75 protein-coding genes, 1 tRNA gene and 2 riboswitches are annotated in these 88,888 nt (G+C 45.2%); of the genes, 37 read left to right on the top strand and 39 right to left on the bottom strand.

From position 1 onward, the window contains the following. The first annotated feature begins 638 nt into the window (after positions 1-638). A complete protein-coding gene (locus tag QUB30_RS21015) occupies positions 639-1,211 on the top strand; it encodes a DUF4360 domain-containing protein (protein ID WP_333337082.1) in 573 nt (190 codons plus the stop codon). A gap of 129 nt (positions 1,212-1,340) precedes the next feature. On the opposite strand, the gene QUB30_RS21010 is transcribed toward QUB30_RS21015, so the two are convergent. The 4 genes from QUB30_RS21010 to QUB30_RS20995 all read right to left on the bottom strand — a co-directional run bounded on the left by QUB30_RS21010 (position 1,341) and on the right by QUB30_RS20995 (position 6,279). Beyond that, positions 1,341-2,588, bottom strand: a complete 1,248-nt coding sequence (locus QUB30_RS21010; RefSeq protein WP_333337080.1) for a URC4/urg3 family protein — start codon at positions 2,586-2,588, stop codon at positions 1,341-1,343. Further along, on the bottom strand, positions 2,585-3,667 hold the full coding sequence (locus QUB30_RS21005; RefSeq protein ID WP_333337078.1) for an adenylate/guanylate cyclase domain-containing protein: 1,083 nt from the start codon (positions 3,665-3,667) through the stop codon (positions 2,585-2,587). The genes QUB30_RS21010 and QUB30_RS21005 overlap by 4 nt, the downstream gene beginning before the upstream one ends. Before the next feature lie 84 nt (positions 3,668-3,751). After that, positions 3,752-4,999, bottom strand: a complete 1,248-nt coding sequence (locus QUB30_RS21000) for a GTP cyclohydrolase II (protein ID WP_333337076.1) — start codon at positions 4,997-4,999, stop codon at positions 3,752-3,754. Positions 5,000-5,370: 371 nt separating this feature from the next. Then, positions 5,371-6,279 (bottom strand): class I SAM-dependent methyltransferase, encoded by a 909-nt coding sequence (locus tag QUB30_RS20995; protein ID WP_333337074.1) that lies wholly within the window; start codon positions 6,277-6,279, stop codon positions 5,371-5,373. Positions 6,280-6,623: 344 nt separating this feature from the next. Here QUB30_RS20995 and QUB30_RS20990 point away from each other — a divergent pair, with 344 nt between their 5' ends. Then, positions 6,624-6,938, top strand: a complete 315-nt coding sequence (locus QUB30_RS20990) for a hypothetical protein (RefSeq protein ID WP_333337072.1) — start codon at positions 6,624-6,626, stop codon at positions 6,936-6,938. Positions 6,939-7,490: 552 nt separating this feature from the next. On the opposite strand, the gene QUB30_RS20985 is transcribed toward QUB30_RS20990, so the two are convergent. Then, positions 7,491-8,399, bottom strand: a complete 909-nt coding sequence (locus tag QUB30_RS20985; protein WP_333337070.1) for a class I SAM-dependent methyltransferase — start codon at positions 8,397-8,399, stop codon at positions 7,491-7,493. Positions 8,400-8,727: 328 nt separating this feature from the next. Here QUB30_RS20985 and QUB30_RS20980 point away from each other — a divergent pair, with 328 nt between their 5' ends. Then, positions 8,728-10,062, top strand: coding sequence for a cytosine deaminase (locus QUB30_RS20980; RefSeq protein ID WP_333337067.1), 1,335 nt, complete (start codon positions 8,728-8,730; stop codon positions 10,060-10,062). Positions 10,063-10,572: 510 nt separating this feature from the next. Continuing rightward, on the top strand, positions 10,573-11,247 hold the full coding sequence (gene queC / locus QUB30_RS20975; RefSeq protein WP_333337066.1) for a 7-cyano-7-deazaguanine synthase QueC: 675 nt from the start codon (positions 10,573-10,575) through the stop codon (positions 11,245-11,247). A gap of 375 nt (positions 11,248-11,622) precedes the next feature. Here the strand turns inward: queC and QUB30_RS20970 are convergent, their stop codons facing one another. Continuing rightward, positions 11,623-12,135 carry a hypothetical protein gene (locus QUB30_RS20970; RefSeq protein WP_333337064.1) on the bottom strand — a complete coding sequence of 171 codons (513 nt, stop codon included), beginning with the start codon at positions 12,133-12,135 and terminating at the stop codon, positions 11,623-11,625. Positions 12,136-12,743: 608 nt separating this feature from the next. Here QUB30_RS20970 and QUB30_RS20965 point away from each other — a divergent pair. Both QUB30_RS20965 and QUB30_RS20960 read left to right on the top strand, forming a co-directional pair. Beyond that, positions 12,744-13,148, top strand: coding sequence for a hypothetical protein (locus tag QUB30_RS20965; RefSeq protein ID WP_333337063.1), 405 nt, complete (start codon positions 12,744-12,746; stop codon positions 13,146-13,148). 45 nt (positions 13,149-13,193) lie between these two features. After that, positions 13,194-13,808 (top strand): hypothetical protein, encoded by a 615-nt coding sequence (locus QUB30_RS20960; protein WP_333337061.1) that lies wholly within the window; start codon positions 13,194-13,196, stop codon positions 13,806-13,808. 7 nt (positions 13,809-13,815) lie between these two features. Here QUB30_RS20960 and QUB30_RS20955 read toward each other — a convergent pair whose 3' ends face one another. Together QUB30_RS20955 and QUB30_RS20950 are read right to left on the bottom strand one after the other, a co-directional pair. Continuing rightward, positions 13,816-15,294 (bottom strand): hemolysin family protein, encoded by a 1,479-nt coding sequence (locus QUB30_RS20955; RefSeq protein WP_333337059.1) that lies wholly within the window; start codon positions 15,292-15,294, stop codon positions 13,816-13,818. Between the two features lie 67 nt (positions 15,295-15,361). After that, the gene (locus tag QUB30_RS20950; RefSeq protein ID WP_333337057.1) at positions 15,362-16,054 is read right to left on the bottom strand and encodes a hypothetical protein; all 693 of its coding nucleotides are present in this window, start codon (positions 16,052-16,054) and stop codon (positions 15,362-15,364) included. Between the two features lie 186 nt (positions 16,055-16,240). Between QUB30_RS20950 and QUB30_RS20945 the strand changes: the two genes are divergently transcribed. Beyond that, positions 16,241-16,313, top strand: a tRNA-Ile gene (locus QUB30_RS20945). A gap of 262 nt (positions 16,314-16,575) precedes the next feature. Here QUB30_RS20945 and pyrR read toward each other — a convergent pair. The 4 genes from pyrR to QUB30_RS20925 all read right to left on the bottom strand — a co-directional run bounded on the left by pyrR (position 16,576) and on the right by QUB30_RS20925 (position 19,778). After that, positions 16,576-17,109, bottom strand: a complete 534-nt coding sequence (pyrR, locus tag QUB30_RS20940; RefSeq protein WP_190656037.1) for a bifunctional pyr operon transcriptional regulator/uracil phosphoribosyltransferase PyrR — start codon at positions 17,107-17,109, stop codon at positions 16,576-16,578. Positions 17,110-17,471: 362 nt separating this feature from the next. Beyond that, on the bottom strand, positions 17,472-18,551 hold the full coding sequence (gene cbiB / locus QUB30_RS20935; RefSeq protein ID WP_333337090.1) for an adenosylcobinamide-phosphate synthase CbiB: 1,080 nt from the start codon (positions 18,549-18,551) through the stop codon (positions 17,472-17,474). Positions 18,552-18,913: 362 nt separating this feature from the next. Further along, on the bottom strand, positions 18,914-19,297 hold the full coding sequence (locus QUB30_RS20930) for a GFA family protein (RefSeq protein WP_333337055.1): 384 nt from the start codon (positions 19,295-19,297) through the stop codon (positions 18,914-18,916). Between the two features lie 37 nt (positions 19,298-19,334). Further along, a complete protein-coding gene (locus QUB30_RS20925; RefSeq protein WP_333041193.1) occupies positions 19,335-19,778 on the bottom strand; it encodes an Rrf2 family transcriptional regulator in 444 nt (147 codons plus the stop codon). A gap of 265 nt (positions 19,779-20,043) precedes the next feature. On the opposite strand from QUB30_RS20925, the gene QUB30_RS20920 reads away from it, so the two are divergent. Together QUB30_RS20920 and QUB30_RS20915 are read left to right on the top strand one after the other, a co-directional pair. Beyond that, entirely contained in the window at positions 20,044-20,433 is a 390-nt protein-coding gene (locus tag QUB30_RS20920; RefSeq protein WP_333060228.1) for an AbrB family transcriptional regulator, read from the top strand. 682 nt (positions 20,434-21,115) lie between these two features. Next, a complete protein-coding gene (locus tag QUB30_RS20915; protein ID WP_333337054.1) occupies positions 21,116-21,907 on the top strand; it encodes a cache domain-containing protein in 792 nt (263 codons plus the stop codon). Positions 21,908-21,968: 61 nt separating this feature from the next. Here the strand turns inward: QUB30_RS20915 and QUB30_RS20910 are convergent, their stop codons facing one another. Beyond that, the gene (locus tag QUB30_RS20910; RefSeq protein ID WP_333337052.1) at positions 21,969-22,157 is read right to left on the bottom strand and encodes a hypothetical protein; all 189 of its coding nucleotides are present in this window, start codon (positions 22,155-22,157) and stop codon (positions 21,969-21,971) included. Between QUB30_RS20910 and QUB30_RS20905 the strand changes: the two genes are divergently transcribed. After that, positions 22,136-22,543 carry a hypothetical protein gene (locus tag QUB30_RS20905; protein WP_333337050.1) on the top strand — a complete coding sequence of 136 codons (408 nt, stop codon included), beginning with the start codon at positions 22,136-22,138 and terminating at the stop codon, positions 22,541-22,543. The two genes, QUB30_RS20910 and QUB30_RS20905, sit on opposite strands and share 22 nt — an antisense overlap. 270 nt (positions 22,544-22,813) lie before the next feature. Here QUB30_RS20905 and QUB30_RS20900 read toward each other — a convergent pair whose 3' ends face one another. Both QUB30_RS20900 and QUB30_RS20895 read right to left on the bottom strand, forming a co-directional pair. Then, positions 22,814-24,205, bottom strand: coding sequence for a hypothetical protein (locus QUB30_RS20900; RefSeq protein WP_333337048.1), 1,392 nt, complete (start codon positions 24,203-24,205; stop codon positions 22,814-22,816). Positions 24,206-24,379: 174 nt separating this feature from the next. Further along, on the bottom strand, positions 24,380-25,483 hold the full coding sequence (locus QUB30_RS20895; RefSeq protein ID WP_333337046.1) for a site-2 protease family protein: 1,104 nt from the start codon (positions 25,481-25,483) through the stop codon (positions 24,380-24,382). A gap of 436 nt (positions 25,484-25,919) precedes the next feature. On the opposite strand from QUB30_RS20895, the gene QUB30_RS20890 reads away from it, so the two are divergent. Further along, entirely contained in the window at positions 25,920-26,996 is a 1,077-nt protein-coding gene (locus QUB30_RS20890) for a DUF3616 domain-containing protein (RefSeq protein WP_333337044.1), read from the top strand. A 140-nt stretch (positions 26,997-27,136) separates the two neighbouring features. On the opposite strand, the gene QUB30_RS20885 is transcribed toward QUB30_RS20890, so the two are convergent. Then, positions 27,137-28,774 (bottom strand): AAA family ATPase, encoded by a 1,638-nt coding sequence (locus tag QUB30_RS20885; RefSeq protein WP_333337042.1) that lies wholly within the window; start codon positions 28,772-28,774, stop codon positions 27,137-27,139. 188 nt (positions 28,775-28,962) lie between these two features. Then, positions 28,963-29,325: a DUF2470 domain-containing protein gene (locus QUB30_RS20880; RefSeq protein WP_333337040.1), complete on the bottom strand. Its 363-nt coding sequence runs from the start codon at positions 29,323-29,325 to the stop codon at positions 28,963-28,965. Positions 29,326-29,445: 120 nt separating this feature from the next. Between QUB30_RS20880 and QUB30_RS20875 the strand changes: the two genes are divergently transcribed. Continuing rightward, on the top strand, positions 29,446-29,865 hold the full coding sequence (locus QUB30_RS20875) for a transcriptional regulator (RefSeq protein ID WP_333337038.1): 420 nt from the start codon (positions 29,446-29,448) through the stop codon (positions 29,863-29,865). Between the two features lie 82 nt (positions 29,866-29,947). On the opposite strand, the gene QUB30_RS20870 is transcribed toward QUB30_RS20875, so the two are convergent. The 5 genes from QUB30_RS20870 to QUB30_RS20850 all read right to left on the bottom strand — a co-directional run bounded on the left by QUB30_RS20870 (position 29,948) and on the right by QUB30_RS20850 (position 41,800). Beyond that, positions 29,948-32,110 (bottom strand): flotillin family protein, encoded by a 2,163-nt coding sequence (locus QUB30_RS20870; protein WP_333337036.1) that lies wholly within the window; start codon positions 32,108-32,110, stop codon positions 29,948-29,950. A 142-nt stretch (positions 32,111-32,252) separates the two neighbouring features. Beyond that, a complete protein-coding gene (locus QUB30_RS20865) occupies positions 32,253-32,882 on the bottom strand; it encodes a response regulator transcription factor (RefSeq protein ID WP_333337088.1) in 630 nt (209 codons plus the stop codon). A gap of 86 nt (positions 32,883-32,968) precedes the next feature. Continuing rightward, entirely contained in the window at positions 32,969-34,000 is a 1,032-nt protein-coding gene (locus QUB30_RS20860; protein ID WP_333337034.1) for a response regulator, read from the bottom strand. After that, a complete protein-coding gene (locus tag QUB30_RS20855) occupies positions 33,997-40,434 on the bottom strand; it encodes an AAA family ATPase (protein ID WP_333337032.1) in 6,438 nt (2,145 codons plus the stop codon). The genes QUB30_RS20860 and QUB30_RS20855 overlap by 4 nt, the downstream gene beginning before the upstream one ends. 103 nt (positions 40,435-40,537) lie before the next feature. Continuing rightward, positions 40,538-41,800 (bottom strand): glycosyltransferase, encoded by a 1,263-nt coding sequence (locus QUB30_RS20850; protein ID WP_333337030.1) that lies wholly within the window; start codon positions 41,798-41,800, stop codon positions 40,538-40,540. Positions 41,801-42,150: 350 nt separating this feature from the next. Here QUB30_RS20850 and QUB30_RS20845 point away from each other — a divergent pair, with 350 nt between their 5' ends. The 6 genes from QUB30_RS20845 (at position 42,151) to QUB30_RS20820 (ending at position 48,662) form a co-directional block, all read left to right on the top strand. Beyond that, entirely contained in the window at positions 42,151-42,384 is a 234-nt protein-coding gene (locus QUB30_RS20845; protein ID WP_333337028.1) for a hypothetical protein, read from the top strand. Between the two features lie 76 nt (positions 42,385-42,460). Continuing rightward, positions 42,461-43,021: an NHLP leader peptide family RiPP precursor gene (locus QUB30_RS20840; protein ID WP_333337025.1), complete on the top strand. Its 561-nt coding sequence runs from the start codon at positions 42,461-42,463 to the stop codon at positions 43,019-43,021. Positions 43,022-43,136: 115 nt separating this feature from the next. Then, positions 43,137-46,628, top strand: a complete 3,492-nt coding sequence (locus QUB30_RS20835) for a type 2 lanthipeptide synthetase LanM (RefSeq protein ID WP_333337023.1) — start codon at positions 43,137-43,139, stop codon at positions 46,626-46,628. Positions 46,629-46,632: 4 nt separating this feature from the next. Further along, positions 46,633-47,337 carry a hypothetical protein gene (locus tag QUB30_RS20830; RefSeq protein WP_333337021.1) on the top strand — a complete coding sequence of 235 codons (705 nt, stop codon included), beginning with the start codon at positions 46,633-46,635 and terminating at the stop codon, positions 47,335-47,337. Between the two features lie 103 nt (positions 47,338-47,440). Next, the gene (locus QUB30_RS20825) at positions 47,441-48,352 is read left to right on the top strand and encodes a GNAT family N-acetyltransferase (protein ID WP_333337019.1); all 912 of its coding nucleotides are present in this window, start codon (positions 47,441-47,443) and stop codon (positions 48,350-48,352) included. A gap of 175 nt (positions 48,353-48,527) precedes the next feature. Further along, positions 48,528-48,662, top strand: a complete 135-nt coding sequence (locus QUB30_RS20820) for a hypothetical protein (protein WP_333337017.1) — start codon at positions 48,528-48,530, stop codon at positions 48,660-48,662. Between the two features lie 166 nt (positions 48,663-48,828). Here QUB30_RS20820 and QUB30_RS20815 read toward each other — a convergent pair whose 3' ends face one another. From QUB30_RS20815 to QUB30_RS20795, 5 genes are all read right to left on the bottom strand, one after another. Next, on the bottom strand, positions 48,829-51,795 hold the full coding sequence (locus QUB30_RS20815) for an NHLP bacteriocin export ABC transporter permease/ATPase subunit (RefSeq protein ID WP_333337015.1): 2,967 nt from the start codon (positions 51,793-51,795) through the stop codon (positions 48,829-48,831). 217 nt (positions 51,796-52,012) lie between these two features. Next, positions 52,013-54,223 carry an NHLP family bacteriocin export ABC transporter peptidase/permease/ATPase subunit gene (locus QUB30_RS20810; protein ID WP_333337013.1) on the bottom strand — a complete coding sequence of 737 codons (2,211 nt, stop codon included), beginning with the start codon at positions 54,221-54,223 and terminating at the stop codon, positions 52,013-52,015. 224 nt (positions 54,224-54,447) lie between these two features. Then, positions 54,448-56,235: an NHLP bacteriocin system secretion protein gene (locus QUB30_RS20805; RefSeq protein ID WP_333337011.1), complete on the bottom strand. Its 1,788-nt coding sequence runs from the start codon at positions 56,233-56,235 to the stop codon at positions 54,448-54,450. A gap of 504 nt (positions 56,236-56,739) precedes the next feature. Then, positions 56,740-59,091: a PhoX family phosphatase gene (locus tag QUB30_RS20800; RefSeq protein ID WP_333337009.1), complete on the bottom strand. Its 2,352-nt coding sequence runs from the start codon at positions 59,089-59,091 to the stop codon at positions 56,740-56,742. 188 nt (positions 59,092-59,279) lie between these two features. After that, on the bottom strand, positions 59,280-59,747 hold the full coding sequence (locus tag QUB30_RS20795; protein WP_333337007.1) for a hypothetical protein: 468 nt from the start codon (positions 59,745-59,747) through the stop codon (positions 59,280-59,282). A gap of 298 nt (positions 59,748-60,045) precedes the next feature. Between QUB30_RS20795 and folK the strand changes: the two genes are divergently transcribed. The 5 genes from folK (at position 60,046) to QUB30_RS20770 (ending at position 64,353) form a co-directional block, all read left to right on the top strand. After that, complete coding sequence (folK, locus tag QUB30_RS20790) at positions 60,046-60,534, top strand: 2-amino-4-hydroxy-6-hydroxymethyldihydropteridine diphosphokinase (protein ID WP_333337005.1); 489 nt, start codon at positions 60,046-60,048, stop codon at positions 60,532-60,534. A gap of 180 nt (positions 60,535-60,714) precedes the next feature. Next, positions 60,715-61,263, top strand: a complete 549-nt coding sequence (locus tag QUB30_RS20785) for an NUDIX hydrolase (RefSeq protein ID WP_333337086.1) — start codon at positions 60,715-60,717, stop codon at positions 61,261-61,263. A 138-nt stretch (positions 61,264-61,401) separates the two neighbouring features. Further along, positions 61,402-62,847, top strand: coding sequence for an FAD-binding domain-containing protein (locus tag QUB30_RS20780; RefSeq protein ID WP_333337003.1), 1,446 nt, complete (start codon positions 61,402-61,404; stop codon positions 62,845-62,847). Between the two features lie 226 nt (positions 62,848-63,073). Further along, entirely contained in the window at positions 63,074-63,688 is a 615-nt protein-coding gene (locus tag QUB30_RS20775; protein WP_333337001.1) for a Uma2 family endonuclease, read from the top strand. Between the two features lie 17 nt (positions 63,689-63,705). Beyond that, positions 63,706-64,353 carry a Uma2 family endonuclease gene (locus tag QUB30_RS20770; protein ID WP_333336999.1) on the top strand — a complete coding sequence of 216 codons (648 nt, stop codon included), beginning with the start codon at positions 63,706-63,708 and terminating at the stop codon, positions 64,351-64,353. Positions 64,354-64,455: 102 nt separating this feature from the next. Here QUB30_RS20770 and QUB30_RS20765 read toward each other — a convergent pair whose 3' ends face one another. Continuing rightward, on the bottom strand, positions 64,456-64,905 hold the full coding sequence (locus QUB30_RS20765) for a hypothetical protein (protein ID WP_333336997.1): 450 nt from the start codon (positions 64,903-64,905) through the stop codon (positions 64,456-64,458). A gap of 97 nt (positions 64,906-65,002) precedes the next feature. On the opposite strand from QUB30_RS20765, the gene QUB30_RS20760 reads away from it, so the two are divergent. Genes QUB30_RS20760 through QUB30_RS20750 form a run of 3 tightly spaced genes read left to right on the top strand, consistent with a single transcriptional unit; the run spans position 65,003 to position 67,869 of the window. Further along, complete coding sequence (locus QUB30_RS20760) at positions 65,003-65,329, top strand: hypothetical protein (protein WP_333077325.1); 327 nt, start codon at positions 65,003-65,005, stop codon at positions 65,327-65,329. A gap of 15 nt (positions 65,330-65,344) precedes the next feature. Then, entirely contained in the window at positions 65,345-67,477 is a 2,133-nt protein-coding gene (locus QUB30_RS20755; protein ID WP_333336995.1) for a pentapeptide repeat-containing protein, read from the top strand. 59 nt (positions 67,478-67,536) lie between these two features. Continuing rightward, the gene (locus tag QUB30_RS20750) at positions 67,537-67,869 is read left to right on the top strand and encodes a DUF2834 domain-containing protein (protein WP_333336993.1); all 333 of its coding nucleotides are present in this window, start codon (positions 67,537-67,539) and stop codon (positions 67,867-67,869) included. A gap of 397 nt (positions 67,870-68,266) precedes the next feature. Here the strand turns inward: QUB30_RS20750 and QUB30_RS20745 are convergent, their stop codons facing one another. From QUB30_RS20745 to QUB30_RS20735, 3 genes are read right to left on the bottom strand one after another with little or no spacing between them, the layout of a single operon-like run. Next, positions 68,267-69,841 carry an FAD-dependent oxidoreductase gene (locus QUB30_RS20745; protein WP_333336991.1) on the bottom strand — a complete coding sequence of 525 codons (1,575 nt, stop codon included), beginning with the start codon at positions 69,839-69,841 and terminating at the stop codon, positions 68,267-68,269. A gap of 9 nt (positions 69,842-69,850) precedes the next feature. Next, positions 69,851-70,090 (bottom strand): hypothetical protein, encoded by a 240-nt coding sequence (locus tag QUB30_RS20740; protein WP_333336989.1) that lies wholly within the window; start codon positions 70,088-70,090, stop codon positions 69,851-69,853. Next, entirely contained in the window at positions 70,090-70,809 is a 720-nt protein-coding gene (locus QUB30_RS20735; RefSeq protein ID WP_333336987.1) for a Uma2 family endonuclease, read from the bottom strand. The genes QUB30_RS20740 and QUB30_RS20735 overlap by 1 nt, the downstream gene beginning before the upstream one ends. 257 nt (positions 70,810-71,066) lie before the next feature. Then, a riboswitch (cobalamin riboswitch) is annotated at positions 71,067-71,213 on the top strand. A 61-nt stretch (positions 71,214-71,274) separates the two neighbouring features. Here QUB30_RS20735 and QUB30_RS20730 point away from each other — a divergent pair. The 9 genes from QUB30_RS20730 to QUB30_RS20690 all read left to right on the top strand — a co-directional run bounded on the left by QUB30_RS20730 (position 71,275) and on the right by QUB30_RS20690 (position 79,603). Next, positions 71,275-71,994, top strand: a complete 720-nt coding sequence (locus QUB30_RS20730) for an energy-coupling factor ABC transporter permease (protein WP_333337084.1) — start codon at positions 71,275-71,277, stop codon at positions 71,992-71,994. 3 nt (positions 71,995-71,997) lie between these two features. Next, positions 71,998-72,330 carry an energy-coupling factor ABC transporter substrate-binding protein gene (locus QUB30_RS20725; protein ID WP_333336985.1) on the top strand — a complete coding sequence of 111 codons (333 nt, stop codon included), beginning with the start codon at positions 71,998-72,000 and terminating at the stop codon, positions 72,328-72,330. Next, the gene (gene cbiQ / locus QUB30_RS20720) at positions 72,327-73,121 is read left to right on the top strand and encodes a cobalt ECF transporter T component CbiQ (RefSeq protein WP_333336984.1); all 795 of its coding nucleotides are present in this window, start codon (positions 72,327-72,329) and stop codon (positions 73,119-73,121) included. The genes QUB30_RS20725 and cbiQ overlap by 4 nt, the downstream gene beginning before the upstream one ends. Positions 73,122-73,389: 268 nt before the next feature. Beyond that, positions 73,390-74,439 carry a DUF2207 domain-containing protein gene (locus QUB30_RS20715; protein WP_333336982.1) on the top strand — a complete coding sequence of 350 codons (1,050 nt, stop codon included), beginning with the start codon at positions 73,390-73,392 and terminating at the stop codon, positions 74,437-74,439. 295 nt (positions 74,440-74,734) lie between these two features. Beyond that, positions 74,735-76,165, top strand: a complete 1,431-nt coding sequence (locus QUB30_RS20710; protein ID WP_333336980.1) for an ABC transporter substrate-binding protein — start codon at positions 74,735-74,737, stop codon at positions 76,163-76,165. 210 nt (positions 76,166-76,375) lie between these two features. After that, positions 76,376-76,954 (top strand): Uma2 family endonuclease, encoded by a 579-nt coding sequence (locus tag QUB30_RS20705; protein ID WP_333336978.1) that lies wholly within the window; start codon positions 76,376-76,378, stop codon positions 76,952-76,954. A gap of 38 nt (positions 76,955-76,992) precedes the next feature. After that, a riboswitch (cobalamin riboswitch) is annotated at positions 76,993-77,137 on the top strand. A 161-nt stretch (positions 77,138-77,298) separates the two neighbouring features. Then, a complete protein-coding gene (locus tag QUB30_RS20700) occupies positions 77,299-77,739 on the top strand; it encodes a hypothetical protein (RefSeq protein WP_333336977.1) in 441 nt (146 codons plus the stop codon). A gap of 19 nt (positions 77,740-77,758) precedes the next feature. Next, complete coding sequence (locus QUB30_RS20695) at positions 77,759-78,625, top strand: methyltransferase domain-containing protein (protein ID WP_333336975.1); 867 nt, start codon at positions 77,759-77,761, stop codon at positions 78,623-78,625. Between the two features lie 129 nt (positions 78,626-78,754). Further along, on the top strand, positions 78,755-79,603 hold the full coding sequence (locus tag QUB30_RS20690; protein ID WP_333336973.1) for an ABC transporter ATP-binding protein: 849 nt from the start codon (positions 78,755-78,757) through the stop codon (positions 79,601-79,603). Between the two features lie 37 nt (positions 79,604-79,640). On the opposite strand, the gene QUB30_RS20685 is transcribed toward QUB30_RS20690, so the two are convergent. The 8 genes from QUB30_RS20685 to QUB30_RS20650 all read right to left on the bottom strand — a co-directional run bounded on the left by QUB30_RS20685 (position 79,641) and on the right by QUB30_RS20650 (position 85,682). Next, on the bottom strand, positions 79,641-79,883 hold the full coding sequence (locus tag QUB30_RS20685; RefSeq protein WP_333336971.1) for a YgiT-type zinc finger protein: 243 nt from the start codon (positions 79,881-79,883) through the stop codon (positions 79,641-79,643). Between the two features lie 4 nt (positions 79,884-79,887). After that, the gene (locus QUB30_RS20680; protein ID WP_333336970.1) at positions 79,888-80,127 is read right to left on the bottom strand and encodes a DUF4258 domain-containing protein; all 240 of its coding nucleotides are present in this window, start codon (positions 80,125-80,127) and stop codon (positions 79,888-79,890) included. 397 nt (positions 80,128-80,524) lie between these two features. Next, positions 80,525-80,860 carry a hypothetical protein gene (locus QUB30_RS20675; RefSeq protein WP_333336968.1) on the bottom strand — a complete coding sequence of 112 codons (336 nt, stop codon included), beginning with the start codon at positions 80,858-80,860 and terminating at the stop codon, positions 80,525-80,527. Positions 80,861-80,865: 5 nt separating this feature from the next. Further along, on the bottom strand, positions 80,866-81,246 hold the full coding sequence (locus tag QUB30_RS20670; RefSeq protein WP_333336965.1) for a hypothetical protein: 381 nt from the start codon (positions 81,244-81,246) through the stop codon (positions 80,866-80,868). A gap of 191 nt (positions 81,247-81,437) precedes the next feature. Next, positions 81,438-82,319 carry an SH3 domain-containing protein gene (locus QUB30_RS20665; RefSeq protein ID WP_333336963.1) on the bottom strand — a complete coding sequence of 294 codons (882 nt, stop codon included), beginning with the start codon at positions 82,317-82,319 and terminating at the stop codon, positions 81,438-81,440. Positions 82,320-82,340: 21 nt separating this feature from the next. Then, a complete protein-coding gene (locus QUB30_RS20660; protein ID WP_333336962.1) occupies positions 82,341-83,111 on the bottom strand; it encodes a DUF2272 domain-containing protein in 771 nt (256 codons plus the stop codon). Between the two features lie 74 nt (positions 83,112-83,185). Further along, positions 83,186-84,835 carry a peptidoglycan-binding domain-containing protein gene (locus QUB30_RS20655; RefSeq protein WP_333336960.1) on the bottom strand — a complete coding sequence of 550 codons (1,650 nt, stop codon included), beginning with the start codon at positions 84,833-84,835 and terminating at the stop codon, positions 83,186-83,188. Positions 84,836-84,938: 103 nt separating this feature from the next. Then, complete coding sequence (locus QUB30_RS20650; protein WP_333336958.1) at positions 84,939-85,682, bottom strand: hypothetical protein; 744 nt, start codon at positions 85,680-85,682, stop codon at positions 84,939-84,941. Positions 85,683-86,118: 436 nt separating this feature from the next. On the opposite strand from QUB30_RS20650, the gene QUB30_RS20645 reads away from it, so the two are divergent. Then, positions 86,119-87,495, top strand: coding sequence for an NB-ARC domain-containing protein (locus QUB30_RS20645; protein WP_333336956.1), 1,377 nt, complete (start codon positions 86,119-86,121; stop codon positions 87,493-87,495). Between the two features lie 266 nt (positions 87,496-87,761). Continuing rightward, positions 87,762-88,853, top strand: a complete 1,092-nt coding sequence (locus QUB30_RS20640; protein ID WP_333336954.1) for an RNA-guided endonuclease TnpB family protein — start codon at positions 87,762-87,764, stop codon at positions 88,851-88,853. The last annotated feature ends 35 nt before the right edge of the window (positions 88,854-88,888 follow it).

Here is an 88,888-nt window from a genome sequence, read left to right as displayed (position 1 = left end):
CCGCCCGTCTTTTTTGGACGGGCGGGACGCCCATCCCACAAACTTGTGGAAGTTATTTAATTCTCATTCCTTATCAGCCATTGAGGCATTCTTGACGCAAAAAAAACAGGTTTCTGGCGCCCCTGTGTCCTGGACTACTTATATCAAACCCTATTGAAAACACAAATACCGCGCGAATAAAATTACTTCTACACTTGCCTTTCATCCGCCCAGCGCGACACTAAGTATGCGAGGTTTGAAAATACATAAATATGTCATTATCTCGTTTCCTCTCCTTCCCGCACTCTTCCTAAGAACGCAGATCCGGATCCAAAAGCCTCCCCAATGGTTTCGCTGTCTCGCGCTCCGTCCAAGCCCATTAACACAGATCCGGAGTTTCGCACCGAAATCTTCCGGAACTTTTACCAACAGATATGAATCTTAAGAAGTATCAACATAAAACCTATTTTTTCGGTTAATTCACTAATCGAAAAAACCTGAATAGGAACTGCACATGAGGTTATAAGCTTGGCTTTACTGGCTTTTCATCTTTCAACATGAAGGCGGCCATATCCAAGTTTAAAAAACATTACCTAAATTTAGTTCCATTTTTTTAGGGTGCTCCTAACACACAACTGAACTTATTAAGGAGAACATCCATGAAGTTTGTAAAACTATTGCTAGCTACGGCATTAATGACTGCTTCTATCAGCCCCGCCTTGGCTAATCCTGCCGTTAAAATTTTAGGTGCAAGCTACGGCGGTAGCGGTTGCCCAGATCGCTCCGCCAGCGTCAGCGTCAGCCCCGACGGTCAAGAACTCACCATCCTATTTGATAAGTTTGCAGCCCTGGGAAATGTCTCAACAGAAAGCCGGAAAAGCTGCAATCTGAGCATTCCCATCCAAGTACCCCAAGGCTACCAAATTTCTATCTACGATGCTGATTATCGCGGCTACGTTGCTCCCAAAACCACAGGCAACCTGCGAGCAGAATACTTTTTCGCTGGAGCCCGCGGCCCAGTTTTTAATCGGAATCTCAGCGGCGAAACTAACTACAATGTTCGAGATAGCTTAGCCACTGTAGCGAATGTTTGGTCTCGCTGCGGCGACAGTGTAAATATGCGAGTAAATGCTGCAATGACAGCCCGCGGTGCCGGCATGGCCACCGTTGATTCCTTCGATTTGGCTCATCGCGGTTTAGTTTATCACGTCAAATATCGCACTTGCCGCTAAGCAGCTTGTGCGGAGTGTAGTGTGAGGAATAGTTATCAGATTTGATTTTGGAGTTTTAAGTTGGAAGAGTGGATAAATTTCCCTCTTCCTTCTTTTTACCCTGAGCGAAGCCGAAGGGCCCTCTTCCCCCTAAAACACAGTGCCGTCACTTTCAATCTGAATTGGCGGCCCTCCACCAGCCCTCAATTCTGCCGCAATTTTCCGCCCCGCCGCCCAAGTTCCTCCTTGCAAAATCTTCACCAGCGGCAATTCTGTCGCACTCAAATGCAGCTTTTCTCGAATAGCTGCGGCAATTTTATCTAAAAGATTCACAGTCAGCGATCGCCATTCTACTATAACTTCCGAACCCGGCAAGTAACTCTCTTCAAAAATAGCCGAATCTTTTGCCTGCAGCAGCCCGATATCCAAACACAAACCGCCGTTGCGGTACTCCGGCAATCCCGTTAACTCATCCAATCCGGCGACTTCTAAACCAAGTTCTTGCAGCGGTTCCAACAGCGAATAAGTCAACCACTGCGATAGTTTGTGAAACGGCACGAATTCATCTCCCTGATTTTCTCCTGTTAAGGCCCGATGCCGCCAAACATCGCCTAAATTAACGCCACCAATTGCATATCTTCCCGGCCAAATTTCCCCAAAACCTGTCAAAACAGCGCTCAACACGACCGCAGCATTGACAGTTTTGACTCCAGAAACCCGACTGTCTAACAAGTATTTTGCCAAATTGCCGGGACGCGGGTTTTCGCTGCCAAATAATAATGGATGCTGGCAAATAGTATTTCCCAAACGCTGCAATAATTCTAATCTGCCTGTTAAACCAACTAGCGGATTGTCTGGACTTACCTGAAATCCAGCAGCTAAGGTTTCTAGTTTTAACTGAGAAAGTCCGCGATAATCAGCTTGCCAAGGAAAATCGGGATTGCTGGAAAAAACACCTTGACAAAACATCTGCAAGCTGGCTATTGCTAAACCTTCAGAACGGCGGTAAACCTGTCCGGTTTCGGGTTCGCAATACTGCCAATCTGCACCAGCACCGGCATCGAGCAAAACGCTGATAATTGCTAAATCAAATTTGATCTTAGCTTGCTCTATGAGTGCAAATTCTGCTAAAGCTGCATCCAATTCTGCGAGTCGCGACAGGTTGCCGACTTCAAAATGTCGCCAGCGACTGTGAAAGGGAATGTTAAAATCGGGATACTGTTGGCGCGTTGTGTCAATTACATAATTTGCTGCTTTGTCGAGTTGGGATAAATCGACACGGAAGTAGCGGAGTTTGTCAAGGCGGGCTAAATCAAAAAGCCGATCGCACTTTTGACGAATAGCAGCCGGCGTTCTCAGATATTCTACAGTCTCAAGTTCACTATTGCCCGACTTCATACTACCAAACACCGGTAAACATCGTTTTCTTGAAAAAAGTCAAACTGGCTGTAATCTAAAAGATTATCTAAAATCGCATTTTTATCGATTTTTATCAGCTTATATTCCCACTTCGAGCCGCTGACTTCGCGTTTTATTTGATCGGAAACTATGACTGAATTTCTTTCTCTACCCGGAGTTACTATTTTACTTAAATCTTCCAGCCTGTCGGCTATGTTAATATCTTTTCCGTAAGTGCAAGACCTAAATATATATAAATTTCCCTTAGCAACTCCCACCGACAAGCCGCAAGGTATTTGATTGGCGTGAATAAAAAGTTTCCAATTCTCGCACAAACTTTCCATTGCCGCTAAGGCTGAGTGAGATTCCGGGAAAGTCAACAAATGCGAATCCCCAACAATACTCCGAATTGTACCGCCGTATTCTTCGCAAATTGTTTTTTCAAAAGTATCAAAGTTCGTGAGCAAATATTCAACGTCTTTGATCGAATTCGATTCTTGATAAGCAATAAAACCTCTCAAATCTGCTTTAATTATTGCTTGATTTTTTATGATTCGCGTTTTGTAACTTTGGTCAACTTTGTAGACTTTTTCAGGTTCGCTCATCCCTTTCAAAGAAAATTCGTTGACAAAAGACGTTTGCACTTCTGCTTTGTTGAGCGCCAGCCATGCTGCTTGGGACAAATATATTTCATCTGGCGGAGTTACTGATTCTATGCGCGCTGTTAAATTCACCGTATCGCCAAAGATATCTTTATCTTGATGCAAGACATCTCCTAATGTAATCGACACGCGGATAGCCAATCGTTCGTCGTTCGCCTTGCTAGATTGCTGCGCTCTCAACTCTTGCTGCATTTCTATGGCTGCTACAGCCGCTGCTGTGACGCTGGGAAAAATTATCCAAAATGAATCACCTTCCCCTTTAATCACGCTGCCTTCATTTCTGGTGCTAATATCTGAAATAAAATTTTTATGCTCATTTAACAAACTACTTAAGTCCGACTGAGATAATTTTTTGACTCTGACGGTATATCCGCAAATATCTGTTTTTACGATCACAGTAGAACGCAAATTAGCCATAACCTACCCTGACTGATCAAAAACCAGCAATAATTTTATGTGACCAAGACGCGATAGTTCGAGTCCGATCGCGTCTTGGCCCTCTCAATCTCCTAAATCGCGTCCGATCGCTTCTGCAAGAATTGTAGCATCTGGCACAGGGTCTGGCGTGTAGTAGCCGGCGGCTTTTTTGGCGACAATTTCGACTTGTGCGTCTGCGGGAATCCAATCTTCAGGAATGGGGATGCGATCGACCACCTGAATGCCAGAATTGATAATCGCATTGTATTTCATATCGCTCATAGAAACTAAACTGTCAATTCGAGAGATCCCCAACCAGTGCAGCACGTCTGGCATTAGTTCTTGAAACCGCATATCTTGAACTCCCGCAACACATTCAGTGCGAGCAAAATAGGCATCAGCTCGATCGCCCCCTTCCTGCCGTTTTCTGGCATTGTACACCAAAAACTTAGTCACTTCCCCCAAAGCTCTCCCTTCCTTGCGGAAGTAAACAATTACCCCAGAACCGCCGGATTGTGCAGTTTGGATGCAAATTTCAATCCCGTGTACCAAATAAGGGCGGCAAGTGCAGATATCGGAACTGAAGACATCTGAACCGTTGCATTCATCGTGTACCCGTACCGCCAACTGCTTGTCCGGGTCAGAAATATTCGCGACATCGCCAATGATATAAATCGTAGTTCCGCCAATTGGCGGCAAGAAAACGTGCAAGTCGGGCCGCGTCACTAAATCCGAGAACATTCCGCCTGTTTGCTCGAACAGAACACGGCGAAGAACGCTTTCTTGGGCACCGATCCGCCTAGCAATTCCCGGCAAATACCATACCGGGTCGATAGCAATTTTAGTTACTGCTAAATTGCCACCTTCTTTGACTATTTTGCCATCAATCTTTACTCGGTTTTTAGCGATGGCATCTTGCAATTCCGGCATATTAATGTGAGCTTTAGTTACAGCAATTGTCGGTCGAATATCGTATCCCTGCTGTAAAAATGAAGTATAAATTTCGCTGACCAAGCCTCCAAAGGGATCGAGAGAAACAATCAAATTGCGATCGCCCCAACTCGGGTGCGGCCCGATGTGTGCTGCCGGAGACGTGTTGGTAAAATCGGGGCGGTGATCTGCTTGGAGTGCGCCGGAAGCAACTGCTAGCGCGCGATAAACAGAGTAAGAACCCGAATGAGTGCCGATCGCATTCCGGTGAGACGATTTACTGAGGCTGCCAATCACAGGCCCCCGTTTCAGGGGATCGATTTCTCCCCAGTAAATGGGATGAGGTTTTGTGCCAGATCTGTCGGGATGGGATGTTAAAACTATATGCTTGGGTTTTGACACAGTTGTTTTTGGCTTTTGCTATAGATGGTGGCGTTGGTTGTCAGCCGAATCGCAATCTGAAACAGTGATTCATCATACCAACAGTACACACCTCCCTAGTTGAAACAATCGCGCTACACACACAAAACCCTATGTCGGCTTGGGTTTCAGGATAACAGGAGGTTTTCGTTGGATTTGATATAAGTCCAGAGTTCGCTCTTTCCCAGTATAGCCAACACCAAAGACAGCACAACTGCCAAACGTCAATTTTGAAGTTTTAACAGATGCGAAAAAAAAAAGATTTGAGATTTTGAGCCGCCCACGTGCAGTCAATCTCAAATCCCAAATCTCAAATCTCAAATTTCAAATCGAATATTTTTGCTCAAAACGCCTTAATCCAGGCTTTGAGGGTGACAGAATTCCATTAAAATTGCCTCGCCTTCGTCGCGCGAGTCCAATTCCTGCGCCACCCGCTTGAGATAGTTTTTCGACAGCAAGCGGCTGGAAATTTTGTGCGGTATAAACCAGCGATGACGCCACCGCAAACAAAGCGAAAAAGCCACCGCTTCTGGAACAGAATAAGTGGACTGTCGCCGAATTTCCAAACCAGCAACTTCTCCTGCTTTACTCAGAGTTTTGGAAGTGAATTGTATGATGTTGCGGGGGAAATAAGTGCTGTGCCACCGCCAGCCAAGCAGGCGCGCCGATTCGCAGTCAGCGTTCGGTACAGCCACCCAAATATAACCGTTGGGTTTCAGCAATTGCCTCATGCAGTTGAGTGTTCCGGCAGGCGAAGGTGTTGCCATCAAAACGTGGGAACAGGTGATAACATCAAACTTTTCCTCGGTACCGTTTTGTGCGATATATTCTTCCAAAGTGCCTGTAAAAACATCCAGCCCGCAATCGCGGGCCGCCGCCGTAGCCGATACCCCAGGATCGACGCCTTTAACTTCAACTCCCAGCTTTTTGAAGACTTGCAGAAAAGAGCCTCCGCCGCATCCTACGTCCAACAACCGCTTGCCTGCAGGGATAGGAATGTGCCGGTATTCGCCCCGCTGCCTTGCTTCTTCAACTACTCGTTCTTCATCCTCAACGCGAGTGTTGTAGCACAGATAATCTGGCGGATAATATGGAATCAATTCCTCCCATGTAGGTTGGGGATTGAGAAATCCTAGCCCGCAATCGTCACAGCCGAAAAGCGACCATTTCAGCGGTTCTTTAGGAGCATCGGAAGTGCCAGCTTTGTTACGGAAACGGATATTTTTTGAATTACAAACAGGGCAATTTGTCAGTTGTTGCATGGTTCAATTTCAGAATTTGTACAGTTTCTAACAGTTTCTAATGGCAGTTGATTCACCACAATTTATTACCATTAGTTGAGCTGGTAGAGTGCACGCCTGGAAGCCGATCGAAAACTAGGTGTATTTGCAAATTAGTAGTTGTAGATGCTCGGTTTGTAGATGTTCGGTTTGTTGGCGCTCGACCCCCGATCGATCGGTGCTGTAGGATTTTATGTCTAAAGGATTAGACTGAGAAGGTAGCATTTGTTACCAAAAAATACAACCGACGCTCAACAGACAAGGATTGTCGGTAGCGTTTTTGCGGTTGCGCTAAATTCTTAGGAAAATACTAACTCACAAAATTAATGTTGCCAAGTAGATCTAATTATTTACTCAAAAATGGTCGCGTGCCCGCGTCTCTTCTAGAGATGAAATCGATCGCCCCGTCAGTTTCTCATGTCGCCACAACGGGGACTGAGAACAATTTTTGTGCGGTGGATCTGGAAATTGCAGCGGGTACGATCGCTCAAATTATTCCATCAGGTACAGAACATTTATGCCCAATTGCAGATATCCCAATTGTTGATTTGTGCCATGGGTTAGTTTGGCCTTGTTTTAACGAGAAAGGACTCTCCCTCCTCGCTACTTGCCTTATAGCATTTTTGATTTTTGATTTTTGATTCAAGAATTGGGAATGACTTACTGGATAGGGGTTTGGATCGCGGGCAACCGGCGTTGCATTATTTTTAGAAAATGGTATTAATTAGAATTATTTGACCGGGCTTGATATGAGTTCGTGTCCGGTGGATGCGTTATTGTATAATTTCATACCGCTCGGCATGGCGGGTTCGCCAATACCTTTAATTTCCCAACCGCAAGTCGCTCAGTAGGCCCAGGGTTTATAGATACTTTGGATGTGAATGATATATGCAGGCGCCACGCGGCCCGTACAAATATAGCGGTTAATTTAGCCGACACCATTTAAGTGATTAACTGGGCTTGATAAGTTTTGCTCGCCAGCTTTCATTGTCTTGTTGTGTTCGAGGGGGGGGAGGGGGAAAAAGTCCAATGCGGAGAGTATTCTTGCTAGTTTTGATACGGAGAAATATACAATTTCAATGCACAACCGCTGATTAAGCGATGTGAAAACAATCAAAAAAGATTTGAGATTCTGAGCCGCCGACGTGCGGTCAATCTCAAATCTCAAATCGAATATTCTTGCTCAAAACGCCTTAATCCACGCTTTGAGGGTGACAGAATTCCATTAAAATTGCCTCGCCTTCGCCGCGCGAGTCCAATTCCTTCGCCATGCGCTCAACACGTTCGTCAGAAAGGAAGAAGCGACTAACTTTGTGCGGTACAAACCACCGATAGCGCTGCCACAAACAGATAGAGTAACGAAGGGCATCCGGCAAAGAGTAGGTGTAATTGCGCTGAATTGCCAAACCTGCCTTTTCGCCGGCTAGAGCCAATGTTTTTGGAGTGTAACCGATCAGATTGTAAGGATAATCGGTGCTGTGCCAGCGCCAGCCCAGTTGCCGCGCGTATGGGCTGTCCGCGTTCGGTACAGCCACCCAAATGTAACCGTTTGGAGCCAGCAATTGCCTCATGCAATCGAGTGTTTCAGCAGGCAAAGGCGTTGCTCCCAAAACGTGGGAACAGAGTATGACATCAAACTTTTCGTCAGTACCTTTTTCTGCAACGTATTCTTCTACAGTGCCGGTGAAAACATCGACACCGCATTCGCGGGCTGCTGCTGCTGCTGAGGAGCTAGGTTCAATTCCTGCTACCTCAACTCCGAGTTTTTTGAAGACTTGGATAAAGGAACCTCCGCCGCATCCCACGTCTAACAGCCGCTTGCCTACAGGGATAGGAATGTGTCGGTATTCATTGAGTTTTTTGGCTTGTTTTACTACATCTTCTTCGTCTGGTACGTAAGTGTTGTAGCACTGCCAGCCCTCTGGGTAATAATCGCTCAGTTCATCCCATGTCGGGCGGGGATTTACGAATACTAAGCCACAATCTTCGCATCCGTAAACTGACCATTTAGGAGCCTCTTTTGGTTGGCGGGCTGTCCCCGCTGTGTACCGGAAGCTGATTTTTTGGGATCTGCAAACTGGGCAATTTGTAAATTTTTGCATGGTTGAGTTTCAGAATTTGTACAGTTTCTAGCAGTTTCTAATGGCTGTGGAGCAACCACCATTTTTTACCATTAGCTGGGCTGGTAGAGTGCACCCCTGCAAGCCGAGCGAGTAATATTTTTCTTGACACAGCCGTCTTTGTAGATACTCGGCTTGTTTGCGGTTGACCCCGATCGATCGGTGCTGTACGATTTTATGTCTCAAGGGTTAGACTGAGAAGGTAGCATTTGTTACCAAAAAATACAACCGACGCTCAACAGACAAGGATTGTCGGTAGCGTTTTTGCGGTTGCGCTAAATTCTTAGGAAAATACTAACTCACAAAATTAATGTTGCCAAGTAGATCTAATTATTTACTCAAAAATGGTCGCGTGCCCGCGTCTCTTCTAGAGATGAAATCGATCGCCCCGTCAGTTTCTCATGTCGCCACAACGGGGACTGAGAACAATTTTTGTGCGGTGGATCTGGAAATTGCAGCGGGTACGATCGCTCAAATTATTCCATCAGGTACAGAACATTTATGCCCAATTGCAGATATCCCAATTGTTGATTTGTGCCATGGGTTAGTTTGGCCTTGTTTTGTGGATATGCACACCCATTTAGACAAAGGCCACATTTGGGAACGATCGCCCAATCCCGATGGAACTTTTGCCAGCGCGATCGACACAGTACGCGCTGATGCCGAAAAAAACTGGAATGCAGAAGATGTTTACCGGCGGATGGAGTTTGGCCTCAAGTGCAGCTACGCCCACGGAACCAAGGCCATCCGCACTCACATCGACAGCGCGGGCGAACAGGGAACCGTTAGTTTGGGAGTATTTGAAGCGCTGCAAGCCGAATGGGGCGATCGGCTGATCTTGCAAGCAGTTTCCCTGGTTTCCCTCGACTATTTCCTGACACCAGCGGGCGAAAAATTAGCCGATCGCATTGCCCAAATCGGCGGCATTCTCGGCGGCGTCGCCTATATGAATCCCGACTTAGACAAACAACTCGATCGAGTTTTTGCCTTAGCCAAAGAACGAAATTTAAACCTCGACTTCCACACCGACGAAAACGACGATCCAGAATCAGTAACATTGCGGGAAGTCGCAAAAACTGCCATCCGCCATGAATTTTCAGGTCAAATCATCTGCGGACACTGCTGTAGTTTAGCCCGACAACCGTCAGATTTAGTAACAGAAATTCTGGAATTAGTCAAGGAAGCAAATATTGGCATTGTCAGCTTGCCGATGTGCAACCTTTACCTGCAAGACCGAGACTCTCAGCATACACCGCGCTGGCGGGGAGTGACGCTGCTGCACGAACTCAAAGCAGCCGGAATTCCCGTTGCAGTTGCTAGCGACAATTGTCGCGATCCGTTTTACGGATTTGGCGACCATGATGTTTTGGAAGTTTTTAATATGGCAGTCCGCATCGCTCATTTAGATAGGCCTTATGGAGACTGGCCCTGTGCAGTGACAAAGACTCCAGCAGATTTAATTGGATTGCCGAATTTAGGACGAATTGCAGTTGGTTTACCAGCAGATTTGATTTTGTTTAAGGCGCGGAATTTCAGCGAATTGTTATCTAGATCGCAGGGCGATCGCACAGTTTTGCGGCAGGGCATTAAAATTGATACAACTTTGCCCGATTACCGCGAACTAGACGACTTGTTAGCAATTTAAATCAATTCCGGTTGGACTCAGACATGATAGAGGAGACGGCATTGCCGTGTCCCTACCCCAAAATAATATTGTAGGGAAACGGCACTGCCGTCTCCTATCCGGTTGGACTCAGACATGATAGAGGACACGGCAATGCCGTGTCCCTACCCCAAAATAATATTGTAGGGAAACGGCACTGCCGTGTCCCTACCCCAAAATAATATTGTAGGGAAACGGCACTGCCGTCTCCTGATTTCCGGTAATATTAATTCCGATGCCAACGGATTTGATATTAGATAAAATACACAACACGCACCATAGATTATCAACCAACTTCTCTTCTCTTTTTTTCCTTCGCGTCCTACCCTACTCTTCGGGAACCCTGCGGGGAACGGGTACGGCTTCGCCGATCGCACCTCGAAGCGGTTCGTTTAAAAAGATATCTTTCAACAAGCATTTAGCATTGCTATCTTGTCAATTGACAACAGAATTGATATAAATATAAAACAGATTCAATCGAGGACGTTTTAAGTGAAAGCAGTTATTTTATTGTCGGGAGGGCTGGATTCCTCAACTGTTTTGTATCAAGCCAAAGCCGACGGCTGCGAGTGTTACGCTATTTCCTTTGACTACCAGCAAAGACATCGGCGGGAGTTGGAATCAGCAAGGGCGATCGCACTTTCGGCCGCTGTTAAGGCACATCAGATAGTAAACTTTGACTTAACACTGTGGGGCGGTTCCGCTTTGACGGATAATCAGATGGAATTGCCGATCGATCGCACTCTGGGAGAAATGTCTCAAAACATCCCCAGTACCTACGTTCCAGCTAGAAATACAATCTTTCTCAGCTTTGCCCTCGCCTACGCAGAAACTCTAGAAGCCGATCGCGTTTACATCGGTGTCAACGCTTTAGATTATTCCGGATATCCCGACTGTCGCCTCGATTACATCCAAGCGATGCAGGAAGTATTTCGGTTAGGAACAAAGCAGGGAAGAGAAGGAGAAGCTATTAATATTGTAACACCTTTGATCGAACTTAAAAAAACCGAAATTATTGAATTGGGCAACAAATTAGGAGTGCCTTGGGAGCAAACTTGGTCTTGCTATGCAGGCGGCGAAACTGCGTGCGGCGTTTGCGATTCTTGTCGGCTGCGGTTGGCTGCTTTTGAGGAATTGGGATTGAAAGATCCGGTGTCTTACGCTTAAACATGACTTACGCACGGGTAGTCAGAAACCGGGTTTTTTCGAGTCTCTTCGCTTCGCCCGCCGCAACGTTAAAAAACCCGGTTTCTCAGCATCGCAGCGGGTGGTCAGAAACCGGGTTTTTTCGCAAGAATATATTACAGATGGCAGAATCAGAAACCGGGTTTTTTCGAGTCTCTTCGCTTCGCCCGCCACAACGGTAAAAAACCCGGTTTCTCAGCATCGCAGCGGGTGGTCAGAAACCGGGTTTTTTCGCAAGAATATGTTACAGATGGCAGAAGCTGCCAAAAACCCGGTTTCTTGGGTTTTGATGCGTAAGTCCTGCATGACTAAAATTTTTAAAATTGATTCTTAGTTAGTTTGGAATCATCCGAGTGCTTATTTACCTTTCGGCTCATCCTCAACTTCCGGTTGACGTAGGTCTTCCTGTTCAAACTTAATTTCATTTTGCAGCGAATTCAATGGAACTAAAAGCATATCAGCTATTTGCGATTGCCCTGTAGCCCTGTAGATATCTATCGCTTTCTGAAAATCTTCAACTCCCCCCTGTTTTTCTCCAATTACATATCGAATACGAGCACGGGTAATATAAGCTTCTACAAAGTCAGGATTGAGATTAATTGCTTGAGTTAAAGCTTCAACTGCTTCCTTGTACAACCTTCTGCGACCGAGGTCGAACCCTTGTTTATAAAGTTCTTGAGCTTTCATAGCATTCCTTAATTTATGCTGTTCATCGCGCTTACATAAAGGATCGAGTCTATTAACTTGACCTGATGAATCAAGTATAAAGCATCCTGGTTTTTCCTGAGCACTCGCTACAGTCTGAAAAAGAGGTAGAGACGCAATAATGACAGAAGAAAAAGCAGAAATTAAGTAGGAGTATTTCAGCATTACTGGTACTGTTTAAATATTAATTACAGCAGATTCCACGTTTATAAAGTACAACCGAGAGCGAGCAATCCCCGTAGGGACACGGCATTGCCGTGTCCCTACACTTTATAAACCTGGAATGCGTTATATGTAGATACATAGCAGCTCTGTCTGGTTCCAAATGTGACATTGATTATGGCAATAGGTGATTTAGATCGCTTACAGTGAAATGACTCGGCTCCTAATATCCTATAAAAACGCTCTGCCATAAATTTCGCAAGCATCATGTTGTAAGTATCATTGGAGCTTCAGCTATGAACTACTTTTAAAAGACCGCATTATTTATCGGGGTAGCAACTGCTATTAATGGGCTTACTTTTGCAGCTCAGGCTCAGTTCTGTGCAGACCCTTCTCATACAGCAGCAACCAAAGCTAGACTCGATCAACTTGCCAATAGTCAAAATATAGACATTGGTGAAGTTGGAAAAGCTTATGAAAACTTTGCACTAGCTACCATCAGACCAGGTACTCCAATTCCAGAGAATTTCAAGTTATTTCCTTCACCCGCAAGGGCAGCAGCCACGGGTGGTGCTATCCGAAATGTAGAACCTGATGGAGTTCTTCCACTTGTGTTCGTAAACTTTCCAGCAGGCCCAACTGAAACATATCCTGATAGCGTTTTCTATGAGGCCAAGGCACTGCAAGGAGGTCTTCTCCCCCCTAGTTACCAAGATTATCAAATTCTCGGTTTCATTGATGCGCTCAGTAACAGCCCTGCCAAGACAGCAGGCAAAATACCAGCAATCATTTTTCTCACTAGCGCCGATATCAAGCAGATTAGTAATGCTACAATAGCACAAGCTACAGTGAGAGGTGTAGCTGTCTGGCACGCTATAGGTTGTGAAATTCCCGGCAGCTTTAATCAGCTCCAACTAGGTGAAGCATCCCTGAAAAATTCCGAAGTCTACTTGATCCAGCTAACGCTTCCAGAAGCAATAGGCCCTGGAATCCCCGGAAGGCTTTTCATTAATTAAAGGTTAATTATCTACTCATTCATAGTTTACTTAATGGTAAAAGATATGTCTATTGAAGAGCGCCGAGGTATTGAAACAATTGACAGAAACCAAAATCTACTTCTCGTTCGCGCTCCTATTGAGTCAGTAGCCCAAAAGCTTAGTAGAGCCAGACGTGCGGATGTTTGGGAACGGGATATCTACGATCGCGAAATCGAAATTACCGCCGAAAGCTATATTGTTTTTCAGTTCAGAGGACACCCTTGGACGCTCGTTGAACAAGTGAAATATCAGCCCGGTGCCCTTGTATTTGGAGAAGGGGATGCTATCACCCTTTCTAACTTCCTATCCACTCGCGCCATCTACTACAAATGCAGCGACACTTGCGGTTATATAGGTTATAACTGCTACGACGGAGGTGCATTTGCAGAGATGCTGTACTTTGAAGCAGAAATGAGTCTCCTATTCCTCTCTGATTTTCGCGATCTTAAAGCTGAGGATATTGACAGTGCTTTTAGATTTACTGACGCTTTTATGCGGGAGCAAGATATCTATATACCCTTGGTACATTACGAAAATGTGAAGGTTGGCGATCGCATTAATTTGCGCCCCAAAGGCCCAACCTTAGATGATTTAGTACGCAGCGACTTCGAGCGAGTAGATTATATAGGTATTCGCTAAAATATGCTCAACTAGAAAATTTCGCCGCACCTCTCAACCCGCTATTCGAGCGCCCTTTCCCCACAACTTCCTCATCGGCTGCTGCAATTTCATCTAAAGCTCGATCGCCCGCCGCCCCTTCCAACAAGTGAATTTGAAGTTGATCCAACCGCGGCCCGCACACAGAAACAACCGTAAGTTCCACATTTTCGCCGCGCCAAACTTCCCCCACATCCGGCATTCTTTGCAACTGATAGTTCAGAAAACCTCCGATTGTCTGATATTCGTCAGTTACTGGCAAATCCAAATTCAATATTTGATTCACATCATCTAAATTTAACTGCGCTTGCACCAAAAAAGTGCGATCGTCCAATACTTGCAAAGCAATTTCTTTACTGTCGGGCGACTCGTAGCTGCGGCCGATAATTTCGGCAATCAAATCCCTCAGCGTCACTAACCCGGAAATGCCGCCAAATTCATCGACAACGATCGCAATTTCTTCCGACGAACTCTGCATCAAAGGCAGCAGTTCCCCCAGCAGCATCATCTCCGGTACAAACCTCACCGAACGCATCCAAGGTAAAATTGGCGTGTCGGGAGATAGCAAACCTTCAGCTAGGGGTTTCGCAAGCTGTTTGAAGCCAATAATGCCGATAATGTCGTCTAAAGAATCTCCCGTCACCGGATAGCGGGAATGGTTAGAAATTGCCATTTCGTCGAGCAAGGTTTGAAAGGTGGCCGTCTTCGGAAGTGCGACAATGCTAGGTCTGGGTACCATTACTTCTTCTACCCAAACTTCGCCAAATTCAAACACGTTGTTGAGCAATTCTCGCTCTTCTGCTTCCAGGCCGCTTGATTCGCTGGAAGTAGCTATAATTAATTGCAGTTCTTCGGGAGTAACCGGTCGGTGCCTTAGGTCGTATTCGATGCCTGCAAACCGCAAGAGCGATCGAGTGGATTGATTGAGAAACGACACAAAGGGATTGAACAAACGGGCAATCAATAAACTCGGAGGCCCTAAACTTCTGGCTAGCTGTTCGGAATACAGTAACGCTACAGATTTGGGAAAAAGTTCGCCGAGTACGATTTGCAGGTAAGCTAGCAACAAAAAAGTTACTATTGATATGCTAAAAGAATGGGCGATCGCCGACTTGATGTAAGTTGGCAGCGGCAAATAGCCGATAGACATTCGGACTAACACGGCGATCGTACTTTCCCCAATCCAGCCGAGAGCTAAACTAGAAAGAGTGATGCCCAACTGCATTGTCGAAAGCAAGCGCTCGATACTTTGCTGCAAAGATTGAACAGTTAGAGCTGCAACATCGCCAGCATCCACTAACTGATTGATGCGCGAGCGGCGTACCGTCACCATCGAAAACTCAGCCGCCACAAAAAAAGCATTGATCGCAATCAGCAACAGCACTGACAGCAACCGCGACAGCAGCTCTGTCCAAGTCATCGCGGGTAAATCAGATATCTCCTGCACTCTCGCCCCTAAAAGTGACACAACGCTCCCTAGAACAACTTTCTCGATCGAACCTGAGAATCCCTCTGGAGGTTTTGCTCCTTTTGTTTTACTTCGCCACTGGAATGCCAGATATTTGCAACTGAAGTTTTTGACCTGGATAATCTGTCAGCGTCAGCGAAACTTCCTTAGCATTTTCCAGCAAAGCTGTGGGAATACTCACCGTACCGTAATACACCTGCCCGTTGGGGGGCAGTTCCGCCGGCAAATCCTCGGCTGTCGCGCTCAGGGCCCGGCCGCGATCGTCAGTGACGTTCAAGAAACTGTAGAGAAACCTCACAGCTTGGGAGCCTTCGTTTTTCATGCTCACGTCTAGCAGCATGGAGTTGCTGCGCTGACTGGCCGCGCTCACTTCCAAAGTTATTCCCCCGTCGCGACTGTTCAGGGGAAACTTGGCGCTAGCATTTTGTGCGCCCGTTTTTTTGGCTGTGGCTGGTTTAGAGCTTGCCTTGTCTGTTTTAGTATTTGCCCCGGCCGTTGTTTTTTCTGGATCGCGACCTTCTACCCGCGCTTTGACGGTTTTGAGAATGTCTTTTTCTTTCAAAATGCTCACTTGGTCTTTGCTAGCCACAGTTCCCTGCTTGCCGCTGCCAGCATTGTTGCTGGGGCGAATATCGGGTTGAGTCGTTCCTTTCAAGGCTTCGCGACCTATAGTAAATCCCCAAACAGAACTCGTCACGCCTGCTCCAAACATCAGAGCCAGGAGAACTAGAGTCAGCACTACCGTCGAATTCACTGCCATTGCCTATAATTTTATGCCGAGTCCTAGAAACTGCTTTGTCCGGTCGATCGGCTTGCCTGAGAGTGGCTAACAGGCGATCGGGGACTCAGCAGATCTAAAGATTTTGATTTTTGTTCTCTAGTTCTAGCACGGACTGAGAAATTATGTTATAATTCATTTTCAGTTAGGTCGAACAAATCGACTTAACGGCAGTTGGCCGAGCGGTTTAGGCAGCGAACTCATAATTCGCCCCAGGCAGGTTCAACTCCTGCACTGCCGATTTTTAATAACTTAGGACGCTCCGCGCGCGAAAAACCCCGTTTCTTCCTAGAGGCTTGCTTACCCAAAAGCCCCTATTCTGGTAGAAACCGGGTTTTTTACGTTGTCAGCCGGCGGAAACGAAGTATTTTGCTAAGTGATGGACGCAAAAAGTGGTTTGACGCGCTACTTACAGCGCACCCTACTTAGTTTATTTAGCTGGACTTTGTTTAACAGTCATTTGTGCCCAATCTAAAATCTAAAATCTAAAATCTAAAATCGTATTATCCCTTAATTAACTCCACTCCGTCGCGCCCGTCGAGCTCTTGAACGTAAACCTTAACTTGTTCTTCCTTTGCAGTCGGCAACTTTTTACCCGTAAAATCCGGCTGAATCGGTACTTCTCGGTGGCCTCTATCGACTAATACCGCCAACCAAATTTTCTCCGGCCGGCCGTAATCGTTTACCGCATTCAAAGCCGCTCGAGTCGTTCTGCCTTTATATATAACGTCATCTACCAACACCACAGTTTTGCCCGTCAAATCGAAAGGAATTTCTGTTTTAGCAGGTGTCCGCATCGCAACTCGATCCAAGTCATCTCGGTAAAAGGTAATATCCAAAGCGCCCACGGGTACTTTGACTTGTTCGAGAACTTCAATCTGATCGGCCAAAATTTGAGCTAAAGGCACTCCTCTACTATGAATGCCCAACAGCACTAACTCCGAGGGATTCCCTGATTTTTCGACAATCTGGGAAGCGACGCGGGTGAGAGTGCGCCTCACTTCATCAGGGGATAAAATTTCGATAATTTTAGTCATGGGTTGCTGCGAGCTAATTGTTGGCTGTTGGCGAATCGAACAATTTTAGATTTTAGATTTTAGATTTTAGATTTTAGACTGACTTGACAAATGAGGGCTCTTGCATTCATTCGCTCTCCATCGCAAATTATCTGCGTTTATCTGTGTTTATCTGCCATTATCTGCGGTTTATGTATCAATCAAAGATTTGTGCAATTGCTCGTCTATGAATCTGGGAGTGGAACGATTTGGGATTTGAGCTTTGAGATTTTAGATTGACTTGATAGATGAATCTGGGGGTGGGAACTACTAACGTCAAAACTTTTTTGGCTCTCCCAGACTCGTGTTGAGAGCTTGTATCTGTGGTCGGGTGCAGTCAGCAGTTAGCGGCTCAAACATAATAAGGTATAAACAAGCAATGATAGTCCCAACCAAATCAGAAAGCAATACCGAGTTAATTGCAATGCTTGGCAAATTAGCGGCGCTGCGATCGGGTGAACCGGCTCGCCTAACAGGGGTTTGTGTTTGAGAACTCCGCGATAGGAATTGGTACCTCCTAGTTGCACTCCCAAGATGGCCGCGTAAACGCACTCGCTCCAACCGGAATTGGGACTGGCATCTTTAACAGCATCTCTCTGACAAATCTGCCAAATGTAAATCGGTTTGCCAGATATAAGGGCTAAAGTAATCACTGTTAGCCGGCAAGGAATCCACGTCAGCACGTCTTCTAGTTTGGCGCTAAACCATCCTAAATCTGTGTATGGCGCTTCTTTGTAGCCGATCGTAGAATCTAATGTGCTGGCTGCTTTGTAAGCGATCGCCAAGGGGACTATAGCACTCGCCCACATCGAGTTAGGATCGATCGGCGAACCGGTAACACTTAATAATAGATGCGGCAGAGCGAACCCAAGTAACGCATAAAATAGCGGTGCTGTCACGCCATCGACTGCATTCTCTGTTACAGTTTCTAACAATGCTCGCAGAATTTCTGGCTCGGATAAGTTTTCGGTATCCCGGCCGACGTAAAGGCTCAACCTTTCTCGCGCCTTGACTAAATCTCCAACATTTAAAGGTGCTAGCACATCCTCTGCTGCCGCCCTCAAACTGCGACCTGCAAAACAGCTTGCCAGCAAAATGGTCTGTAGGGCAATACCTAAAATAGGATGCACCCAACTAGCAGCTTGGACGATCGACCAACTGACAGTATAACTGCCTACAATCAGCCCGATCGCTAGTATTGTACCAGCACATCGTAGCTGCAGTTTGTGCCGGTCGCCAGCGGGACGATCCGCTGCTTCAGGCATTTTACCTGCGGGATTATTCCATAGATTAAAGACAAGTCGAGTATAGCGGTCGATCGCCCAACCCATCGCCTGCACGGGATGCGGCCAACCCCAAGGATCGCCGATCGAATAATCCAACACCGCAGCTAAAATCAAAACAGGAAATTCATCCGGCATCATTATATATTGTGTCAAACTTGATAGTCCATCAATCGATTTTAGATTTTAGATTTTAGATTTTAGATTAAAGAATTGAAGAAAGCGACCCCACCGATCGAGCCGGGGACTTGCGATGGGGAGCGAGGAGGTTGTTTCTCGCTCCACGGATGAATCCGGGGGCCCGAACTATCTTCCTTGATTGTCAGAGCAGGAGCGATCGCCCCAGAGAGCAGCTTTTAACTCCTGCTACCATTGCGGACTTTGATTTTTTGAGGGGCGATTTTATAGTAGAAGGAAGAAGGAAGAAGCAATAAAGGCAAGGGTTTGAGCAATTCAAAACCTCATCGTCATCAGGCGTGGTTGCTATAAATGCTGAGATTACTTTAGTCGCGGAGCAAGTGTACGTTCTGCTCCCAATTAACACCGTCAAAGGGTAGCATCTGAAAGTGTTCGATGGCATCTGAGTCAAGACAGCGGACGTTGACATCGAAATGATCGGGATGCGATCGGGGGCGATAGAACGAGTGAATGCCGCAAATTCGGCAGAAAGTATGTTGAGCAGTTCCTGTATTAAATGTATAGGTTGTCAAAACATCTTCGCCGCTGAGCAAGGTAAAACGTTCCGGCGGGACAATGAGGTGCAAAAATCCTTTCTTTTTACAGATAGAGCAGTTGCAATCCGATGCTTCGTGTTGGTCAACGGCGACACGGAAGCGGACAGCTCCGCAGCGTGTGCCGCCAAAGTAGGTAACAAGTGTTGCGTCCATGTGTGATTGCTGGCGATCGCATGAATGAACTTACCATTTAAATGATAAAGCTAGTTTCTTCCCCAAGAGCCGCTTGCCAACTGCGGACATCATAGTATAAGTCTTCGAGGGAAATACTGTACAGCGCTTCGGCAAGTTTTTTGTGCAATCGGTTCCACAAACTGAATGTTACCCAGTCCTCTGCTTGCGTCGCGTCGGGAAAATGTCGAGGTAAAGGTTCAATAGTTTCACCTACAGCCTCTAAGATTTGTCCTAAAGAGATTTGAGCGGGCATGCGGGCTAATTGATATCCTCCTTGGGAACCCCGAACAGATTGGACTAAACCGGCTCGTCGCATTTCAATCAGCAATTTTTCTAGATACGGAGCAGGTAACTCCTGTCGCTTCGCTATCGATTTCACCGATGTCGGGCCGTAGCGAGGTTGCAAACTTAGATCCAGTAATGCTTTGACACTGTAGTGTCCGCGTGTGGTTAACTTCATGGGATTTTAAGAGCGGGGCAAATATTCAGCTAGCTGATAGCTGATAGCTTATGCTACCGAGTTTAGAGATTGCTCGCACCGGCTGCAGCTACTCCTCAAGAAAGACTGCAGGTTGTTAAAAATATTTAGATAATAGTGGTTAACAATTGAGCCGATCGGTGTAATATGGTTTTACGACCAGCTATAAAGCTAAAGTTTCTTGGTCAAACCAAAAACCAACCGAGAAAAAATCCGTACACCAGTTGAATATTTCAGGACTCAGTAAATGGCTAAAAAGAAAAATATCGAACCCCTTGAAGGCGAAGATCTGATCAAAAAGGTCAAAGACCTAGAGAACCTTACCAAGGAAGAAAAAGCTAGAGCCTGTGGCTACTACACCGTTACCAAGAACGGCGTAGAACGGGTCAACATGATGAAATTCCTGAATGCGCTGATTGATGCAGAAGGCATTCAGCTAGACGGGAAGCAAAACGGCAATGGACGCGGCGGACGCTCTGCCAGCTATCGGATTAGCGTTCAATCTAACGGCAACTTACTGATTGGAGCTGCCTACACCAAACAGATGGAACTCCAGCCTGGAGATGAATTTGAAATCTCTCTGGGACGCAAGCACATTCACCTGCGCCAAATCGATCGAGAAGAAGAAGTAGCCTAGGCCTTTACCACTTGCATTGACTTCTTGCTTGAACTTGTTGCTTGAACTGGTTGGTTTGACTTCAAGCATTGACTGCAAGCAGAGAGTTGGCTCTGAAATCTTTCTGTGAGCCTAAAACAGTATGGCTTCTATAGATGGCAATGGCTCGACAAAAGCCACTGCCACCACTTTATATTTTCCGAGAATACCTATTCTCGCCCCTCGCTATATCCGTTTGGACAAGCGGGGGATTTTCCGCGTAGCTGTTAAAGAGAAGTTCGGCAACGGATGGTGTACCGGATGTAACGGATGTAATGCATGGATGTTCACCAAGGGATTGTATAGCGGATTTAACGGATGAATGTTGAGTTTCGATGGTCGAGGTTCCAGGCAAGAAGCAGGTTACGTTGAGCTACGAAACCGAACAAAGCAAGAAAATGGCGGAGGTATTCTCAGCCAAGAGTGCGTAATACCAGTTAAAAAAAAATGCAACTGTCGGCAAGCTCCAAAGCACGAGCTTCCTCATTCATCCCCAATTATTTAATCTAAAATCTAAAATCTAAAATTGTATAATTCTTGTGCTTGCTGCTGATTTGTGTCTGTGTGGGAGGGGTTTTGAGGACAAGGAAACACCTCGATCGCCCCTAAGTGAAATTACAGGCTGGAACAGTTAAAGTGTTAGGGAGCAATTAGTCACCTACCTATGCCGTTGCCGGGATTGGCGAGCAAAACTTCTCAACACCAAACAGAAATCCTCCTGCGTCGCCTTCTAGTAGCCTCTTTTGTCCTGCAAATCGTCGCAGCAGTTGGGATTGTCGGGTATCTGTCTTTTCGCAACGGAGAAAGAGCAGTCCAAGAGCTCGCCCAGAAATTGATCGCGGAGACGGGGAAGAGAGTTGAAGAAAAGCTGACTTCTTTTCTCGAACCTATCCACTGGGTAAATCAACTTAATGCTGAAGCGATCGACCGTGCTGAATTAAACTTACAGTTAGAAAGGCTCCAGCCTCGGGGAGACAAGTTCCTCTGGCAGCAAATGCGATCGTTTAAAAGCATTGAGTGGATTTCCCTCGGTGCTGAAAAATCAGGAGAATTTCTCGGCATTTGGCGCAACCCTCACGACAACAGCTTGCAAATTGTCGCAGCTAACGAGTCTACCAACTCTCAGCAAATTTACTTCGCTACAGACAAAAGAGGCACTCGCACGGCCAAATTAAACGCAGAAGCGGGAACCTGCGATGCCCGCCTGCGCCCCTGGTACAAAGAAGCTGTCGCAGGTAACAAACCTATTTGGACGAGCATTTATCCGGGTTTTAATCCCGGGACTGTTTTTATTGCTGCCAGCCAACCGATTCGCGATCGAAATGGTAAATTGCTGGGAGTTAGTGCCGTAGACTTTTCGCTCTCGGAGCTTCAACACTATCTCCATCGCATCAAGCTTAGCAAAACGGGACAAATTTTCGCGATCGAACGATCGCGCTTGCTGGTTGCCAGTTAGACTCAAGAATCACCCTTTAGAAAGATGTCGGGAAAGCAGCAAGCGCTATTAACTGAATATTTTAGAGAGCCAAACTCCCGTCCTTCGCACCGCAACCGAGTATTTGTACGATCGCTTCGGGGGCTGTGGCGAGATTAAGCAGCAGCAGCAACTGAAATTTAGCCGAGACGGGCAAGAATATTTTGTGGAAGTGCTGCTGTTTTGGGATAGTTACGGTTAAACTGGCTGATGGCGATCGCAGTTTCCGCATCCGATTTCATCGCGGAAATTAACACAAATACCCGCCCTAGAATTTTAGTTTGTGTGGCGGCGCTGCTGCTATCGACAATTGCCGGATTGCTGACAGCTAGGTGGGTAACGCTACCGCTGCGGCTCAACGAAGCAGGTAAAGATATCGCCCCCAGAAAGTTCGATCGCGCTTTTGCTGTCAGTAGGCTCGATCGAGTCGGCGAATTAGCGCAGTCTTTCAACGAGATGGCACCTCAACTGAAAAAGTTTTTTCCAGCTTTGGCAGAAAGTGAAGCAAAATTTGCCCAACTGGTAGAAAATTTGCCGGTGGGAGTATCCGCGATGATTCCGGGCGGCGCATTTATTTTCATGAATGCGGCGGGAGAGCAAATAGTGGGTAGGGGATAAATGCCCGATGCTAGCGCCGAAGAGCTACCACAAGCCGATCGAACTTATATAAATTAGCGAACACTGTTCCCGGAGAAGTTTGCATAAGCTAATCCGCATTTAAATTGCATGGTAAAAGAAACTTTCACTCTTGTGGGGAGTAGGGGTTGGGCAAGAAATCCCGCCCTCAACATACAACAATTTAAATGCAGTACAGCTTACCCTATAAACTTGCTGTCGGGTGCGCAAGGCGCAACTAATGACTAATGACTAATGACTGATGAATGATGACTAATCTTTATCTTTTCTGAGTTGTTTGTGTTGAGAAAAAACTCGACAGTTATTGAGGTCAATAAACAACTGTTCTTCTTCATGCTTGTCTGACATATTCACTAAATTATACTGAACATTTTCTCCATAAATCGTTAGAGCAATTTGGCTAACTTCTAAAAAATTAATCAGCCACTGACATTCAGTATCCGAGTTATCTTGATAGTATTGAATTAATCGAGCACAACAAAGTTCAAAGTAGGTTCGGGAATGCGGTGAAATCAAAATTATTTTGAGAATTATAATTGCTAGTGTTAAAGGACTTAGTTGACTGGCGAACATTATAAATAAGGCTGTTGGTTCCCCGGAATTTTCCACAGTCAAACATTTGATTAGATAATTGCAAGTTCTGAGATGCAGGCCGCTCTTCAAAATTTCTCCGTTATTTTCGGGATGAAAAATCTCTAAAATATTAATTATTTGTGATTGGTAAATATCAGTACGAAAAAAATTACCTTGGTAATCAAATAAATACTTAATCAGATATTCCTTAAACTGCTTGTAGGTAATATTTTGACTCTGACTAAGAAAAATATTTGCTAAGCTGCGATAGCTGAAGGCTCCTCGATTGACTAAAATTAGTTTGATTAAACGCAGGGCTTCATCTCCTAAAAGTGTGGGATTATGATAGTTTTTTAATTGGGATGCGGCAGACTGAGAGCGAGAGGTATACATTGCTAGGTCAAACTTGTACTTTTCTTTGAGCTGCTGCGACAATAGTCTGGCAGTTTGGCGTTCTTCGGGGGCGTTGTTAGCATCTAGATATTGAGCGGCTAGCAAATAAGGCTGATAGCGAGAAGTCCAGTGATTTTGTAGCGGCTGGTAGTCCGCGTACTTTAATACAAATAACTTGAGGTCTTCATAGTCTTTGCTGCTGAGAAAATTGGTCAGCCACACTCTCAGTATTTTGAGACAATTGTCCGGGTGGGGTTCGCTAAAGGTTCTCTCGCTAATAATTTTAATTAAGTCGCGTGCAAGTTGGTATTGTCTCTGAGTGATCCAGTTATTTAATAAGATGTAACAGCAGCGTTTAAATAAGTTGTTAAATTCTAGTTGACTGTCAAATTCAATTATTGTTTGTAAAGCTTGAATGAATTTGGGGTTTGCTGGAGCAATCAGGTGGATAAATATTTTTTTAAATTGCTGCAAAACTACTTCGGCTGTCGAGTTTTTGATGTGATATATAAAAAATTTGTAAATGATATCTTGAGATGCTGAAACAGTCAGCTCAGAATTGTTTAATTGAGCGGTTGGTTGAGGCGCGAGCGCGTCGGGCAATATATGGTTTGTGAGAGCAGGCAGAACTTTTGACTCTGTGGTTTCGGATTGAGAGGAAAAGTGCTGAGATGGCATAGCGTCCTCGCTCAGATAATCGATCAACTATTATAGTTACGATCCTTGCTTTTTAGCTAATAATTTAGTGTTTGACTTGACTTTTGTCCAGCTACAGTTAACCCCCCCCCGATCGCCCTTTTGGTAAGGAGAAATCGAGGGGGTTAACTATTATTTGTCAAGTATCTGAGGATATCAAGCAGGGTTCGCTTCGGCTCGTCTTTGTAGCAGGCGGGCAATTTCAGCTTTTTCTACAAGTCCGACGAGGACACCGTTTTCGCGAATGACGGGGAGTTCTTGTACTTTTAGCTGTTCCAGAAGGGTGACGACTTCGAGGAGGGATAATTCTGGTTTGACGGTGGTGGAAAATTCGATCGGCTTCAGGAGTTCTTTCACTAAAACTTGGGGCCAAGTTCCGGTAGGAATGGTTTTGAGGTCGTCAAGGTCGATCGCCCCTACCAATTGTCCGGCATCATCTGTTGCCAGGAACCGACGCCAGGTATGAGCGCTACCGATAACGTAATTGTTGGCAAATTCTCTGAGAGACAAGTCTTGGGAGACGATCGGACTTTCGGGAGTCACAGCATCTGCGGCTGTCAGGCCTGCCAGTTGATTTTGGACTGTGGCATATTGGGCAGATTGACCGGCATTTTGCAGTAAGAACCAACCGATTACTAGATTCCAAATATTGCCGAATATGCCTGTAGCAATGGCAATCCAACCAATTATTTGACCGACGCGGCTAGCAAAAATTACACCTTTGTAAGGGTTGCCAGTAATCTTCCAGACGATCGCTTTGAGGATGTTGCCGCCGTCGAGGGGCAAACCGGGAATTAAGTTAAATAAGGCTAGAACTAAGTTGATGGAAGCTAAAAGTCCGACGATGGCCGCGGCGGGGCCTGTGAGACCAGCACCGATGCCTATTGCTGTTAACAAACCGGATAAAAATAAGCTCACCAACGGGCCTGCAATTGCTACCCAAAATGCTTCGGCTGGGGTTTTGGATTCTCTTTCTAAATTAGCCAGTCCGCCAAACAGAAATAGCGAAATCGATTTCACGCCAATTCCCTGTTTAATGGCTACCCAACTGTGTCCTAATTCGTGGGCTAAGACGGAAGCAAATAACAGTAACGCTGTGAATAATCCCAGCATCCAGGGCGCTACGGGGCCCAATGTGGGAAACAGGGCAGCTAATGCGCCGCCGTACTGCCAGGTTACTAAACCCAGAACTAAAAACCAAGATGCGTTGACAAAGAAGGGAATCCCAAACAGGTTGCCGACGCGAAATGTACCGTTCATAATGGCTACCTCTGATTTTACGAATGAGAGGTTTTTCTCTCTGTCTCCTTATCGTAACGAAAGGTAACGGCGATGTTAATGCTTCAATTAGGGTGTTATCCGTCTGTGGAGGTTCGGTTTGCGGAATAATTACCGCCGGCTGCGGTTGGGGCCGCCAGGGGTTAAAAATCCCTATCTCAAAACGGAAGTTGTCGCTATGAGGCTTGAGGAGGATATTTGTTTTAGTTTTCTGTTTTAATTTTCAATGGGTTTTAACTCACATCTTGCACCTCTGTCATGAACAGGCAAGATGCCTGTTCCACAAAAATTAAATTTTATTGTGGGGTGGGCTTCTAGCCCGCCCATAAAAGCCTGATTGAGAATGGTGCAACCTATGAGTTTCAAGCAGATTTAGCTATAATGACTTACCCTAAGAATAGTTTAGGTGCTAATAATTATGCCAGAATCTTTTTTGCTCGGCCGGCTGCTGCTGCAATTCAACAGCGAAGCCGCTGATATTATTACAGACTTATCCGCTGTTGCTTTAACTCCTGATGGCCATTTGTGGCTGGGTTCCGATGAAACGACTTCAATCGAGCGTTTGTCGCCTGTCGCGCCTCATATTTTTGGAGAACATCAAAGATTTGCGATCGCAGATTTTATCGATCTACCTGGAGAATGCGAAATCGATATTGAAGGAATTGATTTCAGCAGCGATTATCTTTGGGTGGTGGGTTCTCACAGCACCAAACGCAAAAAAGCTAAAGGCAAAGACCCCGGCAAAGACATTGAAAGATTAGCACAAATCGTGACAGAGGTCAACCGCTATTTACTGGCGCGCATTCCTATGAAAGACGGGATTTTGTGCGAGTCAATTCCCGATTCAGACAATCCCGAAATTCAACTGACAGTGGGATGCCTGCAGCGGACAGAAACAGGCAATTTGCTGACAGACGCGCTCAAAGATGACACCCACCTCGGCTTGTATTTATCTGTGCCGATTCCGAGTAAAGAAAATGGCTTTGATATTGAAGGGTTGGCGGTGCGGGGCGATCGCATTTTCCTCGGTTTGCGGGGGCCGGTGCTGCGGGGTTGGGCGATAATTTTAGAAATAGAAGTTGAAGAGGCAGAAGCGGGAGTTTTAAGGCTTAAGGAAATTGGGAAAGGAGGGAAATTGTACAACAAACATTTTGTTGATTTGAACGGTTTGGGCGTGCGAGAATTGTGCTGGAACGGGGAAGATTTGATTGTTTTAGCGGGGCCGACGATGACTTTATCTGGGGCGATGAGGGTTTTTCGGTTAAAGGGGATTTTAGGGCGATCGGGCGACAGTATTACTGGGCAAGAGGGGGGAGATTTGGAGGTATTGTTTGACTTGCCTTTTAAGGTTAATACGGACAATGCTGAGGGATTGAGTCTGTTTCCCTATTTGGGGGAGGAGAATTCGCTGTTAGTGGTTTACGATTCGCCGGATGCGGGGAGAATGGTTGAGCAAAATGCTATTTTTGCGGATATTTTTAAATTAGGTTCGTAGTAGTAGGGTGCGTCATAACGGTAGATATTTGGGCTAATTAATCAGCCATGAACTGACGCACCATGCGATTATGAAGGTGCGTCAGATGTAATTTTTCCGAGAATTAATTAGACATTAACTGACGGAGCCTACAAGTGGGGTTAATTGTCTGCCGCATCCCTTCGCCGCTGGCTGTAGCGTTTCAATTCATCAATTAAGTGAGTATCGTTAGAAGCTGTTCTCGCGCCGGCTTCCGCCGCCCAGCGCTTCAAATCTTCAATTTGCGATCGCGCGATCGCAGCTAAAGGTACAGTATCCTCGATCGACCTCAAAATATCCTCCGTCATTAAATCCCGGCGCTGTCCGTTTACAAACGTTCCAAAGGCCCGATACAACCCATCTATTACGACTTGTTCAATTTCTGCACCGCTAAAATTCTCAGCGCGTTTCGCCAAAACTCCCAAATCAAACTCCCGCAATCTAGTTGGCCGCAGTCGCTGCAAATGCACTTTAAAGATATCTTGCCGTTCCGATTCTGAAGGCAAATTTAAAAAGAAAATTTCATCAAACCTGCCTTTTCTGAGCAACTCTGCCGGCAAAATCCTGACGTTATTTGCAGTTGCGACAATAAACACCGGACTGGTTTTTTCCTGCATCCAAGTAATCAAACTGCCGAATACCCGGCGCGAGGTTCCCGAATCGCCGTCGCTGCCGCTGATAATGTTGCCGAAGGCTTTATCTATTTCATCGATCCACAAAACGCAAGGTGCGATCGCCTCTGCTAATTGTATCATTTGCCTGACGCGGCTTTCGCTTTCCCCGACCACGCCGCCAAACAATCTCCCAGTATCCAAGCGTAGCAGCGGCAAACGCCATTCGCAAGCAATAGTTTTCGCAGATAAAGATTTGCCAGTTCCTTGAATTCCTACTAACAAAACTCCTTTCGGATTCGGTATACCGTAGCGGCGCGCTTCGTCAGTAAAAGCATCTTGCCGCATCTTTACCCACTGCTTCAAATTCTCCAATCCGCCCACACTTTTCAGGGATTCTCTGGAATTGAAAAACTCCAAAATTCCCGTTTGGCGAATTGCTTGCTGTTTCTCCTCCAAAACTCCGTCAATATCTGACTCGTTAATTTGCTGTTTTGCAGCCAAAGCTTTAGCTAAAACCCGCCCGATTCGAGCGCGGCTCAAACCCTGACAAGCTTTAACCAACTGTTCCCTTGCTAAACCGCTAACTTGCAACTGTTGCGGCTTTTCCACAACGTGGGAAATTAAACTGTCTATTTCTTGGACGTTGGGCAAAGGAAAATCAATTACTGTGACTTCTTCTTTCAATTCCTCCGGCACTTCCAGCGTGTGAGAAGTAAGAACTATCGTTTTTTTGCTGCGCTTCAATTCCCGCGTTAAATTCCGCAATTCCCGCACTACCGCCGCGCTTTTTTCGCTGTATGGATATTTCAAAACAGGGTGCAAATCCCGCAGTACAAATATCGTATATTCTTCAACAGCAGTTTTGCTGACGCGATCGAGCGCCGCCATTACCGAACCTTTCCCTGAACCGTTATCCTCCCAGCCGCGCACGAGATCCCAGAACAACACCCGGCGCGCGGGAGTTACTTGCAGCGCTACTTGGGCAATTACGGCTTCGACTGGTTCCTCCTCCGCGCCAACAATGTACAGCAGCGAATAGCGGGCGCGAATCATCAAATCTAGTCGCTTTACCAGTGCCTCGAAATGGTTATTTTTACTGCCATTGACGACATCTAATTCTTTGGGGTTTGGGTAATTTTCTGTCATTTTAGTGGATATTTTAGAGTAAAATTAAACTTTATTAAATATTTTTTGGGCAGTACGGACTTGAGTCTTTAAAAAAAATTAACCTAACTAAAGGTTTTCACTAAGGACTTGAGTCCTTAACAACTATTTAACCAGACTAAAGTCCGTACTGCAAACGTTAAAATTATAACAGAATAGTACGCAATTGACTACTTAGCAACTTTTCGAGCTTGTTTCACCATTTCAATGAGAGTGTGGTGAGCATCTTCGGCGTCTTTTAAAGTGCGATCGAAATTTACTCTGACAGGCACTGTTTCGTCGTTGACTTTAGCGGTTAAATCCATGCCGTTGGCATCAATAGCGAGCATTTGAGCTTCCGTTGCCTGCGGTTGGTCGCCAAATGCTTGAGCGTACAGCACGACAGCACTAGCGTGGTCTTCGTTCATGTGAGTGCAGATGCGATCGCTAATCTCAGTAGAAAACGGTTCTGACATGGGAGATTCCTCAGATGCAATATCGATCGATTGTACAGCGATCGGTACAAAGATTTCAACCGCGATTAATTGCCTCAAGAGTTATGAGTTATAAATAACTAAATTATATCTGCGTTAATCGGCGTTAATCGGCGGTTAAAGATTCAAATTATTCAACTAGAATGATCAAATATTACTTACTTAATATTGCCTAGTCACATGAACAACTCTAGCGCTTATCTCGAACTACTCAAAACATTTCCTCCCCGACCCATAACTGCTGACGAAGAATTAATTGCAACTCAAAAAGCGATGGATTCTCTGTTGGACAAAGGCGAACTGACTTCAGACGAACGCGACTATCTAAACGTACTTGGAACTCTGGTTTATGAATACGAGCAAACTTTAGAACCCATACCTGACATTTATGGGATAGAACTGTTAAAAGCTTTAATCGAAGAATTTTACCTGAGACAAAAAGACCTAGTTCGTATTTTTAAAACCGAGTCTATTGTCTCAGAGATACTCCATGAAAAGCGTCAACTTACAACTGAACACATAGAAAAACTTGCAGAGTTTTTCAGTGTCTCGCCGGCTGTTTTCTTTCCACTGCATCAAGTTGTTGGTAATGCTGTCTAAAATTGTTTGTAGTAAGAAATTTACTCCTTATTGACTAAAAGCTTTCATAGAGGACGCTCGTTCTCACTACAAACTGCACAGCCTAACTAAAAGATCGATCGTCAAACGGCAATTCATCAAACCGCGAATCAATATCAGCCTCAGAATTCGCAACAGGGGAATTAGCGCGAGATGCCGACGGCTTGACAGAATTCACCTGGGCTACTGATAACTTTGCCGCAGGTTCCGATTTCTGTAGGTTAACTAACGGTAACTCCCCGCCATTTTCTCCATTTTTGCTCGTTTGATTCCACATCATCATTCCCAGCAAACCATCAACCAAACCGCCGCCGCTACCGTTGCCTGTTACCGCAACATCGGGCACAACTCGCACGTTGCGATCGCCGATAATTTGCATTAACTGCAAAGCCGTATAACCGGAACCACCCAAAGCCACAACACCCGCGCGATAAGCTTCAGCTTGAGCATTTCCCTTCACCCGAATCGACTCAGCTTCGCCTTGAGCTTGTTTCACCTGAGAATTCGCTTTCAACTCAGAAATCTTCACGCCTTGTTCCGATTTCACCATCTCTTGCTGAATCTCAGCCAGCGCCGTTTCCCGCACCAATTGTTGCCGCTGAGTTTGTGCTAATTGCTGCACCTCATAAGTCTTGCACTGTTCCTCAGCAATTTTGCGGTCGGTTTGAGTTTGCATCAACTCTGCAGGCGGCAATATATCCCCGATTAAAGTATCAATTGCCTGCACGTCGTAGGTACGCAAAGCTGCTTTGATATACTCGGCGGCTTCCGCTTGCCTGCCGCTTCTTGCCGAGAGAAAATCTAATACAGAATAAGCTTGAGCCGAGTTGCGGAAATAATTGCCAATTGTCGGCTGCAAAACGTGGTCTACTAAATTCTGCATCGAACCGACGCGAGAGATAACTTTCGGAGCATCCAAAGCGCCGACGTGAATAATCTGAGCTACTTCTAAATCAAAGGCAAAACCGTCTTGAGAACGCACTGTTAAAGATGAAAGTTGAGAATCGTAACTGTGCCGTTCTGTTTTGCTAGACCAATTCAAAACAATATTTGTAGTCGGCACTAACTCTACTTTCAAAATGCGAGTATTCAGCGGATGTTTGCCGGGATAAAGAGGAGTCACCCACACCCCTTTGTTGCCGACATTTACTAAATTTCCGTGAGTGAAAGCAGCACCGCTCACATCTTCCGAGGTTTGGCCGACATAGGAAATAACCGCGCCGACATAGCCGATCGGGATTTCGGTCATCGCCACTTGGTCAACCCCGACAAACCAAGGATTTAAGTTCCACGAACCGGAAAGCAAAACCTGTTCCTGCAAACCGCGCCGCCCGCCGGCGGTGATAAATTTTTGCGCGTTTTGGAAGTTGTCGTGATTCGGGATAATCGGGCCGGCAATTTCGCCATCTTGAATCGGAACGCCGTCAAAAGTTGTGACAATTCCTACTTTATCTGGGGCAATTCTGTACAGCTTTAATTGTTCGGCTGTCATCCCGTGTTTGGCAGCATTAGCCGCTGTAATTACTGTAAATAAGGCTGTATTAATTCGATAGCTACCACCAGTCAAGATGCCGAGTTGTCTACCTTTTTCGCCGCCGCCTTTGAGGAATTGGCGAGCATCTTGAAAATTATCACATTCTGTGATTTTGCCTAGGATGCGCTGGGGTGGAATTGACTGACCACCTGCGGCGATAATTAAAGCAATTTCGCCTTGGGGAACTACAGTCAGAGACTCTTTGCGAACGTTGTACTGCAAAGGCCAATAACCCCAGTGCCAACCGGGGGGCAAAGTATCAGCTTGATATCCAGCTTCTCCGTTTAAGGCAATTAAATCTCCGGGCGGTAAAGACTTGCCGCCGAAGCTAAACTTTTTACTGACAATTCCGACTTCCCGATCGCCAATTACTACCAATCCGCCAAAAAATAATGGCAGCACCAGAATAATTATCATACCGCCGATCGCGATCGGGATAAATCCGCCCGGATCGAGCTGCATTGTCTGCACGGGAACAGTGCTGCGCAACTGCCCTAGCTGCAAGCTAGAATCAGGTTTTGCGGCTAGCTGAGTCGAGGTTTGATTTGCGGGGGGGATATTGCTAGCTGCTAATACCGGCGAGGGTTTCAAACTGGTTATTGCACTGAGGGCTAAAGACGCCGAAACAGCCGCTGCAAACTGTTTTAAAATGCGGACTTTGACTTGAGACTTGGACAAAAATGAATAAAGCATTTTTTTGATGAGGGCTAATTTGTCCTAGGAGTTCCACCTTAGCCTTACTAAAAAGTTTTTACATAAAACTTAAGGTCTTATTTATCATTATTTGCGGTCATAATAGTCATATTTATCAGTAAAAAAAATACCGCTCATTAAACTACAGGCTGACAATCCCCCGTTTTAATGCGGAAATCGCTGCCTGCGTGCGATCGCTAACTCCCATCTTGCTCAAAATATTGTTGATGTGAAACTTGACGGTGCTTTCGCTGATGTGCAAAACCTCACTAATCTCGCTGTTGCTTTTACCCCCGACTATGAGGCGGATGACTTCTAATTCGCGATCGCTCAATTCAGGGCCACTCAGGCGATCGGCTAACTTAACACCCACTGCCAGCGGAATGTACTTTTTACCCTCAAAAACCGCCCGAATTGCTGCTAAAAGCTCCTCTGGTTCTGCATCCTTCAGCAGATAGCCCTTAGCGCCTGCTTGCAATCCGCGATAGATGTTTTCATCGCCGTCATAAGTCGTCAGCACCACAATCCGGGCGCTGGGAAACTCCGCACAAATCGCAGCAATGGCGGCGACTCCATCCATCACCGGCATCCGCCAATCCATCAGCGTTACATCGGGCTGATGTTGGCGAAACATTGTCACAGCTTCTTCGCCGTTGCTTGCTTGCGCCACAACTTTAATATCTGATTCGTGCTCCAGCAGCGCCACTAAACCTTGCCGCACAATATAATGATCGTCGGCAATTAAAACGCGAATAATATTTGATTGGTTAATCATGTTTACCCTGTTAATTTTATTTTAAAAAAAATGAAGCTCTCACTACAAATTTACTATGTAGGGTGCGAAATGTGCACCTTACTTTACTGGCAATTAACTGAAACTATAACTTCTGTTCCGTTTCCGGGGCGGCTGTTTACTGTTAGCTGCGCGTTAATGCGATCGGCGCGTTCTCTCATTCCCAATAAACCAAAGCCATTCCTAAAACCTATACTTTCCGTATCAAAGCCCTGTCCGTTGTCTTGCACCCGCAAAATAAACTTGGATATTTCGTAAACCAACTCAATTTGTATCGCCGTAGCTTTGGCATATTTGAAAGCATTTGTTAATGCTTCCTGCCCGATCCGCAACAGATTATTTTCTACCTCTAATGGTAGGGAATATGCCGTGCCAACCACTTCAAAAATAGTGCGCGTATCAGTATCTGATGACATTTGTTTAGCAATTTGGTTGAGAGCGCTATACAAATCGCCATCTTCTAACAGTTGCGGGCGCAAAGATTCTACGGATCGCCGCGCTTCAGCAAGACCAGAGCGAGCCAGTTCGCAGACTGTTTTCATGTATACTTGTGCTTGTTCTGGATTGGCTGATATTACCCGTTCAGCAGCTCCCAAATGTATGATAATGCCTGCAAAAGTTTGCGCTAAAGTGTCGTGAATTTCCCGCGCCATGCGGTTGCGCTCTTCTAGAATATTTTGGTCTATGAGTTGTTTAGACATTTTTCTCAGACGCAATTGATTTTCAACGCGCACTAAAACTTCTTGTTGTTGAAAAGGTTTTGTAATATAGTCTATTCCGCCCATAGAAAATGCTTTAACCTTATCGAAAACTTCTTGCAAAGCGCTGATAAAAATTATGGGGATATCTTGAGTTTTTGGAGTAGCTTTGAGCTGCTCGCAGACTTCGTAGCCATCCATGTGAGGCATCATAATATCCAGTAAAATTAAGTCTGGTAAGTTGGCATTGATAAAGTTTAGAGCTAATTTCCCACTGGGAGCTAGGTGAACTTTATACCCAGCGACAGATAATATGCCACTTAAAAGTTTTAAGTTCTCAGGACAATCATCAATAACTAAAATACTTTCCTGACGGGTAAAACAGAGGTTTTTGTTCATGTCTCATCCCTTAATGTGTGTATTAAATTGAGCAACTGTTCGTACTGAAAATTTTTAATGCAAGCTGCGCTCGCCCTAGCTAAGGGCTGATTGATTTCGCGAATTTGACTGATGACTGTTTGCATCTGTTCCACATCCAGGTTGCTAATGGCTTGCTGGAGATTGGCTACTAACTCAGGAGGCAATTCCGAAAAAGCGGTTTTTGTCAATACTTTTACTTCATTTTCTGTGAAACTAGGGGCAGCATTGAGTTCCTCAAAAACGAATTGCACCCCGATATATTTGTGCAGAACATCAAATATGTTTGCTTCTCTAAATGGTTTGCGAATAAAATCATCGCAGCCGATAGAAAGAACCATAGCTTTCTCTTCCTCAAAACTACTTGCTGTTATAGCAATAATTGCTGTCTGGGGTAGGCACGGGGGCACTACCCCTACAAAATCCTCGTTTTCAGTAGGGGCAATCCCCCTGTGGTTGCCCTCTTTAATTTGTTTGGTTGCTTCATACCCATCCATCACCGGCATCCGCATATCCATAAAGATTAAGTGCGGTGAATATTGCTCCCACTTTTCTATTGCTTCCATCCCATTTTTTGCTTCGTAAACTTCAAAACCGATCGCGGAAAGCAGTTTAACTAGCAGTTGGCGGTTGTCAAAAGCGTCGTCTGCAACGAGAATCCGATAGCGGGGTTGATTGGGCGCGATCGCAATAACTCGTCTGGTTGGCTGTTCCCGTTGGCGATCGGCACTTTCAACTGCATTAACTTTAATGTCAAATTTGAAAATAGTACCGCCTCTCGCACGAGAACTGACTGTCATTTCACCGCCCATTAACTGCACAAAAGAACGTGCGATCGTTAAACCTAATCCTGTTCCTTGTTGCGATTCTTCCCCCGTTTTGGTTTGCACAAAAGCTTCAAAAAGCTTGTCTAATTCACTAACATCTATTCCCGCTCCCGTGTCTTCAACCTCAAAGCAGATTTCCTGAGCAAAATCCTGCTTTTTAATTTTCACATAAATGCCGCCTTCGGAGGTAAATTTAATCGCGTTAGAAAGCAGGTTAATCAAGATTTGGCGCAATTTAATTTCATCTGTCCGCACATATTGGGGAACGTCTGGCATCCGCTCTACTAATAACTGTAATCCCTTATTTTCTGCAGGTAGTTGGAACATATTTTCGATGTCGTCCAGTAGGCGGTGGAGGTCAAAGTTTGTCGGGTTGAGCGTCGTGCGTCCCGCTTCTATTTTGGATAAATCTAATACTTGGTTAATCAGTTCAAGCAAATGTTCTCCGCTGCGGGTGATAATACTCAGGTGTTCTTGCTGTTCCTGCAATAGGTTAGAAGAACGATTCATTAATTGGGAAAAACCCAGAATTGCATTGAGGGGAGTCCGCAATTCGTGGCTCATATTTGCGAGGAATGTACTTTTTGCTCGGTTGGCTTGTTGTGCGGCGTCTTCAGCTCGTTGTCGCTCGATAATTTCCCGCTGGAGTTCGAGAGTGCGATCGCTCACTTGCTGTTCTAAAGTGCGGTTGTAATCCGCTAAAACTTTTTCGGCTTGTTTGCGATCGGTGATATCTTGAAATGTGGCGATCGCATAATTAATTTTACCAGTTTCATCCACAATTGGTGTACTGGAAACTTCCAAGGAAACAATCTTATCAGGTCGGTGGAACTCGATATCATCTACTTTGACCGTTTCACCCGTCAAAGAACGCACTATTGGCATTTGTGCGGTGGGATATAACTCGTTAGTTCCTGCTAAATAAGCTTGACCGATTTCGGCAAATTGAGCGGCATTTAATTCGGGTATATAATTGATGCCGCTGAGTTTGGAAGCTGTGGAATTTGCGTAGGAAATTTGTCCGGCGCTGTCAATTACTGTTACTCCAATCGGCATCGCATTAATAAATTGAGTAAGCAGATTTTCGCGTTCTTTTACTTCTGCATAAAGTTTAGCATTGGTAAGTGCGATCGCTGCTTGTCCCGATAACAATTGCAAAACTTCCAGGCGATCGGGAGTAAAAGCTTGTGCCGTAAGGTTATTTTCGAGATAAACAATAGCAGCCAGTTGACCTTGATTCATCAAAGCCGCACACAAAATAGACTTGGGCTGACGTGCTTTGATGTAAGAGTCATTCGTAAAGTTACCTTCACGAGTGGCATCATTTAACACTAAATTTTCTTTGGTTCGAGCGACATAATTGATAATAGCTTCGGAAAGTTCCGGGCAATTTTCAACAGGCTCAGATTGCAACACTGCTATCCGTTCATCATTAATTGTACCTTCAGCTTCAATCAGCAATTTACCCTGGGTTTCTAAAATTAAATATCCTTTTTGAGCGCCCAGATTTTCAATCAAATTTTTCATCAATCTGGAGAGTAATTTATCCTGTACAATTTCCCCAGCAATTGCCTCGGAAGCTTTCATGACTGTATCGATATCCAAGGAAAAACTAGAACGGCTGCCCGTAGTTGATGTAGTGGTTGAAATGTTTTTATTTGTAGGCCGATCGATCGTAAATAATTGCGGATATCGCATTTCTAAATCTTTTACTTTAGCCGCTGCCCCCCAAAGTTGATAGCAGTAACGAGCTTCCTGCATATAAGCTTTGGCTGTTAGTTCTTTCCCCCTGGATAAATAGAACTTGGCGGCGAGTTCGTAAGCGAGGGCGGCTTCGTGGATGTACTCGTTTTCTTTAGCGAGGGCAATGGCGCGATCGTAATAGTCGCTCGCTTCGAGAAATTGCCCCAAAAGTCGTGCTTTTTCAGCTTCCACTAGATAAAATTTATGCAAGTAATTCATTGGAGCGTGATGCGCCCATTTACACATTTTTTCTTGGTTGAGAGTCACTCGATCGAGCCAATTATTTTTATCGTCAATCGTTGTTCTCTCGCTCAATAATCTTAAATAAACTAAAGAATCATAAAAGTAAAATATCGGGACAGTAACTACTCCTGGATCGCCATTGATATACTGTTTTGCCATGTCTGCATTATGGGCGACTTGATAATTATCTTCAAATAAAAAACCTAAAATCAGTTTATTTAAATAAAGCAATAGCAACCCGTGAGTGTCATTATTTAAGAGATATATAGGTAGTGATTCATCCTCATTGTAAGCATCTCCTCTCAACTGAATAGTAGTGTTTGACTTAGCTTCTTGTAAATTGTGAACCACCTCTAAAAGCATAGAGAGGTAATTTAAGCCACTTGTTTGTCTGAATTTGCTAATAGTTTGACGGTAATTTACAATTTCCTCTTCTAGTTTTCCCAGTTCAAATCCCATTGCATAAGAATTAAAAGGTCGCTCGAATAAAACATAGCCAATAAATTCCACGTCTCCTGTATCAACCGCACTCTGATAAGCTTCTAATAACATCGCTCTAGTTTCTTTTAAATGCTTTTTCCAAGGGAGAATGTGATTGCCAATAGCATCTAAAACTTTAGCTTTGACTTCCTGAGCATTAAAGCGCTCTACTAACTTTAATGCCAATTGGGAAAAATGATAACCCAACTCAATATCTAAAACACTCGCACACAGTACAATGCCATATGTCGCATAAGCAAAAGCCGAAAAAATAGAATTTCCATATTCAAGCGATAAATTGACATTAACTAAAACCATTAATATCATTAAGTTGGGGTTAGCTATAGAGGTAGTCCCCATTAGTCTTGATAAAATCAATAAAGCGGCCAGAGGTTCGGGTCGTGTCATATCGGGCAAGTCAAGCAAGTCCTCTATTTTCCAGCCAGCCAAAAGAGATTTTGTTTCTTCAAATCCTTTTTCAACATCCCTCATGTCTGGGTTTTCTGGTAAATTTATTCCCAATAATTGTAGAAAAGACAAACCGATTTTTATGCCTTCTTGAAAGTTGCTTTGAGACAGCGCTGTTTGAATTTTAAGAGCGTAAATCTTTGCTTCATCGACCGCGATTTTAGCATTTTCCAGCACCAGGGCAGCTAAACTTTCCATCCGGTCGAAATCGCCCAAAATGTAAGCTAGCTCTGCGGCTTCTTGATGCAGTTGCAAGCTTAGCGGGTATTGCACCACCCAAGCGTTTTCTGCCAGCAATTTTAGCCCCGTTTGCAGATAGTTGAAAGCTGGCTGATAAGCAGCAGATGCCTTGGCTTTATTGCCAGCAATCAGATTTAACTCAGCCAGTTCATCTTTTTCGGAGCGATCGCTAATTAATGAGGCGGCGAAATTCAGTTGATTAACAATGTCAAATATTTTTTCCTCTCGCTGTTCGCCCGGAGTATTTTGCAACAGTATTTGCCCGATTTGTCTGTGGACGATCGGCTTATCTCGATCTGCAATTAGCGAATAAGCAGCTTGCTGAATTCTGTCATGAACAAATTTATATTCAAGCGATTGGCTGCTGGGTAATTTCCCGGCAATTTCTAATTCCACATCTCCCATATTTCCCAACACAACGACTAAATTTTCCGCCACGGCTGCATACAAATAATCCGCTGTTTCTCGCCGCGATTTTTGACTGATCGAAGCTAGGGTTTTGACATCAAATTGATTGCCTATGCAGGCTGCTATTTTTAACGTTTCCTGCGTATTATCCGGCAGTTGTTGAATCTTGCTAGACATCAATTCGACAACATTATCACTGAATCCCCGCCCTTGAATTTCCCCTACATCCCATTCCCATCTGACAGCGGTAAAGTCAAATTGTAACAACCCTTCCGTATAAAGCGCTTTGAGAAATTCATTCATAAAGAAAGGATTGCCACCAGTTTTCAACAGCACTAACTCAGCAAGGGCTGTGACTCTTTCCTCGCGGCAATTCAGCGCCTCGGAAATCAATTGAGTGACGGTGGCTAAATCCAAAGGTGACAGAAAAATGCGATCGACCTTGGCTCCATTTTGGATAGTTTCTTCCATTGTCAAGCTTAACGGATGAGCGGGAGAAACTTCGTTATCTCGATAAGCGCCAATTAGAAACAAACCAGGTTTCCTACCGCTCATTAACAGTTCGATTAACTTGAGAGAAGCGCCATCAGCCCACTGCAAATCGTCTATAAATACAGTCAGAGGATGTTCTGGTTTAATAAAGACTGTAATGAAATTCTGAAACACTAAATTAAAGCGATTTTGGCTCTCGCGCAACCCAACCTCTGGGACTGCTGGTTGCTTGCCTACGATCGATTCTAACTCAGGAATTACATCAATGATGATTTGACAGTTTATCCCTAAAGCTGTTAATAATTTTTGACGCCACTCTTGTAGCTGTACTTCACTTTCAGCTAACAATTGCTTGACTAATTCTCGCAGGGCACTAACAACAGCACTGTAGGGAGTATTCCGCTGATATTGGTCGAATTTGCCGGAAATGAAATAGCCGCGCTTTTGAGTAATCGGTTTGTATAGTTCTTGCACGATCGCGCTTTTGCCAATGCCAGAATAACCCGCAATCATAAACATTTGGCTTTGCTCGCAAGCTCGATCGAAAGCAGTTAAAATAGTTGCAATTTCTCGCTCCCTGCCGTAAAGTTTTTGCGGGATTTGAAACTTATATGAAATATCTTTACAAGCTAACGGAAAAAATGATATTGTATTATTGGTGTGCCATTGATTCAAGCATTCTTCTAAATCGGTTTTAATTCCCAAAGCACCTTGATAGCGTTCTTCAGCATTTTTCGCCATCAACTTCATTACCAGATCGGAAATAATTTGCGGAATTTCTGGATTAACCTCAGATGGAGATAAAGGCTGTTTGGCGATATGACTGTGTACTAATTCCAGCACATCATGAGTGTCAAAAGGCAGTTGATGCGTCAGAAGTTCGTAAAAGGTAGCGCCCAGGGAATAAAAATCAGTGCGGTAATCGAGACTGCGGTTCATTCTGCCGGTTTGTTCCGGCGACATATAAGCAAGAGTTCCTTCTAAAATGTTGGGATTTTTTATGGTGTAATTCTCCCGCGTCAACTGCGTGGAAATGCCAAAATCGATAATTTTGAGTTGTCCGTTAGCTGGATTGAAGACAATATTTGAAGGGTTAATGTCTTTGTGAATGATGTGGGCGCTGTGAATTTGTTGTAAACTTTCTGTAGTGGCGATCGCAATTCGCAAGAATTCTGCAATACTAAATTTTTGCTGCTGCATCCAAATTTTCAAAGATTCGCCGCCAAAATCCTCGACAAACATCACCAGCGTGTTTTGATATGGCTGCAAATCATAGGCTTTTATACAGCCACTCAGATTCAGAGATTGTGTAATTTTATACTCAGTGCGATAGCGGGCGAGTTCTTGGGGGGTGGGATAATTTTCTTTGAGGATTTTGAGGACAACGGGCTGATTGTCGGGCTGTCGCAATCCTCGGTAAACCAGAGAGTTTGCGCTTTCGTAGATGAGCTCTGTGATTTCAACGCCGGGAAGAGTCAGCATATTCATACCGCTGTCAACTGTGGCGTAGAACATAGCATAAATTTGCTCCTCACACCAGAGGTGCGTGAGCCATCCGTCGATTTTAGATTTTAGATTTTAGATTTTAGATTTTAGATTTGACTCCACATCTGAGATTTTAGATTTTAGAAGCCAAGACAGGCTTCCCAGTCAATACAACCTGTTCGATAATGTCAGCGGCGCGCTTGACTCCGCCCGATCGCCCGATCGCCCTTTGTTTATACGACTCTTGGGTGAGGACTTTCCCAATTGCCGATCGGACTTTAGGAACGCTCAATTCCTTCAAAGACACCACTTCACCAACACCCGTATAAGCAATCCGCGCCGCCACTCCTGGCCCGTCATTCATCACTGGAATTGCTACCATTGGGACTGCATTGCTCAAAGATTCCAAAGTCGTATTCATCCCGGCGTGAGTAATCGTGAGAGCAGCTTTTTGCAACAGTTCTAATTGCGGTGCATAGCCAACAACTATCGGATTTCCCGGCAAGGGCGGCAAGGATTCTGGAGTCGCACCACCTCCCAGAGATATTACCAATTGCGCGTCTAATCCTTCACAAGCAGAGGCGATCGTTTGAAAAAATTCCGGCAAGCGATTTATAATTGTTCCCATTGAGGCATAAATCAACGGTTTGCCGGTTAATTGTTCAAAGGGAAAAGGCAATGGTTTGCGCGTGGCTGGGTTGTGATAAGGGCCGGTGAAATGGAAATGCGGGGGTAAATTTTGCCTGGGAAAGTCAAATTCAGCGGGTTGTTGGCTGATTTGAGCGAGTTTAGAGTAATGATCGTTTTGGTTAGAGTACAGAGGTAATTTCCACTCTTTGCGAGATTCGGCGATCGTCTCTCGAATCGGTTTGGTAAGCAAATTGAGTAACTGATAGCCGATTTGGTTGCGTAAGCGCCCTTTCCAAGTTGGACTGTATTGCCAAGTAGTAACAATTGGAGGAATGTTTGGTTCTCGATTCAACATTAACCCACTGCATACAGTTACAAAAGGAAGGTTGAGAATATCTGCAACCGTTCCTCCTTCCACTGAATATTGGTCTACAAGCAAAGCTTCTACACCTGCTTTTTTAAGAGCGCCTGGAGCCTGTTTGAGAACAACACCCGAAGTTTTTGGAACCGTTTTAAGATTATATTGCAAGGCAGCCAGTCCCCTGAGTTTTCCCATTTCGGTTAAGATTTTTGCACTGGTGCCGAGGGGAAATTCATCTTCAGCTAATGACTGGAATTCTAAGCCGCTGGCTAGAGTTTTTGCTTGAGCATCAAGGAAGTTAAATACAGTGACTCGATGGCCTCTGCGAAGCAGTTCGTTGGCCAAAGGTATCATGGTGTTGAGGTGGCCAGTGGCTGCTGGACAGAGAATGCCGAAGTGGGTCATGAGTAAAGGCTCCGTGTGAATTTAACCTTTTTTAGCATTTAATGGGCGGTATGAGTGGTTTGTGTTGGGCGTTGGGGAGTTGGGGCGATCGCTTGGAGAAACTCAGGAATGGGACGCAGGCTTTAGTCATTGCAAGAGAGTGTTACCAGTATATAGTTGTATGCGATCTGCGATACCTAGCCAAAAGTTCAGGTAATCTTCTCAACTAAAGGTGAGTTAAAACTCAGTTGTTTTTATAGGTTCAAAACTCTACTTTGAGCTAGCTACTTTAGCCAGGAAATTTTCTAAACTAAATTTACGCATAGGTCAGCCATAGCCTAGCTGTAAAAAATCCCCAAGGAGTAACTTCCATGTCGAGTGAAAGCATCATAAAAAAAGCAACATCTCCACCGGAAAACTCAACCGATCGAGAATTGAGCGACTTGGATATCGAAGCGATCGCAGGCGGCTGTTCCGATCTGGCAGATCGCGCTCGGGCTGCCGGTATCCCTGTTATCACAACCAATTCACCAGGACCGGATATTGGTGTGGTGTCTATGGATTTAATAGAAGCAGCGACGCGCGCTTTCAAACGGCCAAACTGAGACGATTGTAACTGGAAACGATTCGGTAGAACTTGTCTGACAAATCAGCAAACGATAGAGATTGGAGGAAAATAAAATGGCGGCAATCCAAGAAGTATTAGAGCGTGTCTGGAGTGACGAACAGCTCAAAAATAACCTGTTTAACAATCCCAAGGATGTTCTGGCAGAGTTGGGAATGAAACTTCCCGATTCAGTGGCGGTGGAAGTTCACGAAAATAGTTCCAATTTGATGAACTACGTTCTGCCCAACTTTGATGAAATTCCCGCAGGAGTGGATCTAGAAAAGGTAGATCCTGTAGCGGGTAAAATCATGAAAAAGGCTTTGACTGAAGAAGCTTTTAAGACTCAGTTGCTTGCAGATCCTAAGAGTGCGATCGCCTCAGCAGCCGATATTCAACTGCCTGATTCTCTGGATATCCGAGTTTACGAAGATACTCCCACCCTCAAGCACTTAGTTGTGCCTGCCAACCCTGCCGATGCTGAATTGAATGATTTGGAATTGGAGGCGATCGCAGGCGGGGGCACCAAACAAAAGGACGCTAAGCTAGCATGTGCCGTAAGTAGTATGGTTCCTGTAATCGGGCCATTCGCAGCAGTGGCTTCTGCTGTGGCGGAAGATACTCTTGAAGGTCAGTAACCTCTGAATTTAGTGACAAATGTAGGTTGGGTTGAGTTCACGAAACCCAACCTACGCATCTTTCTCCGATCTTAATGATTGGTATTAATTACTAATTACTAATTAACAATTTATTATGACTGATTTAACGCTTTCACAAACTGTTCGCAAAATTTTCGAGAAAGCTTTATCGCCGGATGAGTGGACAGCTTTTCCCGATGCAGCATCATCCGGCGCTCATGCGAAACCTGAAGCTGAAAAGTTATTAGCACAGTGGAAAAAACTGATTTCCCTCAAAACTAATGATGCTGCGGCATTTGACAAACGGTTGCAAAACTTGGGGTTAGATCGCGAGAGTGCGATCTATTATCTTGCCTCCCGCTGCTTGCCCGAAAATGCGAGTTTGCCTTCTTGGGCTAAACTGCTCAGCGAAGTTTTAATCTCCAGTAATTTTGCCCAACCTGTAGTAACTGTAGAACAGTTGCAAGATTGGACGGATGAGGAAATTGATGCCTATAAACAAACTCTCAAGCCCACCCCCGTTTTTCCTGAATTTCTTCATCCTTTTATCTCGGTTGTCCTGCGCCAAATTAACGTCGCGATGCCTAATTCAACAGAAATCTTTTCAGATAATGCTTGGAAACAAATAGCTCGATATTTGCTGTTAAGACTTTCTAAAATAGCCGCCCGCGTTGTAGCTTACGAAGTCAAACAGCGGCGCTTTCGAGGTCAATTAATTGGCCTCACATCCCAGGACCGATATCAGTATTTTGTTCGCCATATTTTAGGCACGCCAGAGGGTTTGTCCGAGTTATTTCTTCAGTATCCCGTACTGGCGCGGCTGCTGGCAGTTTGCTCGGAGCAAACCGTGGAGGTTGCGGTCGAATTGCTGCAACGCTTACAGCAGGATTTGAATGAATTCAAGGCAACATTTCAACCCAATTCTCATCTCGGTTTGGCGACTTCAATGCTGATGGGAATGTCCGATTTACATCAAGGATCGCGCAGTGTTTGCATCATTAAATTTGATTCGGGTTTGAAGCTGGTTTACAAGCCCCGCAGTTTCGAGATTGATAGCGCTTTTAACAGCCTAATTGACTGGCTGAATCAAACAGGAAAAACACCGGAATTGCGACCAACACGCATCTTGCTCCGGGCTGGTTACGGTTGGAGCGAGTTTATTTCAACCGCAGATTGTACTGCAAAAGAACAGATAGGAAAATTTTACCAGCGTCAAGGAGTTTATGCCGCGATCGCCTACTTTTTATGCGGCACAGACTTTCACTGGGAAAACTTTATCCCCGCTGGTGAATTTCCAGTACCTATTGACTTAGAAGCAATTCTGGCAACTAGCATACACGAGGTACCGGAGGAGTTTAAGCAACTGCCTAAATATTTATATCCGTTGGGTATCTGTAGTGTATTATCTAGCAGTATGTCATTTTTTTGGCGCGCTGGTAATTACGATCGAATTTTGTTTTGCGGCACCGGCATCAACGGCTGCGGCGATCGCCCTTGGCACACCGGAATCACAGTTTGGCAAGGAATCGGAACTGATGAACTAAAACTAACTCGCCAGTCCCTCAATTTTTCTTTTAATAAGAATCTGCCGCGATTGCAGGGTGATAAAATACCTGTAAATGACTATATCGATGAGGTGAGCCAAGGATTTTCTGCTGCTTATCGGACTCTCATGCAGCATCGAGAAGAGTTGCTCGCTGATCGAGGGATTTTAGCAGCATTCCAGACTGCGACTACCCGCTCTGTGCTGCGCGATACCAACGATTATGCTAATACTCTGTTTTGGAGTTTGAAACCAGATCATTTAACATCAGGTGCGGCTTATGATGTTGCCCTTGAGTTGCTTTATAGAGAAATATCAGTCGGCAACAGCATCCCTTTTCCCAAACTATTGGATGAAGAAAAGCGCTGTTGCTGGCAGCAAAATATCCCCAGTTACTACAGTTCGCCTTTATCGCATTCCATCTACTCCAGCAGCGGAGCTTCCTACGAAGTAGCGATTAATCAAACCAGTTTTGAGCAAATGCAGCAGCGCTTGAACGAAGCCTCAGAAGAAGATTTGATTTGGCAGTCAGAATTATTGCGAGTTTCCTTAGAAATGTCTGTGTACCCTAGCGATAAGCAAGTACAGGAAAAACAAATCGGCAGCCCGACAGTTGATAATAGTCAATTGTCCTTATTAAGCCTTAAGTCATCTGCAGTAAGCGAACAGTGGCTTTTGGTAAGCGGGTGGTCAAATTTCAGCGAAAAAAACACCCAAGACGGGCAAGTGACGACTTACGATCCGCGACCGGCAATTGATACCGAGGGGGAATCTAATAAACGAACCGCAAAAGCACAGAATCTGCAAATAAAGGAAGGTTTTGAGCAAGTGATTTGGTATGAGAACCAGTCAGTAAAAGAACGCCTGCTTAAAGGAGCGATCGCGATTGGGGACGCGCTAGAAAAGTTAGCCATGAATCACCCTTGGGGGAACAGTTGGCTCTGTTTTTCTAGGGTTTCTCAAACTTCTACAGTAGTTGCTCCTATACATCCGTTTCCCTGGAATTCAATGGGTGCGGCGGGAACCAGTATTTTTCTGGCTAATCTCGCTTGTCAGACAAAAGATGAGCGTTACGAAAAACTGGCGCGAGGTGCATTGAAATTTACGGCTTCTGTACTCCAACATTTTATCGACAAGGGATTGGGGGATGAAATTCCTATTTCTGGATATAACGGCATTTGTTTATTCATTTATGCTTTGACAGAATGCGGACGGTGTTTAGATGACGAAAGTTTATGCGATCGCGCGCTGGATTGGGCTTTAAAATTAACCCCAGAGCGGCTGCGTCAGGAGAAAAACCCGGATGTTTTAAGCGGTGCGGCAGGAGCTTTGTTAGCTTTGCTGCATCTATACAAACTGCGTCCAGATTCCCGGTTAATTGAACGGGCGATAGCGCTCGGCGAAAGTATTCTCAACTGCCAGGAAAAAGCAGAAAGCGATCGGGGATGGCGGGTGCCAAATTTTGAGCGGTCGCTGTTAGGAATGGGACACGGTGCGGCGGGAATTGCCTGCGCGCTGCTGCGTCTTTATGCCTTAACCGGAAACGAGCAATTTCGCATCTCTGCTGAGTCAGGTTTAGCCTATGAACGATCGCATTTTTGCCACCAAACAAAAGACTGGCCAAATCTTCAGAAATCACCGGGCAAACTTCAGTTTATGACAGGTTGGTGCGCCGGGGCACCGGGCATTGGTTTAGCCAGACTCGGTATTCTAGGAATTCTGGGCGACGAGTCAGAAATTAGAGATGAGATTGAATTCGCGATCGCTGCTGCACAGCGACATTTAGGCAAATACCAGCATCACCTGTGCTGCGGCGAAGCAGGTCGAATTGCTTTTTTGTGCGCTGCTGCACAGCGTTTAGAACGGCCCGAATTGTTCCCAGCAGCTATTAGCGCCGGTCTCAACATGATTGATTTCTACCAACAAGTCGGTTACTGGCGACTGCAAGAGTTTTCTGAGCGAAATATTATTCCCGGTCTGCTAGACGGAGTTTCTGGAATTGGTTTAACGCTGTTAGGGCTGGTTTCACCAGAATCTACTTCTCAAATAATGCTTTTGGACTAAGACAATGAATGAGAAAATTAACAGTTTCAGCGTACTTACAGAGCAAGAAGCTCAAAAAGTTCGTTCTACAGTCTGCGAACTAAAAGAGTTTTGGATCGAACGAAATCCCGATATGCCCTTTTATACCTTGGGGGCCGCCAGTTACATTGATGCCGCCAAAGATCGGCAAGATTACTGCTGTATGGCCAAAAATTATAACGCGATATTGCGCGATCGCTTGGGTTGGCTTTACGAACGGTTAGCCGACAAGCTGGCGCAATTCCTGAAAGCACCTGTAAGCTACCGACACGAGTTAGCACTGCCGGGGTTTCACGTCTACCTAGCCTGTAAATTGTTTGAGCGAGCGATCGCCTCAATTCACTGCGACTCCCAGTACAATCTGGTCAATTGGGAATCTCCAGACGAGACTGATTTCAATAATCCAATCTCTTTCACTCTAGCAATTTCGCTGCCAAAATTCGGTGGAGGTTTGAATGTGTGGAATTTGCATTATCCGGAAATCATTCAAATTAGTGACGCAGATTTTGTCCAGCTTGTCAAGTCGAGAATCAAAAGCTATTATCCCTACCAAATAGGTCAGATAATCTTGCATTCCGGCCATACCGTCCATCAGATTGCACCCGCAAAAAATATCCAACCAGATGATGAGAGAATCACCCTTCAAGGGCACGCACTTTTCAGTCAGGGCCGCTGGCAAATTTATTGGTAATTAGCTCAATTAGCTAGTGCTGGATGCCATAAAAAATCTGTCAGCTATTTTTATTAATCACTTTTCCTAGAGAAGTAGGCAATTGTATTGGGAGGATTTGAATATGCTTGCATTGAATCGCATCGATAATCATTTAACAGGATTTGCTTATCAAGCATTTACCTTTCCGCGATTTCGCTACCGCTTGCAAGTCTTAAAACCAGAAGGCTCTACTGTTGCGATCGCGGCTTCTGATGCAAACGAGCCAGTGGGTTTAGCCTTAGCTGACATTTTACCCGACGGTAAAGCTGCGGAGGTACTATCTATTTTTGTGGAGAAGAAATACCGGAATCGACGAGTTGGTACATCTCTGCTTGCCCGTTTGGAGGAAGAGTTATTATCGCGAGGTTGCGCGAGCGTTAATTTAGTTTATACAACAGGACAGCCAACAACATTAGCTTTAGAAAATCTGCTGCAAAAGTGCAATTGGACACCTCCCCAGCCTCGGATGATTGTGTGTAAATCGACAACAGATAAAATCGCAAATGCACCTTGGATGCAGAAAGCAACGCTACCGGCTGCATACCAAATCTTTCCGTGGGTTGAAATTACGGCGGAGGAACGTATTTTTATTGAACAGCAGCAAGCCGCAGAACCTTGGATTCCACCGCAGTTGATTCCTTTTGAAAACGAGGAAAATTTTGAACCTTTAAACAGTGTAGGTTTGCGTTACCGAGGACAAGTAGTAGGATGGGTAATCACCCATCGAATTGCACCCGACACGATCCGCTACACTTGCAGTTTTGTCAGACAAGACCTGCAAAAAATGGGTCGGATTATTCCCCTCTACGTTCGAGCCATTAAAATTCAAGAAAAAGCAGGGATTCCCAAAGGGATTTGGACAGTTCCGTTCGTCTATACCTCAATGGTTAGTTTCGTCAAAAAACGCATGGCACCTTACATGATTTCTATTGATGAAAGCAGGGGTTCTTTTAAATCATTAGGAGATGGGGGGACGAATGTCTTCCTTGAATGAATGACGGGTTTGATATCGTTTCCGGTTGCACCGGAATGATACCGAGGACACGGCAGTGCCGTGTCCCTACCCAGATTAATTGTAGGGACACGGCACTGCCGTGTCCTGACTCTGGGTAATATTAATTCCGATGCTACCGGAGTTGATATGACAGGCTAGTCGGAGAAATTTTTCTATGTTACAAGCACTATACCTCATGCAGCAAGCGCCGGATCTGGGTAACACTACAATATTTAGCGTTGGCTTAGTTATCGCCTGCTTGCTATTGCTAATTTTGTTGTGGTTGCCGGATTTACTAACAAAAGAATAAGCAGTTAGCCAACGAGCAATGTACGGTATGTAACGGATGTAACTGAGATGTTGCACAATTTTTAATAAGGCTTTTAAGAACGGGCAAGATGCCCGTTACACAAGAAATTTACTCTTTGTGGAACGGGCATCTTGCCCGTTCTTGATAATGGTTTTACGTTGAATCCCTACTCAATCTGCCGCGCCACCAATCGAGCAAACAATCCCCCCTGTTTTACCAATTCCTCAAAGGAACCAAATTCTACCAAACGGCCTGCTTCAATTACATAAATGCGATCGGCATTGCGAATCGTACTCAGGCGGTGGGCGATGACAACTCGCGTCACATTCAACTTATCCAAACTCTCAGTAACGATCGCCTGCGTGCGGTTGTCCAAAGCACTCGTAGCTTCATCCATCAAAATCACCTTTGGTTTGACAACCATCGCGCGCGCAATTAACAATCTCTGCCGCTGTCCTCCCGAAAGATTCGTGCCACCCTCGCTGACAACCGTGTGCATTCCCATCGGCATTTGTTCGATATCGGCGGCTAAACCGGCCATTTGCGCGGCTTCCCAAGCTTCCTGCTGCGTTACCATCGCCCCGCAGGTAATATTGTCAAACATCGAACCAGCATTAATTCTGCCGTTTTGCAGCACTACTCCTAACTGCCGCCGCACAGCTTGAACGTCGAGGCCTGCTAAATCTTGATTGTCGTAATAAACAGTGCCGCTTTGTGCTATTTCAAATCCCAATAACAGCCGAAATAATGTTGATTTGCCACTACCAGACGGCCCGACGATCGCGATAAATTCCCCCGGTTGAATATTGATGCTAACATCATCTAAAATTGGGGGGCCGTCCTCACGGTAGCGGAAAGTTGCGCGATCGATCGTAATTTGACCTTTCAAGCGGCCGGGATCGGCTTTTGTCGGGTCAGATTCCGGGATGCCCTGGACGATCGGTTTGGCTCGCTCCCACAGCGGTACAATTCCTAAAATATCAGTTAGAGTATTGCTCAAATCGGTGACGCCGGAAAGAAAGGTTCCGAAAGCGGAATTAAAAGCGAGAAACGTCCCCATATTCAGTCCGTCACCTCCTGTTTGAGGAGTTTGCATAAACACAATTGCAAACCAAAACATCAGAATAGAACTGACTAACGGCAGCGCTTCGTTAAATACAGAAACGCTGTCGTCAATTCGTTTAATTCCTGTTCTTAGTTTAATTTGTTGGCTGTATTTTTTCGCCCAAGCTGCAAAGGCTCGCCCTTCGGCGGCCGCTACCCGCAACTTTGATACTCCGTTAATTAGTTCTACTGTCAGCCCGTTAATGTCGCCTTCACCTGTTTCCATCTGCCGCTCTTTTGGGATTAAGAGCAAGCTCGATGTGACTGTTACTATAACCGCGATCAAAGTTAAACCAATTCCGACTAAAGCCAGTGGCAGGCTGTAAACAAACATCAGCCCCAAATTCAGCAGGGAAAATATCGCGCTCAAAAGTGTCCGCTGCGTCGCGCCGCTGAGTTGGGCGCGAATTTGATTAACTGCTAATAAACGAGTTAGCAAGTCGCCAGAAGAATAGCTGCGAAAAAACGCCGGTTTTAATCTCAGCATTCGATCCCAAACTGCAGGCTGGAGAGTGCCGCTGGCAGCATTTTCGATCCGCAGCGTCAGAATTGTTTGGGCGATGCTAAATACAGCCCGTCCGATCGCCGCAACTAACAATACCAGCCCTAACTGCCACAGTAACAAACGATCGCTGTCAGGAATAGCATCATTGACCAAAATCGAGGTGGCTTGCGGCGTCACCATCCCCAGCAGCGTTCCCAATATCCCCAGCCCAAAAGCAACGATCATGTCTTTTTCGTAGCCCTTCGTCCCGAACCGAAACAGTTCCACAGCGTTGCGAAGTAAAAGCGGCAGGGGTCGGTAAAACATTTGAGTTTCTGGCGACAACTCTTGGGCTACTGCTTTCGTTACCCGTTGGCGGCTGCGATCGATCGGATCGAACAAAGTATAGCGAGATCCCTTACCGGGCAGCAAAGCTACAGGACGGTTGTCGCACTTTGTATAAGCTAACAGCGGGCCGCAGTTTTGCCGCCACCAATCTCCTGCCAGCAACACGCGGCGGGTGCGAAATTGGGACGATCGCGCGATCGCCTCCATCGGATCTTTAACTCGACTCAAGTCTTCGGAACCCGCCGGGGGATTGACTGTTATCCCTTGTGCCTTACCTACAGCCCCAGCAGCGATTAACAGCGGCGTTCCTTCCTCAGACACCTCAGTTTTCCGGGGATGCAGCACCTCGGTTAACTCTCCCAAAGCTGTCTGAGTCACTTGGCGGTTTAGCTGTTCGCGTTCCTGAAACCGGCGGAATTCCTCTGCTTTTTGCTGGGAAACCAGCAAGTTCAAGCAGCAGCAAAAATACTCGTGCAGCAAAGCTAAACTCGGGCGCAGCCAGTCGGCATTTTCCACCTCTGCTGTTGAGAAAATTTGCACCTCAACTTCCCCGGATGCCACCAGTAGCATATTCCCAGCCAGGGGAAACGCTGGGGAAGCGGAATTTAACTTCAATTCCCCGACACTCGCATCGCCCGACGAGACGCGCACCCAGACAACAGTTCCCGGCGGCGATCGCAGCATTTGACCTTTTTGCAGCGATATCTGCTGCGAGGCTGCTAAAACAATAGTTTCTGGGGCAACTTTTTCCTCCGGGGCGTGAAGCGGATCTATCCCGTAGGGAATCACTCGTTCTCCCAAATGCTGTATCCACCCTTCCACAAGCGATCGCGTTTTGCCGTCACCAGCAGCAACTAAAGCGGCACAATCTGCGATCGCGATCGGTTCCAGTTCCGTTTCGGCGATCGCGATCGCCAGAAGTCCCCAACCTGGTTTTAAATTTTCTCCCCCCCCTTCTGCTTCTCCCCCCCTTAGCAAGGGGGGGCTGGGGGGGGTAGCAGCGCCGAACAAAGCCTCGCGGGAACTGACGCTGAACAGATAATAGCGGTTTCCCGCAGGCTTCTCACTTTGTATCTTTGCTGCAAAAACTGCGATCGCGCCCGATCGAACAATCCATACCCGATGCGGGTCATTCAGCAGCAGCGGTTCATTTCCTTTAATTCGGTGCAGTTTCTTAACAGGATTTAGATCGAGCATAGCTAGTAATTTGTGATTAGTAATATCAAGTCGGGTTAATCTCAAAATCTGGCACCATTCTCAATAAGTCTTTCATGGGCGGGCAGGATGCCCACCCCACAAGAAAACTCATTTGTGGAACAGGCGGCATCTTGCCTGTTCTGGCTCTCCTGCTCATTTGTGGAACAGGCATCTTGCCTGTTATTGAGAATGATGAAATGAGGTTAATTGCTGCTATTTATTGTTCGTTCCCAACCAAAAGAGCATAAGCTCCTCCCAACTTTTGCAACTCCTCATGAGTGCCTCTCTGAACAACTTTTCCCCCTGCAAGCATAATAATTTCATCGCAATCTCGAATCGTACTCAAGCGGTGAGCAACCACAATACAAGAAGTACCGCGACGCCTCAAATTGCGATCGATAATTAACTCACTTTCAGCATCCAGAGCACTCGTTGCTTCATCCAACACCAACACCGCCGGATTCCTCACTAATGCCCTGGCAATTTCCAAACGTTGCCGCTGTCCGCCGCTCATATTTGTCCCCCCTTCATTGAGTTGAGCATCGTATCCTCCGGGCATATTCAAAATAAGTTCGTGAATTGCCGCATCAATGCACGCTTGCACTAAATCTGCTTCCGGTACTGTCGGGTCCCAAAGCGTGAGATTTTCCCGAACAGTGCCGGCAAATAGAAATATCTCTTGTTCGACCATTGCCAGCGAATTCGCTAGGATAGAACGGGGAATCAAATTGCGGGGAACCCCGTCAAATAAAATGTCGCCATTCATTGGTTCGTAAAGCCCGGTCACAAGTTTGGCAATAGTAGATTTTCCAGAACCGCTGCCCCCGACTAACGCTACGCGCTGACCCGGTTTTACGGTTAAGTTCAAGTTTTCAATTAGCGGCGCTTCCAAACGGCTGTAGCCAAAACTGACACCGCGCAATTCAATCCAGCCCTGCAAATGAAAAGAATCTGGTGCAAGGGCGGCGGGGCTGTTTCCACTATTAAAAGAATCGCGGTCTGCTTCTGGATCTACAGGGTTTTGCAGAACGTCATCAAGTCGGCTTAAATCTGCTTCTAATTCTTGCAGAGTGCTGCCAAAATTGACTAGATTGTTGACTGGTCGCAGGAATTGTTGAGTGAGACTTTGATAGGCAATTAACATCCCGATACTCAAACCGCCGTTCATCACCCGCAAGCCTCCAACAACTAAGATAGCAGTTGCAGCTAATGCTGTTAAAAATGCTGGTAATATTGACAATATTTGAGTGGGCAAAGCCAATTCTTGCTGGGCGTTGCTCATTTTGGCATAGTAGCCGGCAAACTTAGAAAATAAATCGAATTCTAAACCGCTAGCTTTGACAGTTTCAATAGATTGAATGCCTGCAATTGCAGCACCGCCCACCTTACCTGTTTCCTGAGCTAATCTGGTGTTAGCATCGACGCGGCTGCGGGATAAAGATTGCAGTGCCAAAAAGTTTAAGGCTGCAAAAACAGCAGCAACACTGGTCAATACCCAGTCGTACATCACCATAATTATTGCATAGAAAACCATCATCACCGCGTCGATCGCAGTTGCAGCAAGTTTCCCCGATAAAATTTCAGCAACCTTGTCATTAACTTGGCAGCGGCTGCTAATTTCACCTGCAAACCGCTGGGCATAAAATCCCACAGGCAAGCGCAAAGTATGCCAGAGAAACTGTCCCGACATCGAAATCGCAAGCTTGTTTGCCAGCCGCCGCAAATAGAAAAGCCGCATCCGCGCTAGCAGCCCTTGGACGGCCGCCGCAAACAGCATTCCCAATATTAAAGGTCGCAGCCACTCGTGACGGTTTTCGACGAGAATTTCATCTACAAAAATTTGGGTAAAGGCCGCGCCAGCCAAACGGGGAACAGTCAGTAATAAACCAGCAATTAAACAAAATGCGATCGCCCAGCGAGAACTTTGCAATCGCGAATCTAAAGCACGGGCAATACTCGGTTTTTTCCCACCCTTTTTAAACTCTGGCCCCGGCTCAAAAGTCAAAACAACGCCAGTGTAAGCAGACTTAAATTCTTCTAGAGAAACAGTCCTCGGGCCCGATGCGGGGTCGTTGAGGTAAACGCGCTTTTTCTTGATCCCCTCAACCACCAAAAAGTGATTGAAATTCCAAAAAACAATAAAAGGCGGCGGTACAGTTTTCAATTCTTCGACAGTTTTTTTAAACCCTCTAGCATCTAAGCCGTAAATTCGGGCTGCTTTAAGGATATTAGAAGCTTTACTGCCATCGCGAGAAACGCCGCACTCGCTCCGCAATTGGGCTAAAGGTACCGGGTGTTCCCAGTAATTCAAAATAATTCCTAAAGCAGCAGCACCGCATTCTACTGCTTCCATTTGTAGCAGTGTGGGAGTGCGAACGCGCCTTAATTTGCGCGGCGTAAAAAACTTGTCAATCCAGGGAATTTTCATCTGTTATAAGGCTAAAATCCATAATAAACTTTGCTTGTAGTCGAGTCTAGATCCCCCTAAATCCCCCTTAAGAAGGGGGACTTTGACTGCTCTTGTCCCCCCCTTATTAAGGGGGGTTAGGGGGGATCGAGACTTCGATATAAACAAGAGAAACGGTCGGTGTAACGTATTTGTTGTCAGCAATTATCTCTCCCTGGGGACGAAAAAAAACTGACTAATAACGGTTAGTAAACGCCAGTCAAAGACCTAAAAATAGGAATCACGTAAGAAATCGGCGCTAACTGCCCGATTTGAACCCGAACTAGCGCCGTAGTACCGGGGGAAATTTTGAGAGGAGGCCCGTTGGAGGAAGACCATTTGTAACCGCTGATAGTGTTCGGATCTTGTTGCAATTCCACAAAGATTTGCACGGGAGCACCGCCGCCAGCGATGTTTTTCGCGATGCTGTCAGCCAAATTTTCATTGCCGATAATTGACGACATATCTTGATTAGTAACCGGAAAAGGAGAAACTTGGGTTACTTTGCCGACAATGCCGCCGTAGCGTTCCCGCTTGACGACGCTAGGGGTAACTTGTACAGTCATTCCCGGTTTAATTTGCTTGCCGTCTCTGTCAGCAAAATAAACAAGACTGACCATTTTTTCGCGAGCATTTTGAGATTCAACTGTCCCGATCCTTGTACCGATGTTCAGCATTTGACCTGCAACGGCGCTAACTTCTAAAACGCGGCCGTCGTATTGGCTGGTAATTTTGCTGTCGGTCGTCAACTGATTCTGCAAGTGGGCAATCTTGCGTTTAACTTCCTGAATTTGATTCGTTTGGGCGATCGACTTTTCTAAGTCTTGTTGAGCGAGTTTGACCGCTTGGGTTTCCATGTCTTTAATCTTAGTTTTGATTTCGTCAATTTTGTTCAGGTTTTGCAGGTACTCCCGTTCTGTGTTACTTTTCTGAACTTTAAGTTCTTGGAGATTGTTTTTAATTTCGTTAAGGCGGTTGAGATTTTGCAGGTACTCTCGTTCGGTATTGGTAGCCTCAACCTTGAGTTGCTGCCTGCTGTTTTTGAGGTCGTCAATTTTATTGAGATTTTGCAGGAATTCGCGATCGCTATTCGTTTTCTGAACGTCGAGTTCCTTTAACTGCGTTTCAATATCCGCCAGTTGCATCTGAGAGTCCGCGAATTCCTGTCTCGCTTGCAGCATTACATCCTCGCTGATCGCCCTCTCTTGTTCGTAAAGAACGCGGCGAGTTTCAAACCGCTGCTGTAAAGTTTCTACCAAAGAAGTGATGTGCTGTTTTCGCTGCAAAAGACTGTCCCGTTTTTTGGCGATCGCGACCAGAGTTTGCTGCCGCAATATCGGTGCAACTTGTTCCCGCCGCAAACTTTCTTCCAAACTTTGGCGTTTTTCTGCTAAGGCTGTCATAGTTTGCTGTCGCAGTACCGGCGCAATTTGTTCTCGGCGCAAACTTTCTTCCAAACTTTGGCGTTTTTGCTCTAATGCAGCCATACTTTGCTGGTGCAATATCGGTGCAACTGACTCCCTATTCAAGCTTTCTTGAAGGTCTTTTTGCTGCTGTTCGAGGGTTTTTAATTCCAGCGCAATTTGCTGTTTTTGCAGCTTATTAGTATCTTGCTTTTGCCCTTGCAGTTCAGCTAATTTCGCTTTTTCTTGCTCTAACTGCTGCTTGAGGTCGAGTTTATCAATTCTACCGATTTCTTGACCCCGTTTAACAACATCTCCGGGCTTGATATTTAGCTTTACTAATTGACCGGAACTAGCAGCTTGAAATTGCACGACTCGGCGGGGCAGAAGCAACACGCCTTGACCGGAAACAGTCAGCGGAATTCGCCCGATCGCACTCCAAACCCCAGCAGCAGCAACTAAACAGCCAATTGCAGTTAGCGGCAGCCACGATCGAGGGCTAACCACCTGCATCATTTGGTCTAGGCGTTCCGGTGAAGATAAGCGATCGATCGCTTCAGTAGTGAAAAGTTTGTTTTGTTTTACCTGCATCAGCTATTCCTTTCGAGAGTGCGATCGCGCTGTAAGCAGGGGTGTATTTGAACGGGAAATTCCTTGCAAGTCAATTGAGGCACAAACAATTTCCCAACAAACGTTCAAAGCTTCCGTGCAATTACTTGAATGTTCTCACTCCTGTTTGCAGCTTGCCTGTAAAATCACTGTACGACAATTAACTCCGGCAACACCCTAACCAGGAGTAGAGTTTTCAGCTAATAAAAAGACCAGGTTACAGCCAGCTTTCAGACGGGGGAATGACCCGAACTTTCGGCTAGGTATCGCCCGCAACTACAAGCTGTACAACCTTCGATCGCCCCGAGTACATCGATCGAATTAAAAGTTCAGCCTTCGAGAAGCTATATCGATCGCATCATCATTCTCAAAAAAATAGCAATTATCTGACTTGAACTCAGATAATTGCGCTTTTTTAATTCCCCAACAGGGCAAACCCATCAGGACGATGATTCTTGTGAAAGTTCAAACTGCGAAATCCGCGCTTTAAACAAACTGACCCGTTCCGGTCGATCGCACGCGGCGAATCCCAATCACCGACGGCATCGGCGATCGACGCCTGTCATTCTCAATATTACTAGGCCACAAACTGCCGCGAGAAACAGTGCGAGTCTGATTAAAAACAGCACCGTTCAAATCCAACATTTCAATTTGCCGACTCAGTACAGTACCGTCATCGATCGGGCAATCTTCCCCCGGATGCTGCACCGAAAGCAACAGCGTATCTCCCACAAAAGTCGGCCCCGTCATTTCGCACCGATTCGGACCGTAAGCAAACGGAATTACTGTTCCTGCATTCGGCCCGGAAGTCGGAATATAAAACAGCCAATTGTTGCCGAAAACTCCAGTAAAATCTGACACATTGCCCGTCTTTTTATGGTCGATCGCCGTTGGCTTTCCAGCCGCACCGACATCAAAACCGTTATGCGTGCTAGTAGACATATCAGTGACGGCCCAAATGTTACCTTGAGCGTCAAAATCCAAATTGTCTGCACTAGCAAATCCTGACCCAGCTACCGAACCAGCTTCTCCACCTTGAGCCAAACGCTGCCAGCGGAACGTCAAACCCGCACCGTCGGGACTGTCTTCAATTATTTTGTAAAGTCCTCCCGACTGCTGAGTGCTGTTGATTGCGCTACCGTATTTAGCAACAGTAAAAATGCGAGAATCCGGATAACCGTCGCTTCCCGGTGCGCCGTCAGTATAAGCAATAAAAACTTCCTTAGTAGTAGGATTTATTTCCAAATCTTCCGGCCGCGCCGTCGGAGTGCCACCAATCAAATTAGCAGCTAAGAAAGCATCAACTAAAACCGCACCTTGGCTGCTGTAAAAATTAGCAATAGTTTTATTGCTGTAGCCAGGAAGTGCTGTTGCTTCATTGGTTGTATCCATCACAAAAGAACCGCCGTCCTCGGTTTGACTAGCAATTCCGGCGCGTTTGGGCAAGCGAGTATTTGCATCTCTTTGAGCTTTGCCAAAACTTGCTAATTCCGCTTCGCCAACTTTAGAAGGACGCACCGGATTCGTCGGGCTATTTATAGTTAATGGCAGCCATCTTCCAGTACCGTTGCGGTTGTATTGGGCAACGTATAAAGTGCCGTCTTCAAACAAGCGGCTGTTGTTTTTATCTGCGGGATTGGTGACAGTACCGCTGCTGACAAATTTCCAGGTGTGTCCGCCGCGCCGATCGTCCCCCATGTACACTACTAATCTGCGGCCTGCTGCGGCGCGAATCGCGACGTTTTCATGGCGGAAACGGCCTAAAGCCGTGTGTTTGCGGGGGCGGAAACTCGGATCTTGAGGATCGACTTCTACCATCCAGCCGTATTTTTCGCCGACTAAGCCGAATTCTTCACCCGTAGTGCCCTTGGGGTAGCCGGTTTGACCGCCGTTGGGTTTGACGTTTTCCTGAACTCCCACGAAGAATAGTTCGCTACCTTGGAAGTTTTCTTCGGCGGAGAGGATTGTGCCCCAAGGGGTTGTGCCGCCGGAACAGTTGTAGGCTGTACCGATGATGCGGTTTCCGAGTCCGTCGCTGTTGACTTGCGCGAAGACTTGGGTAGCTGCTGGGCCCGTGCCCGTGAGGTACTCGTTATCCCCTTGTCTGGTTCCCCAGGAGGTGACATCTTTGTATTTGTCGGCACGCTGGCTGTTGATTCCGAGGCCGGAAAGTCCGTGAATGCGTCGGTTGAGTGGATCGCGGGCGATCGCCCCAAAGCGTCCGTTGGCTTGTTTGGTGATGCGGACGATCGAACCGCCGAGATTGTACAGAAATTCGCCGAAGCTATCGCGATTTTTTACGGATAAGTCTTTACCGAGTACGGCGCGATCAGTTGCTGGAAATGATGCCACATCTGCAGGCGCTTCCGGTGCCACTTTCGACATCGGGAAGGATACGTACTCGTGGTTAACCCAGAGATAGCCGTCGTCACTGCTGCCGCGAAGGGGTAGGAAGGCGGTGTAGTCGCAGTTGTAGCCGAAATAGTCGGTTGGATTGGGAAAAACTCCATCGCCCCAGCGGAGAATCACGTAGCGTTCGTATTCCGGCGGCACAACCACATCGTCAACAACGCTGTAACTCGTTAATTTAGTATCCTGGGAGGCAGCCATCACGGTTCCCTGTCCGTTTAAGCCCGTCGGCATAAAGCTGGGCAGTTCTCGATAAATCGGCAGCGGGTGGGGAAGTCTTAACGGAGTGAAAGATAGCGGCCCTATAACAGATTCCGCCGAGGTGGAATTGATGCCGAAGAGTGTTTGAGTTAGTTGAGGGGCAAGCACAGTGGTAGCTGCACTGCTGCCGAAGAAAATTAACAGTTGTCGGCGAGTTATTTTAGACATAAATTCCTGTTCAGCCCAACTTCCCTAATCAGATGATTCCGTATGAAACTCTATCACTGTTAAATTAAGGGGAGTTAATATGAAGGTTAATTAAAGTGGAATTATATTTGGGTTAATAATTGGTTATTGGTTGTTTGTTGTTTGTTATTTGTTGTTTGCTACCAATTCCCGATGCCCGATGCCCGATTTCAATCATCTCGAAAACCCGGATCGTTTTCTCGGGATGTCGATCGACTGGGCGCAGGTACATCGATCGCTTGCGAAGACCCAGAATTTGCGGGAAAAATATTGCCGTCTCTGAATCCCAGCAGCAATTGAGCATCGGCAAAATATCTAGTCCACTGTTCAATTCTCGCATCTTTCTGCCAGTCGTGGCGGGATACTCTCGATCGCAAAACCGGAACTCTTTGTCGGCGGCGATCGGCTGTAATGATGACTGTAACTTCTGTTAATGCCTGATTTTCTTGAAACGATCGGGCGATCGACTCTTTCGCTAAATCTTCCGCCTGCTGCACTAAACTCGCAAAAGATTGACTGCCGTCCGCATCTAGGGTAAGGTAGCGCTCTTTTGTTTCAGCCAAACCTATCGATATACTTGCTGCTAAACTGATAATTGCTAGAATGACGGCTGACAATAAGCGTAGGTACAAATTCATTATTTTTGAAACTAAATACTAACACTTGTCAATGATAGTTAATAAAATTTAACATCATGTTAATATTTGATTAAAATAATGTTTTGTGTCACCATATTTCCCTAAAAAAGTGTCCTGTAGGATCAATTTACCACCCAAAATTAGGCTTTTAGGGGCGGGTTTTACTCGAAATATTTGTCGGTAGTAAAGGATATCGATCAACCCGCCCCCGCGTTACTCTTCTTCCCTCTTCCTTCTTCCTTCTATCCGTTACATCCGTTACATCCGTTACACAATCCGTTGCCGAACCTTCTTCTTTATGAAACTAACAAAATGTGCGATCGCGCTTGGTAGCAACTTAGGCGACTCCCTCGCCACACTCAAAAGCGCGATCGCCACCCTCAACAACACCCCAGGAATAGCAGTAAAATCTCATTCAAGCTGGTATCAAACCGTCGCCGTCGGGCCGCCGCAACCCGATTACATCAACGCCTGTGCCATCCTCGAAGTTGCACTAAAACCCGAACAATTGCTAGCAACTTTATTAGAAATTGAAATAAAATTTAATCGAATTCGCCGAGAAAAATGGGGGCCGAGAACCCTAGACCTAGATTTGCTGCTGTACGACAATTTAATCTTAGAAACTCCGACACTGACTCTACCTCATCCCCGGATGACCGAAAGAGCTTTTGTATTAGTACCTTTAGCAGAAATTGCCCCGGATTGGGTGCATCCGGTGACGCAAAGTGCGATCGGCCAACTCCTGCAAACCGCAGACTGTTCCGGAGTGCAAAAATTGCCCTTGTAAAAATTGAGCAAAATTCACGGCTCTTACCAGTTTAAAAAAAATGCAACCGTAGGTAAGCTCCACACTGTGATAGTTATCAGTCATTCCCAATCTAAAATCTAAAATCTAAAATCTAAAATCGTATGAGATCGCCTATGATGTCTTAAATCGGTGCACTCAAACATTATTCGCTTGTCGCTTATGTCGATCGGTCAAGAACTACCCCAACTCCTCAAACAGCGCCTATTTTACCAAGGGCGCAAATTTAACTTTGACGTAGCTACCCTCCGTCTTCCCAACGGTTCCGAAGGCGAGTGGGAATGTATTCGCCACCCGGGCGGAGCACTTGCAGTTCCCGTCACACCCGAAGGTAAACTCGTCTTGGTGCGACAATACCGCTTCGCCGCCAAAGGGCGAATTTTAGAATTTCCCGCTGGTACGGTAGAAATCAATGAAAATCCCGCCGAAACTATCAAACGCGAAATCGAAGAAGAAACCGGATATCGCGCCGGAAAATGGCAGAGATTAGGGCAATTTTTTCTCGCCCCCGGTTATTCCGACGAAATCATTTATGCTTTCTTAGCGCAAGATTTGCAAAAACTGGAACAGCCGCCAGCACAAGACGAAGATGAAGACATTGAAACAGTTCTCTTCACTCCCGAAGAATTAGAAAAAGCTATCTTAGCTGGCGAACCAATTGACGCGAAATCAATTTCTAGCTTTTTCTTGGCGCGTCCATTTTTGACTTAAATAGGACTGACGAAAAAAACCCGGTTTCTTATAATCGTGCATCAAACCGATAAATCTTAACTTAGAAACCGGGTTTTTGACCCCGCGTGTGTCCGGGACTGTAAAATCTAAAATCTAAAATCTAAAATCTAAAATCGAATGTCCGATCTAATTTTATTTTGGCACCGCCGCGACTTGCGTATTTCTGACAACATCGGACTGGCAGCAGCGCGCCAGCAAAGCCCGAAAGTAGTCGGAATTTTTTGTCTCGATCGCAATATCCTAAATCGCGATGACGTAGCGCCAGCAAGAGTCACATACATGATCGGCTGCTTGCAAAAACTTCAGCAGCGTTACAGGGAAGCAGGCAGCCAATTGCTGATCATTCAAGATGACCCAATCCTAGGAATACCGAAATTAGCAACAGCTATAAATGCTCAAGCAGTATTTTGGAACTGGGATGTAGAACCCTACGCAAAACAGCGCGATCTGTCCGTATCAAACGCCCTCCAACAAGCAGGAATTAAAGTTCAAAATTTCTGGGATCAACTCCTGCACGCCCCAGATGAAATTCGCAGCGGTACAGGGACTCCCTACACAGTTTATACACCATTTTGGAAAAAATGGAATAGTAAACCCAAAGCCCAACCCGTAGAGACACTGCCGATAACTTATCTGGAATTAATGACCGGATTAACGGCAGAAGAACGAGAAATCGCCAATCAAGCAGGTGCAATGGAAACAGTGCCAACTGCCTCTAGTTTGGGATTTATTTGGGAAAATCCATTAGTAATAGAACCCGGAGAAGATGCAGCGCAACAAAAATTAGAAGAATTTTGCGATCGGGCAATTTACGAATATCAAGAACAGCGCAATTTCCCAGCAACTAACGGCACATCCCAACTCAGCGCCGCCCTCAAATTTGGTGCAATAGGCATCCGCACTGTTTGGCAAGCTACCCAGATAGTAATGGAAACTTGCCGCAGCGAAGAAGCGTGCACAAGCATCCGCACTTGGCAACAGGAAATAGCGTGGCGGGAATTTTACCAACACGCCATGTATAACTTCCCAGAATTAGCAGACGGCCCCTACCGTCAAGCATTCAAAGACTTTCCTTGGGAAAACGATGAAAAGCTCTTTCAAGCTTGGTGTAGAGGCAAAACTGGCTATCCTATTATTGACGCGGCAATGCGGCAATTAAATCAGACAGGTTGGATGCACAATCGCTGCCGCATGATAGTCGCCAGTTTCCTCACCAAAGACTTAATTATTAACTGGCAGTGGGGCGAAAAATACTTCATGCAAAAATTGATAGATGGCGACCTTTCTGCTAACAACGGCGGCTGGCAGTGGAGCGCATCGAGCGGCATGGACCCGAAGCCTTTGCGAATATTCAATCCCGCCAGTCAAGCTCAAAAATTCGACCCAGAAGGGGAATATATTCGGCACTGGGTTCCAGAATTGCGCCGGGTTGATACTAAATTTTTGCTAACAGGAAATATTTCGCCTTTAGAACGCCGACTTCTTCCTTATCCCTCTCCAATCGTAGACCACAACGAGCAGCAGCGCAAGTTTAAGGAACTGTACAAGCAGCAAAAATTGTAAATATATAGCACTTAGGCAGAAACCGGGTTTTTTACGCAAATCCTGCATTTTAGCCTTTAATACAGGTGAAAAACCCGGTTTGTTAACGTAATTGTGTCATTTGAGGTTGACGACATTAATATATGATATATTGTTGGTATTAAACACTTTATTCAGATACCAGACTTATTCAAAAACTAGGATATCTAACTGACACATTGATTCTCAGAGAAAAAGAAAATTTTTTATGATTCAAACCACAATCAAATCGATAATAACATTTGAAGAATTTTTAGAATGGTATCCAGATGGAAAAGGACGTTTCGAGCTACGCAATGGAGTAATAGTTGAGATGAACCCAAATGGCGAGCATGAGGAAGTTACAGGTTTTCTCATCCGAAAAATTAACGTAGAAATTGACCGTTTAAATCTTCCTTATGTAACACCCTCAACTTATTTTGTCAGACCTCCAGAAACGACCACGGGCTACCAGCCCGATCTCATAGTCTTAGACAAAACAGCCTTAATTTCAGAGCCACTCTGGAAAAAATCATCAGTTATTTCTCAGGGTAGCTCTGTCAAGCTTGTTGTCGAAGTAGTTAGCACTAACTGGCAAGATGATTACCTGGTAAAAGTGGCTGAGTATGAAATATTGGGTATCCCGGAATACTGGGTTGTTGACTATGCTGCTTTGGGTGGCAGGCGGTTCATCGGTAATCCCAAACAACCTACTGTCTCGGTTTACCAGTTGGTTGATGGGGAGTACCAGGTTAGCCAGTTCCGAGAGGGCCATACGATTATTTCGTCTGCATTCCCGGAACTTAATCTGACTGTTGAGCAGGTTTTTAGCTCTATAACTTAAATAAATCGGAGATTCAAATGGTAACGCTGCAATTAAGACAAATCATTGTACCACCTGGACATAGAGTGCTGTTAGATGATGTCAAGTGGCAGGAATTTGAAGCAATTTTAGAAGAGTTGGGAGAACACCGTGGCTCTAGAATAGCTTACAGTCAAGGAACTTTGGAGATTAGGATGCCACTACCAGAACATGAATTCAATAAGGAAATCATTGGCGATATGGTGAAAATCTTACTCGAAGAACTTGAAATTGATCGAGAATGTTTTGGTTCGACGACTTTTAAGCGAAAAAGTATGTTACAAGGAATTGAACCTGACAACTGCTTTTACATTCAGAATTACGCTCTAATGATTGGCAAAAAGCGGATCGACTTAACTGTCGATCCGCCGCCTGACTTAGCAATTGAAGTCGATTTAACTTCCAAAACTCAACTGGACGCTTACGAAGCTCTGGGAGTACCGGAAATATGGCGCTATGAAAATAAGAAGCTTCTGATTAATGTGCTTCAAGATGGGAAATATGTTGAATCGGAAATTAGTCCGATTTTTCCCAATCTGCCAATTATTGAAGCTATTTCTCAATATTGCGAACAAAGCCAAACAGTGGGGACGAGTCAAACTCTCAGATTATTTCGCAAGTGGGTTAAAGACCAAATAAAAAATTGATATGAAATCCCTATTCCCCGCACTTGCTGTCAGAACTCCGGCTTATTTACGATCGCAAAAAAGCCATTTTCTCACAGCCAGCCTCCTAATTCCGTTGTATTTTTAATTTCGCTTTTGGGAAATAGAGAGAGAGTAAGGGTGTTGACCTTGAGATCGATCGCCCACAAAAATAACATAAGTCCCCTTGTCCCCATAACCGGAAAATTCTACATTCCCCGCAGCAGCATTCGCCGGCAGCACGCAGAAACGCCCCCTCGGCCCCTGAATCATCAAACTTGGAGCTCCAGCGGTTTGTACTGCAATCCGCCAGTAAGGCAAATCCTGCGTTACTTCGATAACGTGGTTGGGTGCTTGGGAGACAAAACCGCAGTCGCCGCTATTGTTCGGGCCGCCGGAAACTCCAGAAACTCCCAGCGGTTCGGGAAATCCCGGAGCAATTTGTAGCGGTTGGCTCCGAAGGGCACCGGCATCCGCTAAAATCATTGCCAAGGCTACGGTCACGATCGGGCTAAACCACAGTTTGCCGCGATCGCCCGGATAATGGATCTTCATGTTTCCTCACACAATGACATTTGGTTCTAGTTCTTTGACGGTAGGGGATAACGGCTGTTCCAAACACATTAATCTAAAATAACTTCGGAATTTTTTTATGAATCCTCAAAATAACTTCAATTGGCAGCAAGCGTTCGGAGAACTAAAAGCTAAAGTAGAACGATCGCCACTCATCACACAAAATTCAGACAGCTATCAAGCCGTCGGAACCTTCTACAATCAATTACTGGACAAGTTTCAAAGACTCCCCAAACCGGGGCAGGTGGCAGCCTTTGCCGTCGGAGCGATAATTGTCCTGACAGTCTTTAATAGTGTCGTACAGCTAATTTCAGCGCTGATGACTCTTGCCGTTCTCGGAGTGCTAATCTACATAGCGTATAAATTGGCAATTTCCCCCCAGTCCTCAAATACTAACGACAAATAATAGGAATTTCTAAATATGGCTAACCCCACCGCGCCCAGCGGCATCAATCAACCCGATCCGTCTTGGCAAACACAATCCAAGCAAATGCCACTGCTGGTTCGCAGGTGCGGCGCTTGGGCTGTGGAAATTTCGTTAATTGCGGCCAGCGCCCTCGTTCCCTTCAGTATCGGGGCATTGGTCAACCAGGAATCTCAAACCGTGCCGCTCAATTCCTCAGTAGCAGCAGCATCCGAAACCGTCGCCCGTACCTTGGGCATACCCGTGCGCGATCGCAGCCCCAGAGTCGCACCCCTAACTAATCTATTCTGGTCAGGGGCGCTGCTGGCACCGGCAGTTTTAGCGGGGTGGCAACTGTTTTTGCTCGCCAGAACCGGTCAAACTCTCCCCAAACGCTGGTTCGGGGTCAAAGTGGTCACAGCGTCGGGTACTCCTCCGGGTTTTGGGCAAGTGCTAATTCGCGAAAGTTTGGGGCGCTGGGGAGTGCCTCTGGGCGTCGCTTACGGCATTTGGCGCTTGAGCGGTGCGTTTCCTGATTTGCTGATTTTAGGGGGGCTCAGCGGCTTGGCAGTGCTCGCAGACGGCGCTTTTGCATGGCGCAACAAACGGCAATCCGGACACGATCGCCTCGCCAATACTTTGGTCGTCAACGCTCGATCGAATCAACTGTCTGACACTCCTGTCCCGACTCAAGATTGGACTGAGGAAGACGCGCAGATTGCGGCATTGGTTGTGACTCCGCAAACCGGGCTGAAAGCAAATGCCAGTTTGTGGAATTGGATGCGCCAACACCCAGGCACAACTTTGGTGATAGTTACCGTCGGCAGCGCGGGATTGATTTTAACTTTGTTTGTCGGCACTCTCATCTACACTCAAAGTCAAGCAAATATGCGGGATTCCCGGCAGCGGAACGACGAATTATTTGTAGCTTTAGTCAGCAAATTGTCTCCCACATCAGCTAGCGGGGCATCGGGCAGGCGATCGGCCATTTTGGCTTTGGGGGCGGTGGAAGACTCCCGCGCCGTACCCCTGCTAGCGGATTTGCTAGCTCAAGAAGACAACCGCGCCATGTTGGACGCGATCCAGCAAGCTTTAGTCAGTAGCGGGCCGAAAGCTTTGCCTGACTTGCAGCGGTTGAATCAAGCCCTCAGCAACGATCTCGATTCCCTGCGCTTTGGCGGCAAGGCCCCGGAACGCGAGTTAGCGGCCGCCCGCCAGCGAACAGTACAAAGGGCGATCGGCAAAATTCTCACAGTGTATAGCAGCCAACTCAACGGCGCGGATCTCAGTCGCACAGATTTAGCTCAAAGTCCTGCAGGCCCGTCTCAGTTTACTTTAGTTTTAAACAAAGTTGACTTGTCGGGAATTAAGTTGAGAAATGCCAATTTAACCAATGCCAGCTTCCAGGGAACTCGCTTTTACGGCACCGGCGAAGACAGGCGTCCGGCTACCTTTGACGATTGGATTTCTGACTTGAGCGGCGCTAATTTGGAAGGAGTAAATTTGACCGGGGCGTCTTTGAACAGTGCTGTAATGAACCGGACTACTTTTGTGCGCGCTGTCATGAACAAAGCTAATTTGTCAAACGGCAATTTGAATGCAGCTAATTTCAGCAGTGCTATTTTAATTGGAGCCAATTTGCAGGAAGCACTGTTAAAAAATGCAAGTTTTACCGGGGCAGATATAGGAAGCGCGAATTTGTCAGGAGCAGATTTGTCAGGCGCGCGTTTGGCAAAAGTGAAGGCTCAAGGCGCTCAGTTGTCCTTGACAAATTTGTCTAAATCGGAATGGCAAGGTGCTGATTTGTCCGGTGCTGATTTGAGCGGCGCAAACTTACAAAATGCCGATTTGAGTTCGACTAAACTCGCCAACGTGAATTTAAAAGATGCTCGGTTGCAAGATGCTAATTTGCGGAATGCGGAGGTGAGTTCGGTTGATTTTAGGGGCGCAAATTTAGCGGGCGTGAATTTTAAAGGCGCTGTGTTTCTGGGGAAAACAGCTCCGGATCAATTTATTCAAAGTCCGACTGGTAGTAAATCGGGTCGATTCCAAGGAGTTGATTTTGCGGAGGCTAAGAATTTAGATAAAAGTCAAATTGCTTACATTTGTTTGCAGGGGGGGATTCATCCGAAGTGCCCGCAGAAGAATTAATGATTGGTTGTTAGCGAGTAGGGTAATACAGTTGAGCAAAGAACTGGTAGGGTAAAATTATGAGCATTAAGCGAATCATTTATCTCATCCTAGCAATTCTGGGGCTTGTGCTGCCTTGGTACTATAACTTGCAGTTTTTTAGCAATGCTGGCTTGCTCGACTTTGTAAACGAGAGTTCGGCTAATCTTGCTGCGAAATCGGTAAGTTTAGATTTGTTTATCGCAACTGTAGCAGGAAGCACTTGGATGTACGTCGAGTCGAAACGATTGGATATAAGTTTTGTATGGCTGTACTTACTTCTGGGTGTGCTTGTTTCGTTTTCATGCGCTTTCCCGCTTTTCTTGTTTGTGCGGGAAACCAAGCTGGAAACATCAAGTGAAGTCTCAAGTTGAAAAGTTGTTTAACCGGTTATTACCGCGCAGCACAATAATTCAGTGCAGGCGATCGAGGTATTGTACAATTTCCGGTAAAATCACTGTTATAGGTTTGTAGTGATGACAGAAGTGCTCAGAATTTTATGAGGATTAAAGTTATCACTACCAATCAACTTAATAGTTCTCGTTCGAGGTTGCCTAATATTAATAGCAATTTCACTCATTTCTTCCTAAAAACTTTTGTGTTGAGTTTCGTTCTACGGGCCCAACCTACTACTGCATTGTTGATTGATAGGACTTACGCGCGGGTGGTCAGAAACCGGGTTTTTCCGAAAGACGCGTTACAGACCGCAGAACAGCGTAAAAAACCAGGTTTCAGCAGGTTTTGATGCGTAAGTCATAATTGAAATTGCTATTACGCAATAGCATCCGAACTGACCAGATTCTCAAATTGCGCCAGTAGCATTCCATCACCATTATTTGCAACTCCAAAAATTTTAGGTAGCTGACCTGTTTCAGCGAGAACTTGTCTCACTTCTCGGTTAGATACATCGGCTAGATTTTTGTTATTTAGAAGCGCATTAATCGCAGCGATACCCACACCTTGACCAACTGCGGCGTTGAATTCAACTATTCTGCCGACAGAACAGGCAAACCCTTCAAATCCTGAACAGGGACTGACTACTGCCAGGTTAGGAACGTTTTTAATTAATGCGTGGCGGATGCCAATATTAAAGATAGGCTGTTTAAAACTCAGACTTTGAAACCATCCTAGACTGTTTGCTTTCTCGCCAATACCCGGGATGCCTCCGCGTACATCAAAATGATAGCTAAATGTTGCCAGTGCCTCATTAACTGGTACGCCACCTAACAGCATTTGTGCGCCAGTTAAAGGTTCTACAACTCCCGTCACATTGCCGGCGTGTCTGATATAAAGTTCTGAGGCATAAGTAACAGAAGTAGCCCCCAAACTCCTCAGCCAAGTTGTAAGAAATAACATCTCCTTTTGCATATTAGCCGTGGGTTTGCTCCCGCTTCTCGCTAAGGCTTCTGCTTCGCTGGCGCTGACTGCAAATAAAATCGCATTCCACGAAAGTCTTTGATTTGGAAGTATTGCTATATTTCCCTCATCTAAAATTACGCCGGTTTCAGGAAAAGATAGTTTTATTCCTCTAAAGGAGTGGTAAGCTACAGACAGAGCCGGCGAGCGAACATCTATGTAATCGTTACCCGCCCACAGAGTTTTGAGATTGCCTCTAGTGTCGATCATTTCCCGCCGAAGTTCTTCTGCTAGTTTGGCATCCTTGCCTGCCGCGTACAGCAAAAAATATTGACTCTCGGAATCGGCAAGGTTTGTGAAGCGTTTGAGATAAATGTAATCGAGTTCTTTCAGTGCTCTTGCACTGAGTCCTTGGGTTTCAAAAACGAGGGTGACTGGAAGTTCTGAATTAGGCAGACCAAATGTTTCAAATCCCTTTAGCTTTCTCACGCCGGCGGCTTGAGCTAATTCGGCATTGACAGTGGCATCAATAAATTGCTTGCCGGCATAAACTATGCCTTTAGATGTGGTTATACTGGCAATTTTCTGACCTTCTTTATTGACTGATTGAATTTCTACTTTGCTGAGGAGATCGACTCCAGCTTGTAACAGCATTTCTTTCAGCGCTGCACTGGCTTTGCGGGGGTCAAGTGCAATTGCGGTGACACCTGATTTTTGCAGGAACTCTTTATAGATTGCCGCCGGTGAACCAAATATATCTAAATTTAAAGATTTTTGAAGTTCTTGACTAATCTGACTTCTATCTAAATAAGCAAGGCCGCCTCTTACCAAATGCCCGCCAATTCCTTCTTGCAAGCTTCCTTTAGACATCAGCAGAACTCGCGGATAACGCTTTGTCCGGCGACGATATTCTCTGGCAGCCGAGATAACAGCTAAAACTCCTGGAACTTCATCACCAAAGCCGATGACATCGTAAGAACGCAGATCCATGACCATTATTTAATAACCTCTGCTGATTGTCATTTTTTTGAGCTGCATCTCAATGTTTCCCGTCAAACTCTCTGTTTTTTCCAAATCTAGCTGCATCTTTCCTGATTTTTGCGATAAATATTCACCTATTCCTGGATGCAGCAACCGGGTTTTTTCCAGAAAAGCTTTCGTTGAGGACGATCGACCTCGGTTGAAAAACCCGGTTTCTAAGCGTCCAGAGTCCGTCAGTCTGGTGCTCTTGATTGCCATCAGCTCAGATTATCAGGATCTATCCCCAACTCTCGCAATCGCTGAGCCAATCGATCGGAACGTTCAGCCAATCGATCGGCGCGCTGCGATTCCTGTTGGGCGCGCTGGGCTGATTCTTTCACCTGTTCTTCAGGAGTCAGATAACGTTTTCCATCGGCATCATACCAATACAACCACTCCCTTGTCACCCCAGAATAACTTCCCCTTTCACAACCAATCCCCAAACCAATTTCAGGCATCCAAACTGGATGTCCTGGCTGTAACTCGTACTTCCCATTGACTAACTTGTGTACTTCCAAATGAGGTTTACGGCGGCGGCGAGAAGAATAAATGACGTAATAAAGTACGCCTAAAGTTTGATAAGTCTCCAATTTTGTGCTGTATTCCTTGCGATAAGTTGGGGAAACAACTTCTAGCACAAAAGTAGGCAGAACATTTTCATCCCACAGCACGTAACTGGGGCGCAATTCTTCGTCGTAAAATCGTTCTACTCCTAAACTTAAGAAAGCATCTGGGACAATGGGCGGTTCGTCAGGGTGATGATAAATACCCATATCTATGCCAAAAAACCAGTCCATGCGTTCTGCCCAAAGTATCAGCAAGATTGCTTTTAACAACCCTGGTATTAGTTCTTGCAGTTCGTTATCCACAGGCTTTTCATCTGAGTCTGGTAGTTCATCGGCTGAGGGCCAGTGCCTCGGAAATTTGTAATCTAACATGGCGGCTTTCCTCAAAACTCACTAAGATTATAGCGTTTACTTGTTTTGCGATAGTTGTCGATCTGGCTACAAACTACTTTATAAATACTAAAAGAATATTTATTTAACCAACCGCGAAGGCGCGTTAGCGAAGCGGCGCGTTCGCGCTATTGTCGCGAAGGAAGAGAAACAATAGAACCAAGAAAATAGGTAATCTCGACTGAGTTAATCTGAATGAATTTTTGTAAAAAATTTGCTGAGACTTACGCGATCGACTAAACTATGTCTAACCAGTCGGTTCTAATGGGGAGCAGCCGTTAGAGGAAACGGGGAAAGTTCGGTGCAAGTCCGGCGCTGTCCCGCAACTGTAATGAAGGTCATGTCGCTTTCTGAGTCAGGATGCCCGCCGATGTGTTAATTTACATAGTCTCATCTGCGAGGTTCAGCGTGAAGGCCAGAAATCGGAAATTGGTCAGCTTGGGATTGATGGCTGGCTTGAGTTGTTATATTGTCTTGGGCTCGGCAACGCCCGCCGCAGCTATGCACATTTCGGAAGGTTTTTTGCCGGTGCAATGGGCTGCGTTTTGGTGGATGGTGGCGCTGCCTTTTTTTGCAGTAGGTTTGCGATCGATTACTCGCATTACAAAAGAACACCCGGAACTTAAACTCTTGCTTGCTTTGGCGGGTGCGTTTACTTTTGTGCTTTCTGCTTTAAAAATTCCCTCGGTAACGGGCAGTTGTTCTCACCCAACGGGTACGGGTTTGGGTGCAATTTTATTCGGCCCTTCGGTGATGGCTGTACTGGGGGCTTTAGTCCTGTTGTTTCAAACGTTACTGTTAGCGCATGGCGGCTTGACAACGCTGGGAGCGAATATGTTTTCGATGGCGATTGTCGGCCCTTTCGCTGCCTATTTTATCTATCAATTGCTGTTGCGAACTGGCAGCCAGCGGGCGGCAATTTTTTGTGCGGCGGCTTTGGCAGATTTGCTGACTTATGTGGTGACTTCGATTCAATTAGCGTTAGCTTTTCCGGCAGCCAGCGGCGGTTTTGTGGCTTCGTTTCTCAAGTTTGCGGGCATCTTTGCTATCACTCAAGTACCGCTGGCTATCAGTGAGGGATTGCTGACTCTATTGGTCTGGAATTGGCTGCATTCTTACGGGAAGCCGGAGTTGGAAACTTTGAAATTATTGAGACAGGAGTCATAAGCCGTGAATCAAAAACCTACAAAAAATAACCAATCTACTTCGCGGCAAAATTGGCTGTTGGCTGGCGCGGTGATGGTTCTGGCAGCGTTTCCTCTCGTTTTTGTGCGAGGTGAATATGGTGGTGCCGATGACCAAGCTAAGAAAGCAATTACTGAAATTCAACCGGGTTATAAACCTTGGTTCAATCACTTGTTTGAGCCGGCTAGCGGAGAAATTTCAAGTCTATTGTTTGCGTCTCAAGCAGCAATGGGGGCTGGCGTAGTTGGGTACGTCATTGGGTTGTATAAAGGCCGATCGCAATCTCGGCAGCAGTCCGATCGTAAATCGTCGGAATGAACCATCAGATTGACAGTCTGGCTTATACAAATCGCTTGCGGGGGTTGCCGCCATCTCACAAGTTATCCTTTGCGATCGCCCTTTTAATTCTGTCTCTAGTTTCTGGGGCGATCGTCCAATTGTCGATCGCCCTTTGGTTGGCCGTCTGGATCGTCGTCTATGCGGGTATTCCGGGGAAACTGTATTTGCGGTTGCTGTCGCTACCGTTGATGTTTTTGCTGACAAGTTTGCCTGCTTTGGCGATGGGTGCGGTTGCGGGCGATCGTATCCCTGCAATTCAGTGGGATATTTGGCAAGGTTGGGGCATTAGCACCGGCACTTTTTATCTGTATGTGAGCCGCACCGGAATATACCAAGTGAGCTGGCTGTTTGCCCGCGCCTTCGCATCGACAAGCTGTATGTATTTCATCCTCTTGACGGTGCCATTTACCGAAATCTTGCAAATTCTCAGACAATTACGCTGTCCAGAGTTAGTCACGGAACTGCTATTACTAATGTATCGGTTTATTTTTAGCTTATTGGCGATCGCCGATGAACTTTGGATTGCTCAAAACTCTCGCTGTGGCTACCGCACTTGGAAGCGGGGAATGCAGAGTTTAAGCATTTTAATCGGGCAATTGCTTCAGCGAACTTTGGAAAACTACCGTCAAGTATCGCTGAGTTTAGCCTCGCGCGGCTTTAATGGAGAACTGCGGGTTTGGAATTCTTACCCTTATAAACCTTCGCGAAGATATACATTTGAAGCTGTGTTTGGCTGTACGGTTTTAACTTTGTTAGGTGTTGTATTTTAATCTAATTAAACTTTGGGGCGGGCGAGAAGCCCACCCCACTCCTGGTTTCAAGAAACAGGACTGTCAAAATTAGAGGTGCACCACATTAGCAATTCTAAATGAATTGTGAGATGGGCTTCTAGCCCGTCCAAGCTAGAAGCCAACCATCCCAAGCTTCATTTTATCAATATGACGTTTATGAACTAAAGTAATGATTTTTATGAATTGACCTTACAAGAAACCTATTGAATAATAGTAATCAATAGCTGTTCTGTAGGGAAATTACATTATGAACAAACGGCAGTTCAAAAAAATACTTTATTTCTTAATGACCTCTTTGACCGTATTTATGGTCACAGTCACTCATGCAGCAGCCCAACAACTACCGTTTTACTGGGATAATATTAACGTCATCATCGACGTTCAGACGAACGGAGATATGTTAGTTACAGAAACCCAAAAATATGTGTTCACAGCCGACTACAATACTGAACGATATCGCTATATTCCTCTAGGTAAGGTAGATGAAATTAAAGATGTCATCGTTCAAGAAAATAATCAAATAATTCCGAGTAGCACGGGGATTGAAAACAATGAACTTTGGATTCGTTGGCAACATCGATTAAAACCGCCAGAATCACATACTTTTGTCATCAAATATCGCGTGGTAGGCGGATTGCAGGTAGATGGTGAGAAGGCTCTAGTTTATTGGAAAGCCATTGCAGCAGGTCGCAAAGCTCCGATTAATACGGGAAAAGTTACGGTGAAATTACCAGAAGCTTTGTCAGGTCAAGTTCTCTCGTTTACGAATTTTGGTACAGCCGCAGTTCCGCGTCAAGTAGATCCTAAAACATTTGAGTTTGTGGCAAGTCAGCCTATTCAACCAGAACAAGAATTAGAAGTACAAATCGCATTTCCTCAGCAAATTTTGAATATACCTCAACCTAGTTGGCAACAAACTGGCAACCAAGCTCAATCTTCTTCGGGAGAACAAGGCTTTTTCCTAGACCCCGGAGCCATTTTTTTTCTAATGTTGTTCGGACTTTTTCCAGCTTTAGGAATTATCACATCCATTGCAAATCGACGCTGCCCTGATTGTAAAAAGTTCAATCTCAAACGAACTTATAAAGTTTTGATTCCTGCAACTACTAGCCGTTCAGGAAAGCAGCAAGTTACCCACCACTGCGGAAGCTGCTCTTACCATAATGAGTACGAAGCAGTAATTCCAGTCATTAGCAATCACAGCGGTGGCGGTGGCGGCGGTGGTGGCGGTGGCGGCGGTGGTGGCGGTGGCGGCGGTGGTGGCGGTGGCGGCGGTGGCGGTGGTGGCGGTGGTTAATATCAACGAGACTTACGCATCACAAGCAAAGAAACCGGGTTTTTACTGAATCTGCGGGTTGTAACGAAGTATTCTGGCAAAAAACCCGGTTTCTGAGCTCCCGCGCGTCCAGGAATATTGTTGATAATTCTCGTATTATCGTTAGTTTAGCGGGCCGAATTTGAATCAGGGCGATCGGACTTCCTGCAAAAGTTATTACAAATATGACTTTTATGAACTAGATCCATGAATTAAATGAATTGACGTGAACAGTAATTTGTGGAAAAATTACTGTATCAAAATAAACAAAAAAATCATGTATCAAAATACTAACCAAAGAAAAAACCCACCGCCCGTTGTTTTTATTATTGCCATCGGCTTAATTGGGCTTGGCGCATACAAGTTCCTTCCCGGTTTATTGAATGCCAAAAATTCAAATACACCTCCATCGACATCGACATCGACATCTACACCGGCACCGGCACAGATCGCATCGGGAGCGATCGGCAATCGTATCAGTTTAGGAAATCAAATATTGCTGACATCCTACACAACCCCCGAAAAACAAGCAGGAGTTCAAGCTTTTGCTGAGGGAAATTACCAAGCTGCCGCCCAAAATTTTCAGGCATCGCTGCAACAAAATCGCAACGACCCGGAAACCATTATCTATTTGAATAATGCCACAGCCAGCAATGGTTCTTCCTTAAAAATTGCTGTCAGCGTCCCCATTGGTAGCAACCCCAATGTCGCCCAAGAAATCCTTCGAGGTGTTGCCCAAGCTCAGGATGAAATCAATACTAGCGGTGGCATAAACGGCGCAAAACTGCAAGTAGAAATTGTCAACGATGACAACAGTCAAGAGGTGGTCAGAGAAGTTGCAAGGACATTGACAAAAGATCCGAGTATATTAGCAGTAATTGGACACAATGCTAGCAACGCATCTCTCGAAGCTGCTCCGATATATCAGCAAGAAAAACTGGTAATGGTGACACCGACGAGCTTTGCCAACAATCTATCAGGATTTGGCAGCTACATCTTTCGGACAGTACCCAATATTAGCTTAATGGCTGCTCCCTTAGCAGAATATATAGTTAAAACAGAACGCCAAACTAATATTGCCGTTTGTTATGACTCGCAAGCACCCGATAACATCTCCTTTAAAGATGAATTTGTGGCTGCTCTTACTGCTGCTGGAGGCAAATTAATTCCCACTGTTTGCGACTTTTCACTCCCTTCTTTTAGTGCCGAAAATGCACTTGCCGATGCTGTCAGCAAAGGTGCACAAGGATTGATGGTAGCGCCCCACGTCGATCGCATTGACCGTGCCATTTCTCTGGCTCGCATCAATCGAGGCAAATTGCCACTCTACGGCAGCACTACGCTCTACACCTTTCAAACTTTAAAAGACGGACAAAGCGACGTTAACGGCTTAGTATTGCCCGTTCCCTGGCATCCTGAAACTAATCCCGGTAGCCGTTTCCCAGAAAATGCCCGCCAGCGTTGGGGAGGCATTGTGAATTGGCGAACAGCAACGAGTTTTGACGCGACTCAAGCTGTGATCGCTGGCTTGCGGCAAAGCAATACGCGGGAAGGATTGCAACAAGCACTCAGAAATCCGAATTTCTCGGCAGCAGGATCGAGCGAGGATGTGAAGTTTTTGCCCACGGGCGATCGGGCTGGTAAGCCGATTTTAGTGCAAGTTAAACAAGGAGGAAGCACTGGCTATAACTTTGTCCCGTTGCGGTAAGTTGGTTAAGTGCGATCGCACTCACATCTGGCACATTCTCAATAAGTCTTTCAGGGGCGGGCAGAATGGCCACCCCACAATAAAATTCCCTCTTTGTGAAACAGGCATCTTGCCTGTTTCTTAGCATAATTAAAATCTACTTTTCTGTTGAATTAGCAAAAATTTTAATAATATAAAATGAAATGAGTAGATTAAAGGAGAGCGTTGTGTATGATCGCGCCAGTTGAAACCAAAACCTACACGGCTGAGGAATATCTAGAATTGGAAATCTCTTCTCAGGAGCGGCATGAATTTATCAATGGGGAGATTGTTCTGATGGCTGGTGGCGCACCGGATCACAATGAAATTACCACTAATTTAGTTGTTGCGCTGAAACTGGCGTTAAAAGGGAAACCATATCGGACTTTTAGTTCGGATCAGCGGCTGTGGATTCCCCAGCTTAATAATTATACTTACCCCGATGTGATGGTGGTTGCGAAATCGATCGAGCTGCAATCTGGACGGACGGATACAATTACTAATCCTGTGTTCATTGCTGAGGTGCTGTCTAAAGGTACCAGAGCTTACGATCGAGATGAAAAGTTTTCTGCTTATCGCACTATCCCTAGTTTTCAGGAGTATTTATTAATCGACCAATATCGGCGACAGGTGGAGCAATACTCTAAAACTGATGCGAATAAGTGGATTTTTTCGGAATATAGCTGTATGGGCGATCGGCTGAGTTTAACATCTGTTGCTGTGGAAATTTCGCTGGCCGATTTGTATGAAAATATTGAGTTTGGTGAATAGGCGGACGGTTTTTTGTCAAATGTTCCAAATAGTGGTAATATTCCCGTATATCGATCGGCTCTGATGGAGAACAGCCATCAGACGTAAGGGGGAAAGTTCGGTGCGAATCCGGCGCTGTCCCGCAACTGTAAGGAGATTCTTGCTTCTCTGAGTCAGAATGCCCGCCGATTTGTTTACCTGTTGTTTTTCATCTGCGAGGTATGGATGATGGTGAGTTTATTATTTTTTTTATTATTGGATTGGGGTTTTTTAACCGCAGATATCTGCCGATAAACACAGATGAACGCTGATGTAAGTCGATTTGTGTTCTGAAGGGTATCTTATTTTAATGGAAATGAAAAGAAATGCGAGTTGAAGATAGTGTTTGGCAGGGTAGTTTTGGCTACTGGCAAAACTTGTTTATTCATCAGAATATTTTGTCGATCGGACATACTGCTTGGAATGGTTTTTTGCATCGAGGACGAGGCTTGGTTGCTTGCAAAATCAATAGTCCCATTAACGGCTCTGTGAATTGGAGCGTAGATACTATAAAGTACGATCTGCAATTTATTTCCGAGTTGGAGGCAACCGCTTATTTGCAACAACTAGAAATAGAGGAGAACACTGTTTCAAATCTGCTCCAAATCATTGCTGGCTACGAACCCAAGGAAGGAATTATATTTTTGTCGATCGCCAACGCTCAGATTGATATCAATTTGTTGCAAAAGTTGGCAATTTCTCCTGTTGAGTGCTATGAACAGGTATGCAAGCGCTGGGAAGAATTTCAACTCTGCCCAAAATCTTAAAACTTACTAAATTTTCCGAATGTCGCAGCCAAAATCAATCGAAATTTCCAAAGTAACTCGCTACCAAAATGCAGCGCTTAATTACTATTTGGGCCTGACAGATTCGCCCTACCTTCACTACGGCTATTGGAAAACCCTACCTGTGCCCGCTGAGGAACTGACGATCGCGCGGCTGCGCGTCGCTCAGCAAGCTTACACAGATAAACTCTTGGATTTTATCCCCAAAGACATCAAAACCGTGCTGGATGTAGGATGCGGGATAGGGGGAAATGCGGCTTATTTGCTCGATCGAGGTTTTGCAGTCGAAGGGCTCGCACCCGATCCGTTCCAACAACAGCGCTTTCTTCAGTGTACGGGCGATCGGGCAATTTTCCACCTCACGAGGTTTGAAGACTTCAAAGCAACCCATTTCTACGATCTTATTCTCTTTAGCGAAAGTAGCCAGTATATGTCGGCTGTTGATATTGCTAAGGGTGCTGCCACTGCCCTCAATCCTGGTGGTTATGTACTGCTTGCCGATATGATGCGCTCTGATGTTAACTATACAGAGGGAATGTTTTCTAACTGTCACGTGGTGAAAGAGCTTCAGATTGCATTGATGCAAGCGGGGTTCAATGTAGTAAAAACTGAGGATATTTCGGCTCATATTTTACCGACGATTGACCTGTATGTCGATACTTTCCGCAGGTTTGGACTGAACACAATGATTTATGTTGCGGATTTGATTGCGATCGCAGTTCCCCCCGTCCATAAATTCCTGCGCTGGATATTTCGTCGCTGGTTCAAGAAGCTGGTGGTTGAAGGATTGGAGGCGGGCCAACTTTTTGAGGAGCATTTGTGTTATGAAATTCAACTTTGGCAGTTGTCTAAATCAGATGAAGGTTGACACGAATACAATGGTAATCGGTCATCGGTAATAGGTAATTGGAGGCAGAGCCTCCGGGTATTTACTCCCAGGCTCTGTCTGGGAATAAGATTATAACAAATAATAAATAATAAATAACAAATAACAAATATGTCTCAATGGATTCTCGAATTCGATCGCATTTCCTACTCCTATCCCTGCGGTTCGCGAGTGGCAATTCAGGGTTTAAATCTCAAAGTACCCGCTGGGAAACGCTGCGGGCTAATCGGTCAAAACGGCTGCGGCAAAACTACATTTTTTCTGTTAGCAAATGGCTTGTATCAACCGCAACAGGGAATCATTAGCTGGCACGGTGAACCCTTGCGCTACGATCGCAAATCTTTGACGCAACTGCGCCAACAAATCGGACTCGTCTTTCAAAATCCCGAACATCAATTAGTAGCTTCGACGGTAGAAGAAGATATCTCCTACGGATTGTACAATTTAGGCTTGAGAGAATCCGAAATTGCTCAACAGGTGCAGCAGGCGATCGAGCAATTCGATCTAAGCGAACTCGCCTGCGAACCAATTCACAATCTCAGTTTGGGGCAGAAAAAGCGGGTGTCGATCGCCGATATCATGGTTCTCAAACCCAAATTGCTGCTGCTAGATGAACCTACCGCCTATCTCGATCCGCGTCACACCCGACAATTGATCGGTTTACTCCAACAAATTCACAGCGCCGGAACCACCATCCTTTTAGCAAGTCACGACCTCGATTTCATCTACCGCTGGGCTGATTGGGTGTTTGTAATGGATCGGGGAAAACTGATTTTAGAAGGAACACCGGAAACAGTTTTTGCTCAGCGGGAGGTTTTGGAACAATTGCAGCTTGGCGTACCGCTGGCGATCGAGCTAATCGAGCAAATAAGGGCGATCGTTGAGAAAGATGATAACTCAAAAGTAAAGGCTTTTGAGCTTTGGCAACAACAGATTCTACAAGCACGTCGGCTGCTTTAAAGGGACTTAGACAATTTATATTGTTGTACCGCGTCACCTACGCAGACTCTAAATGAACAACCGGAATCTGTTCCATTCGTTCTGCCGTTTTTGCACCAGTTGCAACCGCATGAACTCCATGCAGAATATTGGCTGAGTAATAACGATTGCCACAATTATCACACACCCCAATCGTCACATCTTCAAGAATCACAAAACCATCTCGATGCTTGAATGCTTCACGCTTGACTGTGCGTGGCTGAACCGTCCCCTCACAATACTCACATTGATATCCATACATAGGATTAGCCCTCAAATTCAGTAACTTCGTAGACCGTAATCACCAGATAAATTCCGCTGCTGGCGAAACGCCCAACCACTCCAACTGGCGTTTGCCTATCCATCGCTACCCCTTCTATTGTATATCGTGTGCCTCTGGGATCGTCTTTTTCTATTCGACTCACTCGACCGCTCAGAACGGCTGCTTCTATGTCCTCAATCGTCAGCAAATCTTCCGCCATTTCTTCCATCGCGTGGGCTGACATATCATATTGGCGAAGTCGAAACCTCTCTCGGATTCGGTCAAGATCACTCCGGGACACAGGCTATCTCAAATCACGTCTAGCCAATCATAGCAAGACTTAGACATGAATCTGTTTTGCTTAAAAACTGAAATTTTGTAAAGATTTGTAAGTCGGTAAATTGTTGAGCTAGGGGAAAGAGCGATCGCGCTTGCAACCTTCATTTCCTATTATTTGGTGAGGAGATGAAGGAGGCGGCTCATTGGTTAACTGCCTGGTTCTTTTGACTACCTGAATCCTTCCATCTTGATATCCAAACTAGGAAAAGAGCGATCGCGCTACGAATAGGTTGGCAATTTGCGGCAGTGTAGTCTCCTTTATTTGATTTAACTAATGAATAACCTGAGAGCGATCGTCCTACTTAAGAATTCAAAATATCTCGATTTCTATGGATCAATCCCCAAAATTCTTCTTTGGTATTTCGATCTTCAAATCTGATAGCACCAGCCCTCACAAGTATTTTTCGTAGCTCGTCATCATCAAAACCACCTAATCTGTGCTTGATTGCTTTAAAGCTACGTCTTTCCCATTTCTCATGCTCCAAAAGTTGTCTGGCCACTTGTTCTGCCATAAATTCAGTTCGCATCTGGGCAAACTCAAACTTTATTCTTCGTTCTTGAAGAAGAAAAGACGCCAAAGTAGTAACAATTGCTGTTCCAAAAGCTGTGAGGATAGATGTTATCACAGTTGTAAGCATAACTTCTAATCCTCAGATAACTTTTTTGGGTCAAAATTTACGTCTCCTATCATCGCTTCTGCGTCGGCGAAAGCTGCCACTAATTTTTCCGGTGAGCTACTACCAGTGTGAAATCTCATTGATTCAGCTCTTAAGTGTCTTTGAGCTTGACGAAACCCATTACCTTTTCGTTTAACATCTGTTGTGTTAATCAAAGCTAATGAAATTGCGCTGATTGCAGAAAGCACTTTTGTTCGATGAGTTCCGAGTTCTTCAACAAAGGTGGCAACAAGTAAAGATGAGACGATTGAAGTAACTCCCAAAAATAGATAAATGGAATGTAATATATAGGCATACTGATGCCATTTTTTGATTTGCGCCTCAATTTCTTCGGGGATTTCTTGCATCTGGAAATTCAACTATTAATTAAATGGGTAAATTGTTGAATTAGGAGAAAGAGCGATCGCACTCTTCACCTTCATTTCCCATTATTTAGTGAGGAGATGAACGAGTGACGAGGTGCGATCGGCATCCTAATAGCTAGCAGTTTGACTTAGTGCGGGCGATCTCACTTGCAGCCTTCATTACTTGCTAAGACTTAAGGAACTGATTTAGCAAGCTGCAAGTATTCCCAAATATATTCACCATAGTATTTATCACTGTCATCTCGATGTCCCTGCTTGAATTTACGTGAAAACTCCACGCTGCCGCGATTGTAAGCAATAGCGACATATACTTTTTCCTCATCTGTTAAAGCGGTTTTTCCCGAGCCATAGGCACGTTTAATGGCTGCTTTGAGTTCGTTAGTACACTTACTTAAACACTCATCGAAGCTATACCATCTCTTCTGAAGAAAATAGTCAGGGTCTTCTTTAAAAAACTGTAAGTCAAGCTGAAAGATACCAAAGCCATGACAAAACTTATCAGAAGAATTATCTGCAACTTTTTTATACTCTTCGACATGAGTTCCTAGAGTTTCTAAAGCTTCGCGGGCAATTCTAAACATTTCCCGACCTTTATCTACACTCAACAAAGCTGCTTTGTTCTTTGGAAATGCAGAGCGTTTAGGGGTATCTAGAGTGTCACCAACGCAGAGTTTCAAAACATCATCGACCGATAATTTCGTGTAAAGTTTTCCCCAAATATAGTAAGTTTCTTGCAATGCGATCGCAGTCAGCAGATCAAGACTGAAAGGAGTACCTGCGATCTCGGCTTCAATCTTACTTCTAAACTGCTCTTTAAACCAGCCGATTGCTTGAATCGTGTTAGGTGCAGGCTCTAAAAATCGACTCGCTACAAATCCTTCTAAAGTCCGTCCATCTTTAACCGTTAAAATTTGCCACCAAGAGCCATCTCCGGCAACACTTATCTTGGAAATCACATGACCTTCAGGTATTGATGTAATTTTATTACTTTGCTCAATCTGAGGGGATGAACGCACATTGAGTTCGGTCGCCTTAACGATATATAGGTCTGTCATTTTCAACTCCTAAAATATTGTTTATAGATTGTTTCTCAAGACACCGTACACACCATTTACTTCTCTCAAAAAACCATTTTTCTCCAATGGATATGAAGTAATTGATACGGATTGATTCACATTCCCGCCAAGAGTTCGCACTTTTGAATCCCTAACTTCGACAACAATATCGCAGTGACTCTTAAAGCCTCCCCTTGGCAAAGAAGCCATTGAAGTGATATGAACCCCATCTCGTGTACGGCAAACTAGATCGCCGAGTTGAGGTTTATGTTCGTTTACTTCAAATCCCCAAAAAGGTGCTGTCGTGACATTTGCCTTGCGTTTATCTACCGCATCATAAACATACGTTGAGTGGGCAGGCGCAAATTTAAAATCACGATAACCAGCAGCACGAGTGACAAAGGAAATAAATGCTGCTGACCAAGGTTGATCTCGGTCTCGACCGTCGAGATTTAAGTCAATTTTTGACCAATATTCCCCAACATATTTATAGTGAGGATCTTCATACTCTAATTTATTTCCTCGGTCAAATCGAAGCCATTCCTTAACAGCCGCACTGATTAATGCTTCTTTAGCTGCACTGACAGGTTGCCGTAAGAAAGCAGCACTCGCGAAACCTTGAAGTGTTGAACCATCGACAACAGTTGTAACTTCCCAAAACCGATCGGTCGGATTCCCTTGGATAACTTCTACCTCTTGAGCTAGCACTAAAGCAGTGATAATATTTCCTTGTTCGATCTCTGGCGATCGACGTAAATTTAGACTATCCGTTTTAACTTTCATGACTACCATGCTATTTCCTCCTCAGTCTGATTTTGATTGCAATAAAGTTGAGGCTCTTCTAAACTATACTCTCGCAACAATGGTCAAAACGCTTCTGTAACGATTCGACGGATAATTTCTGTCACAGCCAATGCAATGCTGGAGTCTACTCGAATTGCTTCGGCATTGGTACTCGTCTTAGCAGCACGCAATGTTAAAGCAAAAGACCTGAGTTTTGGATCGCTAGATGGATCGTGTCGATCGATGAATTGGACAAACGCAGTGTAGATCAAAGCGCTATCGCCGAAACCCAGTTTAGAGATGACTATAGGTGAGTCAATAACATTTTCTAGTCCAAGGATTGAAATTGCTGTATCTACGTATCGGGCAGTATCCGTTCCCATAGCAATGATGGCTAGATTCAACCCCTGTTGACTAATGTTCGGCAGTTGCTGAGAAGAAGATAAAAACAAATGCCAACCAACCAAAGAAATAAATCGCGTTAAATCATACACCGAGATAGAGTTGCCGCCAATTGCCGCTTGTTTAGATAATAAAAGAGTCGTACCTGTGGATTGATCGCGCAATTCTGGAACTCGAATCGTTGGCTCTATACCGTACTTGCCTCCAAATTTAATCGGCTTAGAATTGCCTGTTTGTTCCTTGATCCAGGCTTCACGATTATCCTCAAATGAGTTTAATGTGGCTGATAAGGCATTGGAATGAGGAACACTTATGCGATAAGAACAGATATCAATGAGAGCGCTGGGCAATTCAAACTTATTCGCATTACTCCCTTGATTTTTTAAAAGCACGTTATTTGGATTCGCTGGAATGCTATTTCCAAGTTGACAAAGTACGTTCAAAATCGGAATTATCTTTGTGGCACTCAAGCATTCAACTGGAGCGATAGCCTTTCTCCCTAGCCAACTTGAGGTTAAGTTTCCACTTTCAAAGTTACCTAAACAAATACAAGCCTCTGTAATATCGGGGTCTAGGAATGACAGTTTAGTTGTATCAATGACTGGAACTTGGCCTCTGTTTGGGTAAGAACTAAAACTTAAAGATGGAGGCGAACTTGTCTTGAAGCTTGCTGCTTTAGTCTCCTCAAAAAGTTGAGGATATCGATAACCGTAATGTTTGAAGGGAGATTGAGCAGCACCCATATCCAGAAAACCAAGTTTTGCATCATTAGCACCGACAAGTCTCTGAAATTCGGAAATGAGAAAATTTATTGCTGTTGATGCCGCTGTTAAAACCGAAGGAATTTGTTTAGTATCTCGTATTTTCTGAGCAATGGCAGAGTCCAAATGAAAAGGCACAGAAATTGTTATTCTTAATTCACTACAGAACTTTTTAAGAGCTTCTTGGCTGCCCGATCCAAAATCTCCATCAATTAGTTTGCCACCTGGATATAGACCTAAAGCGCGCAATCGTTTCTGAATTTCGATGCTCAAAACTTTGTTCTGTTTAAGATTATCCATACTTAGGCTAGCAGTTCCATTTGCAATTTTTTCCAATTCTACTTTTCCATTGATATCTAAAATTGAGTCATCGATTTCACCTAGTGTCATCGGACCCACAACACCATCAATGAGCAGCCAAGGGCGTTGAGTTTGAAAACTTTTGACCGCAGATTCTGTTGCTGTATCAAAACTACCTGATGGTGCTGAACTGAAAAAGCCTAACTTTCCAAGTTTTTCTTGCAGGCTGCGAACTTCAGAACCAGACGAGCCGACAGAAAGAAGAGCCATATGCTTAATTTCCAAAAATATTAACTAAGAAAAGATTTACGGTTTGCTTTCCAGACGTTGAACAGGGTTAATTAAATAGATTCGAGCTGGGTCTTGCAAATTTCTATTGCCGGGGAGGCGGAATAATATCAATATGTGCATGATTATCATGACCGGGTGCATTTACACAAAGACCCTCTGCAATCAGTGTGAAATCGTTGAATAAAATCTGTTTTATTGCATACTTGCTCTGATTTCGGATTGCTTTGAGCATTGCTCGCATTGCATTTCGATCGAATTGAGAATCACTAAATACAATTCCCCCCGACTTACCATCTTTACGAGGTAAGCGGATATCGCAAGACAGCCCAGTTTGATGAGTTATATGAGCAGATGTGATACCTCCTCTTGATTTGCTGAGGTCATTCGTTTGAATCAATGCAGCGCTGGGATGGCTCGAAAGATAAGTATTTAGGTAAAGTTGGGCAGCAGTTTGAATCATTTCAATCATCCAGCTTGTGCCAAAATCGTGATTATCTCCTTGCCGATTGTCATGATTGATAAAGCCTTCAGCAGGAGAACCTTTTGGCATTTCTAACCATTGAGGTGCATTTGCTGCTTGTAGAAATTTAAGCGTAGGACCATCTAAATCAATCCTGCCATCTCCAACAATAATGGTCTGGCCCTTGATAATTGATTGAAAAAGTTTAATGATGTCAATTGTTTCAGGGTTTACGAGCGAGTCTCGCGTTACTGGAAAACCTAAATCAGCTAATCCATTTTTTACAGCAAGAACATCGTGAGGTTGGTTTTTCCCGTCTTTTCCTACACTACCATTTAGATTCAAACTTACTGAAAGTGATGGCATATATTTTCACTCCTACCTTGAATAAAGTTGTAGTACAATACTCTTTCCGATCGGCCGCTCCCGCACATTTGCGGTTTAACTCCGAACAGTCTGAACTGCTTTTGCTCTGCCTTAACTCAAAGAATAACCCCCCCCCGATCGCCCTGCCGGTGAGAAAAAGTGACTAGCTTTTGTAAACTTACGTAAATTCCTCAATCGATTTGAGATTTGAGATTTGAGATTGTGCAATTAACCTCATCCCCAATCCGGGTTAAATATCCCCCTTATTGCTCAGTCTCGGAAGGGGGAACAAAAGCTTGTTTAGTATCGGTTTTAACCGCCAAGTATAAAAGGGATTACCTTGCGGTTAATTCAGTCAATTTGTTTTCTTTCCTGAACAGCAACTCGCACTCATGAAACATCAGTAAATTTACTGAATAGGTCAAATTGGCAAGCTATGACAGCACAAGAGGCGATCGCCCTAATCGACCATCTGTTACACGCGAACAACCAGCAAAAACTCACGGACTTTCAATCCTTCGTCTTTCTGGGAACTTGGGAAGGACATTCTTATCAAGAAATAGCCGATCGCTTAGCCGATCGCTTACTTTATTACGAACACGATTATATTAAACACGTCGGTTCGCTTTTGTGGCGAACTCTCTCTCAAATTCTTGGTGAAAAAGTCTCAAAGCACAATCTTCAAGCAGTCTTGCGCCGCTACCAGCATGGCCGCGCATCAGATAACTGCATCCAAGATTGGGGAGAAGCGATCGATGTTTCCCAATTTTACAACCGGCAACAGGAACTCGAAACATTAGAAACTTGGATTAGCGGCAATTCTACTCGTCTGATCGGTATTTTTGGACTTGGCGGTATCGGCAAAACTTCTCTGTCTGTCAAACTCGCTCAGCAAATTCAATCTCTGTTTGAATTCGCGATTTGGCGGAGTTTGCAGCAAGCACCGCGATTAGATGTTATCCTCAGCAATATTTTACCGATTTTAACTAATTCATCAGCCACAAACAATAACTCTATTGATGCTCTCATGGAACTGTTGCGACAAAAACGCTGTTTGTTAATTTTTGACAATCTGGAGTCGATTTTGCAAGGGGGAAATCGCAGCGGACAATATCAACAAGGCTATGAAGATTACCGACAGTTATTGGCGCGCATTGCTGACGAACCGCACCAAAGTTGTCTGATTTTAACCGGACGAGAACAACCGGGCGGGTTTGCTGTGCGATCGGGCGAAATTTTACCCGTGCGATCGCTCAAACTCTTCGGAGTTTCACCGCCAGTATGCCAGCAAATCCTCGCGGCCAAAGGATTAAAGGCAACGCTATTGCAGTGTCAAGTTCTTGTCAACTATTTTGGCGGAAATCCCCTCGCCCTCAAACTTGCTGCAACGACGATTAAAACACTTTTTGGCGGTGATATTCACGCATTTTTAGTGCAAGGAAATACTGTTTTTAGCGATTTGTGGGATTTGCTCGATCGCCAGTTCGATCGCTTGTCTCCACTACAACAACAAATTATGTACTGGATCGCCATTAATCAAGAAGGAGCGACCCCTGCGAAGTTAAAAGCGGAAATTTTGTCCAAAGTTTCTGGAAGGCAACTGATGGAAGCATTGGAGGCGCTGGCTGAACGATCGCTCATCGAACATCGGCGATCGCCAGACAATACCGCATCGACAAGTTTAACGCTACAGCCTGCGATCGTCGAGTATGTCAGAGAACGCTTGCTCCAAACTGCTGAGCAAGAAATGATCGCAAACAAACTTAACTTATTGAAAACTCATGTTTTAATTGAATCCCAAACCCAAGACTAGATCGGCAACTCATAAATTCAACTGATTTTGTATCCTTTAATTGAACGTCTATTAACCCATTTTGAAACTGCAATTCAACTCAATCAAACAGCACCTCGGGAATATTTTAGCTTGGTTGCGCGATCGAACAGCAAATTAGACAGATTATGCTGCGGTTAATCTGCTGAATTTATCGAAAATTTTGGGTTGAAAACCCCGTCGTTCCACGACGGTTTGACAAATTTCACCAATTGAATTACCATAGTAATGTTGGTTTGCCAAGCCATATGTTAAAAGCCTACAAGTACAGAATCTATCCGACTGGCAAGCAAGCAATATTGCTGGCTAAGTCGTTTGGGTGCGTGCGCTGGTTTTACAACTATGCACTGAACCTCACCAGCGAAACTTACCATTCGACAGGTAAGGGATTGAGTCGTAATGACATCATTAATTTGTTACCTTTCCTAAAAAAAGAATATGAATGGTTAACAGAGCCACCGTCCCAATGTTTGCAGCAAGCAGCATTAGATATATCCAGTGCTTTCTTAAACTTCTTTGAAAAACGGGCCCGGTACCCTTCTTTCAAGAAGAAAGGTCAAAAGCAATCGCTCCGTTTTCCTCAAGGGATTAAACTAGATGGGGATTACTTAATTCTTCCCAAGTTAGGAAAGGTTTACTGCAAGGTATCTCGAATGCCTGTCGGGAAACTCAAATCCGTCACGGTATCATGTACCCCCACAGGCGAATACTATGCCGCTTGCCTCTATGATGACGGTAAAGATAAACCTGTTGGCTCGTCACAAGGCAAAGCGATTGGTGTAGATCTGGGCATCACTCACTACGCTATTACCTCAGATGGAACCAAGCATGGGAATCCAAAATATTACCGTAAATATGAGTTGAGGTTAGCCAAAAGACAGAAATCGCTCAGTCGCAAACAAAAAGGGTCTAACAACCGTCACAAGGCACGAATTAAAGTTGCCAAGGTTCACGCCAAGATCGCGAGATGTCGGGAAGATTTTCTCCACAAACTAAGTCGTAAATTAGTTGACGAAAACCAAGTCATAGTTGTGGAAAATTTGGCAGTGAAAAACATGGTGAGAAATCCCAAGTTAGCCAAATCAATTAGTGATGCAGGCTGGGGGCAATTTTGCACCATGTTAAAGTACAAATCCGAATGGTCGGGGAAAACATATATTGAAGTAGATAGGTTCTTTCCCAGTTCCAAGATTTGTAACCACTGTTTGCATCAAGTGGAAAGTTTGAGTTTAGATATTCGTAGCTGGAAATGTGCTAAATGTCACACTGTACGGGACAGAGACATTAACGCTGCCATGAAGTGCGATTCGTTCAGTCGAAACCGCGAAATCGGGGGATGACTGGCTTCTACAGGGTAATCCATGAGGATTGAGTT

The sequence above is a fragment of the Microcoleus sp. BROC3 genome (genome assembly GCF_036702515.1).
In the GTDB taxonomy this organism is placed as follows: Bacteria; Cyanobacteriota; Cyanobacteriia; order Cyanobacteriales; family Microcoleaceae; genus Microcoleus.
The sequence above is the reverse complement of the archived record's forward strand: the minus strand, read 5'-3'. Positions and strand labels throughout refer to the sequence as shown.

Excerpts from the sequence above, each read along its gene's own strand:
- QUB30_RS21015 (WP_333337082.1), top strand. The coding sequence starts at position 639 with ATGAAGTTTGTAAAACTATTGCTAGCTACGGCATTAATGACTGCTTCT.
- QUB30_RS21010 (WP_333337080.1), bottom strand. The coding sequence starts at position 2,588 with ATGAAGTCGGGCAATAGTGAACTTGAGACTGTAGAATATCTGAGAACG.
- QUB30_RS21005 (WP_333337078.1), bottom strand. The coding sequence starts at position 3,667 with ATGGCTAATTTGCGTTCTACTGTGATCGTAAAAACAGATATTTGCGGA.
- QUB30_RS20995 (WP_333337074.1), bottom strand. The coding sequence starts at position 6,279 with ATGCAACAACTGACAAATTGCCCTGTTTGTAATTCAAAAAATATCCGT.
- QUB30_RS20990 (WP_333337072.1), top strand. The coding sequence starts at position 6,624 with ATGTTGCCAAGTAGATCTAATTATTTACTCAAAAATGGTCGCGTGCCC.
- QUB30_RS20985 (WP_333337070.1), bottom strand. The coding sequence starts at position 8,399 with ATGCAAAAATTTACAAATTGCCCAGTTTGCAGATCCCAAAAAATCAGC.
- QUB30_RS20980 (WP_333337067.1), top strand. The coding sequence starts at position 8,728 with ATGTTGCCAAGTAGATCTAATTATTTACTCAAAAATGGTCGCGTGCCC.
- QUB30_RS20970 (WP_333337064.1), bottom strand. The coding sequence starts at position 12,135 with ATGCTGAAATACTCCTACTTAATTTCTGCTTTTTCTTCTGTCATTATT.
- QUB30_RS20960 (WP_333337061.1), top strand. The coding sequence starts at position 13,194 with ATGTCTATTGAAGAGCGCCGAGGTATTGAAACAATTGACAGAAACCAA.
- QUB30_RS20950 (WP_333337057.1), bottom strand. The coding sequence starts at position 16,054 with ATGGCAGTGAATTCGACGGTAGTGCTGACTCTAGTTCTCCTGGCTCTG.
- pyrR (WP_190656037.1), bottom strand. The coding sequence starts at position 17,109 with ATGACTAAAATTATCGAAATTTTATCCCCTGATGAAGTGAGGCGCACT.
- cbiB (WP_333337090.1), bottom strand. The coding sequence starts at position 18,551 with ATGATGCCGGATGAATTTCCTGTTTTGATTTTAGCTGCGGTGTTGGAT.
- QUB30_RS20930 (WP_333337055.1), bottom strand. The coding sequence starts at position 19,297 with ATGGACGCAACACTTGTTACCTACTTTGGCGGCACACGCTGCGGAGCT.
- QUB30_RS20925 (WP_333041193.1), bottom strand. The coding sequence starts at position 19,778 with ATGAAGTTAACCACACGCGGACACTACAGTGTCAAAGCATTACTGGAT.
- QUB30_RS20920 (WP_333060228.1), top strand. The coding sequence starts at position 20,044 with ATGGCTAAAAAGAAAAATATCGAACCCCTTGAAGGCGAAGATCTGATC.
- QUB30_RS20915 (WP_333337054.1), top strand. The coding sequence starts at position 21,116 with ATGCCGTTGCCGGGATTGGCGAGCAAAACTTCTCAACACCAAACAGAA.
- QUB30_RS20905 (WP_333337050.1), top strand. The coding sequence starts at position 22,136 with ATGGCGATCGCAGTTTCCGCATCCGATTTCATCGCGGAAATTAACACA.
- QUB30_RS20910 (WP_333337052.1), bottom strand. The coding sequence starts at position 22,157 with ATGCGGAAACTGCGATCGCCATCAGCCAGTTTAACCGTAACTATCCCA.
- QUB30_RS20900 (WP_333337048.1), bottom strand. The coding sequence starts at position 24,205 with ATGCCATCTCAGCACTTTTCCTCTCAATCCGAAACCACAGAGTCAAAA.
- QUB30_RS20895 (WP_333337046.1), bottom strand. The coding sequence starts at position 25,483 with ATGAACGGTACATTTCGCGTCGGCAACCTGTTTGGGATTCCCTTCTTT.
- QUB30_RS20890 (WP_333337044.1), top strand. The coding sequence starts at position 25,920 with ATGCCAGAATCTTTTTTGCTCGGCCGGCTGCTGCTGCAATTCAACAGC.
- QUB30_RS20885 (WP_333337042.1), bottom strand. The coding sequence starts at position 28,774 with ATGACAGAAAATTACCCAAACCCCAAAGAATTAGATGTCGTCAATGGC.
- QUB30_RS20875 (WP_333337038.1), top strand. The coding sequence starts at position 29,446 with ATGAACAACTCTAGCGCTTATCTCGAACTACTCAAAACATTTCCTCCC.
- QUB30_RS20870 (WP_333337036.1), bottom strand. The coding sequence starts at position 32,110 with ATGCTTTATTCATTTTTGTCCAAGTCTCAAGTCAAAGTCCGCATTTTA.
- QUB30_RS20860 (WP_333337034.1), bottom strand. The coding sequence starts at position 34,000 with ATGAACAAAAACCTCTGTTTTACCCGTCAGGAAAGTATTTTAGTTATT.
- QUB30_RS20855 (WP_333337032.1), bottom strand. The coding sequence starts at position 40,434 with ATGTTCTACGCCACAGTTGACAGCGGTATGAATATGCTGACTCTTCCC.
- QUB30_RS20850 (WP_333337030.1), bottom strand. The coding sequence starts at position 41,800 with ATGACCCACTTCGGCATTCTCTGTCCAGCAGCCACTGGCCACCTCAAC.
- QUB30_RS20845 (WP_333337028.1), top strand. The coding sequence starts at position 42,151 with ATGTCGAGTGAAAGCATCATAAAAAAAGCAACATCTCCACCGGAAAAC.
- QUB30_RS20840 (WP_333337025.1), top strand. The coding sequence starts at position 42,461 with ATGGCGGCAATCCAAGAAGTATTAGAGCGTGTCTGGAGTGACGAACAG.
- QUB30_RS20835 (WP_333337023.1), top strand. The coding sequence starts at position 43,137 with ATGACTGATTTAACGCTTTCACAAACTGTTCGCAAAATTTTCGAGAAA.
- QUB30_RS20830 (WP_333337021.1), top strand. The coding sequence starts at position 46,633 with ATGAATGAGAAAATTAACAGTTTCAGCGTACTTACAGAGCAAGAAGCT.
- QUB30_RS20825 (WP_333337019.1), top strand. The coding sequence starts at position 47,441 with ATGCTTGCATTGAATCGCATCGATAATCATTTAACAGGATTTGCTTAT.
- QUB30_RS20820 (WP_333337017.1), top strand. The coding sequence starts at position 48,528 with ATGTTACAAGCACTATACCTCATGCAGCAAGCGCCGGATCTGGGTAAC.
- QUB30_RS20815 (WP_333337015.1), bottom strand. The coding sequence starts at position 51,795 with ATGCTCGATCTAAATCCTGTTAAGAAACTGCACCGAATTAAAGGAAAT.
- QUB30_RS20810 (WP_333337013.1), bottom strand. The coding sequence starts at position 54,223 with ATGAAAATTCCCTGGATTGACAAGTTTTTTACGCCGCGCAAATTAAGG.
- QUB30_RS20805 (WP_333337011.1), bottom strand. The coding sequence starts at position 56,235 with ATGCAGGTAAAACAAAACAAACTTTTCACTACTGAAGCGATCGATCGC.
- QUB30_RS20800 (WP_333337009.1), bottom strand. The coding sequence starts at position 59,091 with ATGTCTAAAATAACTCGCCGACAACTGTTAATTTTCTTCGGCAGCAGT.
- QUB30_RS20795 (WP_333337007.1), bottom strand. The coding sequence starts at position 59,747 with ATGAATTTGTACCTACGCTTATTGTCAGCCGTCATTCTAGCAATTATC.
- folK (WP_333337005.1), top strand. The coding sequence starts at position 60,046 with ATGAAACTAACAAAATGTGCGATCGCGCTTGGTAGCAACTTAGGCGAC.
- QUB30_RS20785 (WP_333337086.1), top strand. The coding sequence starts at position 60,715 with ATGTCGATCGGTCAAGAACTACCCCAACTCCTCAAACAGCGCCTATTT.
- QUB30_RS20780 (WP_333337003.1), top strand. The coding sequence starts at position 61,402 with ATGTCCGATCTAATTTTATTTTGGCACCGCCGCGACTTGCGTATTTCT.
- QUB30_RS20775 (WP_333337001.1), top strand. The coding sequence starts at position 63,074 with ATGATTCAAACCACAATCAAATCGATAATAACATTTGAAGAATTTTTA.
- QUB30_RS20770 (WP_333336999.1), top strand. The coding sequence starts at position 63,706 with ATGGTAACGCTGCAATTAAGACAAATCATTGTACCACCTGGACATAGA.
- QUB30_RS20765 (WP_333336997.1), bottom strand. The coding sequence starts at position 64,905 with ATGAAGATCCATTATCCGGGCGATCGCGGCAAACTGTGGTTTAGCCCG.
- QUB30_RS20760 (WP_333077325.1), top strand. The coding sequence starts at position 65,003 with ATGAATCCTCAAAATAACTTCAATTGGCAGCAAGCGTTCGGAGAACTA.
- QUB30_RS20755 (WP_333336995.1), top strand. The coding sequence starts at position 65,345 with ATGGCTAACCCCACCGCGCCCAGCGGCATCAATCAACCCGATCCGTCT.
- QUB30_RS20750 (WP_333336993.1), top strand. The coding sequence starts at position 67,537 with ATGAGCATTAAGCGAATCATTTATCTCATCCTAGCAATTCTGGGGCTT.
- QUB30_RS20745 (WP_333336991.1), bottom strand. The coding sequence starts at position 69,841 with ATGGATCTGCGTTCTTACGATGTCATCGGCTTTGGTGATGAAGTTCCA.
- QUB30_RS20740 (WP_333336989.1), bottom strand. The coding sequence starts at position 70,090 with ATGGCAATCAAGAGCACCAGACTGACGGACTCTGGACGCTTAGAAACC.
- QUB30_RS20735 (WP_333336987.1), bottom strand. The coding sequence starts at position 70,809 with ATGTTAGATTACAAATTTCCGAGGCACTGGCCCTCAGCCGATGAACTA.
- QUB30_RS20730 (WP_333337084.1), top strand. The coding sequence starts at position 71,275 with ATGGCTGGCTTGAGTTGTTATATTGTCTTGGGCTCGGCAACGCCCGCC.
- cbiQ (WP_333336984.1), top strand. The coding sequence starts at position 72,327 with ATGAACCATCAGATTGACAGTCTGGCTTATACAAATCGCTTGCGGGGG.
- QUB30_RS20715 (WP_333336982.1), top strand. The coding sequence starts at position 73,390 with ATGAACAAACGGCAGTTCAAAAAAATACTTTATTTCTTAATGACCTCT.
- QUB30_RS20710 (WP_333336980.1), top strand. The coding sequence starts at position 74,735 with ATGTATCAAAATACTAACCAAAGAAAAAACCCACCGCCCGTTGTTTTT.
- QUB30_RS20705 (WP_333336978.1), top strand. The coding sequence starts at position 76,376 with ATGATCGCGCCAGTTGAAACCAAAACCTACACGGCTGAGGAATATCTA.
- QUB30_RS20700 (WP_333336977.1), top strand. The coding sequence starts at position 77,299 with ATGCGAGTTGAAGATAGTGTTTGGCAGGGTAGTTTTGGCTACTGGCAA.
- QUB30_RS20695 (WP_333336975.1), top strand. The coding sequence starts at position 77,759 with ATGTCGCAGCCAAAATCAATCGAAATTTCCAAAGTAACTCGCTACCAA.
- QUB30_RS20690 (WP_333336973.1), top strand. The coding sequence starts at position 78,755 with ATGTCTCAATGGATTCTCGAATTCGATCGCATTTCCTACTCCTATCCC.
- QUB30_RS20685 (WP_333336971.1), bottom strand. The coding sequence starts at position 79,883 with ATGTATGGATATCAATGTGAGTATTGTGAGGGGACGGTTCAGCCACGC.
- QUB30_RS20680 (WP_333336970.1), bottom strand. The coding sequence starts at position 80,127 with ATGTCAGCCCACGCGATGGAAGAAATGGCGGAAGATTTGCTGACGATT.
- QUB30_RS20675 (WP_333336968.1), bottom strand. The coding sequence starts at position 80,860 with ATGCTTACAACTGTGATAACATCTATCCTCACAGCTTTTGGAACAGCA.
- QUB30_RS20670 (WP_333336965.1), bottom strand. The coding sequence starts at position 81,246 with ATGCAAGAAATCCCCGAAGAAATTGAGGCGCAAATCAAAAAATGGCAT.
- QUB30_RS20665 (WP_333336963.1), bottom strand. The coding sequence starts at position 82,319 with ATGACAGACCTATATATCGTTAAGGCGACCGAACTCAATGTGCGTTCA.
- QUB30_RS20660 (WP_333336962.1), bottom strand. The coding sequence starts at position 83,111 with ATGGTAGTCATGAAAGTTAAAACGGATAGTCTAAATTTACGTCGATCG.
- QUB30_RS20655 (WP_333336960.1), bottom strand. The coding sequence starts at position 84,835 with ATGGCTCTTCTTTCTGTCGGCTCGTCTGGTTCTGAAGTTCGCAGCCTG.
- QUB30_RS20650 (WP_333336958.1), bottom strand. The coding sequence starts at position 85,682 with ATGCCATCACTTTCAGTAAGTTTGAATCTAAATGGTAGTGTAGGAAAA.
- QUB30_RS20645 (WP_333336956.1), top strand. The coding sequence starts at position 86,119 with ATGACAGCACAAGAGGCGATCGCCCTAATCGACCATCTGTTACACGCG.
- QUB30_RS20640 (WP_333336954.1), top strand. The coding sequence starts at position 87,762 with ATGTTAAAAGCCTACAAGTACAGAATCTATCCGACTGGCAAGCAAGCA.